At 55.8% G+C, this 115,343-nt stretch carries 100 protein-coding genes, 2 tRNA genes and 1 pseudogene (1 of these 103 cut by a window edge); 49 read left to right on the top strand and 54 right to left on the bottom strand.

Going from position 1 to position 115,343, the window contains the following annotated elements:
- A protein-coding gene (putA, locus tag GRI39_RS06240) for a trifunctional transcriptional regulator/proline dehydrogenase/L-glutamate gamma-semialdehyde dehydrogenase (RefSeq protein WP_160738850.1) crosses the window boundary here: on the top strand, positions 1–920 show its end. The gene continues 2,770 nt to the left of window position 1, outside the view; 920 of the gene's 3,690 nt are visible here — the last part of the coding sequence; the start codon falls outside the window, past its left edge; it ends in the stop codon at positions 918–920.
- 448 nt (positions 921–1,368) lie between these two features.
- Complete coding sequence (locus GRI39_RS06235; protein ID WP_160738849.1) at positions 1,369–1,563, top strand: hypothetical protein; 195 nt, start codon at positions 1,369–1,371, stop codon at positions 1,561–1,563.
- Positions 1,564–1,623: 60 nt separating this feature from the next.
- Here the strand turns inward: GRI39_RS06235 and GRI39_RS06230 are convergent, their stop codons facing one another.
- Positions 1,624–1,797, bottom strand: coding sequence for a DUF1328 domain-containing protein (locus GRI39_RS06230; protein ID WP_160738848.1), 174 nt, complete (start codon positions 1,795–1,797; stop codon positions 1,624–1,626).
- 560 nt (positions 1,798–2,357) lie between these two features.
- On the opposite strand from GRI39_RS06230, the gene GRI39_RS06225 reads away from it, so the two are divergent.
- Positions 2,358–2,651 carry a hypothetical protein gene (locus GRI39_RS06225; RefSeq protein ID WP_160738847.1) on the top strand — a complete coding sequence of 98 codons (294 nt, stop codon included), beginning with the start codon at positions 2,358–2,360 and terminating at the stop codon, positions 2,649–2,651.
- Between the two features lies 1 nt (position 2,652).
- On the opposite strand, the gene GRI39_RS06220 is transcribed toward GRI39_RS06225, so the two are convergent.
- From GRI39_RS06220 to GRI39_RS06205, 4 genes are all read right to left on the bottom strand, one after another.
- On the bottom strand, positions 2,653–3,504 hold the full coding sequence (locus GRI39_RS06220; RefSeq protein ID WP_160738846.1) for an HNH endonuclease signature motif containing protein: 852 nt from the start codon (positions 3,502–3,504) through the stop codon (positions 2,653–2,655).
- Positions 3,505–3,507: 3 nt separating this feature from the next.
- Positions 3,508–5,082: an AAA family ATPase gene (locus GRI39_RS06215; RefSeq protein WP_160738845.1), complete on the bottom strand. Its 1,575-nt coding sequence runs from the start codon at positions 5,080–5,082 to the stop codon at positions 3,508–3,510.
- Positions 5,083–5,501: 419 nt separating this feature from the next.
- On the bottom strand, positions 5,502–5,696 hold the full coding sequence (locus GRI39_RS06210; RefSeq protein WP_160738844.1) for a hypothetical protein: 195 nt from the start codon (positions 5,694–5,696) through the stop codon (positions 5,502–5,504).
- Between the two features lie 262 nt (positions 5,697–5,958).
- Positions 5,959–6,876, bottom strand: a complete 918-nt coding sequence (locus tag GRI39_RS06205) for an ArdC family protein (RefSeq protein WP_160738843.1) — start codon at positions 6,874–6,876, stop codon at positions 5,959–5,961.
- A gap of 284 nt (positions 6,877–7,160) precedes the next feature.
- Between GRI39_RS06205 and GRI39_RS06200 the strand changes: the two genes are divergently transcribed.
- From GRI39_RS06200 to GRI39_RS06190, 3 genes are all read left to right on the top strand, one after another.
- A complete protein-coding gene (locus GRI39_RS06200; RefSeq protein WP_160738842.1) occupies positions 7,161–7,346 on the top strand; it encodes a YlcI/YnfO family protein in 186 nt (61 codons plus the stop codon).
- Positions 7,347–7,348: 2 nt separating this feature from the next.
- Positions 7,349–8,347, top strand: coding sequence for an AAA family ATPase (locus GRI39_RS06195; RefSeq protein WP_160738841.1), 999 nt, complete (start codon positions 7,349–7,351; stop codon positions 8,345–8,347).
- A 243-nt stretch (positions 8,348–8,590) separates the two neighbouring features.
- Positions 8,591–10,963 carry a S8 family serine peptidase gene (locus GRI39_RS06190; RefSeq protein ID WP_160738840.1) on the top strand — a complete coding sequence of 791 codons (2,373 nt, stop codon included), beginning with the start codon at positions 8,591–8,593 and terminating at the stop codon, positions 10,961–10,963.
- 72 nt (positions 10,964–11,035) lie between these two features.
- Here GRI39_RS06190 and GRI39_RS06185 read toward each other — a convergent pair whose 3' ends face one another.
- The 8 genes from GRI39_RS06185 to typA all read right to left on the bottom strand — a co-directional run bounded on the left by GRI39_RS06185 (position 11,036) and on the right by typA (position 20,663).
- Positions 11,036–12,592 (bottom strand): PIN domain-containing protein, encoded by a 1,557-nt coding sequence (locus tag GRI39_RS06185; RefSeq protein WP_160738839.1) that lies wholly within the window; start codon positions 12,590–12,592, stop codon positions 11,036–11,038.
- Between the two features lie 284 nt (positions 12,593–12,876).
- Positions 12,877–13,092 carry a hypothetical protein gene (locus GRI39_RS06180; protein ID WP_160738838.1) on the bottom strand — a complete coding sequence of 72 codons (216 nt, stop codon included), beginning with the start codon at positions 13,090–13,092 and terminating at the stop codon, positions 12,877–12,879.
- A 256-nt stretch (positions 13,093–13,348) separates the two neighbouring features.
- Positions 13,349–13,424, bottom strand: a tRNA-Thr gene (locus GRI39_RS06175).
- Positions 13,425–13,493: 69 nt separating this feature from the next.
- Complete coding sequence (locus tag GRI39_RS06170) at positions 13,494–14,381, bottom strand: hypothetical protein (RefSeq protein ID WP_160739228.1); 888 nt, start codon at positions 14,379–14,381, stop codon at positions 13,494–13,496.
- Positions 14,368–15,687: a replication-associated recombination protein A gene (locus tag GRI39_RS06165; RefSeq protein ID WP_160738837.1), complete on the bottom strand. Its 1,320-nt coding sequence runs from the start codon at positions 15,685–15,687 to the stop codon at positions 14,368–14,370. The genes GRI39_RS06170 and GRI39_RS06165 overlap by 14 nt, the downstream gene beginning before the upstream one ends.
- Positions 15,688–15,746: 59 nt before the next feature.
- The gene (locus GRI39_RS06160) at positions 15,747–16,901 is read right to left on the bottom strand and encodes a glycosyltransferase family 4 protein (protein ID WP_160738836.1); all 1,155 of its coding nucleotides are present in this window, start codon (positions 16,899–16,901) and stop codon (positions 15,747–15,749) included.
- 173 nt (positions 16,902–17,074) lie between these two features.
- Positions 17,075–18,550, bottom strand: a complete 1,476-nt coding sequence (gene putP / locus GRI39_RS06155) for a sodium/proline symporter PutP (RefSeq protein ID WP_160738835.1) — start codon at positions 18,548–18,550, stop codon at positions 17,075–17,077.
- Positions 18,551–18,842: 292 nt separating this feature from the next.
- Positions 18,843–20,663 (bottom strand): translational GTPase TypA, encoded by a 1,821-nt coding sequence (gene typA / locus GRI39_RS06150; protein ID WP_160738834.1) that lies wholly within the window; start codon positions 20,661–20,663, stop codon positions 18,843–18,845.
- 301 nt (positions 20,664–20,964) lie between these two features.
- On the opposite strand from typA, the gene GRI39_RS06145 reads away from it, so the two are divergent.
- Entirely contained in the window at positions 20,965–23,655 is a 2,691-nt protein-coding gene (locus GRI39_RS06145) for a TonB-dependent receptor (RefSeq protein ID WP_160738833.1), read from the top strand.
- An 81-nt stretch (positions 23,656–23,736) separates the two neighbouring features.
- Complete coding sequence (locus tag GRI39_RS06140; protein WP_160738832.1) at positions 23,737–24,189, top strand: DUF805 domain-containing protein; 453 nt, start codon at positions 23,737–23,739, stop codon at positions 24,187–24,189.
- Between the two features lie 65 nt (positions 24,190–24,254).
- Here the strand turns inward: GRI39_RS06140 and GRI39_RS06135 are convergent, their stop codons facing one another.
- On the bottom strand, positions 24,255–26,786 hold the full coding sequence (locus tag GRI39_RS06135; RefSeq protein WP_160738831.1) for an ABC transporter permease: 2,532 nt from the start codon (positions 26,784–26,786) through the stop codon (positions 24,255–24,257).
- Positions 26,783–27,451, bottom strand: coding sequence for an ABC transporter ATP-binding protein (locus tag GRI39_RS06130; protein WP_246204977.1), 669 nt, complete (start codon positions 27,449–27,451; stop codon positions 26,783–26,785). The genes GRI39_RS06135 and GRI39_RS06130 overlap by 4 nt, the downstream gene beginning before the upstream one ends.
- A 79-nt stretch (positions 27,452–27,530) precedes the next feature.
- On the opposite strand from GRI39_RS06130, the gene GRI39_RS06125 reads away from it, so the two are divergent.
- On the top strand, positions 27,531–28,241 hold the full coding sequence (locus GRI39_RS06125) for an arylesterase (RefSeq protein WP_246204932.1): 711 nt from the start codon (positions 27,531–27,533) through the stop codon (positions 28,239–28,241).
- Between the two features lie 19 nt (positions 28,242–28,260).
- Here the strand turns inward: GRI39_RS06125 and recF are convergent, their stop codons facing one another.
- Entirely contained in the window at positions 28,261–29,349 is a 1,089-nt protein-coding gene (recF, locus tag GRI39_RS06120) for a DNA replication/repair protein RecF (protein WP_160739226.1), read from the bottom strand.
- Positions 29,350–29,570: 221 nt separating this feature from the next.
- On the opposite strand from recF, the gene GRI39_RS14705 reads away from it, so the two are divergent.
- Both GRI39_RS14705 and GRI39_RS06115 read left to right on the top strand, forming a co-directional pair.
- Positions 29,571–29,702 carry a hypothetical protein gene (locus GRI39_RS14705; RefSeq protein WP_281351827.1) on the top strand — a complete coding sequence of 44 codons (132 nt, stop codon included), beginning with the start codon at positions 29,571–29,573 and terminating at the stop codon, positions 29,700–29,702.
- Positions 29,702–29,890 carry a PspC domain-containing protein gene (locus GRI39_RS06115; RefSeq protein WP_160738829.1) on the top strand — a complete coding sequence of 63 codons (189 nt, stop codon included), beginning with the start codon at positions 29,702–29,704 and terminating at the stop codon, positions 29,888–29,890. The genes GRI39_RS14705 and GRI39_RS06115 overlap by 1 nt, the downstream gene beginning before the upstream one ends.
- 12 nt (positions 29,891–29,902) lie before the next feature.
- Here GRI39_RS06115 and GRI39_RS06110 read toward each other — a convergent pair whose 3' ends face one another.
- Positions 29,903–30,640 (bottom strand): queuosine precursor transporter, encoded by a 738-nt coding sequence (locus tag GRI39_RS06110; RefSeq protein ID WP_160738828.1) that lies wholly within the window; start codon positions 30,638–30,640, stop codon positions 29,903–29,905.
- Between the two features lie 57 nt (positions 30,641–30,697).
- Here GRI39_RS06110 and GRI39_RS06105 point away from each other — a divergent pair.
- From GRI39_RS06105 to GRI39_RS06080, 6 genes are all read left to right on the top strand, one after another.
- Positions 30,698–30,774 (top strand) — tRNA-Arg (locus GRI39_RS06105).
- Positions 30,775–31,045: 271 nt separating this feature from the next.
- Positions 31,046–33,235: a TonB-dependent receptor gene (locus GRI39_RS06100; RefSeq protein WP_211371474.1), complete on the top strand. Its 2,190-nt coding sequence runs from the start codon at positions 31,046–31,048 to the stop codon at positions 33,233–33,235.
- Positions 33,236–33,355: 120 nt separating this feature from the next.
- Entirely contained in the window at positions 33,356–33,955 is a 600-nt protein-coding gene (locus GRI39_RS06095) for a TetR/AcrR family transcriptional regulator (RefSeq protein WP_160738826.1), read from the top strand.
- Between the two features lie 306 nt (positions 33,956–34,261).
- On the top strand, positions 34,262–35,524 hold the full coding sequence (locus GRI39_RS06090; protein WP_160738825.1) for an efflux RND transporter periplasmic adaptor subunit: 1,263 nt from the start codon (positions 34,262–34,264) through the stop codon (positions 35,522–35,524).
- A 26-nt stretch (positions 35,525–35,550) separates the two neighbouring features.
- A complete protein-coding gene (locus tag GRI39_RS06085; protein WP_160738824.1) occupies positions 35,551–38,733 on the top strand; it encodes an efflux RND transporter permease subunit in 3,183 nt (1,060 codons plus the stop codon).
- 13 nt (positions 38,734–38,746) lie between these two features.
- Positions 38,747–40,162, top strand: coding sequence for an efflux transporter outer membrane subunit (locus tag GRI39_RS06080; RefSeq protein WP_160738823.1), 1,416 nt, complete (start codon positions 38,747–38,749; stop codon positions 40,160–40,162).
- A gap of 55 nt (positions 40,163–40,217) precedes the next feature.
- Here the strand turns inward: GRI39_RS06080 and ggt are convergent, their stop codons facing one another.
- From ggt to GRI39_RS06060, 4 genes are all read right to left on the bottom strand, one after another.
- Positions 40,218–42,017, bottom strand: coding sequence for a gamma-glutamyltransferase (gene ggt / locus GRI39_RS06075; RefSeq protein ID WP_343033301.1), 1,800 nt, complete (start codon positions 42,015–42,017; stop codon positions 40,218–40,220).
- A gap of 307 nt (positions 42,018–42,324) precedes the next feature.
- Entirely contained in the window at positions 42,325–44,109 is a 1,785-nt protein-coding gene (locus GRI39_RS06070) for a DEAD/DEAH box helicase (RefSeq protein WP_160738822.1), read from the bottom strand.
- A 164-nt stretch (positions 44,110–44,273) separates the two neighbouring features.
- Positions 44,274–45,890, bottom strand: a complete 1,617-nt coding sequence (locus tag GRI39_RS06065; RefSeq protein WP_211371473.1) for an inorganic phosphate transporter — start codon at positions 45,888–45,890, stop codon at positions 44,274–44,276.
- Positions 45,891–46,084: 194 nt separating this feature from the next.
- Positions 46,085–46,774, bottom strand: coding sequence for a TetR/AcrR family transcriptional regulator (locus GRI39_RS06060; RefSeq protein ID WP_160738821.1), 690 nt, complete (start codon positions 46,772–46,774; stop codon positions 46,085–46,087).
- Positions 46,775–46,908: 134 nt separating this feature from the next.
- Here GRI39_RS06060 and GRI39_RS06055 point away from each other — a divergent pair, with 134 nt between their 5' ends.
- The 5 genes from GRI39_RS06055 to GRI39_RS06035 all read left to right on the top strand — a co-directional run bounded on the left by GRI39_RS06055 (position 46,909) and on the right by GRI39_RS06035 (position 53,257).
- Positions 46,909–47,898: an MBL fold metallo-hydrolase gene (locus GRI39_RS06055; protein ID WP_343033300.1), complete on the top strand. Its 990-nt coding sequence runs from the start codon at positions 46,909–46,911 to the stop codon at positions 47,896–47,898.
- A 47-nt stretch (positions 47,899–47,945) separates the two neighbouring features.
- Positions 47,946–49,553: an alginate export family protein gene (locus tag GRI39_RS06050; protein WP_160738820.1), complete on the top strand. Its 1,608-nt coding sequence runs from the start codon at positions 47,946–47,948 to the stop codon at positions 49,551–49,553.
- 57 nt (positions 49,554–49,610) lie between these two features.
- Positions 49,611–50,921: an MFS transporter gene (locus GRI39_RS06045; protein ID WP_160738819.1), complete on the top strand. Its 1,311-nt coding sequence runs from the start codon at positions 49,611–49,613 to the stop codon at positions 50,919–50,921.
- Positions 50,922–50,954: 33 nt separating this feature from the next.
- Entirely contained in the window at positions 50,955–52,271 is a 1,317-nt protein-coding gene (locus GRI39_RS06040) for an MFS transporter (protein ID WP_160738818.1), read from the top strand.
- A gap of 233 nt (positions 52,272–52,504) precedes the next feature.
- Positions 52,505–53,257 carry an SDR family oxidoreductase gene (locus GRI39_RS06035; protein ID WP_160738817.1) on the top strand — a complete coding sequence of 251 codons (753 nt, stop codon included), beginning with the start codon at positions 52,505–52,507 and terminating at the stop codon, positions 53,255–53,257.
- A gap of 312 nt (positions 53,258–53,569) precedes the next feature.
- On the opposite strand, the gene sigJ is transcribed toward GRI39_RS06035, so the two are convergent.
- The 7 genes from sigJ to GRI39_RS05995 all read right to left on the bottom strand — a co-directional run bounded on the left by sigJ (position 53,570) and on the right by GRI39_RS05995 (position 60,568).
- Positions 53,570–55,261: an RNA polymerase sigma factor SigJ gene (sigJ, locus tag GRI39_RS14455; RefSeq protein ID WP_211371472.1), complete on the bottom strand. Its 1,692-nt coding sequence runs from the start codon at positions 55,259–55,261 to the stop codon at positions 53,570–53,572.
- Complete coding sequence (locus tag GRI39_RS06020; protein WP_160738816.1) at positions 55,251–55,712, bottom strand: carboxymuconolactone decarboxylase family protein; 462 nt, start codon at positions 55,710–55,712, stop codon at positions 55,251–55,253. The genes sigJ and GRI39_RS06020 overlap by 11 nt, the downstream gene beginning before the upstream one ends.
- A 215-nt stretch (positions 55,713–55,927) precedes the next feature.
- Positions 55,928–56,314 carry a DUF779 domain-containing protein gene (locus tag GRI39_RS06015; protein WP_160738815.1) on the bottom strand — a complete coding sequence of 129 codons (387 nt, stop codon included), beginning with the start codon at positions 56,312–56,314 and terminating at the stop codon, positions 55,928–55,930.
- A gap of 42 nt (positions 56,315–56,356) precedes the next feature.
- Positions 56,357–57,388 carry an alcohol dehydrogenase AdhP gene (gene adhP, locus GRI39_RS06010; protein WP_160738814.1) on the bottom strand — a complete coding sequence of 344 codons (1,032 nt, stop codon included), beginning with the start codon at positions 57,386–57,388 and terminating at the stop codon, positions 56,357–56,359.
- A gap of 78 nt (positions 57,389–57,466) precedes the next feature.
- A complete protein-coding gene (gene adh / locus GRI39_RS06005) occupies positions 57,467–58,990 on the bottom strand; it encodes an aldehyde dehydrogenase (RefSeq protein WP_160738813.1) in 1,524 nt (507 codons plus the stop codon).
- A 137-nt stretch (positions 58,991–59,127) separates the two neighbouring features.
- On the bottom strand, positions 59,128–60,087 hold the full coding sequence (locus GRI39_RS06000) for a GAF domain-containing protein (protein WP_160738812.1): 960 nt from the start codon (positions 60,085–60,087) through the stop codon (positions 59,128–59,130).
- Positions 60,088–60,232: 145 nt separating this feature from the next.
- Positions 60,233–60,568, bottom strand: coding sequence for a hypothetical protein (locus GRI39_RS05995; RefSeq protein ID WP_160738811.1), 336 nt, complete (start codon positions 60,566–60,568; stop codon positions 60,233–60,235).
- A gap of 70 nt (positions 60,569–60,638) precedes the next feature.
- Between GRI39_RS05995 and GRI39_RS05990 the strand changes: the two genes are divergently transcribed.
- Genes GRI39_RS05990 through GRI39_RS05970 form a run of 5 tightly spaced genes read left to right on the top strand, consistent with a single transcriptional unit; the run spans position 60,639 to position 68,125 of the window.
- Positions 60,639–62,798 (top strand): TonB-dependent siderophore receptor, encoded by a 2,160-nt coding sequence (locus tag GRI39_RS05990; protein ID WP_160738810.1) that lies wholly within the window; start codon positions 60,639–60,641, stop codon positions 62,796–62,798.
- A gap of 17 nt (positions 62,799–62,815) precedes the next feature.
- Positions 62,816–63,553: an ABC transporter ATP-binding protein gene (locus GRI39_RS05985; protein ID WP_160738809.1), complete on the top strand. Its 738-nt coding sequence runs from the start codon at positions 62,816–62,818 to the stop codon at positions 63,551–63,553.
- A complete protein-coding gene (locus GRI39_RS05980; protein WP_160738808.1) occupies positions 63,550–64,968 on the top strand; it encodes an ABC transporter permease in 1,419 nt (472 codons plus the stop codon). The genes GRI39_RS05985 and GRI39_RS05980 overlap by 4 nt, the downstream gene beginning before the upstream one ends.
- Positions 64,965–66,344: a DUF3526 domain-containing protein gene (locus GRI39_RS05975; protein ID WP_160738807.1), complete on the top strand. Its 1,380-nt coding sequence runs from the start codon at positions 64,965–64,967 to the stop codon at positions 66,342–66,344. Before GRI39_RS05980 ends, GRI39_RS05975 begins: the two co-directional genes overlap by 4 nt.
- Positions 66,344–68,125 carry a M14 family metallopeptidase gene (locus tag GRI39_RS05970; RefSeq protein WP_160738806.1) on the top strand — a complete coding sequence of 594 codons (1,782 nt, stop codon included), beginning with the start codon at positions 66,344–66,346 and terminating at the stop codon, positions 68,123–68,125. Before GRI39_RS05975 ends, GRI39_RS05970 begins: the two co-directional genes overlap by 1 nt.
- Before the next feature lie 421 nt (positions 68,126–68,546).
- Here GRI39_RS05970 and GRI39_RS05965 read toward each other — a convergent pair whose 3' ends face one another.
- From GRI39_RS05965 to GRI39_RS05955, 3 genes are all read right to left on the bottom strand, one after another.
- Complete coding sequence (locus GRI39_RS05965; RefSeq protein WP_160738805.1) at positions 68,547–69,248, bottom strand: ZIP family metal transporter; 702 nt, start codon at positions 69,246–69,248, stop codon at positions 68,547–68,549.
- A 293-nt stretch (positions 69,249–69,541) separates the two neighbouring features.
- Positions 69,542–71,566 (bottom strand): TonB-dependent receptor, encoded by a 2,025-nt coding sequence (locus GRI39_RS05960; protein ID WP_160738804.1) that lies wholly within the window; start codon positions 71,564–71,566, stop codon positions 69,542–69,544.
- Between the two features lie 785 nt (positions 71,567–72,351).
- Entirely contained in the window at positions 72,352–73,599 is a 1,248-nt protein-coding gene (locus GRI39_RS05955) for a GTP-binding protein (RefSeq protein ID WP_160738803.1), read from the bottom strand.
- 515 nt (positions 73,600–74,114) lie between these two features.
- Between GRI39_RS05955 and GRI39_RS05950 the strand changes: the two genes are divergently transcribed.
- The gene (locus tag GRI39_RS05950; protein ID WP_160738802.1) at positions 74,115–74,909 is read left to right on the top strand and encodes a class I SAM-dependent methyltransferase; all 795 of its coding nucleotides are present in this window, start codon (positions 74,115–74,117) and stop codon (positions 74,907–74,909) included.
- A 260-nt stretch (positions 74,910–75,169) separates the two neighbouring features.
- Here GRI39_RS05950 and GRI39_RS05945 read toward each other — a convergent pair whose 3' ends face one another.
- From GRI39_RS05945 to GRI39_RS05930, 4 genes are all read right to left on the bottom strand, one after another.
- Positions 75,170–76,219, bottom strand: coding sequence for a glycerophosphodiester phosphodiesterase family protein (locus GRI39_RS05945; RefSeq protein ID WP_160738801.1), 1,050 nt, complete (start codon positions 76,217–76,219; stop codon positions 75,170–75,172).
- A gap of 95 nt (positions 76,220–76,314) precedes the next feature.
- Positions 76,315–77,727 carry an efflux transporter outer membrane subunit gene (locus tag GRI39_RS05940; protein ID WP_160739221.1) on the bottom strand — a complete coding sequence of 471 codons (1,413 nt, stop codon included), beginning with the start codon at positions 77,725–77,727 and terminating at the stop codon, positions 76,315–76,317.
- Positions 77,727–80,861, bottom strand: a complete 3,135-nt coding sequence (locus GRI39_RS05935) for an efflux RND transporter permease subunit (RefSeq protein ID WP_160738800.1) — start codon at positions 80,859–80,861, stop codon at positions 77,727–77,729. Before GRI39_RS05935 ends, GRI39_RS05940 begins: the two co-directional genes overlap by 1 nt.
- Positions 80,862–80,865: 4 nt before the next feature.
- Positions 80,866–81,987: an efflux RND transporter periplasmic adaptor subunit gene (locus GRI39_RS05930; RefSeq protein ID WP_160738799.1), complete on the bottom strand. Its 1,122-nt coding sequence runs from the start codon at positions 81,985–81,987 to the stop codon at positions 80,866–80,868.
- A 155-nt stretch (positions 81,988–82,142) separates the two neighbouring features.
- Here GRI39_RS05930 and GRI39_RS05925 point away from each other — a divergent pair, with 155 nt between their 5' ends.
- The 7 genes from GRI39_RS05925 to mdoH all read left to right on the top strand — a co-directional run bounded on the left by GRI39_RS05925 (position 82,143) and on the right by mdoH (position 91,550).
- Positions 82,143–82,868 carry a response regulator transcription factor gene (locus tag GRI39_RS05925; protein WP_160738798.1) on the top strand — a complete coding sequence of 242 codons (726 nt, stop codon included), beginning with the start codon at positions 82,143–82,145 and terminating at the stop codon, positions 82,866–82,868.
- Positions 82,865–84,238 (top strand): ATP-binding protein, encoded by a 1,374-nt coding sequence (locus GRI39_RS05920; RefSeq protein WP_160738797.1) that lies wholly within the window; start codon positions 82,865–82,867, stop codon positions 84,236–84,238. The genes GRI39_RS05925 and GRI39_RS05920 overlap by 4 nt, the downstream gene beginning before the upstream one ends.
- 155 nt (positions 84,239–84,393) lie before the next feature.
- Positions 84,394–85,620, top strand: coding sequence for an SAM-dependent methyltransferase (locus tag GRI39_RS05915; RefSeq protein ID WP_160738796.1), 1,227 nt, complete (start codon positions 84,394–84,396; stop codon positions 85,618–85,620).
- Between the two features lie 188 nt (positions 85,621–85,808).
- Positions 85,809–87,002, top strand: a complete 1,194-nt coding sequence (locus tag GRI39_RS05910) for a TolC family protein (RefSeq protein WP_160738795.1) — start codon at positions 85,809–85,811, stop codon at positions 87,000–87,002.
- A complete protein-coding gene (locus GRI39_RS05905; RefSeq protein WP_160738794.1) occupies positions 86,995–88,224 on the top strand; it encodes an efflux RND transporter periplasmic adaptor subunit in 1,230 nt (409 codons plus the stop codon). Before GRI39_RS05910 ends, GRI39_RS05905 begins: the two co-directional genes overlap by 8 nt.
- A 135-nt stretch (positions 88,225–88,359) precedes the next feature.
- On the top strand, positions 88,360–89,775 hold the full coding sequence (locus GRI39_RS05900; RefSeq protein WP_160738793.1) for an OpgD/OpgG family glucan biosynthesis protein: 1,416 nt from the start codon (positions 88,360–88,362) through the stop codon (positions 89,773–89,775).
- Positions 89,772–91,550: a glucans biosynthesis glucosyltransferase MdoH gene (mdoH, locus tag GRI39_RS05895; protein ID WP_160738792.1), complete on the top strand. Its 1,779-nt coding sequence runs from the start codon at positions 89,772–89,774 to the stop codon at positions 91,548–91,550. Before GRI39_RS05900 ends, mdoH begins: the two co-directional genes overlap by 4 nt.
- Positions 91,551–91,611: 61 nt before the next feature.
- Here the strand turns inward: mdoH and GRI39_RS05890 are convergent, their stop codons facing one another.
- The 9 genes from GRI39_RS05890 to GRI39_RS05850 form a co-directional block, all read right to left on the bottom strand.
- A complete protein-coding gene (locus GRI39_RS05890) occupies positions 91,612–92,460 on the bottom strand; it encodes a beta-etherase (RefSeq protein ID WP_160738791.1) in 849 nt (282 codons plus the stop codon).
- A 410-nt stretch (positions 92,461–92,870) separates the two neighbouring features.
- Positions 92,871–93,200: a Grx4 family monothiol glutaredoxin gene (grxD, locus tag GRI39_RS05885; protein ID WP_160738790.1), complete on the bottom strand. Its 330-nt coding sequence runs from the start codon at positions 93,198–93,200 to the stop codon at positions 92,871–92,873.
- Between the two features lie 33 nt (positions 93,201–93,233).
- The gene (locus tag GRI39_RS05880; protein WP_160738789.1) at positions 93,234–93,467 is read right to left on the bottom strand and encodes a BolA/IbaG family iron-sulfur metabolism protein; all 234 of its coding nucleotides are present in this window, start codon (positions 93,465–93,467) and stop codon (positions 93,234–93,236) included.
- Positions 93,468–93,519: 52 nt separating this feature from the next.
- Complete coding sequence (locus tag GRI39_RS05875; protein WP_160738788.1) at positions 93,520–93,843, bottom strand: DUF1476 domain-containing protein; 324 nt, start codon at positions 93,841–93,843, stop codon at positions 93,520–93,522.
- A 9-nt stretch (positions 93,844–93,852) separates the two neighbouring features.
- Positions 93,853–94,455, bottom strand: coding sequence for a 3-isopropylmalate dehydratase small subunit (gene leuD / locus GRI39_RS05870; protein ID WP_160738787.1), 603 nt, complete (start codon positions 94,453–94,455; stop codon positions 93,853–93,855).
- Positions 94,455–94,616: an isopropylmalate isomerase gene (locus GRI39_RS05865; RefSeq protein ID WP_160738786.1), complete on the bottom strand. Its 162-nt coding sequence runs from the start codon at positions 94,614–94,616 to the stop codon at positions 94,455–94,457. Before GRI39_RS05865 ends, leuD begins: the two co-directional genes overlap by 1 nt.
- A gap of 7 nt (positions 94,617–94,623) precedes the next feature.
- Positions 94,624–95,196 (bottom strand): DNA-deoxyinosine glycosylase, encoded by a 573-nt coding sequence (locus GRI39_RS05860; protein WP_246204930.1) that lies wholly within the window; start codon positions 95,194–95,196, stop codon positions 94,624–94,626.
- Positions 95,197–95,249: 53 nt separating this feature from the next.
- On the bottom strand, positions 95,250–96,683 hold the full coding sequence (gene leuC / locus GRI39_RS05855) for a 3-isopropylmalate dehydratase large subunit (RefSeq protein WP_160738785.1): 1,434 nt from the start codon (positions 96,681–96,683) through the stop codon (positions 95,250–95,252).
- Between the two features lie 63 nt (positions 96,684–96,746).
- Positions 96,747–97,106: a hypothetical protein gene (locus GRI39_RS05850; protein ID WP_160738784.1), complete on the bottom strand. Its 360-nt coding sequence runs from the start codon at positions 97,104–97,106 to the stop codon at positions 96,747–96,749.
- 158 nt (positions 97,107–97,264) lie between these two features.
- Between GRI39_RS05850 and GRI39_RS05845 the strand changes: the two genes are divergently transcribed.
- Entirely contained in the window at positions 97,265–97,783 is a 519-nt protein-coding gene (locus GRI39_RS05845) for a sterol desaturase family protein (protein WP_160738783.1), read from the top strand.
- Between the two features lie 21 nt (positions 97,784–97,804).
- Here GRI39_RS05845 and GRI39_RS05840 read toward each other — a convergent pair whose 3' ends face one another.
- From GRI39_RS05840 to GRI39_RS14370, 10 genes are all read right to left on the bottom strand, one after another.
- Complete coding sequence (locus tag GRI39_RS05840) at positions 97,805–98,155, bottom strand: YbaN family protein (RefSeq protein WP_211371471.1); 351 nt, start codon at positions 98,153–98,155, stop codon at positions 97,805–97,807.
- A 1-nt stretch (position 98,156) separates the two neighbouring features.
- A complete protein-coding gene (locus GRI39_RS05835) occupies positions 98,157–98,564 on the bottom strand; it encodes a SufE family protein (RefSeq protein ID WP_160738782.1) in 408 nt (135 codons plus the stop codon).
- Between the two features lie 24 nt (positions 98,565–98,588).
- Complete coding sequence (locus GRI39_RS05830; RefSeq protein WP_160738781.1) at positions 98,589–98,834, bottom strand: hypothetical protein; 246 nt, start codon at positions 98,832–98,834, stop codon at positions 98,589–98,591.
- Positions 98,835–98,880: 46 nt separating this feature from the next.
- Positions 98,881–99,138 (bottom strand): hypothetical protein, encoded by a 258-nt coding sequence (locus GRI39_RS05825; protein ID WP_160738780.1) that lies wholly within the window; start codon positions 99,136–99,138, stop codon positions 98,881–98,883.
- A 20-nt stretch (positions 99,139–99,158) separates the two neighbouring features.
- Complete coding sequence (locus tag GRI39_RS05820; RefSeq protein WP_160738779.1) at positions 99,159–99,464, bottom strand: hypothetical protein; 306 nt, start codon at positions 99,462–99,464, stop codon at positions 99,159–99,161.
- 26 nt (positions 99,465–99,490) lie between these two features.
- Positions 99,491–99,769: a hypothetical protein gene (locus tag GRI39_RS05815; protein ID WP_246204928.1), complete on the bottom strand. Its 279-nt coding sequence runs from the start codon at positions 99,767–99,769 to the stop codon at positions 99,491–99,493.
- A gap of 33 nt (positions 99,770–99,802) precedes the next feature.
- A complete protein-coding gene (gene pspC / locus GRI39_RS05810; RefSeq protein WP_160738777.1) occupies positions 99,803–100,177 on the bottom strand; it encodes an envelope stress response membrane protein PspC in 375 nt (124 codons plus the stop codon).
- Positions 100,174–100,467, bottom strand: a complete 294-nt coding sequence (gene pspB / locus GRI39_RS05805) for an envelope stress response membrane protein PspB (RefSeq protein WP_160738776.1) — start codon at positions 100,465–100,467, stop codon at positions 100,174–100,176. Before pspB ends, pspC begins: the two co-directional genes overlap by 4 nt.
- Positions 100,468–100,470: 3 nt before the next feature.
- Positions 100,471–101,163: a phage shock protein PspA gene (gene pspA, locus GRI39_RS05800; protein ID WP_246204972.1), complete on the bottom strand. Its 693-nt coding sequence runs from the start codon at positions 101,161–101,163 to the stop codon at positions 100,471–100,473.
- Between the two features lie 140 nt (positions 101,164–101,303).
- Positions 101,304–101,471: a hypothetical protein gene (locus GRI39_RS14370; RefSeq protein ID WP_170324277.1), complete on the bottom strand. Its 168-nt coding sequence runs from the start codon at positions 101,469–101,471 to the stop codon at positions 101,304–101,306.
- Positions 101,472–101,624: 153 nt separating this feature from the next.
- On the opposite strand from GRI39_RS14370, the gene pspF reads away from it, so the two are divergent.
- The 13 genes and pseudogenes from pspF (at position 101,625) to pnp (ending at position 115,222) form a co-directional block, all read left to right on the top strand.
- A complete protein-coding gene (pspF, locus tag GRI39_RS05795; protein ID WP_160738774.1) occupies positions 101,625–102,662 on the top strand; it encodes a phage shock protein operon transcriptional activator in 1,038 nt (345 codons plus the stop codon).
- A 155-nt stretch (positions 102,663–102,817) separates the two neighbouring features.
- On the top strand, positions 102,818–103,378 hold the full coding sequence (gene rimP / locus GRI39_RS05790; protein WP_160738773.1) for a ribosome maturation protein RimP: 561 nt from the start codon (positions 102,818–102,820) through the stop codon (positions 103,376–103,378).
- Complete coding sequence (gene nusA, locus GRI39_RS05785; protein ID WP_160738772.1) at positions 103,378–105,042, top strand: transcription termination factor NusA; 1,665 nt, start codon at positions 103,378–103,380, stop codon at positions 105,040–105,042. Before rimP ends, nusA begins: the two co-directional genes overlap by 1 nt.
- A gap of 67 nt (positions 105,043–105,109) precedes the next feature.
- Positions 105,110–105,733 (top strand): DUF448 domain-containing protein, encoded by a 624-nt coding sequence (locus GRI39_RS05780; RefSeq protein WP_343033299.1) that lies wholly within the window; start codon positions 105,110–105,112, stop codon positions 105,731–105,733.
- Between the two features lie 55 nt (positions 105,734–105,788).
- Positions 105,789–108,563: a translation initiation factor IF-2 gene (gene infB, locus GRI39_RS05775; RefSeq protein WP_160738770.1), complete on the top strand. Its 2,775-nt coding sequence runs from the start codon at positions 105,789–105,791 to the stop codon at positions 108,561–108,563.
- A 75-nt stretch (positions 108,564–108,638) separates the two neighbouring features.
- The gene (locus GRI39_RS05770; protein WP_160738769.1) at positions 108,639–109,175 is read left to right on the top strand and encodes a DUF1697 domain-containing protein; all 537 of its coding nucleotides are present in this window, start codon (positions 108,639–108,641) and stop codon (positions 109,173–109,175) included.
- Between the two features lie 123 nt (positions 109,176–109,298).
- Positions 109,299–109,697, top strand: a complete 399-nt coding sequence (gene rbfA / locus GRI39_RS05765; RefSeq protein WP_160738768.1) for a 30S ribosome-binding factor RbfA — start codon at positions 109,299–109,301, stop codon at positions 109,695–109,697.
- An 8-nt stretch (positions 109,698–109,705) separates the two neighbouring features.
- A pseudogene (locus GRI39_RS05760) lies at positions 109,706–110,283 on the top strand (thymidine kinase).
- Positions 110,276–110,815: a GNAT family N-acetyltransferase gene (locus GRI39_RS05755; RefSeq protein WP_160738766.1), complete on the top strand. Its 540-nt coding sequence runs from the start codon at positions 110,276–110,278 to the stop codon at positions 110,813–110,815. Before GRI39_RS05760 ends, GRI39_RS05755 begins: the two are co-directional and overlap by 8 nt.
- 32 nt (positions 110,816–110,847) lie before the next feature.
- Positions 110,848–111,534 carry a site-2 protease family protein gene (locus GRI39_RS05750; protein ID WP_160738765.1) on the top strand — a complete coding sequence of 229 codons (687 nt, stop codon included), beginning with the start codon at positions 110,848–110,850 and terminating at the stop codon, positions 111,532–111,534.
- A 1-nt stretch (position 111,535) separates the two neighbouring features.
- Entirely contained in the window at positions 111,536–112,465 is a 930-nt protein-coding gene (gene truB, locus GRI39_RS05745) for a tRNA pseudouridine(55) synthase TruB (RefSeq protein ID WP_160738764.1), read from the top strand.
- A gap of 1 nt (position 112,466) precedes the next feature.
- Positions 112,467–112,736: a 30S ribosomal protein S15 gene (gene rpsO, locus GRI39_RS05740; protein WP_160738763.1), complete on the top strand. Its 270-nt coding sequence runs from the start codon at positions 112,467–112,469 to the stop codon at positions 112,734–112,736.
- A gap of 209 nt (positions 112,737–112,945) precedes the next feature.
- Positions 112,946–115,222: a polyribonucleotide nucleotidyltransferase gene (pnp, locus tag GRI39_RS05735; protein ID WP_160738762.1), complete on the top strand. Its 2,277-nt coding sequence runs from the start codon at positions 112,946–112,948 to the stop codon at positions 115,220–115,222.
- Positions 115,223–115,343: the final 121 nt, after the last annotated feature.

The raw sequence follows: 115,343 nt of genomic DNA, 5'->3' as shown, positions 1-115,343 counted from the left end.
GCAGCAAGGGTACTTTTGTTGCCCCGGCCATTATCGAACTCGACAATCTTGATGCGCTCGATCGCGAAGTGTTTGGGCCGGTGCTCCATGTCATCCGCTACCGCCGCAAGGATACGCAGCAACTGATCGATCGTATAAATGGTAAGGGTTATGGCCTGACTTTTGGCCTTCATACGCGGCTGGATGAGACGATTGCGGAAGTGAGTGCGCGTGTCAAAGCAGGCAATCTCTATGTAAATCGTAATATGGTGGGCGCTGTGGTGGGTGTGCAGCCTTTTGGCGGGCAGGGCCTTTCAGGAACCGGCCCCAAGGCTGGCGGGCCGATCTATCTGCGCCGTTTGATGCGCGGTGCCGCGCCTTTGATTGAGGCCAATCACCCCGTTCGCCCATCCTCATCCGAGTGGATCGATTGGCTGGAACAGCACGGCGAAGCGCAAGCGGTGGAAACCGCCCGCCTTTACGCCCGGCGAAGTGCACTTGGGCTTCAGATCGAGCTGGCCGGGCCCGTAGGGGAACGTAATATCTATTCGCTCGAACCACGCGGGTTGATCCTTGTCTGGGCGGACAGTGTGGCCGGCATGTATAATGCTATTTCTGCTGTATTGGCGACCGGCGGCACGGCGGCGATCCGGGGGCAATCTCTGCCTGAGAATTTACCGGAAGGGCTGGCCCTGCGGATTATCCCTGCTGGTGATGCGCCATTTGCCTCTGCTTTGGTGGAAGGGGATGAACAGAGCCTCCCCGTAAAACTGAGAGAGATTGCCGCCTTTGATGGTGCAATTGTGCCCGTCCATGCGCCCTCGGTCACTGCCGGATCAAGGCACGGGTTGTATAATCTCGATTTGCTGCTGGATGAGGTGTCATTATCGATCAACACCACGGCTGCGGGTGGCAACGCAAGCCTGATGGCGCTCGACTGATTGTTTTGCATCCCTTTGGCCTGCTGATGGGCCGGAGGGATGCGTGTTATCCCTCATATCTCCCGTTCTTTGGTGTGCGTATGTGTCTGCGCAGCTGCGCAAGATTACGCCAAATTGACTGGAATTTGAGGGCGAATGGAAAGTTTTTTTGGAAACCAAGAAGCACTTTGTTCGTTGGGAGAGGTGGAAGGGCAAAGCCTATCCATCATCTATACGAGCGGAGAACCTGAAATGGCTAGCCAGCCAGAGCCGCAAAGCTTGCGGGCACCAAAACCGAGCCAAGATGATCCTGTGAAGCTGCTCGAGTGGTATTGGGAGCGTGGCTTGGCGCACCTTTCGGTGTTGAGTGGGCGCCGCTTGGCCTGAATTCACTTTTCGACAAATTACGCTCTTTCGCGCGCTTGCGATTGTCACCTGTGCGGATATAGATATTTGCGGAGGTGGCTTCATGAGTGACGAGAAGAAAGAGCGCGAGCTGCGCCACGAGCTGGCTAATGCCGAGCAGGAGAAAAATGCTCTTCAGGGCATGTTGAAGCGCGCGGCCGACGAATTGGATAAATTGGCTGAAGCGGATTGCGATGATGAGGCAATCGAGAAAGCTGAAACTGCCGCCAAGCGCTTCCGCCGCGCATCATCGGTTTAGTTCAGGCTCTTTGGCACAGCCTCACAAAAACGCGGCTGTGCCAAATAGAGTGTTTCAGCGTTAAAGAACTTTCTTCCCGGCAACGATACCCAGCACAACAAACAGTGCGACAAGTGCAAGACCGACGAAGAACAGAAATTTTGCCACGCCAGCAGCAGCGCCAGCGATACCGCCAAAGCCAAGTATTGCTGCAATACCTGCAATAATCAGAAAAATAATGGCCCATTTAAACATAGTGGATTCCTTAGAATTCGTGTGATGCGGCTTGTTGCGAATAAAGCGATTAATGCTGCATCGCTGCTATCCATATGTTCTAACAGCAAATAGAAGGGCCAATTGTTCCCGGTGTAAACGAGCGGGCTGATGCTAATATGCGAAAGCCAATCCGCTGCCAGCTGTCACTGCCAGAGTGATATGTCTGACAAAGCCGTTCACAGGGATGGAAAGCGATCATCCACAAGCTGGGCAAACCAATGGAATGTAAGGGAGGATGGTGCACTCTGAGGGAGTGTTTACAAACCAAATCCTAGAGGAATTGGCGGGCTGGGAGAAGATTCTCCAGCACACCAGCCTCAGCCAGACATTTGATCCCGATGAACTTGAAGGTGAGGACGAGGACGCACTGCGCGACCGTCGTCTGGCGACCGTGCGGAGGCGTCGTCGTAGGTCTTGAGATCGGAGGGCGGGATGGCACGAAACGCGAGCGTTGGCAGCGCGAGACGAAAGAGAGGGCAAGTCGTCTGCGAACGGGCGTGCGGGGCTTGTGGGATCGCCTGACGGGGGATCACGCCAAAATGGTCAAGAAGAACGAGTTTGAGGCCTATCACGCGCTGCGTCGCGACCGCGATCAACGTCAGGCCATGCTCAACGCTCAACATGCCGAACGTCGCAAATTGCAAGAACAGATCAAGCAAACCCGCGAGCGTCATGCGCGGCAGATTTTGAGCCTACACAATCAGGCAGCCAATTATCGCCTCATGCGGGATGGCGGTCAGCAAACGATCCGTAGCGAATTCTCGCGGAGCACAGGGCAAGCGAGGGAACAATCCCGAAGCGCGCCGAGGCGTGGACTTGAACTCGGACGGTAGTCTATGCGTCGAATCCGCCACCGCAATACCAGCCGTCGTTTGCCGCTGCTTCAAAAAGGGCACCTTCCCACGAATTAATTGCAACGACGTTGCAACTGTCACTTCGCTCAAGCAAATCCGCCTGAACCGCCGCTGCGCCACCTGCCGCATAATTTTTTGACAACGAGCTGCGGATATTTTGTAGTTGTCGGCTCGACTGCGATGAATAGAGCTTAGCCAAATTCAGTTCGCGAAAATGACGGGCTACCCTCTGTGTGGTGACCGCTCCCCAATGTGCAGGGGGGATAACTGAGAAAATCGCTCCAGGCGGCGAACCATGTATAATTTGAGCATAGAGCCAGCGATCTTCCGTCAAATCATCGTAATAGGCATTAAGGAATTGGGTTTCTGGTGTTAGCGCGGCTGCCGTTCCCTTGTAATCATTGCAATCTTTGCAGCAGGGAATGAGATTAACTGGGGTGACTGCCAGTACGGGATATTCGGCCTTACCATGGAAATGATCGAGTGTAGATACCGGCAAATGTCCGCAAAATGGGCACTGCCCATAGGCTGCGGCTGCCATTATTTTATCATAGATCGTCCGTCCACGACTTTTCTGTCGTGACATATGACGCTTGTAAAGATTCACCATTTCGTCGGCAGTCACAGCGCCCCCTACACCGATCACGTCAGCAGATTGAGCAATCATGTAGAGCTGGCCTGCTAACCCCTTAATATCAAAATCGGCGTCTGCGTCCTCAATCTGCTGGCGAATTCCTTCCAACCTAGCTTTCAAAGCTGGGTTCCGTATTCCTTCGATACAGATATCGAAGGTTTCGAGCGCGGCAATATCAGGCTTGGTAATGGTCCACATGCTTTAAGCCCCTTGATCACGTGCCGCGATAAGTGAACGAACGATCGCCCTAGCTTCGTCTCCAAGCTGACCATTGAAGCGCTCCACTACGCCATCATAGGTGAGGTTCTCGTTGACAGCGTTACTCAGCATCCTGTGGAAGCCCGATGTCGTGACTTCGAGCTGAAAGATCGCTTGGGTCAAAGTACCGACATTCTCACCGAATGTTTCCTTAGCCGGGCGCTCAATCCGTTTTTCCCTTCCTGTTCGTCGCAAGCACCATACGCAAGTGCGGGGCACCTCTTGAAGAATAACTGGGGAATGGGTGGCAATTATCGCCACACCATTTCGGTTAATAAGGAGGTCAGAAAGCGAGCGGGTGAAAGCTGATAAGAGTGGAGGGTGGAGATGTGCCTCTGGTTCATCAACGATGACAAGCGAACGTTCCTCTAGGGTTTCCACAAGTCGAGTTATTGTAAGAACTACGATCTTGTGTCCTGAGCTGAGCTTCGAATACAATTGACGAGCGCTCTTTCTTAGCTCGTTCAGCGCATCACGACGTTCAAAAAGTTGCTGAAGTTCCTGATATTTCTCAATTAGAGACCATATTTCTGCCTGTTTGAAAATTGGATCAGATTCAAGCAAGGCGAGAGCTCTCCGCCAACGGTCTGCTTTAGCCGATTGTGTTACAATGAACTGCACCGACTTTCCAAAATCGGCCGCCAGATCGTCTGGTGACTTCGGAGGTTTTGGCTTTCCGTCGTCGTTTTTACCTACATGCTTCAGTCCGATGTACTGATACCGTACAGATGACAGCTTATCCTGACGATTTGGTAGAGGTTCGAATGGATCGAACGCGCTGAAGGTAACCGAAATTATATTGGAGAAGCTCTCCGTTTCAGCCAGGCCGAATGGGTTTTCTTCCCATTCAAATTGTCCAAAGTCTCCCTCATCAGGTCGCACGATGGCATTTGTCATTTGCTCGACAGTGTAAGTTTTTCCAACGTTATTCCTACCGATTAGAACGTGGACATTTGTTGGAGGGAAAGATTCAGGAAGAACCTTAAATTTAAACGTTGGAGGCTGGTTGTTCCGCCCCCAAGGCGGCGGGGTGTAAGAAAAAGAATAGCGTGTAAGTCGAGCGCCTCCTTGTGTCATCCAACGGAACTGCCCTCTAACTGAAGTGTCAGAGACAGATCGCAACAGAGACACACCCATTACATCTTCGTTTAGCGCTCGCTCGAAGAGTTCAGCGTCTTGCGCTACATCGCGCATTGCCTTGAGATAGGCGTCCCTGAATTCGTCCCCGAGTTCATTCAGCATCTCATAGTATGTGTCGTCTTGACCTACCGAGAAAAAAATCTCGCCAAGATTTGTAAATCGATCTGGGATGTTTGGGCGTCGCTGCTCCGGTAACATACCAAACTGTCCAATTTTTACTTCGCCGATGCGGTGCTCCTCACCCTCAGCATCAACGAAGAGGGCGATGTACATTGTATTGTATTTGAACCAGTCGTCCCAACCATCAGTGAGAAGAAAGACCTTGTTTCTTGCGTCACTTGACCAACGAGTACGATGTGGAACGACTTCAAAATCCATGATTTAGGATGCAACAAACCAGCACATATTCCAAGACGCAATTGTTCGGCATGCAAGGTGCCACCACGCGCTCAATTTGATCAGCAGTGCTGGGGGGCATGCTCTCACCTCTCCCAAGCCGTTCGGCCTGAACGGCCTTCTCCCTAGCGGATTTCTCTTTTCCCAACCACGGTTGCCGCGTTGTTACCTAAGTCGGAGCTTCTAATCCGATTCCCGTGACGGTGGGGATGCAAGGCGTAAAGCCTTCTCCAGGCGTCCTTCCGATTGCGGGCAATGCATCTGTCAGAGCCTCGAATTCCATCACTCCTCCCGTAACGCGGCCCGTGGTGGGCGGCGAAAACGCCAAGGGAGGAAGCCATGTCCCGACTGACGAAAGACGGCTTGAAAGCCAAAAGCGAGACGCAGCTATGTGACCTGTTTCAGCGAGCCGCTCGCGAGATTGCACCACACAAGCGTCTGAGCGCTGTATTCGGCAGTGTGTCTGCTGAAATGCTTTCCACCTCCAGATGCGCCATTCCTCGACCATCCTCATAGGCGAGATAGTCGCGGCTCCAGCGGATTTCGATTTCGATGCCGTTCCAGTTTTTGTGAATGATTACGTAGTCGGTGTTCATGTCTGCCTCCTTGAAGTTCGGGTTCGTCCGTTCGACGGGGAGACCAGGACGGCAGGGTTCAAAGGGGCAGCGTCACCCATGCTTGCATGGGGAAACGGCCAACACGGGAGCGTCAGCGAATGGATCGGGCAAGCCGTTGACGTTGGTCCTGCCCTGCCAACTTTCCCGTCAATGTGATCGGACGCAGCCGAACCGGGCAGACACGAGAAAGGGCCGACAAGCGGCCCTTCCATGAAACGGTATCGAGATTGAAAGGCGGCCCTCAGGCCGCCTCCCTGATGTCATTCGAGGTCAGGCTCAGAAGGTACTCGGCAGCCTTGTTCGCAGCACTTGCCGCCGTGAAGATCGCCTTGCGGTCGCCCTTCAAGATGCGCAGCCAGTGACCGATATAGTCGGCATGATCGGGACGCGGCTCGATCGTGATCCCGAGATCACCACACAGGAAGGCAGCACCCAATTCGGCAACCATCTCTTCCATCGCATAGGCATCATCGCCAAAGCGTTCGCCGAAGGTGCGCGCCAGACGGTGATCTGCACCTGACCAGTGGGTCAGCTCATGCAGCACCGTGGAATACCAGCCTTCGGATGCATCGCTCGTCTTCGTGCCCGTGAAACGGAAACGGTCGGGCATCGTGATCGCATCTTCCTTGATGCTGTAATAGGCGCTCGATCCGCCCTCGCGGATGACAGCACCCGAGGCAGCAATTACTTGCTCGGCACGCTCGCAAGGCGAGACGGGATCGATGCTCGTGTCTGGCTCGTCGATGACATAACCATCGACCTGCGCGACATTGAAGACACGCGATGCGCGGGCAATAAAGCGACGCTGGAAGCCATCTTCCGACGATCCTTCAGCCTGATCGTCAGGCTCGATATCCTTGTAGAAGATGATGAGCGAGGATTTCTCGCCCTTGCGGACCTGTGCGCCACGATCCTGCCACTGGCGGTAGGTGCCCCAGAGGCCGTGCGTGTATTCGGCGCAGTAGGCGGAAGCCCAGAGGGCGACAGTGTTGACGCCGCGATAGGCCTTGCCGCTCGATACGTTTATCGGGCGTTCGACGAGGCCGCTTTGCGAATGCCAGGGCATTTGCGGATTGTCGGCACCAGCTTCGATGGCGGCGATGATCTGGTCGGTGATGGCAGTGTAAACGTCGGTGCGTTGTGATGATGAAGTTGTCATGTCCCGATCTCCTTTCGCTGTTCCTGAGGACGCGAAGGGACCAGGCTGGGGGTATGAGACGGCTCGTCAGCCGTCAGGCAGAACGGACAACACGGGAGCCGGAATGCAATGCAGGCGAATGGATCGGGTAGGCCGTTGACGGGCCGTCGGCCTCAGCCACGTTCGCGGCTGAACCTCAGGGATTGCGACAAGGGTAAACGAGGCAATATCAGGGGAATAATTTCCACGAGGACTAGACCGTCTCTCATTGATTGCATTATGATGTCATCGTGATGGCATGTAGGATGATTGATGTGACTGAGAACATAGGCAACCGAAAGCGAGTGCCGATCACCGTTAGGATTCCTGAAGATATCCTGGATCGCGTGGACGGAGATTTGCTTGATGGTGAATTGCCAACTTCACGAAATCATTGGATTGTTGAGGCTATTTTGGAAAAGCTCAACGGTAATAGAAATGGAAATGTTTAATAATGGCCCGGAGCGATCTTCTTATCTCTCTAGTCAAAGCGAGTGTTGGTGGCGATAGAACGGCAGTTCGTTCTGCTGTTGAGACCATTATTGCCGAGGAGAAAGGCAAACAGCACAACGTGCTCGCCGAACGGCTTACTCGTGCCCTCCAAACGAACGGCAACGGAAGCCGAACACTCCCCCCGTCCGGCTATGAAAACCAAAACCGAGTTCGAGAAGCGCTTGCAGAACTCACACCAAAGCATCGTCTCGATGACATCGTTTTGAACGAACAGACTCGGCAAAACGTCGATCAGCTTATCGAAGAACAACAGCGCGCGAGCCTACTTCGAGCGCATGGACTAGACCCCCGCCATCGAGTCATGCTGGTCGGCCCCCCGGGCAACGGAAAGACCTCATTAGCAGAGGCTATCGCAGAATCTCTCGCAGTACCCTTCTTTATTATTCGCTACGAAGCCCTCATTGGGAGCTATCTTGGCGAAACAGCGCAGCGCCTAAAAAGGGTATTCGATTTCATCCGCACAACACCCTGTGTCGTATTTTTTGATGAGTTTGATGCTGTAGGCAAAGAACGCGGCGACCAACATGAAACTGGTGAGATTAAGCGCGTAGTATCCTCCCTTTTAATGCACGTCGATGAATTGCCAAGCTATGCAGTAATCATCGCGGCTTCGAACCATGCAGAGCTTCTCGACCGCGCAGTATGGCGCAGATTTCAGCTTCGGCTGAACCTGCCCGCCCCAACTGCAAACGAGCTTCAAACCTATCTGGAAAAGCACTTCCGACAGTTTGACGGTTCGCCAGGAATTTCACCTGCAAACGTCGTCAAACGGCTGGGTTCAGTGAGCTATGCAGAGGCCGAAGAATTCATCTTGGATATCCGACGTAGAGAGGTTCTTTCGATGCGTGAAAAGCCGCTCAAGTCGATCCTGAGTGAAGAGCTTCAAGCATGGGAGGACCGCGCGCAACCAAGAAACCAAACTTCAAAAGCGGCGGAATAATGAATGGCAGAGCGTCCTCTTCTCAGTTTACCGAAACCCACCAGGCAATCTCCCAAAGGCAGGGCTGCCGTTATAGTCGAAAAGGTACGTCCAGCCGGAGCGGAACGCCAAGGTCAGAGACTTGGACCAAAATTCGAAAGGCTGTCTGAGGTTCTCCCTGACCCTCAGCAGCTAGCGGAGCTCAGAAACGATCCTGCGGCAATTGTGCCCGAACGAGCCCTAGTCTTCGAAATTGCAAGTGAAGTGGTCGATTTTGACCGTGCGCGGCGCAACGTGCCGGGCTTGGAATTTTTGGGCGAAGATCAAGACGAGGTCGCTCCAGATGAGGATTTCGTTGTCGAGGACAAACCTGACAAGGCAATTCGTCGCCGCATCTACTTTACCATGCCAGACGCAACCGCTTTGCGCGAGCTTGTAAGCTTGTGGAAGCGATACCAAGCAGGTGAGGAGCTCGGATACGGACGGACGGAGTGGAAGAAGGTGTTCGACCACTTGGCAGATATCCGGCCATGGGGGCCTCAAGATCGAATTACCGAAGAAGCCAAAGCCGACTGGATTAGGCATCTGGAGGAAGCCCCGGATGAACCGATCCCGCTTGAAGTAGAATTTTGGTATCGGACAAGTTCGCCACTTCGAGAAACCGCGCACCAGAAATTCCAAGAAATGCTTGCTGAGGCTGGGGGTGAGATTCTCGATCAGGCGACCATCACAGAAATTCGGTATGATGCAGCACTTTTGCAAGTTCGACCTGAATACGTCCGACAAATCCTAGACAATCCAGACCTCGGACTAGCAGCATTCGACGAAGTGATGGTGTTGCGGCCGCAATCGCTTGTGACCGATCCGCAAGAACTGGATTTTGCTGAAGCCGAAGATGCCGATGCAGAGGATGCGCCCGACCCAGCTCAGGCAGCCCGAGCAGCTTTGCTCGATGGGCTTCCAATGGCGCAGCATACAAAATTGGCAGATCGCCTTTCGCTTGATGACCCCGATGATTTTGCTGCCGAATACGGACAGGCAAGTGAGCAAATTCACGGCACAAGCATGGCCTCGCTGATCGTGCATGGAGACCTGAATGCACCGACGCCGAGTACGCCCATTCGCAGCCAACTATACGTTCGCCCAGTTATGTTTCCACAGCAAGTGGGATTAGATGGCCAACGGCGCGAGCTTATGCCGCCAGACAAGCTGGCGATTGATCTTGTTTGGCGGAGCTTCCTCAGGATGTTTGCCGGCGAAGGTGATGCTGAGCCAACCGCACCCAACGTCAAAGTGGTCAATCTATCGCTCGGTGATCTGAACCGGCGCTTTTCGGGTATCTTGAGCCCTTGGGCACGACTGATTGACTACCTCTCATGGAAGTACGGCGTTTTGGTTCTCGTCAGCGCTGGCAATATCCCAGATCCCATACCATTGGATGACGTCGCCGCGTGGGGCGACTTTGAAGCTGCCACAGCCGAAGAGCGCGAAATAATCTTGCTGCGAGCAATCCTTCGGCAACGCGCAACCCGCCGTCTGTTATCACCTTCCGAGGGCATGAACGCACTAACCGTTGGCGCGTGCCACGCAGACACTATCGATCCAAACGGGTCAGGGCCGATGGCTCTCGATCCCTATGAGACAGAGTGCCTGCCTAACCCAAGCTCCGCGCTCGGACTCGGCTATTTACGAGGCGTAAAACCGGAAATCTTGCTCCCCGGCGGTCGAGAGCACGTCCGAACGACAAGTAATCTGGCGCCGATGTCAGTGTATCCGGTCGCGCAACCAGGGCGCTTTTTTGGTATCGGCGCTGCTGCGCCCGGTCCGGGTGGCGAATTGACAAGAAAGCTCAACTTTAGCGGTACAAGTGTAGCGACCGCATTGGCGACACACAGCGCACTAAAGGTTCTTGAAGCACTGGATGAAATTCCGACAGAACCGCCTCATCCAAGCGTGAATGACGCTTTCCATGCCGTACTCGCCAAAACATTGCTAGTTCATGCGGCAAAATGGGATGATGGCTTGGCGACAAAAGTCGCGGAAATTTCGAAAGAAATCGGGAACACTTACTGGGAACACCAGAGGGAGGACGCCACTAGATTCTTGGGATTCGGGATGGTCGATATCGGGAAGGTAATCGACTGCACTGAGCGTCGCGCAACCATGATTGGATGGAACACCATTCACGCGAAGGAAACCGATGAATTCCGCATTCCGCTGCCTCCCCAACTCGAAAATATGGCTGGGTTCAGAGCCGTTATCGCCACGGTCGGGTGGTTTACCCCGTTGAATACCGACCATCGAATGTACCGAATGGCGAAGTTCGAGGTCGAGCCGGGAAGTGACAAAGGGCTTTCGTTGGGCGTCAGCAATTCGAAGCAACAGCCTTCGCACAACGCCTTCGGAAGAGGCACCGTTTATCATCGGAGGTGGGAAGGTGACGAGGCTAAGGCATTTGTCGATGATGGCGAACTAGTACTAAATGTAGCCTGCAAGGCCGCAGCAGGCGAACTTGACGACTCTATTCCCTACGGGCTGGCGGTCACAGTGGAGGTCGGGGAAGATGTCGCGGTACCAGTTTACGAGGAAATCCGCGAGCGTCTGCGCCAATTGATAGGAGTGCAAATTAGGAGTTAGTTAGCCTATGTTGGGTGACGCGACAATTCCTCCACGACTGAATATCACGTGCCGGATTGTAGCTGCCAATAATCATTGGTTTACCGAAAGGCGCGCAATCAAGCTCTTGGCATAAGCAAGTGTCGATTTTGAGGTGAGCTCGATCCTTACAGGCAAGATGAGAAGGGCGGGATCGGAAAGATTCTCCGCATGAATCTCGCACTGGATCGCGCCTGAGACGTTCCCCGAATTTGACGGGGTAACAAGAAATTGAAAATGCTCGTCGCCGATGCTGTGCCGCCAATTCTCACAGGTAAGTTCGACCACGTTTTTCGCAAACGAAGGCCTCCCGCCCTTCCAGTAAAAGCCGTCGGGATCACGCGGTTTGGGCGGTCGTAAATAATCCAAATCCACAGCAGAATGGCGCATTGTAGCCGCGATTGGGTCTGCAAAGCGTTCTCCCAACATCTCCGCAATGCGGCTTGCAGAATGGCTGGTTTTCCGAGTCCACGCGCCGCGCGGGGGTGAAGGTGGATTTGTGAGCGAGACGGATACAACTCCTCGATTTGACGTAGCGTCCTCGTCATCGTCCGACGCTTCGGGAGGAAATATCTCGATATTCCCTTGAGCAGTAAATTTGACCAATGATCGAGTAGCAGGCCTCGTTCCGGTGTTGGCGATCACGAAATCGATCTCTGGCCATCCAGCGCGCGCATTCAAATAACGGTCCAAACCCTCAAGCTTTTCTCGGCACGAGGAAAGCCATTGAGGGTATGTTTCTTGCTGGTATTTGCGGATATCACTTTCGGAAGCAGGCGTGAATTCGGTTACGGTAATGGCACGTAACCCTCGCAGACGTGAAGGCAGATGCTGACCGGTTGGCTGAGGTGTAGTGTCCGCCGTCCCGTATTCAGTTTCCATAGGGAAGCGTTGCTGAATGTCCTCCATCAACGTGCGAACATCGTCGAACGTTAGTGGCTCATAACTGGCGACTTCGGCATTGAGGCGAGAAATCTCTTTGCCATCCTCGTCGAGTACTTTGATGTCGAGTTGCGGTTCCTGTGCCCTTAAGCGCTGCAATTCCCCCTTGAGTTTGTTGGCTTCTCTAGTCGCGGCATCGTCCTGCTCGCGCATCAACCATGAATCGGGAATGGGGATGAATGAGATTCCCAAACTGACCGCCGTCGCCATAGGACCCGTATCGTGCGTTATCAGGCGAACATCGGTTGCATCATTATCGTGTTGGTACTGTAACATTCGAAGAATGATCGCATCGTCGTTGACCAAGGGGTCGAGGGCCTCGTTCAGCTCCGGTTGAATCCGTGATGCGGGCATGATCGTGAGTGTAACGCGCGGATGCGCTTCGCGAATGACAAGTGCAGGCTGCCCACTCGTGACGAGGTCGCGAAGCAGTTTGGTCGCGGCAAGCGCCTTCTTGAAGGTTCGTCCGCGCTCGTTCTTCTTGTGTGCGTCGAGTTCCTGCTGGACTGGTCGCGAAACTATCAGCTTGACGGTGGCGCAGCCGAGTTCATGCCATGGGAGATCGTTGAGCGCCCTGCATTCAAGGAAAAGATTCGTATCGACAACGAGCGCAACCTCGCCAGCTAGGTTTTCAGACATCTCATCATAATACCACACGGTGAGCGACATCCAAGCTCATCCAGAACCGTCAGTGTCCAAGAGGGGCGGCGTTGGTCCCTTATTCGCATCCACGGGCGGCCTCGTGGCGGTATCCAATCGGCGGACGGTTGGTCTCCATGAAATGGTCGAAGGGGTCGAGGGGAGCTATGAAATGCTTCTTCGCCGCGCTGGAGGCGGCTGGGAACGCCCTCTACCCCTACTATATGTGCCGCCAGCGTGGCTGTTCTGGCGAGAAGAAGTCCATTCCTCGCGCACGGATCGAAGATGCGCTGCACGATATGGTGAAGGCTCTTTCACCTGCACCGTCCCTTTTTCGACTGGCTAATGAGATATTCCAGGACTTCTGGAAGAAGCGTGCCAATGCTGGTCGCGAGCGTATCACTCTGATGCGTGTCGAGATCGGGCAAATCGAGCGCAAGCTCGCTCAGGTCGTGGATCGGCTCGTCGAAGCCGATAGCGGAGCGATTGTGCGAGCCTATGAGCAAAAGGTCGATGAACTCGAACGTCAAAAGCTGATTCTGGCCGAAAAGATCGCAAAATGCGGCACGCCAGCTCGCGACTATCAGTCAACTTTTCAAACCGCTCTCAAATTTCTAGCAAACCCTTGGAATCTTTGGGAAAGCGGTCGGTTGGAGGACCGCCGCGCTATGCTCAAACTGGTGTTTGGTGGGAAGATCGTATTCGACCGTTTTGAGGGCTTTCAAACCCCTGAAATTTCCTTGCCTTTCAAGGCTTTAAGGGAAATTTCTGGCCCCGAAAAGGAAATGGTGCCGGCTAAAGGATTCGAACCCTTGGCCCCCTGATTACAAATCAGGTGCTCTACCAACTGAGCTAAGCCGGCACTTGGCGGCTCTTTGCTTTATCTTCGGCCAAAGGTCTAGCCCCTGTGTGATGATTTTTGCGGATTTTTTCACTTTATCCCAAAAGTCCAGCCTTCCTGTGCGGCGAGGGTGGGGGTTAGAGTTTGGGGTTGCCATAATTCCGGGGTGTGAGCGACGTTTCTGAGCCATGCGGCGGTGACCAGTGCGTCTGCTTGGTGGTCATCGATTCTTGTGCGTGCCTCCCATTGCTCGCTGCCTAAGGCGGTGAGGGCGGCGTTCAACTCCTCCACATTACGCATTTTGGAGCGGCTGGCGGTTCGTCCTGCGGCCATGGCGGCGATGGTAGTGTATATCTCAACGATGAGCGAGCCGCTCTCCGGCTTAGGGTCCATGGGCCAGACAGGAATATGCCCGTGCAGATGATGCAGTAATCGCATTCCGGTAAGGCTGGATTTGCCGACCTGCGCCGCGCCGACAAGGTTGAAATTGCTATAGGGTTTACAGCCCTGTTTGCGCTGCTCCATCTCGGTTTCTCTGAAGCGGCCCTGTCCGTTTGTTGCTTGTCCGGCGCGAAAATGCTCGCCCTCCCGGCCTCCATGGCGGCGGAAATAGCGGCTGGCCTGTGGATGATCGACGAAGCTCGCGGCACCAAGATGCGGATCATGCACGCAGATTTGATCGATCATGGCCCATAAAGCGTGGGCACTGGCGGGGCTTTTATCCCACCCGGGGAAGAAAGCGCCACAGTCTGTGAAGGGGAGGGAAATGCCCAGATCCAGCCCGACCAGCGTATCGGCAGGCATATCATCGCGCAGCCAGTCGAGCACTTCCGGGCGGGACCAGCGGTGGCCGGGTTTCACCAATTCGGGGGCAGTTTTACCTTTGCTGCACAGCGCCACGGCAATGCCCTTGTGGCGTTCCCCCGCCGCGCCGGACCAGTCTATCGCGGCGAAATGGTGAAACCTACCCACGTTCAGCGCGAAGGCGGTTCCAATAGGCGATGCGTTCTTTCACCTGCCGTTCAAAGCCGCGTTCCACCGGTTCGTAATAGGTTTGCGGCTCCATTTCCTCTGGCCAGTAATTATCGCCCGAAAAGCCATCCTGGGTATCATGGTCATAGGTGTAGCCTGAGCCATAGCCGATCTCTTTCATCAGCTTGGTCGGCGCGTTGAGGATGTTTTGCGGCGGCATCAGCGAGCCTGTGTCCCGAGCGCTTTTCCATGCGGCCTTATGCGCTTTGTAAGCGGCATTCGATTTGGGTGCGGTGGCAACATAGAGACAGGCCTGTGAAATCGCCAATTCACCTTCCGGAGAGCCGAGAAACTGATAGGTTTCCTTGGCAGCCAAGCATTGGTGCAGAGCTTCCGGGTCAGCAAGGCCAATGTCTTCAACCGCCATGCGCACAAGGCGGCGCAGAACGAAAAGCGGCTCCTCCCCTGCCACCAGCATCCGGGCGAGATAATAGAGCGCAGCTTGCGGATCAGACCCGCGCACGGCTTTATGCAGCGCGGAAATCAGATTGTAATGCCCTTCACGATCCTTGTCGTACACGGCCATACGCCGCTGAAGGAAATCGCTCAGCCTGGCAGGTTCAAGCGGTTCCTTGATATTGGCGGCGTAGAGCGTCTCAGCCTGATTGAGCAGGAACCGGCCATCGCCATCCGCCGAAGCGATCAGCGCATCGCGTGCTTCTGGCGTGAGGGGGAGGGGCTTTGCTTCGATTTCCTCTGCCCTGGTCAGCAATTGGCCAAGCGCTTTGGCATCAAGGCGGTGGAGGATCAGCACTTGCGCGCGGCTTAAAAGCGCGGCGTTAAGTTCAAAGCTGGGGTTTTCGGTCGTTGCGCCGACGAGGGTGACCGTGCCTTTTTCAACGAATGGCAGAAAGCCATCCTGCTGGGCGCGATTGAAGCGATGAATCTCATCCACAAACAGCAGCGTGCGTTGCCCGGCAGATTTGAACTTTTCAGCCTCGGCAAAGGCTTTCTTGAGGTCCGCCACGCCGGAGAAGACAGCGCTGATAGCGGTGAAGCGCATTCCCACTGCCGCTGCCAGCAGGCGAGCAGTGCTGGTTTTGCCGGTGCCCGGCGGCCCCCACAGGATCATGGAGGACAAGCGGCCCGCGGCAACCATTCGGCCAATCGCGCCTTCCGGTCCGGTCAGATGATCCTGCCCGATAATGTCTGACAGCACGCGGGGGCGTAGCCGGTCAGCCAGAGGAGCGTCTTCGGGCGGCATCTCGGGCGCCGCTTCAGGAGCCGCTTCATCTGCAAACAAATCATTCATGATCGTTCACAGATAGGGGCTGGGGAGGGGCTTTGCCAAGGGGGCTGCTGGAATGCGGCTTAGCCTTGCGGTGCATTCGCTTCGATAAGGCGCAGATACGTGTCTGCGACGGTTTTATTGATGCGATCCCATGAAAATTCAAGGCTGCGCGCTTCACCAGCGGCACCATGTTCTTTTCTCAATTGGGGGTCTTGGATATAGCGCGCGATGGCTTCGGCAAAGCCTTCTGCATCGCCGGGTGTGATGAGGCGGCCGGTGATGTGATCCTGCACCAGACTATCGCTCCCCGTGGCACGGGCGGCGACAATCGGTTGGCCGCAAGCCATGGCCTCCAGCGTTACATTGCCGAAGGTTTCGGTGATGGACGGATTGAACAGCGTATCCATCCCAGCCACTGCACGACCCAGATCAGCGCCTTGCTGGTGTCCGAGGAATGTGCCGTCCGCAATATGGCTTTCAAACCATTCGCGGGCCGGGCCTTCACCGATTACGAGGACCTTGTGGGCAAGGCCACGTTCGCGCAGCACACGCATGGTATCGGCAAAGACATCAAGGCCTTTTTCCATCACCAGACGGCCAAGGAAACCGATAGCAAATTCATGGTCAGCAATGCCATGTGACCGGCGCCATGCCATATCCCGGCGGTTGGAATTGAAAATTTCGCGGTCCACGCCGCGTGACCAGATGCCGATATCGTCGCTCATTCCCTGTTCGCGCAGCACATCGGCCATGCTGGGCGATGGCGCGACGAGGGCGTTGCAGCGGTTGTAAAAGCGATGCAGGCCCTTTTCGATGATCGGTTCCAGCCAGGCCATATTGTAATAGCGCGGATAGGTTTCGAAGCGGGTGTGGACCGAAGCAAGGATCGGCAGCTTGCGTTTGCGGGCCCATGTCACCGCGCGATGGCTGGCCAGATCGGGTGAGGCCACATGCACAATATTGGGTGCGAATTTCTTCAAATCCGCGCGGACACGTGGTGAAAGCGCTAGCGTTGCGCGATATTCGGCACGGCCGGGAATCGGGATATTGGGCAGGCCCACCAGATCACCAGTGGGTTCAAATGCGGGATTTTCGACCTTGGGAGAATAGACGCGCACAGCTGCGCCCTGGCGAAGGAGGTATTCAACCAGACGGTTCAGTGCCTGATTGGCGCCGTCGCGGACATAATTGTAATTGCCGCTGAAAAGAGCGATGCGGAGGTCGGCGGTATTCATCGCCAACCCCTTAGGTCAGCTCTTGCCAAATGGCTATGGGTGTGTGCTGCCAAGAGCAAGAAAGCTGGTCGAAGCGTGACAAGTGTAACTCGGCTGTAACATATACAAAAAAGGGCGCGTTCCGATGGAGCGCGCCCTTTGTGATTCACAATGTGAATGTGGAATACAGAACCTTAATGGACGAGGCTTTCATGATCCATTTCCGGTGGTGTGCCCATATAGCTGACACCCACGGTGACGAGGAATGAGGCGATGAAGCCCGGAATGATCTCGTAAATACCAGTGGCATCGTTGAGGCCTGTGGCAATCCACAGGATCACGACCACAGCGCCTGTGATAAGGCCCGCAAGCGCCCCGGACCCGGTCATCTTACGCCATGTCAGCGACAGCAGGATCAGCGGGCCAAAAGCCGCACCAAAGCCAGCCCATGCGTTGGAAACAAGGCTCAGCACTTCTGAATCCGGATCACGTGCCATGAAGATCGCGGCGAGCGATACCAGCAGCACACAGACCCGGCCAACATTCACCATTTCTGTTTCGCTGGCATTCTTGCGCAGGAACAGGCGGTAGAAATCTTCGGTTAGGGAACTGGAAGATACCAGCAATTGCGAACTGATCGTGCTCATAATGGCAGCCAGAAGGGCTGCGAGCAGAAAGCCTGTGATGATCGGGTGGAACAGATAATGTGCCAGCTGGATGAAGATCGTTTCCGGGTCGTCAATCGGCAGATTGTTCATCTGCATGTAAGCGCGGCCCGCGATGCCGACACCCAGAGCACCAATCAGCGACACGAACATCCAGCTCATGCCAATGTTACGCGCGGTTTTGACCGCTTTCACATCGCGCACAGCCATGAAGCGAACGATGATATGGGGTTGGCCGAAATAGCCAAGCCCCCAGGCCATGGCGGAAATAAAGCCGATAAATCCAAGCCCATGGAACAGGCTGAGGAAGTTGGGATCAATCCCGTGAAGTACATCCACCACCTTGGCGGGGCTGCCTTCATCGAACAGCACCACGGTTGGCATCAGCACCAGCGCGACGACCATGATGCAGCCTTGCACAAAGTCGGTAAGGCTCACGGCAAGAAAGCCACCGACCATGGTATAGGCGAGCACCACACCGGCGGTGAGCCAGATGCCGGTCATATAATCGCTCATGCCGGTATCGCCGAACAATCCGGCAAAACTGGTAACAAACAATTTGCCGCCACCCACAAGGCCTGCTGCTGTGTAGACGGTGAAGAACACCACTACGATCACCGCTGATACCACACGCAAGGCAATGGCCTTGTCCGGAAAGCGGTTGGCCATGAATTCCGGAATGGTCAGCGCATTGCCTAAAGTCTCCGTCTGATGGCGGAGGCGCGGAGCCACGATGATCCAATTGGCAAGCGCGCCGAGAAAAAGGCCTATTCCGATCCATGCTTCAACCAGGCCGGAGGCATAGAGCGCGCCGGGAAGACCGAGCAACAACCAGCCCGACATGTCGGAAGCGCCGGCGGAAAGGGCTGCTACTGCGGGGTGAAGATCCCGGCCACCCAGCAAATAGCCTTCGCTGGAATCGGTCGATTTTTTCCACGCATAAAGCCCGATGCCGATCATCAGGATAAAATAGAGAGCGAGTGAGATTAATGTGCCTGTCTGCATGGCGCGAAGCATAGGGAGAAAGCGAAGCTTGTCACCCTCGGTTCGGGCTGTTAAGCACTATTTGGTCGGCAGTTTCCTGAGTTTCTGGCGTGCTACTCGTTGCGTACGGACTTGCCTCTGCCTTTTTCCTGACATTTTCGCTTTCCCTGTGCTTTGCGCGCTATCCTAGCGTTCAGGCGGGACACAGGGCTTTCAGTGCCGAAAGAAACGGGGCGTCCCGTTCCCGGAACGCCCCGTCGGGCTTGTCATACTTTGTTACATTGGAGCCCGCATTGCTGCGGGCCAGCCAAAATTAATTGCCGCCTTTACGCTTCGCTTTCTTGCGTTCGTTCGGGTCGAGAATCGCCTTACGCAGACGGATGCTCTGCGGTGTCACTTCCACCATTTCATCATCATCGATGTAAGCAATGGCCTGTTCCAGCGTCATCACCTTAGGTGGTGTGAGACGGACGGCATCGTCCTTGCCGGTAGAACGGAAGTTGGTGAGCTGCTTGCTCTTCATCGGGTTCACTTCAAGATCGTCCGGCTTGGCATTTTCGCCAATGATCATGCCTTCGTAGATCTTTTCCTGTGGCTTCACGAAGAGAATGCCGCGATCTTCCAGTGAGTTGAGGGCATAACCCACCGCTTCACCAGTGCAGTTGGAGATCAGAACGCCATTCTGACGGCCTTCGATTGCACCTTTATGCACGTCATACTTTTCGAACAGGCGGTTCATGATGCCAGTACCGCGCGTGTCGGACAGGAATTCACCGTGGTAGCCGATGAGGCCACGGCTAGGCGCAGAGAAGGTGATGCGGGTCTTGCCGATGCCTGAAGGGCGCATTTCGGTAAGCTCTGCCTTGCGGCGCTGCATCTTTTCCACAACCGTGCCGGAGAATTCATCATCTACATCGATGACGACGGTTTCATAAGGCTCGGTCTTCTGGCCGTTTTCTTCCTTGAAGAGAACGCGTGGGCGGCTGATGCCCAGTTCAAACCCTTCGCGGCGCATGGTTTCGATCACCACGCCGAGCTGCAATTCACCGCGTCCAGCCACTTCGAAGCTGTCCTTGTCGGCGCTTTCGGTGATGCGAATGGCGACGTTGCTTTCCGCTTCACGTTCCAGACGGTCACGGATCAGGCGGCTTGTCACCTTATCGCCTTCGCGGCCAGCCAGCGGGCTGTCGTTCACGGAAAAGCGCATGGCGAGTGTTGGTGGATCGATCGGCTGGGAGTGGATCGGTTCCTTCACCGAAGGATCGCAGATCGTGTTCGACACGGTGGCCTTTTCAAGACCTGCCAGAGCGATGATGTCACCAGCCTTGGCGCTTTCCACCGGTACACGGTCGAGCCCGCGGAAGGCGAGGAGCTTGGTCGCACGGCCCACTTCAACCACCTTGCCGGTATTGTCGAGCGCGTGGATCGGGTCGTTCATGTTGATCGTGCCGGACTGGACACGGCCGGTCAGAACACGGCCCATGAAATTGTCACGATCAAGCAGGGTTGCAAGGAAGCTGAACGGGCCAGTTTCATCAAGACCAGGAGCCGGAACATGGCTGACGATCTTTTCGAACATCGGCGTCAGTGTGCCTTCGCGTGCTTCCTGATCTTCGCTGGCGTAGCCATTACGACCCGAAGCATAGAGAACCGGGAATTCAAGCTGTTCGTCATTCGCATCGAGGCTGACGAAGAGATCGAACACTTCGTCGAGCACTTCCTGCGGACGGCCATCGGGACGGTCAATCTTGTTGACGACCACGATAGGCTTGAGGCCAAGGCCGAGTGCCTTGCCGGTCACGAATTTCGTCTGCGGCATCGCGCCTTCGGCGCTGTCCACCAGAAGAATGACGCCATCGACCATCGACAGGATGCGTTCCACTTCGGCGCCGAAATCGGCGTGGCCCGGCGTATCAACGATGTTGATGTGGTAATCACCCCAGTCAATGGAGGTTGGTTTGGCCAGAATCGTGATCCCGCGTTCTTTTTCAAGATCGTTGGAATCCATGGCCCGTTCTTCAACGCGCTGATTGTCGCGGAAGGTGCCGGACTGGCGGAAAAGCTGGTCAACCAAGGTCGTTTTGCCGTGGTCAACGTGGGCGATAATCGCAATATTGCGCTGGTTCGCGGACATGAATGTTAGGCTTTCAATTTTTGGGCAATTTTTTGGGAGGCGGGCGATCCCTAAAATTATTCACGCCCACGAAACGGCGCGCCCTTACCGCATACAGATCGGTTGGGCAACACTGTGCATAACCCCTTAGCGCTAATAATCGTTAACCAATGCCCGGTAATGAACATTGGCAAGCGTTATGGAGACGCATAAGAGAGGTCCTCATTTTCAGGATCATGATAGTGTTTCAGGCCGCTGTCTAGGAAATTTTCCAACGTGGCAAAGCGGCAAAAAGGGCGAGTATATGCAGGGGTCGTTTTCAATGCGTCAGCGGTTCATCTCTTCGATTTTGCGATCAACGGTTGCAGTTTCGACCCTCTGCGTGCCTGCAATGGCCTTTGCACAGGATACGCAGGATTCAAGTGATCTTGGCTTCGAAATGGCTGAGCCTGCTCCACCCAGCACGGCGACGGAAGGCGATGCTTTTGGCAATTCCATCGTCGTCACCGCGCAGAAACGCGCGCAGACGCTGCAGGACGTGCCAGTCGCTGTCAGTGTGATTACTGCGAATACGCTGGAAGAAGCTCAGGTTCGCGATTTGCGCGATTTGCAGACATTGGTGCCTTCGCTTCAGGTGAGCCAGCTCAGCAGTTCTGCCAATACCAACTTTTTCATTCGCGGGTTTGGTAATGGTGCCAATAATCCGGGGATTGAGCCGTCCGTCGGCGTATTTGTTGATAATGTTTACCGCTCGCGCACAGCCTCGCAGATTTCTGATCTGCCGGATGTGGAGCGGGTGGAAGTGTTGCGCGGTCCGCAATCGACCCTGTTCGGCAAGAATGCATCTGCCGGGGTGATTTCGATCACCACAAAGAAGCCGGAATTCACTTTTGGCGGATCGGCTGAGCTAACTTACGGCAATTTCGACCAGCGGATCGCCAAGGGCTATGTCACCGGCCCGCTGTCGGATTCAGTGGCGGTGAGCCTTGCTGGCGGGATCGACAAGCGCGACGGCTTCTATCGTGATCTTGGCACCGATACCCGCACCAATAACCGCAATCGCTGGTTTGCACGCGGGCAGATGTTGATTGATGGCGGCAGCGGCCTCACCCTTCGCCTGATTGCCGATTATGACAAGATTGATGAAGAATGCTGCGCGGTCTTCAATCTGAGAAATGGGCCTACCGCAGCGATTGTTCAGGCGCTTGGTGGCAAAACCAACGATCCCACTGATCCTTTTGCCAAAGATGTGATCTACAACAATTTCACGTCCACCAACAAAATTGAAAATTACGGTTTTTCCGGTGAAGCAGACTATCAGCTCGGCCCGCTGGCGCTAAAATCCATCACCGCCTATCGCCATACCGGGACATCGACATCGCAGGATTCCGATTTCACCAGTGCTGATCTGATCTACCCCAATGCGGGAGGTCTGGACCTGGACAGTTTCACTCAGGAATTTCGCGCAACAGCCAGTTTCGCTGATGTGTTCAGCCTCTTGCTGGGCGGATTTTACATCCATGAGAATGTCGATCAGCGCAACCGCCTGAACTATGCTTCCCAATTCCGCGATTTCTCCAACCTCATCATTCAGAACGCATCGGGTGGATCATTGAATGTGCCCACTCTGGAAGCGGCATTGGGGCAGGCTGACGGGAAAAATTACAGCGGTCAGTTCTTCTCCGCCGGTTCCGGCCTTGATGAGCGATATAGGCTGAACAGCGATGCCTTTTCGATCTTCGGGCAGGTGGACGCGCAGGTCGCCAGTGGCCTTACGCTGACGCTTGGCGGCAATTACACGAATGACCGGAAGACCTATTCGACCAATAATGTGTCGAGCGATGTGTTTGCCGGCATTGATCTCAACGCGACGCAATATTCTGCTTTTCGTCAGCGTTTGCTGCTGGGCGGTGCTTTGCAGCAGGCCGGGGTGGACCCCAATGATGAAGCCGCTGTTGCCGCTTATGCGAGCGACCCTGCCACCGCAGCAGCATTTCAGGCGGCTCAGGCCTTTGCGGCGGCCAATGCAGATAATCCTGCAGCCAATCCGCTGAAATCGCTGGCTGCGCTGCAATTGATGCCGCCTTTCCTCAATGTTCCCAATGCGGTGGAAAATGGCAAAACGGCGGATGATAAATTCACCTACACCGTGCGGCTGGCTTATGATGTGAACCCTCAGCTCAATGTCTATCTAAGCTATGCAACCGGCTTCAAGGCCAGTTCCATCAACCTGTCACGCGATAGCCGCCCGGCGCCGGGTTCCGCTGCTGCCCTGGCTGATGCCGGCCTGCTGCTGAACAACCTCACTTATGGTTCGCGCTATGCTAAGCCCGAAAATTCGCGGGTGATTGAGGCCGGGTTTAAAAGCAATCTGGGCTGGATGTCAGCCAATCTCGCGGTGTTCCAGCAGCAGATTAAAGATTTCCAGACCAATGTCTTCACTGGCAAGGGGTTTGCTCTGCTGAATGCCGGCAAGGAAAGCACTTTTGGTGTGGAGCTTGAAGGGCAGTTGACCCCTACCGACCGGCTGTTGCTGAACTGGGGAGTAACCTATCTCGATCCCAAATATGACAGCTTCAAAAATTCCGCTGTCGGTGATTTGAGCGGCGAGCGTCCGGCGGCTATTCCCAAATGGTCCATCCTTGTTGGCGCGCAATATAGCCAGCCGGTTGGCAATGGTAAGATCATCCCGCGTGTATCTTACCTCCACCGTTCAACCACACAATATCAGGACGGAATGCCCGGTTTTCTGGTGCGTGATGCCAGTGGGAATATCATCGATAATACGCTCGCTCTGGCCATGGCCGCCCAGTATAAAAATCAGGTGAATGATGTGACGGCATCACTGGCCTATGAAATGGATTTAGGCCTGACGCTGTCTGTATGGGCAAGAAATCTGCTGGATGACCGTAATTACGGGACCACATTTGATACACCAGCCCAATCAGGCGGTGTTTCTGGTTATCCGACAGACCCAAGAACTTACGGCGCATCGCTCCGTTTCAATTGGTGATTAGATTCCATTCCGGGTTTACTTTTTCTCGCAACATGCTTGATCTTACAAGATCATGTTTGGAAGTAAGGATTTGAAACTATGGAATGGATGTTGTTGCCGCTGAAGCGATATGCTGATTTTTCCGGGCGTTCACGGCGCAAGGAATTTTGGATGTTCACGCTGGGTTATGTGATCATCCTGGCTGTCCTGGCAATTGGCTTGTTCTCGGGGGCGTCTCTTTCCACTCTGGAAGACCCCGCAGCGCTTGAAAACATGGCAGGAGGCGGCACCTTCATTGTCTTTGCCATTCTGATGGGTATCGTGGTTCTGGCGCTTCTGATCCCGAGTATCGCCGTCAATGTCCGTCGCCTGCACGATCGTGATATGTCCGGCTGGTGGTATCTGGGCTTTGCCGTGCTTTCCAACGTTCCATATGTCGGGATTTTGGTTTCGATCGGCTATCTGGTGCTGATGGCCTTGCCTGGCACAGAAGGCCCTAACCGTTTCGGCCCTGACCCCAAGAACCCACATAGTGCCGAGGTTTTTGAATAAGTTTCCATAGCTAAACAACAGGCAAAGGGGGCAGGACGTTCACGTCGCTGCCCCTTTTCTATGTGCTATAATGTTCGCAGGGATTGCGCTGGCTTTGCCTTTAGCAAGGGAAGTGAAGTTCCCAGCGCAAAGGCCAGCACCAGCGCCACACCAGCGCCCAGCACTGCCAGCACGCGCGGCCAGTCCGGCAGCCAGTCAAAGGCGAACAATTGCGTGATGACGAGCCATCCCATGGTGCCGCCCAGCAATAGCGCCACACAGCCCAGAATCAGGGCCAGCAAACCAAATTCGGCAAGCTGCATCAGCACCAATTGGCGGCGGCTGGCACCCAGCACGCGCAGGATCACCGTGTCATAACGCCGCGCAGCACGCGCAGCGGCCAACGCGCCCAGCAGCACGGCTATGCCGGCCAGCACGGCCACTGAAGCGGCGGCGAGGATCGCGGTTCCTACCTGATCGAGGATCGTTCGCGCTTCTTTCAGGATTGGCCCCACTTCAATCACCGAACTGGCTGGAAAAGCGGCGACCAATTGGCGCAGCAGCGGGCCGGTTGCCGCATCGGATACCGCTCCATCGGGGAAGTCCAATGTCGCGGCCAGATTATGCGGGGCGTCTTCCAGAGCATTGGGGGAGAAGACAAAGACATTGTTGAAGCCAAGGCTTTCCCAGTCAATCTGGCGGAAATTGGCAATCCGCGCCTGCCGCTCTGTGCCTAACAGGCTGATGCGGAGAATATCGCCGATTTTGAGGCCCAGAATATCAGCGAGATCCTGATCGACCGAGACCAAAGGTTCGCCGGTGTAATTTTCCGGCCACCATGTGCCCTGGGTAATGGAATTGCCTTCCGGCAGACTGTCCGCATAGGTCAGCCCGCGCTCGCCGCGCAGCGCCCATGCGCCTTCGGGGAGTTTGTCCAGATCAGCCACAACGGTGGGGCGATCTTCCGGCCCATAGGCCAGCACAGCGCCGCGCAATGTGGGTTCCGTGCGGATTTTGGTGCCGGGAACGGCCTGCTCCACCAAAGTGTTCAGCACATCCACCCGATCAGGCGGCACATCGAGCATGAAATAATCGGGCGCTCTTTCAGGAACAGAGCGGGCGATATTGGCATCGAGGCTGGTCTGTACTGCTGCCAGCAAAACAAAGGCGGAAAGGCCAAAGCCAAGCGCCGTCACCAACGCAGGCGTAGAGGCACCGGGGCGGTAAATATTGGCCAACGCTGCCCGCAAGATAGGGCTTTTGGGGCGGGGCGCACGGGCGGCAAGGGCGCGGATGCCCCGGCCGAGCAGGGCCAGCAGACCCAGCAGCAAAGCGGCTCCCAACAGAAAGCCGCCACTTAAAAGCTTTTGCGGGCTGCCGATCAACACCAGCGCGATAATCCCGCCAAGGCCGAGGATGACGGGTAGGGCGGCTGGCCGCCATGCCTGCACCAATGGCGCAACCCGCTCTCGCATCAATGCCATGGCCGGATAATTGCGCGCCCGCAGAATCGGTGGTGCGGCAAAGACCAGCGCCACCAACAGCCCGAAAGCAGCTGCGCGCAACAACGCCAGCGGGTCAAACAAGATGCCGCCGCGCACCGGCAGCAGCGCGCTCAAAGCATGGGTCAGCAGCGGCGTGACGCAGACGCCCGCAATCAGCCCTATTCCTGCGCCTGCCAGCGCTGCCGTGCCGACTTGCAGGGCATAGATCCGGGCAATGTCGCGGCTTGTCGCGCCGAGGATTTTCAAAGTGGCGATACTGGCGCGGCGCGCATCGAGATAAGACGCGACACCCCCGCCAATGCCGATCCCGGCAATCACCAGTGCAGCAAGGCCAACAAGAGTCAGAAATTCGCCCATCTGGCTGACGAAGCGTTCTGCCCCCGGCGAGGCCTTGTCCGATGTTTTGAATTCAAGCCCGGCATTGGCGAAGCGTTTTTCCGCTTCTTGCTTCAGATCAAGCGCGGAGGTGCCATCTTCGATTCTGAGGCGGGTCTTGGTTTCGTAAAACGCTCCCGGTGCGGTCAGACCTGCTTGCGCCGGCGTTTCAAAATCGACGATCATGGTCGGGCCGAGGTTGAAACCTTCACCCAATCGGTCTGGTTCAGTGCCGACAATCCCGCAGACTTTTAACTGCGCGCTGCCAACCTGTATTGTGTTCCCCTTGGTAACGTTAAGTCGCTCTGAGGTATCTTTAGACAGCCATGTGCACCCTTTAGGGGGCGCAGCAGCTTTGGTGCCATCGGCCAGTGTGAACTGCCCATAAAGCGGCCAATTGGCGTCCACCGCTTTCATCTCGACAGAGGCCGCAAGGTCGCCGGCTGTCACCATGGCGGGAATGCGTAAACCGCGCGAAACCGTGCCATGCGGCGTCAAAAACGCCAGTTCAGCCGCATTCAAAGGCCGTTGCCACACCTCAACCTGCAAGTCGCCGCCGAGGATTTCCTGCCCCTGAGACGCCAGTTCGTTCCGGATTGCACCGGTCAGCGAACCAATTGCCGCCAAAGCGCCAACGCCCAGCATCAGGCACACCAAAAGCAGCCGTAAGCCTCTGAAACGCTGGTGCAAATCGCGCCGCGCAATGTGCCATGCCGCGCTCCAGCTCAGGTCATTCATCGGCTCAGAACATCGCTGGCGATGGCCCCATCCGCGATGGTGACAATCCGATCACAAAGCTCCGCAAGTGCCTGATCATGCGTGATAATTATCAATGTGGCACCGCTGGCTTCGCGCCGGGCGAAGAGCAATTCGATGATGTCCTTGCCGGTGGTTGCATCAAGGTTTCCGGTCGGTTCATCGGCGAAAATCAGCGAAGGATGCGGCGCAATCGCGCGGGCAATTGCCACCCGTTGCTGTTCCCCACCGGAAAGCTGCGCGGGATAATGCCCTAAGCGATGGCCAAGCCCCACCGCTTCCAATTCTGCCCCTGCGCGATCCCAAGCATTGCTTTGTCCCGCCAGTTCCAACGGCGTCGCGACGTTTTCACGCGCTGACATGGTAGGCAGCAGGTGGAAGGCTTGCAGGACAATGCCGATCCGCCCACGCCGGGCCCGTGCCAGTTCATCCTCACTCAAAGTTGCAAAGTCTTGGCCCGCCACATTCAGCGAGCCGCTGCTGGCGCGTTCCAGCCCGGAAAGCACGGACATTAAAGAACTTTTCCCTGAGCCCGATGGCCCCAGCAAAGCCAGCACCTGCCCGTCAGGAACGGTGAGATCGATACCACGCAGGATTTCGACAGCCGAAGGGCCGTCCCCCAGTGTCAGGCGAAGGTTGCGCGCCATAATGGCGTTTTGCGCGTCATGGGGCTTTGTCACAGGCCAGCGATGGCATAGGGAAGGGGGCAGAGCAAGGGAGCATTCCATGCGTTTTCGCACAAGTTCAACTCTTTTAACCTGTCTTCTCGTAGTGGCGCTGAGTGCCTGCGGAAGCGGCAATGATGCGGCGCCCACGCCGAAGCCGACAAATGTTGCGGATGAATCAACTGATCCGCATCCCGTAATGGGCGAATCGCGCGTGATTCTCGCCTTCGGAGACAGCCTGTTTGCAGGCTATGGCCTTGATAAGGGGGAGAGCTATCCGGCAAAGCTGGAAACTGCGCTGCGCAGCCATGGCATCAATGCCAGAATCATTAATGCCGGCGTTTCGGGTGACACCACTGCGGCAGGGCTGCAGCGAATCAAATTCGTGCTGGATAGCCAGCCGGACAAGCCGGAATTGGCCATAGTGGAACTGGGCGGGAATGACCTTTTACGCGGCCTCTCACCAGCCGAAGCGCGGCAGAACCTCAGCGGAATCCTCGAAGAATTGCAGAGGCGGAAAATTCCAATCCTGTTGATGGGAATGCGAGCGCCGCCCAATCTAGGGGCAAAATATCAGCGCGAATTTGATGGGATTTATCCCTATCTGGCCGAAAAATATGACGCCAAGCTGGTACCTTTCTTCCTTGAGGCCGTGGCAGATAGACCTGACCTCATTCAGAAGGATCACGTTCACCCCACTGCGCGCGGTGTGGAGGAACTCGTGTCTGCAACATCGAATGCAGTTGCCAAGGCGCTGCCTGCGAAGAAGTGAGGGTTAAGAGATGGAGCGCTTAGCTGAGGCGCTCCAATTCACCCGCCGACACACGCCATATGGCCGCTTCCCCGTCAATTTCGGAAAAGGGCGCAAGCTCTGTCCCGGTCAGCCAGATTTGCCCGCTGCCCTGCCTAAGTCTTTCAAACAGCGCGGCACGGCGCACCGGGTCGAGATGGGCGGCTACTTCATCAAGCAGCAACAGGCTAGGGCGCCCATCTGAGGACAATTCGGCATGGGCGAGGGTGATGGCGAGCAACATGGCCTTCTGTTCGCCGGTGGAGGAATGGGCGGCAGGGACGCCCTTTCCAGCCATTGTCACCTCCAGCTCATCGCGATGCGGTCCGATGAGCGTGCGTTGTGCAGCGCGGTCACGGCGGCGGTTGCGGGCAAGTTCCGTTGCCAGCATTTGTTGGTCCGAAGGGCCTCCGGGCACATAATGCAATGTAGGTCGGGCGAATGGCTGGTCTGGCAAGCGATCCAGAACAGCGGAAATCAGCGCTATCAACCGTTCCCGACCCTGGGCGAGGGCGGCACCAGCTTCTGAAAGCTGCATCTCCACAGCATCAAGCCATGGCGCCTCAGGCTCGCGATCATCGGACAGCAGGCGATTGCGTTCGCGCAAGGCTGCTTCATAGCGGTTGGCGAAGCGAGCGTGCCCCGGATCAATACCTAGCGCCATCCGGTCCATATAGCGCCTGCGTGCGCCGGCGCTGTCGGTGAACAAGCCATCCATAGCCGGCGTCAGCCAACCGATAGAGAGCCATTCCCCCAGACTGATCGCACTGGTGTCTGCACCATTGACCTGAACAATGCGGCGGCTGGGGCGGACCGGTTCGGTTCCAGTGCCAAGGATGACAGCTTCCCCGCCATCGCCGGGATTGAGCGCGGCGCTGATGGAAAAACCGCCATTGCCATTCATTCCCGCCATGTCTGGCAGGCGTGCTCGGCGCAATCCGCGTCCCGGTGCGAAAAGTGACAGGGCTTCGAGCAGATTGGTTTTGCCCGCGCCATTCGCGCCGATCAGCAAGTTGAAATGCGCGCTTCCATCGAGACGGCTCTCCCGATGATTTCGGAATGTTGAAAGGGTGATCCGGTCCAGCGCCATGCCGTTTCGGCCTAGAGAAGGAAATTTGTCCAAGCCATGAAAATCTTCAATACCGAAAATTGGTGAAAATTCCCATTGTTCAGCATTGAGCAATTTTTGCAGAGCGGCATGATTTCAAAAAATGGCGGATTTCTAGGAAAAATCAAAACTGGCACGGCTTGTGCAAAGGTGTTTGCATCGCGGCACTGTCGCCGCAACGAACCAAAATAGGGGAATATCACATGAACGCTTTCAACCTTTTCGCCCATCGTGCTCTTGCTGCTCTCGGCGCTGCTGCCATCACTGGTATGCTGCTGGTCGCAAGCTTCTCAACTGCGCCTCAGGGTCAGCTTCTTGCCGGGATTATTGCATAATGAGCCAGGAACCCGTCAAACTTCATCTGAACAAAGCTTCCGGCAAGTTTTTGGGCGTATGCGCCGGGCTTGCCGATTATTTCAAAATCGATCCGATGATCGTCCGGCTGATCTTTGTTGCCGGCACCTTGGTCGGTTTTGGCAGCTTTATCCTGATCTACCTGCTGATTGCCTTCCTTGTCGATTGAGCAGACCCGGCGTCAGTCACTGCGAGCGAAGGGGGAGAAATTCGTATTGTTATCGAAAGTCTCCACCCCTTCTCGCCGCTTCAGAAAACCAATCACTATATAGGTCACCGGTGTCAGCAGGATTTCCCAACTCGTTTTTATAACCCATTGGGAAATAACCACTTCCATCAATTGTTCCGGTGGCCAGCCTGCAAGGCCATAGAATGCCAATGGATAGAAGATGATGCTGTCCAGCGCCTGTCCGACGATGGTTGATCCAATGGTGCGGCTCCACAAGGCCTTGCCTTTGGTCAGCACTTTCATTCGGGCCAGAACATAGGAATTGGCGAATTCGCCTGCCCAGAATGCGGCGATCGATGCCATCACGATTCGCCAACTGTTGCCGAATACAAATTCGTAGGATTCCTGTCCCGGCCAGCCATCGGCAGGAGGCAGTTTGACGACGACATAGGCCATGAAGGCCATAAAAATCAGTGCCGCAAAACCGGTCCAGATCACCCGCCTTGCGCGAGCATAGCCATAGACTTCGGTCAGCACGTCACCAATGATATAACCGATGGGAAAGAACAAGACGCCCGCACCGAAGGACCATTGCGACCCATCGGGCAGGGGGATGTAAGATGGTTTGGATGCGCCGATGATGTTGGAGAGCAACAAAATCGTGACAAAAGCCGCCATCACGTAATCGAAATAGCGAAAGCGCGGTTCTGTAGTGTGACGATGCGGTTGCAAATTGCGATCCCTGCCCATGTGAGATGATTAACCCGATTTGCGTCTTGCGCAAAGCACGCTATGGAGCCTCCCGATGCGCCCGTAGCTCAGCTGGATAGAGCACGAGACTTCTAATCTTGAGGCCACAGGTTCGAATCCTGTCGGGCGCGCCATTTCCTAACATCTTTGTAAGTGTGGGCGGCAAGGCGATAATGGTTGGCCGGGGCTTCGGTGTTACGGAGTGCAATCGGGCTTACTCCGTATTTGCAGACTGGCCGCACTCTATAACTGGTTGATACAGATAAGAAACATTCCCTTACTATCCCTCAACTGATGCAGTTTTACATCACTTGGGGGTTTTCTGGTTAAACAATTGACAACGGTGTCACGCGCTTTATAGCGCAAAAAATCAAGGTCGCATTTAAGTGATTACAGGGGATGAGGATGACTAAGGCAAGGCTTCTTGCATGTACGTTTATTGTATCTACGGCAGTTTCCACGCCAGCTTGGGCGCAGGACACCGAAAATAGCGGTGCAATAAATTCCAATGAAATCGTGGTTACCGCACAGCGCCGTGAGCAGACTGTTCAGGACGTGCCGCTGGCTGTGACCGCAGTTGGTGGTGAGCAGCTCGAACAGCAGGGCGTGCGCAACATTGATAATCTTGGCCAGACAGCGCCAAGCCTTTCGATCACAACAGGTGGCGGCGGGACGCAGGTTTTCATGCGCGGTATCGGCAGCACCAATACCAATGCAGAAGGCGATGGCGCAGTGGCTGTTCACCTCGATGGCATTTACCTTGCCCGTGCAAATGCATTGGACGCACAGTTCTATGACATTTCGCGCGTCGAAGTGGTGCGTGGCCCACAGGGCACATTGTATGGCCGTAATGCAACAGCAGGTGCGATCAATATCATCACCAATGCACCTAAGTTCCAATATGAAGGCGCCGCCTCGATTGAGTATGGCAATTACGATACGCTGATCACCAGCGGCATGGTCAATGCGCCGATCACTGATACGCTGGCTATTCGTGGCGCGTTTCAGTCGGCCCGTCATGATGGCTATCTCAAAGTGGTTGATGGCGTTGACAGCCGCCCAGGCAATGATCGTGATGATCAGGATAATATGTCTGGCCGTTTGCAGCTTTTGTTCAAGCCGAGCGACAAGTTCAAAGCAACTTTGCGCGGTGATATCACGCATCAGGGCGGAGCTGGTCCATCGACCGTTCCTTATCCGCTCCTGTCCAAGAATCCTTACGACATTTACGCGAATCTGAATATTTCGCGTGACAACACCATTTTCGGCGGCAGTCTGGAAATGGAATATGATTTCGGCTTCGCTACGCTGACCTATCTTGGCGGTTATCGCGAATTGCAGCTGAAGAGCTATACTGAAAATCTTCAGCCTGACAATCATCGCCGGGGTTCGGTGGACAATAACCAGAAGAGCTGGTCGAATGAATTGCGCCTCAGCGGCGGCAGCGACAAGCTGGAATGGGTTGCCGGGGCGTTTTTGTTTAATGAAAAGAGCACAACCGATTTCCGCCTTCGGCTGGCGACCGGATTGGATCTGACCTTCATTCAAAATCCGATCAAGGCGGACAGTATGGCGTTCTTCGGCCAGGCGACATATTCGCTCACCGATACGTTCCGTCTCACCGGCGGCCTGCGCTATACAGAAGACAATAAATCCCGCAATGGCGGCACGTATCTGACGACGCCTGAGGGGGATATTGTCACCCAGGTTGCGGTCAACCTTGCCGATGCAAGCTGGCATTCAACCGACTGGAAGGCTGGTGTCGAATTTGATGCGGGGCCCGATTCCATGCTCTATGCGCAGGTTGCAACGGCGTATAAAGCGGGCGGATATTTTGATGGCCTGCCGCCAAATACCTATGATCCAGAAGAGATCATTTCCTATGAAGTGGGCACCAAGAACCAGTTCCTTGATCGCCGGCTTCAGCTGAATCTTTCGGCTTTCTACAGCGATTATTCCAATTTGCAGGTGTCTGCGGTTGAAACGATTGCCGGGGAGGCGGCGCTTGTCACCCGCAATGCCGGTAAGGCATCGATCTATGGTGTAGAACTGGAAACAGCATTCGATATCACACCGTCAGACCGGGTGGACTTCAACGGTTCATGGCTGCACGCACGCTATGACAAATTCGTGCTCCCAATGGGCGATCCCTTCGTCAATAATGATGCCAACGCTGATCTGGTGCGTTGCTATGAAGCTGATTACAGTCAGGCAGCACCGCGTGCTGGTGACTTCTCGGGCTGCCGTCTTGCCCGGACGCCGGAATGGTCGTTCACCGCAGGTTATTCGCATAATTTTGAACTGGCGAATGGCGGCTCTATCGTTGCGCGGGCGCAGACACATTTCGAAAGCGCGAAAGAACTGGAGTTTCATGGCTTTGAAACCAACCATCAAGGCTCTTTCACCAAGACCGACCTGTCTGTGATCTATGTCAGCCCGGATGACTGGACGCTCCAGGCCTATGTCAGAAATCTGGAAAACAAGGCAGTGCGGACCAATGCGAATTCCAACGCACAGACGGGCAATGCGCTGATCGGAGATTCCAGTTACGCTCCGCCACGTTTGTATGGCGTTCGTTTCTCAGCCAACTTCTGATGATCGGGAAGGTGCGCGAGGTTGCCCCTCGTGCACCTTCCTTACCTTGCGACCCTTGGACTCGGGGACTGATTCAGGAATACTGGACTTCAACGTTTCACGGCTTATATACTGACCGATATGGAAAAGCTCGTAACCAGAGGCCGTCCGCGCGAGTTTGATTGCCATGACGCTTTAAGCGCTGCGCTGAGCGTGTTCTGGCGCAAGGGTTATGAAGGCGCTTCGCTGACGGATTTGACCGCTGCAATGGGCATTACCCGGCCAAGCCTTTATGCAGCGTTTGGCAATAAGGAATCGCTCTTCAAACAGGCGCTTGATCTTTATGAGAAAGAGAAGCTTGCCTATGTCGATTGTGCGCTTCAGGCCAAAACGGGACGGAGTGTAGCAGAAAAGCTGCTGACCGGCAGTCTGGAGATCTCATCGCAAGCTGATGCCCCGCGTGGCTGTATGCGCGTGATGAGCGCGGTTTCTTGTTCAGGGCACTCCTCCATCAAGGATCACATCGCTGAGCGAGGGCTGGTTCCGAAGGGGAAGCTTGTCGCTCGATTCCAGAAAGCGATTGATGATGGAGACTTCACCCAGCCGGTTCAGGCAGAGGGGGTAACCAACTATCTGCTGGCAGTTTTGCAGGGGATGTCTGTTCAGGCGAGTGGCGGTGCATCCATCGAGGAACTGCAAAAAATTGTCGATTACACATTGCAAATGTGGCCCGGACGATAGGCTAGCTATGCTGCACTGCGATTAAAATATCGACTGGTATAGAATTAAAGCTTGACCTGAACCTCAAATTACATACTTATCGGTACAGAACGGCTTTGGGTAGCTGGAAGCTCGTCACGAGTTCTGGTTGTCTAAGGTGAACGTAGAATCTTGAACCCTTTCTTCTGACCAGCTCGATCCGCAGGATCGGGCGCGCTGAACAATGTCTGCTGATTATTTTTGTCCGGTTGCCTCGCATCCCGGAGCGGAAAAACGCACGCCATTGAACAGCGGTCAGAGGATGGGGCAGCAGCTTAGGACTGTCCGATGAATGAGATGACAACCATTGACGCCGCTCAGGAAGATTGGGCGGACAATGACCGGGCAAAGCGGCGCTTGCCCAGAAAGCGAGTGCTGTGGCTGCTCCTGATTATTGCAGTTTTGGCACTGGCATGGTGGATTTTGCGGGGCAGTAGTGCCCCGGCGGCCCCACCACCGATGCCTGTTGTAACAGTGGCCACGCCCTTGCAGCGCGAAGTGACTGAATGGGACGATTATATTGGCCGGTTTGAACCCAGCAAAAGCGTGGAATTGCGCCCGCGTGTTTCGGGCGAAATCACGGCCGTTCTTTTTCAGGATGGCGCTTTCGTGCGCAAAGGACAGCCGCTTTTTCGCATTGATCCACGGCCTTACACGGCAGCTCTTGCCGAAGCACAGGCAGGGGTTGCGACGGCCAAGAGTGATCTTGCATTGGCACGTAGTGACCTTGCTCGGGCGAACCGGCTGGTCGACTCTGACGCGGTTGCGCAGAATGAGGTGGATTCGCTAAAGGCGCGCGTTCGTGCGGCGGAAGCGGCGTTGACAGCGGCTAATGCGCGGGTCCGTTCGCGCAGGCTCGACGTGGAATTTACCACCATTCGCGCGCCGATGAGTGGCCGTGTTTCTGACCGCCGGGTTGATCCAGGAAATCAGGTTGCAGCAGGCAATGGCTCTGCCGCGACTTTGCTTACCACGATCAATGCGTTTGATCCGATTTACTTCAGTTTCGATGGTTCAGAAGGCGTGTTTCTTAAAGCCAAGCGCTCCGGTGCTGATCGCGGGACGCAGGTCGATATCAAGCTGCAGGATGAAAATTCCTATCGCTGGCATGGGAAGCTGGACTTTACGGACAACGGCCTTGATGCACGTTCCGGCACGATCCGCGCCCGAGCATTGGTTCGCAACCCTGATAATTTCCTGACGCCGGGCATGTTCGGCAATATGCGCCTCGCCAGCGGAGGCAAGGTCAATGCGATGCTGGTGCCTGATACGGCGGTGCAGACCGACCAGACCCGCAAATTGCTGTTGGTGGTCGATAAGGAAGGCACGGTGTCAGCCAAGCCTGTCACACTCGGCCCGGTCGTCAACGGCCTGCGGATTATTCGCAGCGGTTTGAAGGCTGATGACCGCGTGGTGATCGAAGGCACGCAAATGGCCATGCCCGGTTCCAAGGTCAAAGCGCGGCGTGACAGGATCACTATGCCTCAGCCAGCCAAAACCCCCGCATCTGTCTCCGACATTCCCGCCGGCGAAGCGACCATTACCCGCTAATTCTCGCCGCATACGGAGTATCCAATATGCGTTTATCGCGCTTTTTCATTGATCGTCCGATCTTCGCGGCGGTGATTGCTGTGGTCATCACCCTCGTGGGGGCGATCTCCTATTTCTTCCTCCCCGTGTCCCAATATCCCGAAATCGTGCCCCCTACGGTTACGGTAACGGCAAACTACCCCGGCGCTTCGGCGGAAACCGTGGCCGATACGGTCGCCAATCCGATCGAACAGCAAATCAATGGTGTGGAGGGGATGCTTTATGTCTCCTCGGAATCCACTGGCGATGGACGCGTCACTATCACCGTAACCTTCAAGCAAGGGACGGATCTCGATAAGGCGCAGGTGCTGGTTCAAAACCGCGTGGCGATTGCTACGCCGCGTCTACCCGAAGAAGTGCAGCGGCTTGGCATTGTGACGCAGAAAAGTTCCCCCACTTTCCTGCTGATCGTCAATCTGATCTCACCAGATCATTCGTTGGATCGGGAATATATCTCCAATTATGCGCAGACGCGGATCAAGGATCAGCTTGCGCGGCTTGATGGTGTGGCTGATGTGCAGATGTTCGGTTCACGCGATCTCGCCATGCGTGTGTGGATTGATCCCGGCCGGGCAGCATCGCTTGACCTGACAGCAGGGGACATTGTGTCGGCTCTGCGGGCACAGAATGTGCAGGTTGCTGCCGGGACTCTGGGCCAGCCGCCGTCCGAACAAGGTGCTTTCCAGCTTAATGTCGAAACACAGGGCCGTTTCACCGATCCTGAGCAATTTGCCAATGTAGTGATCCGCACGGATGCCGATGGGCGCCAGGTTCGGGTGCGTGATGTCGCGCGGGTGGAAATTGGCGCTGACGATTATGGTACATCCGCCTATCTGGGTTCTGAAAATTCGGTGATCATGCCGATCTTCCAGCGCCCCGGCACCAATGCCCTTTCTTCGGCTGACAATGTGAAAGCCGCGATGGAGCAGATGTCCAAGGACTTCCCCAAGGGCCTGGAATATCGGATTGTTTATAATCCCACAGAATTCATTGAGAAATCTGTCGATGCTGTGATTCACACTCTGTTTGAAGCGGTTGTTCTGGTGGTGCTGGTCATCATCATCTTCCTGCAAAAATGGCGTGCTGCATTGATCCCGGTTCTGGCCATTCCTGTTTCTCTGGTGGGCAGTTTCGCCGTGTTGGCCATGCTGGGATATTCGCTCAACAACCTGTCTCTTTTCGGACTGGTGTTAGCCATCGGCATTGTGGTCGATGACGCGATTGTTGTGGTCGAAAATGTCGAACGCAATCTGGAAGCCGGGCTGAGTCCGTTGGAGGCTGCGCGCACATCCATGGATGAAGTGGGCACAGCGCTGATTGCGATTGTTCTTGTGTTGTGTGCGGTGTTCGTGCCGACGCTGTTCATGGGCGGATTGTCCGGCGCATTTTATCAGCAATTCGCGATCACGATTTCAGCGGCAACAGTGATTTCGCTGATCCTGTCTCTCACTCTGTCCCCGGCCTTCGCCGCATTGTTGCTGCGTCCGCACAAACATGCCCCGGAAGGCGCTTATTGGCACCAGAAAGTGGAACAGGCGGGCGATTGGTTCAATCGCGGGTTTGAACGGTTCAGTGCGTCTTATGCGAAACTCACGGCAAAGCTCTTGGCCATGCCGCGCAAAGTCATGGCTGCCTATACTGGCCTTATCGCGCTGACCATTGCAGCTTTGTGGTTCACGCCAACGGGCTTCATTCCGGCGCAGGATCAGGGGTATTTCCTGACTGTGATCCAGCTTCCACCCGGCTCATCCACCGCGCGTACCGATGCGGTGATGAAGAAGGTGGCAGACCGGGTTCTTCCCATTGCCGGGGTTAGCAATGCCGTGATGCTATCCGGTTTTGACGGGCCATCGGAAACCCGTTCAGCCAGTTCGGCGGCGGCTTATTGGGTGCTTGATGATTTTGAAGATCGGGCTGCCAAGGGCCAGACGCTCGACAAGCTCATGGCCGAAGCTCAGGCGGCAACAGCGGATATCACGGGCGCACGCCTGATGGTGGTCAAGCCGCCGGTTATTCGTGGGATTGGTTCAGCAGGCGGTTTCCGCATGATGCTCGAAGACCACAATGGTCAGGGTTATGCCGAAATGCAGAAGGTGGCTTATGATGTCATCGCCAAGGCCAATCAGGCTGAAGGGTTGGCCGGTGTCTACACGTTCTTTGACACCAGCACGCCGCGCGTCTTTGCTGATATCGACCGGGAAAAGGCAGAAATGCTCGGTGTTCCGGCATCCCGCGTGTTCGAAGCCTTGCAAGTCTATTTGGGTTCGGCCTTCATCAACGATTTCAACCTGCTGGGGCGGACCTATCGGGTGACGGCGCAAGCCGATGCACCATACCGCAACAATCCGGCTGACATCGCCAATCTGCAAACCCGGTCTGACAATGGTGCCATGGTGCCATTGGGCTCGGTGGCAACTTTGGAAAACAGGACCGGCCCATATCGCGTGACCCGCTACAATCTGGCTCCGGCCGTGGCGATCGACGGTGATACAGCGCCGGGCTATTCGACCGGGCAGTCACTCAAGACGATGGAACAGGTAGCGGCAGAAACATTGCCTGCTGGCTATTCCAGTGAATGGACCGGCATTGCCTATCAACAGAAGTTTGCCGGGAACACGGCGGGTCTGGTGTTCGGCCTTGCGGTGCTACTGGTCTTCCTCGTGCTGGCCGCGCAATATGAAAGTCTGGTGATGCCAATGGCCATCATTCTGATTGTGCCGATGTGTCTGCTGGCAGCGATGATCGGGGTGAATCTGATGGGGATGGACAATAATGTCCTGACGCAGATTGGTCTGATCGTGCTGATCGCTCTGGCGGCAAAGAATGCGATCTTGATTGTGGAATTTGCCCGCCAGGGAGAAGAACAGCACGGCCTTTCACCGGTCGAAGCGGCGATTGAAGCGGCACAAACGCGGCTGCGGCCCATCCTGATGACCAGCTTTGCCTTCATCCTTGGGTCTGTCCCGCTGGTGATTGCAACGGGTGCCGGGTCTGAATTGCGTCAGGCGCTGGGGACAGCCGTGTGCTTCGGTATGCTCGGTGTGACCGGTTTCGGCCTCATCTTCACGCCCACTTTCTATGTCGTCTGCCGTGCATTGGCAGACCGGGTTGCCGGCTGGCGCTCTCGCGGTGGCGAGAACAGCTCTGCCGCAGTGCAGCCCGCAGAATAAGGCTTTTTCAGAGATGAAAAGACAAATCCTCCTCTCAACCCTTTCCGCGCTCGCTCTTTCGGGGTGCGCGGTGGGGCCGGAATTTGCTCCCCCAGTTCCCCCTGTGGCGAGTTCTGGCCCCTTCATTTCAGGTCAGGATCAGGCGTTCGCGCCTGATCCGCTGCCTGCTAACTGGTGGCGGCTCTACAATGATCCGGTGCTGGATTCGCTGGTGCGCGATGCGCTGGCAGCCAATACGGATGTTCGTGTTGCTACAGCGCGGATTGAACGCGCTCGCGCATCCTTGCGTGGTGCCAAAGGTGATCGCCTGCCTCAGACATCCATTGATGCAGGCGGCAATTATCGCCGCTTGCCGGAAAACCAGGCGCTGCCCGGAATGGATCGGGAAGGCTGGAATGTGAATGCCGGGTTGAACGTTTCTTATGAGGCGGATCTGTTCGGTCGGGTGTCGCGCAATGTTGAAGCGGGGCGGGCTGATCTCGCGGCGGCTCAAGCCGATGCCGATGCGGTAAAGGTGATGGTGGTTGCGGAAACGACGCGCGCCTATGCCGATGCTGCATCGAGTGCGGCCCGGTTGAAAGTGGCGGATCAGATCGTGTCCTTGCTTGATCACTCCCTGAGCCTGACCCGGCAGCGCCATGATGCGGGAATGGAAAGCGGCCTTGCTGTGGCACGGATTGCCACTTTGCGTCAGCAACGTGCGGCAGAAATTCCGCAAATTGCAGCGCAAAGGCAGGCTGCCTTATTCCGCCTTGCCACTTTGACGGGGAGGGCGCCTGCTGACCTGCCGCCGATTGCGGGTGAACGCAGTGTGAGCCTCGAAATTACGCAGGCGATTCCGGTGGGTGATGGCGCAGCATTGCTCGCCCGCCGCCCGGATATTCGCGCGGCAGAGCAGCGCCTGGCCGCAGACACGGCACGTATTGGTGTGGCCACAGCCGACCTTTATCCCAAGATAAGCTTTGGCGGGTCGGTAGGCTCTACGGGGCCAGATATTGGGGACATCTTTTCAGGCGGACCGTTCAACTGGTTGATAGGCCCTCTGCTCAGCTGGACCTTCCCCAATACGGAAGCGATCCGGGCACGAATTGATGCTGCGAATGCCGATGCTCATGCTTCGCTCGCCAATTTTGATGGTACGGTACTGGTGGCATTGCAGGAAACGGAAACGGCGCTCAACGCCTATAGCCAATCCTTGCGTCGTCGTGCTGCACTACAGGAGGCGCAGAAGGAAGCGCAAAGGGCCACGCGCATCACTCGTGCCCAGCAGAAGGAAGGCACGATCAATTCGCTCGACCTTCTGGAATCGGAACGGACTCTGGCGGAGACGACCGCGCAGCTTGCCGATCAGGATGCGCAGGTTTCCGATGCACAGATCGATCTGTTCCGCGCGCTTGGTGGCGGCTGGGAAGAGTCTTCCAGCGAGTGACTGGCAAAATGTAGGGGGCCGCTTTCATTGCGAAGAGCGGCCCCCGGAGACCTTGTTAATAGCCTTCCGCCAGCCCGGCAGGACGGCGGACATCATTGGCACCTTGAATCATGCTGGTGCCGCTTTCGAATAAAATCGCTTCATCCGCGCCCCATGCTGGTGCTTCGCGGAAAGAGTGGCCCATGGCTTCAAGTTGGGCCTTCACTTCTGGCGTCAGATAGCCGGGCTGAACCATGGTCTGATCCGGCATCCATTGGTTATGGATGCGAGGTGCATCAACAGCCTGTTTCATGTTCATGCCATAATCGATGACATTCATGATGCTGGCGACAGTGGTGGAAATGATCGTCGATCCGCCGGGGCTGCCGGTCACCATGAACAATTTACCATCCTTCAGCACGATGGTCGGTGACATCGAACTCAAAGGCCGCTTGCCCGGCGCTATCGCATTGGCTGCGCCCTGAATAAGGCCAAAGCCATTGGGAACACCGGGCTTGGAGGTGAAATCATCCATCTCATTATTGAGGAAGAAGCCAGTGTCTCCGGCAATCTTGCCCGAGCCGAACAGATAGTTGATCGTATAAGTAGTGCTGACCGCATTGCCCTTGGCGTCAGCGATGGAATAATGCGTGGTATTGGTGCCTTCCTGTGCGGAGACACCGCCTTTCACTTCGCTGGAAGGTGTGGCGCGGTCAGGGCGGATTTTGGCCCGGATAGCCTGCGCGTGCTTGTCTGAGATCAGAGTGGAGACCGGGTTATCGATAAAGGCCGGATCGCCAAGATCGCTGTTGCGATCAGCAAAAGCGAAGCGTTCGGCCTCGATAAAGTGATGCGTGGCATTCACTGATCCAAAACCCCATTGGCTCATCGGATAGGCTTCCACCACTTTCAGAATTTCGCAAATGGTGGTGCCGCCAGAGCTGGGGGGTGGGGCGGAGATGATGGTATAGCCGCGATAGGTACAGCGCACGGGCTTATCCCATTGCGCGGTATATTCGGCAAAATCCTGCATCGTGAACAGGCCGCCATTCGCCTCGCTCGCGGCGACGATCTTCCTCGCGATAGAGCCTTTATAAAAAGCGTCAGACCCGTTCTTGGCGATCAGCTTCAATGTTGTGGCCAGTTCTGGCTGCACGAGTCTGTCGCCGGCAACATAGGGTTTGCCATGGTTGAGAAATGTCGCCGCGACATTGGGTTCCGAGGCAAAATCCTTGGCTCTGCGGTCAAGAATATTCACATCGCCCTGCTGAAGTACGAAACCTTCTTCCGCCAGCTTGATGGCCGGAGCGATGACCTGCTTGAGCGACATGGTGCCATATTTAGCCAGCGCTTCATTGAGACCCATCACCGTGCCCGGCGTGCCGGAACCAAGATAAGTTCCGGTGCTGAGGCCGCGCACCACATTGCCATTTTCGTCCTGAAACATGGTGGCTGTAGCTTTGAGCGGCGCACGTTCGCGGAAGTCGAGAAACACGTCCTGTCCATCGGCGAGGTGAATGGTCATGAAACCACCGCCGCCAATATTGCCGCAGCATGGGTGGACCACTGCCAGAGCATAGCCCACCGCAACCGCTGCATCGACCGCATTGCCGCCATCCTTCAGAATCGACACGCCGACATTGGTGGCCAGATGTTGCGCGGAAACCACCATCGCATGGCGCGCGCGCACTGGTTGTGCATCTTTCCATGCCCCTGCTTCCATTCCGCCATCACTCGTATCAAGTGCACTGGAGGAAATGGTTGAGTCTTGCTGTTGTTGCGGTTCAACTCCAGAAGCGGGCGGTGTTTGAGAAACGGACGTGCAGGCCGCAAGAGCAAGGCTGAGCGTCAACAATCCGATGGTGTAATGGCCCACAGGCCTCTCTTTGAAACCAATCATGAAGGTATGGATGACGGTTTCATTGCCTCGGCGCAAGCGTCGAAGCGTATCCTATTGGCAACAGGGTGAAGGCGGTATCGCTATCAAATAGCACCCGAACGAAAGAGGATTGGCATTTTCACCTATCCGGTTTATCGTGCCGCTGGCTTTAATCGCCAAGACATGCATGTGTTGGCCAGTTTATTGGTTTACACGCACGGGCTGTTTGAAGTTTTTGGGAGAGAGAGGCGGCGTACCACTGGTCCGCCGCCCATTCTTTTTAGGCAATCAGAAAATCGCAGAATTACGGACGCTTGCGGGCCTGAGGACGCCTGTCTGAACGTTTGAAATCGTTCTTTTTATAAGGCTTCTTATGGCCGGAATTGCGATCACCATAACCGCCGCTTGGCTTGCCGCCGGCATTGGAATGACGGCGGCCACCCGGGCCACCGGAGCGGCGATTTTCGCGTGCTTCAGCGCGTGGGCCTTCGGTTGATGGTTCGAAGATCACATCACCACCATCTTCGCTGCCGCCAGCGGTGGCGATAATCGCACTGGCTACCTTGTCGGCAATCTTGCGGGGAACCTGAAAGAAGGTTTCCTGCTGGCCAATGCGGATCGCGCCCACTTCAGAGCGGGTAATATCGGAGCGGCGGCAGATCAGCGGCAGAACCCAACGCGGATCTGCATTCTGGCGGCGGCCAATGTTCATGCGGAACCACACGGTGTCTTCGAAACCGGGGCGATGCATTTCCTTGGAAGCTGCCCGTGCTTCGTTGAGATTGGTCGAAACTTCTGCCGGGCGCGGCATCTTGGCACGATGCGCGCTGACCAGAGCCATGGCAATGTCTTCCGGGCTGCGTTCTTCAAGCAGACGCTTGGCCAGAGCGCGGTCATTTTCATCCGCTTCGACTGGCTTCAGCAATGTTTCGAGTAGGCGGTTGTGATCCTGCTTAGCGATGGCATCAGGGGTGGGGGCGGAAATCCAGTCGGTGTCAATCTTGGCACCGCGCAGCATGGATTCGACCCGGCGACGGCGTGAAAATGGCACGACCAGAACCGCCGTGCCCTTGCGGCCTGCGCGTCCTGTACGGCCCGAACGGTGCTGCAAAGTTTCGGCATCGCGGGGAATTTCCACATGCACCACGAGAGTGAGGGTGGGCAGATCGATACCGCGAGCGGCCACGTCAGTCGCTACACAAACACGAGCGCGGCCATCGCGCAAAGCCTGAAGGGCCTGGTTGCGCTCTGATTGCGAATGTTCGCCCGAAAGGGCCACAACATCAAAGCCACGTTCCTGCAAAGTGCCGTGAAGACGGCGCACATTGTCGCGTGTGGCACAGAACAAAATAGCGGTTTCCGCTTCGTGGAAACGCAGCAGATTCACCACGGCATTTTCGACTTCATTCGGCGCCACGGTCACAGCCTGATAGGCAATGTCGCTATGCGCGCTTCTTTCGCTGATCGTCTGGATGCGCAGGGCATCCTTCTGATAGCGGCGTGCAAGGCCTACAATCGGCTTTGGCATAGTGGCCGAGAACAGCAGCGTGCGGCGTTCTGGCGGGGCAGCCTTCAGAATTTCTTCAAGGTCATCACGGAAGCCCATGTCGAGCATTTCATCGGCTTCATCGAGAACGATGGCGCGAAGTTCCGACAGGTCGAGCGCGCCGCGTTCGAGATGGTCACGCAGGCGGCCTGGTGTGCCGACGACGATCTGCGCACCACGGCGCAGATTGCGGCGTTCGCGTGATGCGTCCATGCCGCCAACGCAAGTGGCGATGTCAGCGCCGGCATTGCCATAGAGCCATTCCAGCTCGCGGCTGACCTGAAGGGCCAGTTCGCGGGTTGGTGCAATGGCCAGAGCCAATGGCTTGTTTGCCCGTTCAATCTTGCCATTTTCCTGCAGCAGCTCGCTTGCAATGGCGAGGCCGAAGGCGACGGTCTTGCCCGAACCGGTCTGGGCAGAAACGATAAGGTCGCGTCCGGCGGCCTCTGGTTGCAGCACAGCTGCTTGCACTTCTGTAGGTTCTGAATAACCGCGTGCATGGAGTGCATCGCCGAGAATCGGCGGTATGTTTGGAAATGTCATGGTGTCTCGCTGTCCGCTTGGTCGCGCCGCAAAGGGCCGCGCAGGACCTCAGTCGGAGTTACAAAGACGCGCCCCTAGGGCAATTACGGAAAAAAAGATAGTGCTTTTTCGGCCCAGCCGTGCCTCAGTTGCGTTTTGTGCACCAAAGGGATGAGCCGAAAAGCTCAGAAGGCTGCGTTCAGAACCACAAAAGACAGCGCTGCAAGCAGGCCTGCGGCGGGTAGGGTGATCACCCATGCCATGGCAATAGGCTTCATCAAGCCCCAATTGGTTTGCCGGTTCACAAGGCCAATCCCCAGCACTGCGCCAATCAGGATGTGTGTGCTGGAAACCGGCAGGCCAAAGGTCGATGCCATCATCACCACGGCGGCAGCAGACAGTTCTGCCGCAAAGCCTGATGCGGGGTGCATGGTGGTGAGGTTGTGGCCCACGGTTTGAATCACCTCTTTGCCGATGAACCACAGGCCAGCGATCAGCGCGACGCCAAAAGTGACCATGGCAGCGGTTGGCACGGCGGATTCCGAACCAATCTGGCCACTGCGCAAAACTTCAAGGATGGCGGCGAAAGGGCCGATGGCATTGGCGATATCATTCGCGCCATGGCTGAAGGCAAAGCCTGATGCGGTGAAAACCTGCATCCAGCTAAACATCAGAAAGGTGGAACGATCGAGCGAATTGCCCTTCAGCGTCTTGGCAAAGATAAAAGTCGCCATCCACACGATAGCGGCAACCATCCCCATGATGAGATAATTGTCGAGTGTGGTCAGGCCCAGATGCATATGCTTCAGGCCCTTGAACAGCAGCATGGAGGATATGATCCCGGCACCTGCTGCGGCTATCAAGGGGACCCAGTTTTGCAGCGCATAATGAGCAGAAATCGTTTCGCGCTTTTGCTGAATCTCGTGGAGTTTGCGGTAATATTCCGATTCCAGCTCTTCGGGCGAGAAGTCTTCTTCCCCTAAGACCATCTGCGCATCGCGGACCATCATATTGGTGTAGGAAATCTTCTGAATTTCGCTCAACCGTTCGAAGGAGCTTTTGTGCTCTTCATTAAGACGCTTGCGCTCCCCACGCAGGGATTGCAGCTTTTCTTTCGCGCGTTCGTTATAATGCAGGATGTGGCGCTTGATCAGATAATAAAGCCCATAGGACACAATCCCGCCCAGCACTGGAGACAGAACCCAGGATATCACAATTGTGCCGATCTTGTTCCATTGCACCAGAGCAAGGGCAGAATTGCCGCTGCTCAGCATATAGCCCAGCGTGAGCGAGGCACCGACGATGCCACCGATGATGGAATGGGTGGTCGACACCGGCCAGCCACGCCGGCTGGCAAAGAGCAGCCACAAGGCCGCAGCGAGGAGCGCTGACATCATGATATAGACGAACTGCATCGGTTCGACATTCACGATGCTGAGATTGACTATGCCACTGCGGATTGTGTCGGTGACTTCACCACCTGCGATCACCGCGCCGCTGACTTCAAAGATCGCCGCAATACCCAGTGCCTGCTTGATGGAGAGCGTTCCGGCACCAACGCTGGTGCCAAAGGAATTGGCCACATCATTGCCACCGATGTTGAAGGCCATGAACACGCCAAACAGCGTTGCCAGAACGAATATCAGGATTTGATTATGGTTGGTGTAATCAAGGCCCCAGAACAGGAACCAGCTCGTCATACCAATGAGCAGGGCGGCAAAGCCGATGTTGGTCCATGAAGTGTGCCATGGAGCATTGCCAATAGCTTGCGCTTCAACACTGATACTATCGCCGTTCGCCACAGATTTTTCCCTTGGTATGGTCGAGTCCTGGCCGTGTCCTTATTCGTCAAGTGCAACAGATTGATGTCAATCCTGTCGTAAATGCCAATCTTGCCTCAAGATGACGCAAAAGAGCGCATTTCTGCCGGTTTCTCTGCCCTCTTGTTGCAATCGTGACGAGTGTGTGACGGAGAAATGGCAGCGCCATGGCTGTTTTATGGTCTGTGTGTCTCTGCTGCTGCGGCTTGTGGAACTGGAAGGCAGCCGATCATGGCGACCATCGCCTGTTCGAGCAATTTGGGAAATTCAGGGCTGGAGAAATCGAACGGGCCGGGGCGGTTCATTACGGTGTTGTTCAGCACGCCATACATGATCTGAAAGGCAAAGCGGACGTTGTTCTCATTGATAGCCGCAGGGTCAATGCGCGGTTCCTGACGCAACCGTTCAAGATAGCGGCTGGCCAGCGCATTGCTATTGCGGCGGAATGGGTCCCAGGCATCACTGCATTCCAGACTGACGCGAAAGGCGGCGCGGAAGAACGGTTCATGCATCTGAAAGCGGTCGATCTGCAGCTTGATCATCCGCGGCAGAATCTCGTCAAATGGTGTCTCGTTTACCAATCTTTCCAGCAGCGGCCCTGATTGGGAGGCAGAGGCGGCCATAACTGCGCGGAACAGCGTGTTCTTATCCGGAAAGCGGGCATAGAATGCGCCGGTTGAACAGCCCGTGGCCTGACACAAATCCAGCACGCTGATCTGTTCAAACGGAATTCGTCGGGCAATTTCCAGCGATGTGCCGATCAGCCTGTCGCGCATCGCGCGGCTGCGCTCCTGCAGAGTAGGGCTGACGCCGGCTGCTGCCAGATCATCTTCCCAATGTTCCGATTGTCCCCAAACTTCATCCATCGGCGATCTGTGCGGCAGGGGATAAAGGCAATCAACCGGAAAAACAAAAAAGAATGAGAGTATCATTCTTCTTGACCTCTGTTGTCTGAGTGATTTATCCAACTGCAAAACAACAATGAGAGGAGAGATGCTTCGTGAGTCAGCACGCATTTTCAGGTGGTTCATTGCACCGTCGGCAATTGATGAAACTGGGTTTGGCTGCCGGTGCAGCAGGCCTTATTCCTACAGCTTTGAAGGCAAGCAGCCCGGGCGCTTCTGCATCGCATAAGGGTGCAAAGCTGGTTCTTCTGGGGACCAAGGGCGGGCCGCGCGTTGGCGGTTCACGTTCTAACCCGGCCAATGCGCTGGTGGTGGATGATGCAGTCTATGTCATCGACATGGGGATGGGCGTTACCGCGCAATTCGTGAAAGCAGGCTTGGATTACAAGCAGATCCGTGGGTTGTTTATCTCTCACCTCCATTCCGATCATGAGCTGGAGTTTGGCAATCTGGTCTATAATGACTGGGTAACGAATTCGCTCACCAAGCCCCTCAATGCTTATGGCCCGGTCGGCATTGAAGAGATGATCAAGAATTACTGGGCGCTCAACAAGGACGACATTAACACCCGCATCGCCGATGAAGGTCGGGTGGACCCGCGTGATTTGCTGATCGGTCATGACATGCCGTTCACAAAGCATGTAGTGATGCAAGACGATCATGTCCGGGTGAGCGCATTGCCAACGCCGCATAAGCCTTTGCAAAACTTCGCTTATCGGTTCGACACGCCCTATGGCAGTGTCGTTTATTCAGGCGATACCAGCTTCTACCCGCCGCTGGCTGAATTTGCCAAAGGTGCCGATGTTCTGGTGCATGAAGTGCTGTATGTCCCCGGTGTCGATGCGCTGACCAAGCGTGTCAATGGCGGCGAGGATTTCCGCAACCACATCATCAATGCGCACACCACTACCGAACAGGTCGGCCAGATTGCCGCCATGGCGGGCGTCAAGAAGCTGGTGCTGAGCCATTTCGTGCCCGGCGATATGAGCTGGATCACGGACGACATGTGGCGTGAAGGTGTCGCGAAACACTATAAGGGTGAGATCGTTGTGGGTCGTGATTTGCAGGAAATACCGCTGTCCTGACAGCGCCTTTCTTGCCGCCCACTTCATTTCTCTACCAGGATTTAGCTATGACACGAACTCTCCGCAGATGGGGGGGCGCAGGGTGCTGCATCCTTGCCGCCTCCATCGCCCTTCCAGCCATGGCGCAGGATGCGCCCATTGCTGCACAAAGTGCACAAACGGATTCACAAGCGCCGCAAACCGCGGATGAGAGTTCGAATAGTATCCAGGCCCGTGGTGTCAAAGCTGAAGCCACCGCGCCTGCACCAAAGCCAGCGCCACGCAATGCAGGCTTGCCGCCGGGGCCTTATCCTGTTGCGGCGCAAGGGTGGGGGCCAAAAACCGGGCCGAATTTTTACATGATCCGCCCCACTGAGGATTGGAGCTATCTGGCCAATCCTGCGGCCAAGGATGTTCCGCTGCGGGGTTTGAAATATATCCCTTTAGGGCTGGGCGATGACAGCTATGTCACGTTGAATGGCTATGAACGGGCGCGATTCAACTTCTCTTCCCGCCCGAATATGAGCGATCCTGAAAATCGCTATGAGTTCCAGTCCCGCACCATGCTTGGGGCAGACTTTCATTTTAACAAGAACCTGCGCGTTTACAGTGAACTGACCAGCGCGCATATTTTTGGCAAGAATGAAACCCCGCATGTCCCGGTGCAGGAAAACGACCTGTATCTCCAGCAGCTTTTTGCAGAACTGCGTTTCCCGGTGGGTGAAGGCAAGGCCGGGCTGATGATCGGGCGGCAGACCTTCTTTGATGGCCCGCGCCTTATCATTTCCCCACGAGACAACCCCAATGTGGAACGCAGTCTCAACGGTGTGCGCTTGTGGACCCAGTGGGACAAATTCCGCGTCACGGCGTTCGCCTTGAAAGACACGAATGAAAGCAAGGGTTTCCTTGGCGATGCCGTGAATGAAGGTGAAACGATTGCCGGTTTCAATTCCAGCTTTGTACTGACCCAGGGCGAGATTGCCGGCCAGAAGAGCCAGATCTTCCTCGATCCCTTCTTTATTCATTACACCGACGATAGCCGCAAGCAGGGCGGTGTGAGCGGTGAAGATCGGCGCGAGAATTACGGCGCAAGGCTGTGGGGCAATATCGGCCGGATGAATTTCGACTGGACAGTTATCAAGCAGGATGGCGAATTTAATGGCCGCAAGGTTGATGCCTATGCCGTCAGCGGTGCGCAGAGCATTGCGCTTGGGGCAGGGCGCAAAGCCCCGCGCATTGGCTTTCATGCCGAACTGGCATCGGGTGGCGGCTCCTATAGTGATACTGGCACTATCGAAGCCTTCAATCCGATCTATATAGCCAATATCATTTATACCGACACCAATACCATCACAGGCGTAAACCTGATGGGTATTGCACCAACTATTTCCTTTCCGATCACGGATAAGCTAGCCTTCAATGGTGAAGCAGCAGTTTATTGGCGGATGGATGAGGATGATGCGATTTATCGTACCAATCTTGCCCCTTATGCGGGCACGCAATTGGTTGACGGGAAACACGTTCTCAACATCTATCGCGGTCGCCTGCGCTGGACACTCAACCCGAACGTCTCGCTGGTGCAGGAAATCAATTATAACACTGCGGGCAAAGTGCTCGAACGGGCAGGCTATGGAGATGAAATCTATACGTCCACTGCTCTCCATCTGCGGTTTTAACGCGGCCCAATGGCAGGGGGGATATTTCCGCATAGTCCATTCGCTGGATCGCCAGCCATGGCAGGCTATATTCTCCCGCCGATGAACGGCGCTCCACTCACATCATGGATTGGGCAGCTCAAATCGCTTCCTCTGCCATGGGCGGTGATGGCGGTATGTACCATGGCGCAATTTTCCTGCGGTCTGATCCTGCAATCAGCAAGTTTTGCTGGCCCATATATCGCGCAGGAATGGGCAGTAGATGATACGATGATGGGGATCGTATTTTCTTCCGTTCTGGCTGGCCTGATGGCCGGATATATTCTGCTGGCCCCCAAAGCTGACCGGATTGGCCACCGCCGGATGATTGCATGGAGCCTTTCCGCCGCATCGCTGGCAACGCTTGCCGCCAGCCTGATGCCCGATGCCTTGAGCTTTACATTGCTGCGTTTCTTGTCCGGCCTTGCGTTGGGAGCATGTATTCCCAGCACCATCGCGCTGGCAGCGCAGCGCAGTGGGGCTGACATCAGAGGCTATGTGGTGCTGGCGATTTATTGCGGTTTTTCGCTGGGTTTTGCTGCGGTAGGCTTTGCCGCGGGCGGTCTGGTGGAAGAGCAAGGTTGGCGGTTTTTGCTCCAATGCGCCGGGCTTTGCGCTTTGCTGACGGTTTTGCTGGTGACGCTGGTCAGGCCCGATCAGCGGCACGCCTTCTCTTCGGCCCATCACCCCGTTCACATTGGCTCTCGTGTGGCGGCCCTTCTGCAGCCTGGAATCAGCAATGGGACGTTGCTTCTATGGACAGCCTTCACCCTGAATCTAGCGCTCTTCTATGGCCTGCAAAGCTGGATGCCGACGGTGCTGCTCGACAAGGGCTGGACTATCGAAGTGATTGCTCAGGCTGCCGGGTTGTTTGCCCTTGGCACTACTCTGGCGGCGCTTGTTGCTGGGGTGGCGATGGCATGGTTCGGCAGGTTTCGGGGGCTGGCGATCCTGTGCTCAGGCGCGGTGCTTCCGGTTGCGGCCATTGGCATGATTGCACCACGCGAAAACCTCTTGCTTTACATCGCCAGTGTCGTGGCCGGGATTGGCGTTGGTGGAGGGCAGAAAGGCATGACCGCCGCTGCGGCAACCTTTTATGGCCACACCAATCGGGCAAGTGGGCTGGGCTGGGCAATGGGGGTGGGGCGCATCGGTGCCATCGCCGGGCCGCTGCTCATCGGAGTGTTGCATGAGAATGGCAGCTCGCCATCACTGATTTTTGTGGCACTGGCACTGCTTTTGCCGCTGACAGCCGTGACGATGCTGTCATTATCGCATCAATTTGGAGACCATTCCGGAAGTGTGGATAAGCCACTGCCGGAGAAAATTCGGGACGTAACGGGCCGCTGAAGCCTCGTGAATAAGTTGGAGAGAGAAAAGAGAATGTACAACGATCCCAGAGAGATACTCAATCACGAGCCAATGCGATGGCTTCAGATTGTCGCGGTTACGCTTTGCGTTTTGCTGAATGCGCTGGATGGGTTTGACGTCCTGGCGATCAGCTTCGCATCGCCCGGCATCGCCGCCGAGTGGGGCATTGACCGCGCGGCACTTGGCCTTGTTCTGTCGATGGAACTGATCGGCATGGCCTTTGGCTCCATTCTGCTCGGCACTGTGGCAGACCGGATCGGCCGCCGCCCGACCATCCTGGCCTGTCTTGTTGTGATGGCTGGCGGAATGGCATTGGTGCCGCTCTCCAACTCGGTCACCACACTCTCGATCATTCGCCTTGGTACCGGCCTTGGGATCGGCGGGATGCTCGCTTGCACCAACGCCATGGTGGCAGAACTTTCCAACCGTAAAAATCAGGCGCTGGCCGTCATTCTCATGGCCGCCGGTTACCCGCTGGGGGCCATCGTGGGTGGTTCGATCGCTTCGGGCCTCCTTGAAACAGGCGGCTGGCGCGATGTGTTTGTCTTCGGTGCGATTGTCACTGCGGTCTTCATTCCACTGGTGCTGATTTTCCTGCCGGAATCGATCAGCTTTGAACTTAACCGTCAGGCGCCCAATTCGCTGGAACGGATCAACCGCACATTGAAGCGCATGGGCCACTCGGTTGTGGACGCTCTGCCGGTTCTGGAAAAAGACAAAACCTCCGGAATCTCGCTTGCCAAGCTGTTTGCTCCGGGCCTTCGTGCGACCACATTGCTGCTGACGGTGGCCTATTTCTGCCATATCATGACCTTCTACTTCATTCTGAAATGGGTGCCGAAGATTGTCGTGGATATGGGGTATGAACCCTCCACCGCTGGCGGTGTGCTGGTGTGGGCCAATGTTGGCGGCCTTGGTGGTTCGCTGGTGCTGAGCCTCCTCACCCGCAAGATCAGCGTGCGCTGGTTGGTGATCGGTGCGCTGCTTCTGTCCACCGCCATGGTTACGCTGTTCGGTCAGGGGCAGTCTGACATTCAGGGCCTTTCAACCATCGCCGCGATTGCCGGTTTCTGCACCAATGCCGGTGTGGTCGGTCTTTATGCACTGGTGGCACAGGCCTTCCCAACCGCCCTGCGTGGTGGCGGAACAGGCTTCGTCATCGGCATCGGTCGTGGTGGCGCAGCCCTTGGGCCAATCGTTGCCGGCGTCATGTTCGCCACCGGTGCTTCGCTGGGTCTGGTGGCTTTCCTGATGGGCCTCGGCTCCATCATCGCAGCCTTTGCATTGCTCTGGCTCAAGCCCCCGCGCGAAACGCAGGCAGCCGCCTGATAGAAAGCACCTTCGGGTAAAAGAACCCCGGTTCCGAACTGTCGGAGCCGGGGTTTTCTTTGGGTTAGGCTGAGCGCAGGGAGGGGCACTCGACGCGGCTGAATACTCATCACTGTTTCCTTTACGGGAAAGCTCATCCGGCACAGGACTACTCAATCAATTTGAAAACAAGGAACGGGAAGCGCGCAGGGGAAAGGCTCGCTAGCTGATTGCCTCCATCAAGGAGAAAACGAATGAAATTACTGGACGGCAAGGTTGCGATTATCACGGGGGCCAGTTCTGGCATCGGGAATGCGGCTGCGAAACTGTTTGCCGCGCACGGGGCGTCCGTAGTGCTCGTCGCCCGGCGGGAAGTTGCGCTGAAGTCAGTGGTCGGCGAAATCGAAGACCAAGGTGGTCGCGCGCTCGCCATTGTCGGAGATGTCACTGAAGCGGGCACGCACGATGAGGCGGTTGCTGCCGCAAAAGCGACATTTGGGGGCTTGCACATTGCTTTCAATAATGCGGGCACGGTTGGAGCCATGGGGCCGCTCGCCGAGATTGAGCCTCGCCAATGGGCGCAAGTGCTGGCGGTGAATTTGACTGCGGCCTTTCTCAGCACCCGCGCGCAGGTTCCTGCCATGATTGAGCAAGGAGGGGGATCGCTTGTTTTCACGAGCAGCTTCGTTGGCAACAGCGTGGGACTGCCTGGCATGGGCCCGTATGGCACAGCCAAGGCAGGCCTCATAGGCCTGGTTCGAGGCATCACAGCCGATTACGCCGCAGCCGGTATCCGCGCCAACGCCCTCCTGCCCGGCGGCACCGCTACCGACATGGCCGGAGATGACGCCCAGCGTGAATGGGCAGCCGGTCTCCACGCGATGAAGCGGATCGCCCAACCTGAGGAGATTGCCCAAGCAGCGATGTTCCTCGCTAGCGATATGTCGAGTTTCGTCACAGGATCGGCACTCTGGGCAGATGGCGGCAATGCTGCCGTGAAACTCTAGCCAGTTCTCATGATCGGCGGCTTGCGGGTGTAAAAGCTTAAAAGCCGCCGTTCCGGACACGACCCCAAATCAGTCGTTGCGAGGTCACGGGCCGCTACCCGAAAGCCGTCGTTCTGCGAGTGCCTGAATATCGGCAAGATAGGCGGCGATCGCGGACAGTCCCGGTGATGGGAGCACGTCGTTGCTCGTGCCGTCCAGTAAGCAGCCGAATGACGATTCTCTGTCTGAATTCTATTTCTGGGTTTGCTTCAGTGGAAAATGGCAAACAGGCGATGGAGAGAATTAAGCTTGGTCACCACTTTATAAAGACGGTCAAGTTTCCCGCCCCAAGAACTCCTCGACGGTCGCCGCGAAAGCATCCGGAGCGTCGATATGCACCGAATGTCCGCCTGCGATTTCTATGTAGCTCGTCTCCGGACGCTCCAGAGCCATGGCCTTCAGGTCTTTCCGATCAGAGAGTAGACTATCCGCGCCTTTAATGACCAAAGCGGGACAATGGCTGCTGACCCAGGTCTGGTTATGATTGCCATTCAGTACTTCCACGGATAGCAGATATTCCTCAATTTCGAAATTTAGGCGCCAGCCATCCTCAACACGATGTATCGAGTTCTGCAAATAGGGAGACAGGCGGGTGCCAATGCGTTCTTCCAGCTTCTCTCTTAGTGGGAATACTCCAGCCCATGCGCGCGTAAACTCGCCGTCTTCGTCCAAAGATGTCCCTATATCGACGATGACCATGCGCGAGACGCGTTCCGGCATCCGGGCAGCCATATGATAGGCCACGACCCCGCCGAAGGAATGCCCGATCACAGGCACAGCGGAGGTGATTCCGATATGATCCAGCATCGCAGCCACGTCAGAGACATAGGCGTCAATCTGGTGATCCCGTGAAGCATCGGTTTCGCCAAAACTGCGCTGGTCCAGAGCGATGACGCGCCATTTAGGCGCTAGCGCCGCCGCCAGGCCTTCAAAATCGAGTGCGTTCATCCAGTGGCCATGCAGTGCCACGACCGGCAGCCCGGGCCCTTCCTCATCAAGATAGGAAAAGATCAATCCGTCATGCTTGAAACTGTGACGATGCATTGGTTTATCCTCAGGGGTTTGTCCTTGGGTGAGCGACGGTGCCGCGGCGGCGATGTGGGCGAGCTTATCCGGGTTTCTAACGATCCAGACCGCCGCGATCCGTTGCGCCCTTGTCGCGATGGCGGTCGTCTGCAAAACACCCCCTGCCTCAACGCTGATAAAGCCCGGAGTTCCGTTGATGCGCACAAGAGCGGGGCACGGCTTCGCAAGGTGATCGCTCTTGCGCGCAAGGCCGACAAAGAGCGAAGCTGCCCGGCGCGCTCCATGCAGTATATTGATAGCGGCAGGGACCTTGCCTCCGCCGTCAGTATGGATCTCGATGTCTTCCGCAAACAGCGCAAGCAATGCCTCCATATCTCCTGTTCGACTGGCTTCCCAGAAAGCGCGGACAAGTCTCTCGTCTTCCGCGAAATTGGGCGATGCAACCGGCTCGGCGCCTGCCATTAGCTTGCGCGCACGCGAAACCAGCTGCCTTGCCGCCGCGTCGGTCCCTCCTGTGACATCAGCTATCTCTGCGTAGGTGAAATCGAAAGCCTCGCGCAGAAGAAAAGCCGCGCGCATCGGAGGTGCAAGCGTCTGCAAAGTCAGAAGAAGAGCAATTCGAACATCTTGCGCTTCCGACAGCATCCCCTCCGCATCCGGTGCCCGCTGGGTAATGAGCGGGTCGGGCAACCACGCACCGACATAGCGCTCTCGCCGCACCCGCGCTGAGTGCAGATAATCCAGACATTGGCGTGCTGTAATCGTGGTAAGCCAGCGTCCAGCATCGCTGACTGCGGCGTGATCACTGCGGCTCCATCGCACCCATGCTTCCTGAACGATGTCTTCTGAATCGGCGAGCGATCCCGTCATACGATAGGCAAGCGATTTAAGTCGGGGGCGATGAGTCTCGAATATCTGTAGAGTTTGTTCAGGCGGCATCCTGAGCCTCGACAGGATGCTGGCTGCGAAAGCCGACCGCGATCCGGTTCCATGCGTTGATCGTGGTGATAATCAGGGTAATCTCGACCTGTTCCTGCGCGCTGAATGCTGCTGCCAATGTTTCAAAGCTATGGTCATCTGCGCCCGTCATTTCGACGCGGGTAAGGGCCTCGCACCAGGTGAGCGCGGCGCGTTCGCGTGCGCCGAACGCCGGGCTTTCCCGCCATCCCGCCAGAACGTCGAGCTTGCTCTGCGGTACGCCCGCCTTGCGCGCGGCAGGCAGATGCATATTCAGGCAATAGGCACAGCCATTGATCTGGGACGCGCGAATCTTCAACAGCTCACGCATCGCCGCATCGATAGAGAGGCTTGAGAGGCTTTCTTCCAGCGCGAACATCGGCTTCATTGCGTCCGGTGCCGCTTCAACATAGTTCAATCTCGATTTTGTCATGCGTGCATCCTTTGAGGGGTTATATGCTCATGACGAAACAGCACCTCATTCTGTGACAGAGCTTCCGCATTGAGCCGAATTCAAACCGTAGTGCGGCTGGCCAATGCCCACAGTTCGGTCGTTGGCATTCAAAGGGTTTTCGCTTTGAGCGCGTCTGCTTTCTCGGTTTTCATTCTCAAGACCAGACTTTCCGCTAGCCACCCCATTCCTGCCACCTATCTCTCAGGCAGAACGTTCAATGCCTCTAACTCAGCGTCCGAAAACACCCGCGCGCGGGAGAGGAAACGCTTTTCTCTGCCATTGTCGAGGCTGAACATTCCGCCGCGCCCTGGTACGACATCGAGGATCAATTGGGTATGTGCCCAGGCTTCCCCCTGGGCTTTGCCGATATAGACTTTCGCTCCGCCGACTTCGCCCAGCAGAATGTCCGATGCGCCAATGTGGAAATCTCCAACAGCATAACACATCGGTGACGATCCATCACAGCAGCCGCCGGATTGATGAAACATCAATGGCCCATATTCGGCCTGAAGTTCGGCAATGAATGCGAGAGCCGAAGGTGTGGCAGTCACACGGTCTACTTTGGTCACACCTTCGGTCATCTCGGTTCCTTTAGGGGCCTTTCAGTGCCTTTAAGGCACCCTTCAAGCGGTCATATCGAGCACGATACGCCCTTCGATTTTACCTTTGTGCATACGATCGAAGATCTCGTTGATATCATCAATCTTGCCCATTTCGACCGTCGCTTTGACCTTGCCATCAGCAGCAAAATCAAGAGATTCCTGAAGGTCCAGCCGCGTGCCGACAATCGATCCGCGTACTGTAATGCCGTTCAGCACCATGCCAAAGATATTGAGCGGAAAATCACCCGGCGGCAAACCGTTCAGCGCGATCGTTCCACCTCTGGCAGTCACTCCGATAGCCTGTTCGAATGCCTTGGGGCTTACCGCAGTGACCAGAACGCCATTCGCCCCACCGCCAGTTTCTCGTTTGATGACAGTGGCTGGATCGTCTTTCAGTGCGTTGACGGTGATGGTTGCACCCAGCCGTCTGGCCAGCTCTAGCTTTTCATCATCAATATCGATCGCAGCAACATTCAAGCCCATTGCCTTGGCATATTGCACCGCCATATGGCCAAGCCCGCCAATGCCGGAAATGGCAACCGTATCGCCCGGTTTGGTGTCGGTCATTTTGAGACCCTTATATACCGTTACACCGGCGCAAAGGACTGGGGCAATTTCAGAAAAGCTCACATTATCAGGCAGGTGACCAACGTAATTGGGGTCGGCAATCACATATTCGCCAAAGCTGCCATTGACCGAATAGCCAGTGTTTTCCTGCGCCTCGCACAAGGTCTCCCAGCCGCCCAGACAATGCACGCAATGCCCGCAAGCGGAATAAAGCCAAGGCACACCTACGCGGTCACCTTCCTTGATATGCGTCACGCCAGCACCCACTGCGGAGACAAAACCGACCCCTTCATGGCCGGGAATAAATGGTGGGTTGGGTTTTACAGGCCAATCGCCTTCCGCCGCATGAAGATCAGTGTGACACACGCCTGATGCCTGAATGGCCACCTGAATCTGGCCAGGGCCAACCTGAGGGATGGGCACATCTTCGATAATCAGCGGTTGGCCAAATTCACGAACAACAGCGGCTTTCATAGTCTTTGCCATGGGAGTTCTTCCTACAAATGGGATTGCTGCAGGATGGCTGGGAGTGCGCCATCCTGCCTTGTTTCAAGTCAAACGATCTCAGAAAAATCCAAGTTTTTTAGGGCTGTAGCTCACCAGCATGTTCTTGGTCTGCTGGTAGTGATCGAGCATCATCTTGTGATTTTCACGACCAATACCTGACTGCTTATACCCGCCAAATGCCGCATGGGCGGGGTAGGCGTGATAGCAATTGGTCCAGACCCGGCCGGCCTTGATCCCACGGCCAAAACGATAGCAAGTGTTGGCTTCACGGCTCCAGACACCAGCGCCAAGGCCGTAAAGCGTGTCATTCGCGATCGAGAGGGCTTCCTCTGAATCCTTGAAGGTGGTGACGGACAGGACAGGGCCGAAGATTTCCTCTTGGAAAATCCGCATCTTATTGTGGCCTTTGAACACAGTCGGCTTGACGTAATAGCCGCCTGACAATTCACCGCCCAGATCGGCCGCCTGTCCGCCGATCAGCAGTTCTGCACCTTCCTGCTTGCCGATATCGATATAAGACAGGATCTTGTCACGCTGTTCGGATGATGCCTGCGCGCCGATCATTGTGGCGCTGTCCAGCGGGTTGCCCTGAACGATCGCTTCTACACGTTTCAGCGCCCGTTCCATGAAGCGATCATAGATATTCTCATGGATTAGGGCACGGCTTGGGCAAGTGCAGACTTCACCCTGATTAAGGGCAAACATGACAAAGCCTTCGATGGCCTTGTCGAAGAAATCATCATCTTCGCGGGTGATATCTTCAAAGAAGATATTGGGTGATTTTCCGCCCAGTTCCAGCGTTACTGGAATCAGATTTTCGCTGGCATATTGCATGATGAGACGGCCTGTTGTCGTCTCTCCGGTGAAGGCAATTTTAGCGATGCGGCTGGATGAGGCGAGTGGCTTGCCTGTTTCCAGACCGAAGCCGTTCACGATATTAAGTACGCCAGCGGGCAGAAGGTCTGCGATCAATTCTGCCAGCACCAGAATGGATGCAGGGGTTTGTTCAGCAGGCTTCAAAACCACGCAATTGCCGGCTGCCAGCGCAGGGGCCAGTTTCCAGCAAGCCATCAAAATGGGAAAGTTCCAAGGGATGATCTGGCCCACCACACCGAGCGGTTCATGGAAATGATAGGCCACGGTATCGTGGTCAATCTCGCTAAGAGAGCCTTCCTGAGCGCGAATAGCTCCGGCAAAATAGCGGAAATGATCGATCGCTAGCGGCATATCCGCAGCCATGGTTTCGCGGATGGGCTTGCCATTATCCCATGTTTCAGCGGTGGCGAGCAGTTCGAGGTTTTCCTCCATCCGGTCGGCGATCCGGTTGAGGATCAGCGCCCGCTCTGTCGCGGACATATTGCCCCATTTGTCCTTTGCAGCATGGGCTGCATCCAGCGCATCTTCGACATCAGATGCGTCGGACCGGGCGATTTCACCGACTGGTTTGCCATTGATGGGGGAGATATTTTCGAAGTAGCGGCCTGCGTTCGGTGCCTTCCACTGGCCCCCGATAAAGTTTTCATAACGGGGTTTGAACGGGGCTTTGAGTGCGGTGGAATGCTCTTGAGTAGCATTGCTCATGCTGATTTCCTCTTCCAAATTGATGCGCCGATATATCGGTGTCAGAAGAGAATTTAGGTATGATGGGGGCGGGATGGGAAGTGCCGCAAGGTCAGGGAGATAGCCATTTGTCTCAATAGCGAGACAGTTTCCCGCTGCTATTCAGCAGAATGCCGCAAGCCTGCCCGTGCCATCCGGCGATAGAGGGTAGCCCGGCCAATTCCGAGTATTTTTGCCGCCTTGCTAGCATTGCCGTTCGCCTGTGCCAGGGCGCGGCGCAAAACAGACCTGTCTCCGTCTTCAAACGAAGGAGCCTGGCCTGTGCCGAGCAATTGTTGCAGCGGATGCGGTTCACGAAGCATTGCATCATCGAGCCCCAGACGTAGCCGTGCTGCGCGGCTCGCTCCGATCACCAGATCATCCCGGTCTGTTGCCAGAAGAGCGGCGCCATGGGTTTCATCTTCAGCCAGCAAAACTATTTTTGAATCGGCGAAGTGGCGGCAGAAATAGTCCCGTTCAATCCGCTGGGCAGCGCCGCGCACTAGGGCCGCGATCATCTCTACCATGGCAGGGCCGTGGTCATCCCGGCAGCTTGATATATCCAGTGCGGCAATCAATCGCCCATGTGGATCATGCACAGGGGCATCCATGCAACTGATGCCGATATTGCGGCTAGCAAAATGCTGATCCCGGTGGATGATGACCGGCTTGCCTTCAAACAGGCAGGTGCCAATCCCATTTGTGCCTTCTGCCGCTTCCCCCCAGCAGGCCCCTTCAGAGAGGCCAACATGGGTGAAATCCCCTTCATCGCCAGCACTGGTCCGCCGTTCCATAATGATGCCACTGGCATCGCTGAGGACAACGCCGCAGCCCGACCGCCCGACTGAACGGAACGTCTGATCGAGCACGGGGTTCGCGGCGGCGAGAAGCAGCTCATGGCTTTGGCGCAAGACAGCAAGAGTTTTACCATCTACTCTTTCAGGTAAACGCTGCTGATCCGGGTCCAGCCCGTGATGCAGGGCAGACCGGCACCATGATGCCGCCACATGCGAAACCGCCGCGCTGCTCGGTGAGCGAACGGTTTGAAACACGGTATCTGAATGATGCTGTATTGTCATCGCATCCTCTTTCCCGTGGGCCAGATTGAGCCACATGGCGCAGCGAGTCAAATATGCTTTTGATGTTTGGTGTCTTGTGTCGGATCTTGTGCGCTGATGAAAATCTCGGGAGTTTAGCAAGCGTCACGCGGATGGCGGTGGGATATCATGTCTTTTGGCATAGATGATGAAGCGCTGCTTTGCTGTGACAGGTGGCCCAGTCCTGCTGAGCTTGCGGAGTACCGGAGAGATATTGTGCGAACGCGGGATTGGTATTTGTCATGAGGCGGTATGATTGCGGTGGAACCGCTTCGGCCCATTGTTTGTGGCCGACATCGGTGCCAGCGGGTAAGACGAATACTGTTTCACAGTTTGTTCTCTTACCCGCTTTTGGGTCAGAAAAGGTTGCAGGAATCGCCAAGCCACGGGTTTGAGCTAATTCATGACTCAAGAAAAAGATATAAGATAACATATCATTGACTCGAGCGATTGAGATAGCCATGGGCCGTTGCTGCAATGTGATGTTGTTACATCAAATCTCAGTCATCATGTAAAAAGGCGTCCAATCGCTCATGACCGCTCGTTTGTTCCTGACTACCGCTATCCCTACAATGACCCTCGCATTTGCTGGTTCTCCAGCAGCGGCACAGGTTTCCTCGACCTCCGATGGCGCCGAAAGCACGACCGATGATGATACGATCACGGTCAGCGGAGTTCGTCAGGCCTATCGTGGCAATTTTGCTCTGACCGAGATTCCGCAATCGATCGATGTGATTGATGCCGCGACGCTTGATTCCAACGGGATTGACCGGTTGAACGATGCACTGGATCTTGATGCTTCGGTTGCGCGACAAAATACGCTGGGAGGGATGTGGGATTCCTTTGCGATTCGTGGTTTTGCCGGGGATGAGAACATACCGACTGGCTATCTGGTCAATGGCTTCAACGGCGGTCGGGGTTTCGGCGGCGAGCGCGATACGGCCGGGATCGAGCGGATCGAAGTGCTGAAAGGACCGGCAGCTGCCTTGCTGGGTCGAGGCGAGCCGGGTGGTACGATCAATATCGTCACCAAGCAGGCTAAGATCGGGCGCACATTCGGAAACTTCAGCGGTGAATATGGTAGTTACGACCGGGTTCGCGGCGAGGGGGACGTCAACATCGCTCTGGGAAGCAGCGTTACCGCGCGTCTCATCGGCTATTATGAACATGGCAACAGCTTCCGCGATACGGTTGACGAAACACGCTGGGGCTTCCTCCCCTCCATCGGCATCGCACTGGGTAGCAATACGCGCCTTACCTATGATCTGGAAAAGACCCGCGTGGAACGTCCTTTCGATCGCGGAATTGTGGTCCTGAATGGTGATTTTGAAACCGTGCCGCGCAGCCGTTATCTTGGTGAGCCGGGCGACGGAGATCACATTGCTCGGGCTGAAGGGCACCAACTTCGCCTGCAGCACGATTTCAGTGATCGCTGGAGCCTTTTGCTGGGCGCGAGCCACCGCGATACTTTGCTCACTGGCACTTCCTCAGACCCCGAACTCGCCGGGTCGCGCCAGCCCGTCTTCACTGATGGCCGCTCCTTGTCGCGCCAGCGCCGTTCGCGCCTGTACGATTCCCGGCAGAAAGTGGTGCGGGGTGAGCTTTCTGGCGAATTTAAGACAGGTGGCCTGACCCATCGCGTGCTGATTGGTGCGGATCATGATGAATTCGACAATTATCAGGACTTCCGGCGCGTTCGCCCGCCTTCGATCGCGAGCAATCCGACGGAAGAAGAAGCCTATATCATCGACATTCTCGACCCTGTGTATGGCCGTTTCCCCTTACCAACGCCTCTGCCGAACAATGATCGGCTCGATAAGCAGTCCTCCACCGGCATTTTCGTGCAGGACCAGATCAAACTGACGGACAAGCTGCAACTGCGCATTGGTGCCCGATATGACGATTTCACATTGAGAACAGAGAACTATCTGACGGATATCACGACCCAGCGTGATGATAATCGGATCAGCCCACAGGCTGGCATCGTCTATGAACTGTTCCCTGAGGTGACGCTTTACGCGGCCTATAGTGAAGGGTTCCGAGCCAATCTGGGCACGGACGTTAAGGGCGTCATCTTCGACCCGGAGACGAGCCGCAGCTTTGAGGCTGGCGCAAAACTTACACTGCTGGGTGGAGCGCTCAATGGAACCTTCACGCTTTATCAGCTTGAGAAGGACAATGTCCTTGCCAGTGATACCAACAATCCCGGCTTTAACGTCACCATCGGTAAGGCGCGCAGCCGCGGTGTGGAACTGGATCTGAATGGTCGTCTGCCGGGTAATGTCAATGTGCTGCTGAGCTATGCTTATGTCGATGCGGAAAGCCGTTCCAGTGTGCTCGACCCCAATTTCTCGTTTAATATCGAGCCGGGCGATCCGTTGATCAACATCCCCAAAAACACCCTCAATCTGCAGGCGTCTAAGGGTTTTTCCGTGGTTGGGCATGATGCGAAGCTGGGTGGGGGCTTGCATTATGTCAGCAAGCGACTTGGGGCAACGGGGACCGATTTCTTCCTGCCTGACTACACGCTGTTCCGCGTGTTCGGTGAAGTCGATCTGCTGGATAACCTCACGCTCTATGGCAGCGTGAAGAACCTCTTCAACGCGCATTGGTATGCCAACAGCTACAATGAACTTTGGGTGCAACCCGGCGCACCGCGCACGGCCAGCATCGGGCTCCGCACAAAGTTTTGATCATGGAGAGGACCTACATGACCCAAGGCGCCGCTGATCGTGCGATAGAGCTTGTTGGCGTTCAGCATAGTTATGGCGCAGCGCCTGTGCTGCGCGGACTGGACCTGATGGTTCGGCGCGGCGAAATTTACGCGCTGCTAGGCGGCAATGGGGCGGGCAAATCAACGACTCTGTCGGCCCTGCTCGGATTTATCGCACCCTCTGAAGGAAGCGTGCGTGTCTGTGGAATAGATCCGGTTGCCGATCCTGGCGGCGCACGCGCGCAGATGGCCTATGTGCCGGAGAATGTCTCGCTTTATGACCATCTTACTGCGCGAGAGAATATCGCTTATTTTCTTGCTCTTGCCGGGAATGACGCTGATGCATCGGTGATCGAACCCGCCCTTACTGCGGTTGGTCTGGCCAGTCAGGCATGGGACCGGCGTATGTCGGGTTTTTCCAAAGGTATGCGACAGAAAGTGGTCATCGCCCTGGCTCTGGCACGCGATGTGCCCGTACTTCTGCTTGATGAACCGACATCGGGTCTCGACCCGCGTGCGGTGTTGGAGTTCAACAGCCTGCTCGATACTGCGCGGGAGCGGCAGGTGGCGGTGCTGATGGTGACGCATGACCTTGTCAGTGCGGTTGATATTGCGGACCGGATCGGCTTCCTCACCGCCGGCCGGATTGAAGAGGAGCAGCAGGCCGGCGAGGGGGTACGATTCGATCTTAACTCTCTGCATGACCGTTACGCCGGGGCGGGCCAAGTCGCATGAGCCCGGTCTGCCTGATTGCGCGCGATGAATGGCGCGCTTTACTCAGAAACAGAGCAGGCTTATTGGCGAGCGGCCTGCTGGTGCTGCTGGTGCTGGTGGCGAGCTTCACCAGCCTTGAACGACGTGCCGCGATCGAAGCCGACCGCGAACGCTATCAGGCGAGTGTGGATGAACAATTCGATCAGCAGCCTGACCGCCATCCGCACCGCATGGTGCATTACGGTCAATTCGTCTTTCGCCCCATCGCGCCGTTGGCTTTCTTCGATACAGGTGTCGACAGCTATACAGGTAACACGATCTTTCTCGAAGGCCATCGCCAGAACAGCGCCAATTTCGCCGAGGCACGCCAATCATCGCTGCTGATGCGCTTCGGCCAATTGACTCCCGCGTTCGTATTGCAGACGCTTGCCCCCTTGCTGCTGATCTTTCTCGGCTTTGCCAGTATTTCGCGTGAACGCGAGCGCGGAACGCTGCGTCTCATGGCCGCGCAGGGTGTGGCCGCGCGGCAGGTGATGTTGGGAAAGCTGCTGGCGCATGGCGTGATTGCGCTTATCATTGGTTTACCTGCCTTTCTGGTTCTCAGCGGCTTCGCGGCAACAGGTGCCGCGGGCTGGGCCACCGTGCTGCCCATGATTGCCGGCTATGCTGCCTGGCTGCTGCTCTGGGCTGTGCTGAGTGTGGTTGTTTCCGGCTTGTTCCATCGCTCACGTGATGCGCTGGCCATACTCATCGGGGTGTGGATGGTCGGTGTTATTCTGTTGCCGCGGGTCCTGCCGGTCATGGCGGAGCAGCGCACGCAGCTCGACACCAATATTGAGACTGAGATCGCGCTGCACCGCAAGCTGGCTGATATCGGTGACAGCCACGATCCCGAAGATCCTTATTTCAACGATTTTCGCGAACAAGTTCTGGATGAATACGGCGTTGAATCAATAGAGGATTTACCTGTTCAATATGCCGGTCTCGTCAGTATTGAAGGCGAACGCCTGACAACCGGGATCTATGCCGATTCCGCAGCTCGCAGCAGCGCACGTGAGAATGCGCAGAATGCGCTGGTGCATGATTTTTCAATTATCAGCCCGCTTATCGCTATTCGTCAGCTTTCCATGACACTGGCGGGCAGCGATTTGGCCTCACATTATGATTTTCTGCAGCAGACAGAGGCTTTCCGTTACAATTTTGTGCAGCGACTCAACCGTATGCAGGCGGAACTGATCCCCGGTATTGGTGGAGAGGACCCGCGCATTTCCGCCGAATATTGGCAGGAGATACCGCGTTTTCACTATCAGGCACCAAGTCCGTTTAGTCGCCCGTCAGACCTTATCTGGCCCGCTGCCGTCCTGCTGGGCTGGCTGGTAGCCTTATCTGCTCTGGCTGCCTGGGCCAGTAATCGTCTTGAAAGGAATCTGCGATGAGCCCGCTTCGCGCAGAGACACGGTTGTTCTTGCGATCTGGCCGTAACCTCTTTGCCGTCATCCTGCTGCTTGTGCTTGCTAGCGCAGCAGTGTGGTCGGGGCTGGCTCAGGTGGATGCGCAGCGCACGACCATAGAACGTGTCGAGCGTGAGCAGGCACGCGATCTGGCATCGGTAGAAGCGGCTCAGGCCGGGCCGGAAGGCGATGCGGGATATAATGCCTATTATGCCTTTATGCTGACGCAGGACCCGCCGCCCGCTCTTGCCTTTGCCGCGATCGGTCAGCGTGATCTGCAACCCTTTGTGCTGCGGGTTCGTGCGCTTGGGCTGGAGGCGCAGCGTTATGATTCAGAAAACTACAATGCCGAGCTTGCTCTGCCGGGTGTGTTCGACTGGGCCTTCGTGCTTGTCTATTTGGCACCGCTCGTGATTATCGCACTCGCGCATGACATGGTTACGGGGGAGCGTGAGGCGGGGCGGCTGCGGTTGCTACTTTCTCTGCCAGGAAGCGGCCTCTGGCGACGGCGCATCGGCCTTCGCTATGTGCTGGTGCTGGCAGCGCTGGCGGCGCCGCTCATGACCGGGTCCGTGATCGCAGGCGCTCCGGCCACGGGCACGGCGGGAATCATACTCGCTGGGGCACTTTATTGCGCATTCTGGTTTGGTCTAGCGCTGCTGATTGGTGCGGCTTTGCGCGCTTCGGCAACGGCTGCGGCTGCGATGATAGGGTGCTGGATCGTCCTGACGCTGGTTATTCCTACGCTTGGCAATACGGTCATTGCCGGGGCGATCCCGGCGGGCAAGGGCATCGACCTGACCCTAGCGCAGCGCGAAGCCGTCCATAAAGGCTGGGATATTCCGAAAGAGGAGACGTTCGAACCATTCTTCGTCAACCATCCTGAATGGCGCGGGAAGGAAAAGTTTGAAGGGCGTTTCCACTGGAAGTGGTACTACGCCATGCATCAGGTCGGCGATGAAACTGTGGAGCAGGAAGTTGCGGATTATCGCGGAGCACTGGCCGCACGCGACAAGTGGACATCACGGCTCGGACTGATCCTGCCCGGTGTGGGCACGATGAATGTGGTGCATCGTCTGGCGGATACGGACAGCACTGCGGGGTTCGCTTATCAGGATTCGATCGCCGCCTATCACGAGCGTCTGCGCAAGTTTTATTACCCCTACATGTTCAACGACAAAGCGTTCACGCGCGCCGATTTTGCGCAGATTCCGCGCTATACCTCGCGCGTGCCGGGTGGGTCGATACCCGCCGGATCGCTGGTAGCCCTTTTGCTCGCCGCAGCTCTTTTCCTATGGCTGGGGGCACGAAAGGTCACGCGGGTGAGTAGTGCCCAGGACTCCAGACCGAAAGACGATTGATGCGTATTCCCCTGATTGCCGCCATTCCTACATTGCTGTGCGGGATGCCCCTCCACGCGCAGGTCGAACCTGTCCTGCCGCCCGTCCCGGAATGGTCAGGGGCGAGCGAAAGCTGGATCGTCCGGCCCGGTGATCCTTGGATCACACCCGCCGAGGAAACCGGCTTTGCCCGCACACCGAGCTATGACGAAACGCGCGCGTGGTTGGAGAAGCTGGTGGGCGAGAGCCCGCTACTCACCAAGGTAACCTTCGGCACCTCTGCCGAAGGGCGTGAGCTTTATTATGTTCGCGCGAGCACTGCCGCCAAAGAAGGAAGGCCGGTGGTGCTGGTGCAGGCGGGCATTCACAGCCATGAGATCTCTGGCAAGGATGCGGGGCTGATGTTACTGCGCGATATTGCGCTGGGCGGAAAAGAGGATCTGCTGGGCAAGGTCGATCTGGTCTTTGTCCCAATCTACAATGTCGATGGCCATGAACAGGTCAGCCGCTTCAACGCCCCGCATCTGCGCGGCCCGGCAAATTCGGGCAGCCGCAACACGGCGCAGAGGATCAATCTCAATCGCGACTATGCGAAGGCCGCCGCGCCGGAAACGCGTGCACTGTTGCCGCTGCTGCGTCAGCTCGACCCGGTGCTCTATCTCGATATGCATGCTTCGGACGGGTTCGATCACGGTTATGACGTGACCTACACCTATGCTGGATGGGGACGGCATGTGCAGTCACCGGCCATTGCCGAATGGCTGCAGGGCAGCTTTGAGGACGGTGTAAACGCCTTTGTCCGACAGCAGGGGCACAACCCGCATTTCTATCCCAGCGCGCTCGATGATTACCGGATCGACAAGGGGCTGCGCATGTCCGCAGAGGGGCCGCGTTACTCCACCGGCTATGGCGATTTCGCCCGTATTCCCGTCGTGCTGGTCGAAATGCACAATCTCAAACCCTATCGCCAGCGCGTTTTGGGGGTATATGCGATGATGGAAGGCGCGCTACGCACAGCGGCAGCCAGTTTGCCGCAATTGCAATCGGCCATCGCCATTGATCGTAGCGCACGCCCCAAAACACTGACCGTCAAATGGGCGCGTGACGAGCAGCCATTCACTACGATTTCCTTCACCGGCATGGCGTTTGAACGGGTGCAATCCCTGGCCTCGGGAGCCGAAGAAATTCGCTATCTCGGACAAGAGCAGCAATGGGAACTGCCGGTCACTGGCGAACATCCCGTGTCCCATGTCACCTTGCCGGAGGCGTGGTGGGTGCCGGCTGCAGAAAGGGATGTGATCGCGCTGCTGGATCTGCACGGTATTTCCTATGAACGCATCGACACCGCACGTGATCTGACACTCGAAATGGCTACCGCATCCAATATGCAGCTTGGTCCGATCTATGATGCGGAGGCACGCATGTCGGCGGACTTCCGGCGCGACAAGAGGAATGTCCGCATGGCCGCAGGATCGATCAGGGTGCCCTATGATCAGCCACGTGGGTTGCTGGCCGCGGCTCTGCTGGAGCCAGAAGCCGTGGATTCCGTGTTCTCCTGGGGCTTCTTTCCGGAATTGATGGAAAACAGTGGGAGCCGCGAGCGCTTCCTCCTTGCGCCGGTGGCGGAGCGGATGCTGGAAAGTGACCCTGAGCTGCGCGATGCATTCGAGCAACGTCTGGCCTCTGACGCTACCTTCGCGGCTGATCCGCAAGCGCGCCTGAAATGGTTTGCCGAAAAGTCGCCTTATTTTGCGGCGCCTTTGCCAATCTATCCCATCGGACGCGAGCTGAAAGACCAGTGACGGATATTAAAGGTGCGAGGGTGACTTGTATGGCTGGCCCGGTGAAGGAAATATAACCGCTAAACGATACAGGGTATCATTGACGCCCTCCCATTGATGCGTTCACTCATTATATAATGTTGCAACATATCTAATTCGATTATTTAGTACCGTCTTCTCCCTCGCGGGGGCTGTCGGCCGGTGCCGGGCTTGAAAGTCTGGCTTTTCACGAACCGATCAGCGGATTTCATGTCGATGCCGCGATGTGGGAGGCACCCGATCGATGGTTTCAGCTCAGCCCCGTCTGGTCTCTGCTGACGGAGGGCAACCGAAACGAACTGGTTAGTCATCTGAAGCGTTCGGTCGCACAGAACGGCGCGATTGCGGTAGCATCGCCCGTAATTGTTGCCTTAGGCATGAAATCTGCCCGCTGACGGCTGCGTCAGTGCCCTACGGTTAGGGCGAAGGCGCTTACGACCACGATTGCGACGGCCACGGCCACATGCTGCTTCAAACCAGCGCTTTTGGTTCGGGGAAGCAGACAGTTTGAGGAGATGAAGAGAAGCACACCCGCCAGCACAGCCATGATCGCGGCAAGTACCGTCTCATCCACTCTGACGACCAATGCCAGCAACGCGCCGAGCATTGGTGCGGCGGCATTGATGACAAGCCAGCGGGTTGATGCGCGGCGTGACAATCCCGGCGCTTTTGCAAGGGCGACCGTGTTGATCCCATGAGCAATTCCGTGCGCGATGGCTGCACTTGCCATGATAAGCCCGGCATGGGTCGACTGGCCAAATCCTATGGCGGCGATGAAGCCGCCAAGCCCCGCATGCAGGGCAAAGCTGAAGGGGCCGCCATGGCTTGCTATGTCGCTCTCGCTTGCCTCCAGCACTCGGTTGATGATGGGATAGGCTGCATAGCCTAGCGCGGCGATGGCCAGCAAACCTGACACCTGCCAGCCGCTGTGGCCCAGATGAACGGCCTCAGGCAGAACCGCCACAAGCGCGATGGCAAAGATTGCGCCGGCAGAAAGAGAAAGCAATGTCGACTGGCGATGCACGATAGCGAGCGCCAATTGTCCCCCGGACAAAATCGCAAGACCGGACAGAGCGGCAGAGCCCAGCGGAGTAATAATGTCCATCAATTTGCATACTCCCCCGGGTCTAGGCCGGGATAAGTGGAACCGTGTTGCTCGGTCTCGGGCTGATGGTTTGCATAACCATATCGCTCCTTTGCCCAGACTCTCGCCGCGATCATCTGGAAAATCCTGGCTCGAATAATCGGCAAGAAGGTTTAGCGCGTCCACCACGGTGACCATCGTATCGCGCCGGGGACATCATCCAGACATTCTGAACCGGCAGGATCAGTGCTGCGACCTAGGCATCGGCCCTATGCCTGTCCGGCACGGATTGCACCGGACAGGCAAATTGTGCCTTACATTGCCACGCGCACCACGAAGCGCACATTGCGTCCGGGCATGATGACCTCTGTCCGGTTAAGTGCAGCCGCATCGCGTTGAACGTCGTTGGTAAGATTCTGACCGACGAGGGCGAGTTCTACGCCTCGGTGTTGTTCGAAAGGCCGCCAGGCGATCCTGGCGTTCAGATTGTAATAGGAGTTTGTCGGCGTGTCATAAGCACCGAACTTGTCCTGTTTACCGAAGTAAGTGAGGTCCATACCGGCATCGAGGCTGTCCCCCTTCCAGTTCAAACCACCGCCGATGCGATAGGGGGGAATGCGAGGGACATTGCCGTTGTCATTGTTGAAGGTGGCGCGGACATAGTCCCCTAGTGCATGGAGCTGGAGTGTCCCCGCATCAGACCTCACGACATCGAAAAAGGCCTCGCCCTCAAGCCCACGGAAATGCGCGTTTTGCTGACGGTAGAAAAGTTCCTTGAGCTCATTGGCGTTGCCTACGACGCATTCACCGGTCGCGTCGTCACAGGTTCGTCCGGTAAGATTCCCATAGATATAGTTATTGAACCAGGTGCTGTAGAGGCTGCCGTCGAAGTGGAACCGGTCTTGGTTGAACCGCAGGCTCGCTTCGAGCGAATTAGCGCGCTCGATCTTGAGCGTGGGGTCGCCAAATTCGAAAGTCTGCGGTCCGTCATGTCCACCGCGTGCGAACAGTTCGGTCTGTGCGGGTGCACGGCCGGTGCTGGAGAAAGTGAGGCCAAGTTTAAGTGCAGGTGTCGCCGTCCACAAAGCGCCGATCGCGCCGCTGATGGGCGTGAAGTTGGTTTTGGTGAAAACATCGCTCACCGGTGTGCCCTCGACGCTCACATGCTCAATGCGGCCGCTGGCCTGCAACTTGAGCGCATCGTTCAATGGCAGATCGGTGAAGATGTAACCAGCCTCGCTTTCGGTCAGAGTCGGGAAGAGGTAGCTCGCATCCTCGCCCACGGCTGAAAACTTGCGATGGATATATTCACTACCGATGGCCACATTGGTGAGCGGGCCAATGGCGCCGAGCAGCAACTCAGGGTGGACATCCCACTCCTTGTTGCGGAATGTGGTTGCGATTTCGCCGTCTGCTTCGATTTCGCTATGCTTGTAATTGGCGTAGCTGCCATCCAGCGTTAGCTTGCGATCACCGCCAAGATCGAATGATGAGCGAGTCATGACCTTGGTTTGCTTCATATCGATGTGCGAATCCTCGGCCGGGATTCCGTAGGTCGCGTCATATTGCGTGACGCCCACACCCATGTGGCTACCACCGAAGAAATATGATCCGCCCAGCGAGCCACCGTGCGCATGAGCGAATGAGTTGTCGAGCTTGCCGTCGGGTGTGCTTTCCGTCACTGGTGTATCGTAGTCATCAGCGTGGCGATAGAAGCCGTCAGCGTGCAGTGCGAAGTTGCTTACCGCAGCGTCAACCAGCGCCGATGCTTCGGGGGCGTTGGAAACGGTGTCGTAATTACCGTTGAGCTCAAAGCTGATTGGCTTGTCTGGCAAGCTCATCGGTACACGGTCATTGAGCACGTTCACAACGCCGCCGATTGCCTGGCTGCCATAACGCAGAGTGCCAGCGCCGCGCACGACTTCAATACTGCGAGCGGAGAGCGGATCAATCGGCACCCCGTGATCTGGACCGATGTCGGATACGTCGGAAGCGCTGGTTCCGTTCTCAAGAAGCCGGACCCGGTTGGCATCCATGCCGCGGATGATCGGCCGACTGGCACCTGCTGCGAACCCGGTCGCCGCTACGCCGGGCACATTGGACAGAGCATTGGCGATGCTGGCACCGCCATTTTCGACAATTTGATTGCGGTCGACCTTGGCGACGATCGCAGCCGTAGAGTCCTGTGATACGGCATAAGGGGATGCTGTAACGATGATTTCGCCGTGTGTGCTGTTTTCGTGTGCCGGTTGTGGTGCGGGTGCTGAAACGCCCTGTCCATAGACAACGGTAGGGGTGAGGGCAGCGAGGGCTGCGCCTGCGAAAAGTATATTACGCATTTGGATAGTCTCCATAAACCTTGGTGGGCAATCACGCAGAGGTGCTGCGTGCGCCGGAACTGCGCCCTGGGCGCAGGATCTCGTATTCAAGGCTTGAAGACGGGCGGCCCCCGAGGGTGGTGCGATACTCGGTTCTTGCGTAGCGCGAATACTGTCAGGGGTGACAGGCCGTGTATCTGGAATGAGGCAGGATTATCGTGAGGATACCATGGCGGCGGCGGGGTCGTGTAGTCGCCCGCGTTGTGTTTCTCCTCACAAATCAGGCATTTCGCGCCATGATGGTCGTTATCCGGGCTCCACGATGCAGTCGTTTCGTCAGCCGTCGCAACGAATGATACGTTGTTTCCCCACTCAATGTTATGCAGATGAGTATTGACGAGCAGCGATTGAACAAGAAGAAACAGCGCAACCAGCACGATCAGTGCTGTACGCAGGGAAGTCGGCGTAGGCTGGGCAAGTGATTTGTTCAAAAGGGAGTTAGGCCACTGTTGGAAAGAAATGTAATAATATTACGTATCATCCAAAACGTCAATCCAGTTTGTCTGTCCTGATCTTCCAGTCCTCATAGCTTTATAGGAAAGGGAGATCGGTTATACGACGCAGCTCTCCGGGGAAGTTCTATCCCGAGAGGGAGGAGGGATTGAGAAGGTAAGGACGCGTGCGTTGCCGGAGTGCCAGTTGCCCGTCCGCATGATCGATGGGCACCAAAACTGTTGCTGTGCCGCCTAAAACGGCGCCGCCGGAAACTGGGGGCAATACGGCCGATCGTCCCAAAATCGCGGCGCTCATTCCGCCATCTCCAGTGCTTGCTCACCCCATGCGGGGAAGGGATCGCGCAGACCAAACCACATCTCCGGCGTGAAGGCATTGACGGTGAGCAGGCAGGCATCGAGCCGGGTACGGATATGTGCTTCATCCATGCCAATGCCGATGAACACCAACTCTTGCCGGCGGTCGCCCCAGATCGGATCCCAATGCCTCGCCACGAACTGCTCGAAACGATCGTCGTCGGGCCACTGGTTCTTTGGGATGCTCGCCCACCAGCGGCCCATGCGTGCCGAGGTGGTCTGTGCGCCGGCAATGGCCAGTTCCCCCACCCAATCTGTCCGCGTCGCCAGCCAGAAATGCCCCTTGGCCCGCACGACATGATCCAGCCCACCATCCGTAAGAAAAGTGTGGAATTTCGCCGGATCGAATGGCCGCCGCGCCCGGTATACGAAGCTCTCAATGCTATATTCCTCTGTTTCGGGAACATGGCTGGCATAGCCGTAAAGCTCTTTCGCCCAGAGCGGGTGCTGCGCTGACTTCTCCTCATCATAGAGGCCCGTATCGAGGATTTGCCGCAGTGCCACTTTGCCGTGATCGCAGGTGACAATTCGGGCATCGGCGTTGAGGCTGGCCACCAGCTTCTTCACGATCGCCAGATGTTCAGCTGGGACCGAGGACGCCTTGTTGATGATCACCACATCAGCAAACTCGATCTGCTCCACGAGCAAGCCGACCAGGCTGCGATCATCACCTTCACCCAGTGATTCCCCGCGATCGGCCAGAAAATCCTGACTTGAGTAGTCGTTGAGCAGATTAAGCGCGTCGACCACAGTCACCATAGTATCAAGCCGTGCTACATCGCCGAGCGACACGCCAGCTTCGTCGCGGAAAGTGAAGGTAGAGGCGACAGGCAGCGGTTCCGAAATACCTGTACTCTCGATCACCAGATAATCGAACTGCCCGGCTTCGGCCAGGACACGGACTTCTTGCAGTAAGTCGTCGCGCAATGTGCAGCAGATGCAGCCATTGGTCATTTCGACCAATGTTTCTTCGCTGCGAGAAAGAGCCGCGTCTCCCCCGCGCACAAGGTCTGCATCAATGTTCACTTCCGACATATCGTTGACGATTACCGCCACCCGCATCCCCTCGCGATTAGCCAGAATATGATTGAGGAGAGTGGTTTTCCCAGCACCGAGAAAGCCGGAAAGAACGGTGACGGGAAGACGAGAGTTCAGAGTAGTGTGAGCAGCGCCGGCTATAATCATCAGTTAATCCTAGCGAATCATGATATGTTGTATCATTACTAGACTGTGGCAAAAGAAGAAAGTCCAACAAAGGGGCGGCGTACTGCCTCATCAATGAAGGGTGGCTATCTGGACGGTTCTGTCATCTCTGCCTCCATGGTCTGCGTGACGCACTGCCTGGGCTGAGAGTCTGTCAATCTTTAGTGATTGGCTGATTCAAAGGAAGCTCTGAGGAGGAGCTGCCATGAGTGATCTGATCTGGTTGCCTCAGGCGCAGACGCGTAGAATAGAGCCGCATGGGAATATTCGGTCGGATATTCGCGAGCCGGACGGCCAAGGGCGGAAAGACAGATCAATGGATGATCCACACCCTCCCTAGGGCCAGGCTGTAGACTTGCTTAACCAGAAGTTTTTATATATCAATATTGATTATCATTAGCGTATAGGGTGTGATCATTCGTATTTCAGAGCAGATAAAGGACTGGCGCGGAAAGGCGGGCGCCGACTGGATCGCGCATCAAGGCAGGCTTGACCAGATGATGCAACCGTTCGGTGATGCTGCGATCAAAGCGGCTGCCCCCATCGGCGGTGAGACGGTTCTCGACATCGGTTGCGGAACCGGGGCGACTACGGCGCAACTGTTCGATCGTGTCGGGGTCACGGGGCAGGTGACGGGTGTCGATATTTCCGAGGCCATGATCGCTCGCGCTCGCGAGACTTATGGTCTCACGAGCCGAGCCAGCTTCCTTGTGGCTGACGCGCAAACGGCAGATCTGCCGACGCATCAGGCCGACCTCGTCTTTTCTCGCTTTGGAATCATGTTCTTCAACGATCCAGTGCAGGCCTTCACGCACCTGCGCCAGGCGCTCGCTCCATCCGGGCGGCTCGCCTTCGTTTGCTGGCGCGAGGCGGCAGTCAATGACTGGGGGCGTTTACCTATGGGGGCGATCAGTGGAATACTCCCCGAAATGCCTCCGCCACCACCGATGGATGCTCCAGGCCCGTTCGCTTTCGGAGATCGTAGCCGTGTCGAGGCCATCCTGCAGCAGTCCGGCTTTGACGATGTCGCTTTCCAGCCTTTCGATCATGAGATCGTGTTCGGCCAGGGCAGGACGCCAGAGGCTGCGATCGAAGATGCCGTGCAGATGGCTTTCGATGTCGGCCCTCTGTCCCGCGTGCTGGCGGGCGAAAGCGACGAGATACGCCGACAGGCAAGAATTGCCGTTCGCACAGCTTTTGCGAGGAAAGTGCGGGGTGCGTCGGTTGTCATAGATGGCGCGGCATGGATCGTTACGGCACGCGCTGGTAACTCCACCGGCGCTAACCCCTGACGACGCTTGGCCCAGGCAACAGGCACGTGTGTCTGTCCGCCGGCCAATTCACCGTGCAGGCAGCCTGCGCGTGGATAACTTGCAGTGATGCTCTCATGCTTCGCGCTGCTTACGAGCTAGATCTGTGATTACGCGACGGTCAAGGTTTCCTGCGCGCTGTAGAAACTCTTGCCTTCGACTTACCGTCGCCCACGAAGCGCATGATTTCCAGCGCCAGTGGGCGCCCATTGCGATCTATCCAGTCGCAATGGGCGAATAGATTATTCCGACGTCTGAGGCTTTTTGCCGAACTCCTTGAACATGCGATCAGGCTGGTTGGTGGTGATCGCATCTACTCCAAGGTTGAACAACAAGCGCGCTGTGCCCGGATCATCGACTGTCCAGGCACCAGTTTTGAGGCCTTGTTGTTCCGCTTCTAAGAGATCTTCCAGAGTGAAATCCGGATAATTGTGATCCCACCAGCTTGCGCCCTCATTCTCCAGAACTTCGACCATCGAATGTCCGCCAAAATCATCCAGCCCGGTCAGGCTGCGGGAAATTTTGGCGGGGTCAACTTTGGCCAGAGGGCTGTCTCCGGCATGGGCGATTGCGCGGGTGGCATTGGAACTGAGAAACGCAAGGGGGATGGAGGAATCGAGCTTCTTCACTTCACGCAGCACATTCCAGTCAAATGACAGGACCACCACACGGTTCGTGAATTTCTGCGCATGTAATTCGTCAACCACTGCCCTGGCCAATTGCGCTGGGTCGCTGCTGACTTGTGGCATGAAGGGCATGGATTTGATCTCAAGCCACAGCATTGTGCGATCATCGTGTGCCTGCATAAGATCGATCAGTGCGCTCAAGGTGGGCACTTTTTCACCCGGAGTGGGGATCAAATCTGGGTGTTCTGCAGCATAGGCACTGCCGGGTTTGGGCGTGCCGATATCGTAGGATTGAATTTCGGCCAGCGTCATCGCCTTGATGGGCGTTTTAGGGGCGGAGTAATCGCCTCCCTTTTGTGCGAGATTGGCGTTCAATGTGAAGTCATGGTTGAGTACAAGCTGGCCATCTGCCGTCAGTTGCGTGTCGGTTTCCACACCATCGACGCCCAGCTCCAGCGCTTTGCGGAAGGCACTGAGAGAATTTTCGACATTGAGGCTGGATGCACCGCGATGGGCAATAATAATGGGACGGCCTTGTCGGGCGCGGTTGCCGAAATCATCAGAAGCCTGCTCCGCATGAGCGACCTGAGCATGCGCTGGACCGATAACACTGGCAACCAGGCTGGCTGCCAGCAAGGAGTATCGAAAAAGAGAGAAAGATTTCACAAAAATTCCATTTCACATGACCAAGAGTGCTGCACTCCCATGTCATGTGAAATGGCAATTTATGTGACAGTCATCACAGTACTATCGTGAAAGCCCTATATGCTGTCATCCGAACCGATTGCGGAATAAAGCGTAAAGCGGTTGGTGATATCGGTCAGTTCTGCTGCAATCTGGCTTTGGCGTGCAGAATAAAGCGTGCGTTGGGCTGTGAGGGTTTCAATGAAACCGGCAATTCCTGCACGATAGCGCTGTTCAGACAGGGCCAGACTGCGCTGGGCTGCGGCAACCAGCCTTGCCTGAGCATTCCTTTGATCTGTGATCGTGCCGCGCCTTGCCAGAGCATTGGCAACATCGCGGAATGCTTGCTGGATGGTTTGTTCATAGATTGCCACGGCATAATCGCGCCGGGCCTTGGCGTAATCCACATTCGCCCCTTGCGCGCCACCGATGATGGGGATGCTGGCGCTGGGAGAGGCGGTCAGGAAGCGAGAGCCGCTGTCAAACAAGGATGAAAGAGCCGAACTGGCAAAACCCAACGTTGCCGTGAGGCTGATGGTAGGGAAGAAAGCCGCCCGTGCCGCACCGATGCTGGCGTTGGCGCTTTTCAAACTATGTTCTGCTTCCACAACGTCAGGGCGCTGCAGCAACACTTGTGATGACAGGCCCGCCGGAACAATGCCGATGGAACTATCCAGATCGGCCAGTGAATCTGGCAGCAGATCTTCTTCAACCGTGCTGCCGACCAGCAGGTTGAGTGCATTACGATCCTGCGCAACCTGGGTGGTGTAATTGGCGATATCAGACTGGGCCTGCGCCAGAATAGTCCGCGCACTTTCCACATTGGCACCGGCCCCAAGCCCTGAATCCAGAAGCTCTTTATTCAGCCTGACACTGCGTGCGGCGCTTTGTTCAGTGTCCTGCGCGATACGGAGCAAATCCTTATCTGCCGCCAGTGTCGCGTAAGCGGTGGCGGTTTCTGTGATGAGCGACAGGCGCGTTGCCCGCATTCCGCTTTGGGTTGCCAGATAGGATTCAAACTGTGCTTCGGTCTGGTTCCTCAACCGGCCAAATAGATCGATCTCAAAGGCCGAGACACCAAGATTGGCATCATAGCGATTGTTGCCGCTGCCTGAAGCGCTGCCATTGCTGCCAGAAACGCTGCTATTGCGATCGGTGAAGGACGCTGACCCATCGGCGGTAAGGGATGGAAACAGGTTGGAACGTTGGGCGCGATATTGGGCACGAGCGGATTGCACATTGGCGAGTGATGCCCGCAGGTCGCGATTATTTTCCAACATACGCTCGATAATCGTGCGTAGTTTCTGGTTGGCAATCATACTGCGCCAGGGGAGGCCTGCTTCTTCGGCTGTCGCTGGATCATAGGCCGCCCCCTGCGGCCATTTTGGGGCCACAGGGGCTGGAGGTTGCACATATTTTGGAGCCATGTTGCAGCCAGAAAGCAGCAAGGCAGAGGCGGTAACGGAAAGGATGAAGCGAGACTGTTTCATCATGCGGCCTCCTCTTGCGGTTTGGCTTCGGCCCGGTGGAAGATGCTGGACACGGCAATGAAGAACAAAGGCACGTAAAAGATCGCAATCGCAGTCGCGGTGAGCATTCCGCCCACCACGGCAGTACCAATAGCGATGCGGCTTTCAGCACCGACACCGCTTGCCAGCGCCAGCGGCATCACGCCGGCGATGAAAGCAATGGATGTCATCAGAATGGGGCGAAGCCGCAATCTGGCCCCTTCTAGTGCGGAAGGCAGTAGAGCCTTGCCTTCACGCCTTGCCGTTTCCGCAAATTCGATGATCAGAATAGCGTTCTTGGCGGCAAGGCCAATGGTGGTGAGCAGGCCGACCTGAAAATAAATATCATTGTCCAGCCCGCGAAGGGACACCGCGATAACTGCGCCGATAATCCCGAGTGGCAGAACCAGAAGAACAGCCAGCGGAACCGACCAGCTTTCATAAAGTGCGGCCAGACACAGGAACACCACCAGCACCGAAAGCCCGTAGAGCAAGGGCGCCTGCCCGGTAGACTGGTTTTCCTGAAACGAGAGCCCGCTCCACGCATAGCTGGTCCCGGGCGCGACTTCTTTCTGGATGCGGACAATTTCCTTCATGGCATCGCCCGAACTGACGCCATCTGCACCTTGCCCCTGAATGGTGTAGGAAGAGAGACCGTCAAACCGCGAAACCGTGCTTGGCCCTTTTTCCCAATGCGTTGTCGCAAAGGCAGAGAAGGGCACCATATTGCCATTCTTGGATGACCGGACAAACCAATTATCGATGTCAGAAGGGACCATGCGCGAACTCGCTACACCTTGAATGTAAACGCGTTTCACGCGGCCACGATCAACGAAGTCGTTCACATAACTGCCACCCCATGCAGATGAGAGCGTGTCGGTCACGTCTTTTTCAGACAGCCCCAGCACTGCGAGCTTTTCTTCATCAATATCGATGCGCAACTGGGGCGCATCGTCAAGCGCACCCTTGCGAACCTGAATGAGCTTGGGACTGGCATTGGCAGCGGCAATCAGCCTGTCGCGCAATTCTTCAAATTTCGCGCGTGGCATACCGCTGTTGTTCTGGAGTTCGAAAGAGAAACCGTTGGACTGGCCAAGCCCGCGAATGGCTGGCGGCACCATGGCGATAACCTGCGCGTCGCGGATTTTTCTGAATGCCCCCATCGCACGGGCGTTGATTGCGCTGATGGAATTATCATTGCCTTTGCGTTCATTGAACGGTTTGAGGCCGATAAAGCCTATGCCGGTATTCTGGCCCTGTCCGTTGAAGCTGAATCCCGTCAGCACCATGCCAACCGCGACATTGTCTTTCTCGTCCTGAAAGTAATGTTTTTCGATTTGCTTACGGACAGCATTGGTGCGCTCGATGGTTGCCCCGGCCGGAAGGGTGTACATCACCATAGCTTCACCCTGATCTTCGGAGGGAAGGAAGCTCGTTGGCAGGCGTATGAACAGCAAAACCATGGCGATCAAAATCACACCATAAACAGCAAAGTGCACCAGTCTCTTTGCGGTAACGCTTTCGACACCTTTGAGATAGCGGTCGGTTTTGCGGTCAAACCAGCGGTTGAACTTTCCGAAGAAGCCTTTGCGTTCATTGGGGGCATGGGCGCCGGGCTTCAGCAAAGTAGCGCAAAGGGCTGGCGAAAGAATAAGGGCTACCAGAACCGAAAGAAGCATGGCCGAAACAACAGTGATCGAGAATTGCCGATAGATGACCCCGGTTGATCCGCCAAAAAATGCCATCGGCAGCATCACTGCCGAAAGCACCAGGGCAATGCCGATCAAGGCGGAACTGATCTCATCCATCGATTTGACCGTCGCCTCGCGCGGGGCGAGGCCTTCCTCAGTCATCAGCCGCTCAACATTTTCGACGACGACGATGGCATCGTCTACCAGCAGGCCAATAGCGAGCACCATGCCGAATAGCGTCAAAGTGTTGATTGAATAGCCAAATGCCGCAAGGACACCAAACGTCCCCATCAGCACAACGGGAACTGCGATAGCCGGGATGAGTGTTGCTCGCCAGCTTTGCAGGAAAACGAACATCACTAACACGACCAGAATGATCGCAATGACAAGCGTTTCAATCACTTCATAGACGGATTGTTTTACAAAGCTGCTGGTGTCACGCGGGAAGGCGACCGCATAGCCTTCGGGCAGATTGGAAGATAATTCGGCAACCTTTTCCTTTACCGCAGCAGCAGTAGACAGAGCATCAGCACCGGGCGCTAGCTGAAGGGCCATGCCGGACGCGGGATAGCCATTCAATTGCGCAGAATAGACGTAACTTTCCGAGCCGATCTCCACTTTGGCCACGTCGCCAAGGTGAACGACCGATCCATCCTGCTGGGTTTTCAAGACGATATTGCGGAACTGTTCAGGTGTGTTGAAACGCGATTTTGCTTTCACCACTGCGTTTAGCATATGATCCTGAGTTGCCGGTAAATCGCCGATCTGGCCTGCCGACACTTCAGTATTTTGCGCCAGAATTGCTGCTTTGACATCGGACGGCATCAGCTTGACTGCGGCCAGTTTGATTGGATCAAGCCAGATGCGCATGGCGTATTGCGAACCGAACACCCGAGTCTGCCCTACGCCATTGACGCGCCCAACCGGGTCTTGGAAATTGCTGACAAGATAATCGCCAATGTCTGCTGAACTGCTTTTGCCGGATTTGTCATAGACTGTGACCAGCATCAGGAAGTCCGAGGCAGATTTCGTAACGCTCACGCCTTGCTGTTGTACGGCGGATGGCAGGCGCGATGTTGCCTGCTGGACCTTATTTTGCACCTGCACCTGGGCAACGTCTGGATCAGTCCCCTTGTCAAAGGTCACTGAGATGGAAACGCTGCCTGCACTGCTCGATGTTGACGAGAAGTAGAGCATGTTATCAATGCCGGTGAGCTGCTGTTCAATGATCTGGGTCACGCTGGATTCCAGCGTCTCAGCAGAAGCACCCGGATAGTTGGCGCGAATATTGACGGTCGGCGGGGCAATATCGGGATATTGGGCAATCGAAAGCGACATGATGGAGCCGATGCCGGTCAACACGACCGCAATGGCTATCACCCAGGCAAAAATCGGCCTGTCAACGAAGAAACGGCTGATATTCATGTGCTTATCCGCCGATCTTTACTTTGACCGCTTTGACAGTGTCACCCGGTTTGACCTTGTCAGTGCCTTCAATGATCAGGCGATCCCCAGCCTTCAGGCCAGCCGTGGCAACCCATTTATTTCCGACCGCTTCTGCTGTGGTGACGGTGCGCAAAACCACCTTGTTGTTCTTATCTACGACCAACGCCGTCCCATTGCCTTTGGCATCGCGGGATATTCCCTGCTGCGGAACCATGACAGCATTGGGAATAACCGCTTGAGGCGTTTCAACACGAACGAACATGCCCGGAAGCAATATGCCTTGAGGATTAGGAAAACGTGCCCGCAACGTGACAGTGCCGGAGTCTTCATCGACATCCACTTCACTGAATTCCAGCTTGCCGGGAAGCGGGTACTTCGTGCCATCTTCGAGGATCAAAGTAACGGAGGTGCTGGCCGGGATCACGTCTCCATCCGCAAGTTCTCGCCGCAAACGGAGCAATTGTGCACTTGATTGGGTGATGTCGACGAAAACAGGGTCGAGTTGCTGAATAGTCGCCAGAGCGGCGGTCTGATTGGCCGTCACTAATGCTCCGGGTGTGAAGTTGGATCGCCCGATCCGGCCGGAAATGGGGGCCAGCACCCGTGTGAATTCAATGTTGAGATTGGCCGCTCGCAGATTGGCCTGATATTGGTTGAGTGAAGCCTTTGCCTGCTTGGCTGTGGCTATCGCATCGTCAATATCTTGCTGGCTGACCGCTTCACTCCCCACCAGAGTGCGATAACGATCTGCTTTGGCATTGGCCGCTTGCAGTGTTGCCTTGGCGCTCTCAATCTGCGCGGCGATTTGATCGCGAGAGGCTGAATAGCTGCGAGGGTCAATCTGATATAATTGCTGCCCGGCGCGGACGTAGCTACCTTCCGTGAACAGGCGCTTGCGGATGACACCGTCCACCTGCGGCCTCACTTCTGCCTTGATCGTCGCTGTGATACGCCCGGTTAGCTCAGAGGAAAGCGTGGCATCACCGCTGGTCAAGGTGACATACCCCACTTCAACAGGACCTTTGGGCGACCCTGCCTGTTGGCTGGAACATGCGGTGGCCATTGCTAATGCTGCGGCCATGCCCGCAATACGGAGATAATTCATAACAGAATCCTATTGCGGGGCAGCATGACAAACTCCACCCGCTTGAGGTAATCAAACGTAGAAGATACACCGTTAGCCGTAAGCGTGCGTAGGCGCATGTATCACTATGTATCAGTGATGGGACTTTGCAATTGGCCGCCGCTAATCAGTGGAGAATGAACTCTCCCTCGATCTCAACAGGCAATATCCTAGTCGTAGATGATGACGCTGATATTCGCGAGCTGATTATGGAACAGCTTCAGCGCGAAGCCTATTCTGTGCGAACGGCATCAAGCGTGCAGGAAACGCGTGAGCAGCTCTCTATCATGCCGGCGCATGTGGTAGTGCTTGATCTCAACCTTCCTGATGGCGATGGTCTTATGCTGTGCAGGGAATTGCGATCGGAAGGGTTTGCTGATGCCATCATCATGGTCACCGCGCGCGACAGTGCGATTGACAGGGTGCTTGGGCTGGAGCTTGGAGCGGATGATTATCTTACCAAACCATTTGAACCGCGTGAGCTAACTGCCCGTATCAGAAACCTTTTTCGGCGAATGAGTGTGGTGGATAACAACCGCCCCCGGAATGTGCGTTACGCTATATTCGGACCTTGGCGACTTGATCTTTTGCAGCGCCGTCTGGTCACGATAGATGACCGTCTGGTCATGCTTTCTTCTTCAGAGTTTCGTTTGCTTAACCGCTTTATAGAAGCGCCCAAGCAGGTTCTCTCACGTGAGATGCTGTTGCCCGAACGCGCTGCTACAGTCGCGTTTGACCGATCCATCGATTTACAGGTCAGCCGTTTGCGGCAGAAGCTGGCGAGTGAACCGGAAGGGGATGAACTGATTGTGACGGTGCGCAGTGAAGGCTATCTCTTTGCTGCGGATGTGGCTTTCGAATGATGCGCCTTTGGGCTCGCCTGAGGAGTTATTACGCATCCCTTTCCGGACGGATGACTTTGCTGATGGCAATCGGCATTGCGGGAGCCTCCATAACTTCGCTGCTCGTTGCTGAACATGTACGGCTGAAGGCAGTGGAGGAACTGCAGTATGAGCAGGTCGTTGCCAGCAGTCAGGACATGGCCAATCGTTTTGCGAAAGCCCCCGCAGAAACGGAAAGGTTGCTGCGTGATCACTCTTTATATGGGGTGCGGCTCGCTCTGCCCAATTCAGTAAAAGTGAATGCAAATCATAAACTTGTTAAAATATTCGAAGATTCATTCGAACCGTCGGCCCATCCTCTGATCAGAAAGGTTGCCAGCGATTGCTTTGGCGGGATGTTTAATCCAGTCAATCGGGTGGCAGGCCTGGGTGCCGCACCTGAAGTAGAATGTTGGGATGTTCGATTTGTCGATCAAAATGGTGTGCCGCGAAACATCATGATCGACAAGCCTGTTTTGAGATTCCCCCGAAGTGCTACGCTTGAGCCGATCTATCTCATCATTTTGATCATCGCGAGCGCGCTGCTGTCTTTCTTTCTGGCGCGTCTTACCACCGTTCCCCTGCGGCGCCTGACCTCTGCTGCGCGCAGTTTTTCACTATCGCATGATCCGGAACCGATTGACGAGACCGGCCCGGCAGAAGTTCGAACAGCGTTGGAAACATTCAACGTCATGCAACAGCGTGTGCGCGATGGCTTTCGGGAAAGGACCCAGATGCTGGCTGCCATCGCCCATGATCTGCAAACACCGATGACACGGCTGCGGTTGCGGATAGAGCGAGTACAGGACACTGAACTGCGTGAGCGCCTGATTGCGGACCTTGCTGCGATGCAAGTGTTGGTGCGTGACGGGCTTGAACTGGCGCGTAGTTCTGAAACGCGTGAACCCTGGTCAACGGTTGATCTCAATTCTTTGATCACCAGTCTTGTCGAAGATGCTTATGAAATGGGGTCGCCTGTAACTCTCGTGAAATCCTGTGAGGTGATCGCCCGGATCAAGCCTGATGCACTGTCGAGATGTTTGAATAATCTTATTGAAAATGCAGTGAAATATGGTTCTGCAGCAGAGGTTAGTTGTCGCATTTCAGGCAAGCTCGTTGAAATAGCCATTCGTGACCATGGGCCCGGTTTTCCCGAAGGCCGCATCGATGAAATGATGGAGCCTTTCGTCCGGGGAGAGACCAGTCGCTCACGTGAAACAGGGGGCACCGGTATCGGTCTTGCGATTGTCAAATCGCAAGCTTCCACTTTTGGCGCGATCCTCCAATTGTCGAACCACCCGGAAGGTGGAGGGCTGGCGACATTGCAATTCCCCTTTTTACGTTCCGAATGAAGGTGTTGAGGTCTGGCCAGCTTTACGCAGCGTAGATTTTTGATGTGGATTTTGGTTTGGTTAATATGGGAAAGAGTTTGAAAGCAATTCGATAAACATCACTGGCACTTGATGCCGAGAAACGGCACACGGGTTGGATGAATCTTGGAGGTGAAATGCACGCAAAGCTGATCGATCGAATTCTGGCTCGTATCGTCAAGAAGGGCCGGCTGGTTCTGCGCCACAGCGATGGGCGAGTGATAGATTTTGGACGTGAAGTGGCGGGTTATCCGGACATTGTCATTCGTTTCACGGACGATCAGGTCGCACGCGACATCATTCATGATCCGCGCCTTGGTGCGGGTGAATGCTATATGGATGGGCGGATTGTTATCGAAGTGGGTGACGTCATGCAGTTCGTCCAGCTGATTCAGTCCAACGCGCCATGGGGCAAGCGGGGCAGGCTGCATAAACCAACAGTTTTACGCCGCCTGCGCAACAATGCAGTGTCTCTGGCGCATTCGTTCAACAATGCGACTAAATCACGCAAGAATGTCGCCCATCACTATGATGTCGGCAATGATCTTTACGAGATGATGCTCGATAGCGGTTACATGCAATATAGCTGCGGCTATTGGCCAAGCGACGATATTTCTCTGGAAGAAGCTCAAGTGGCAAAACTGGCGCATATTGCTGCCAAGCTGGCCCTTGAACCGGGCCAGCGGGTGCTTGATATCGGCTGCGGCTGGGGAGGCATGGCGATTTATCTCGCCCAGCATCACAATGTTGAAGTGCATGGCATTACACTCAGCCAGGAACAGCTCGCACTGGCCCAGAAGCGAGCGGAGAAAGCTGGTGTAGCCGACCGTGTGCGTTTCGAGCTGGTGGACTATCGCGATCTGGCTCAGCGTGGCCTGACATTCGACCGGATTGTGTCGGTCGGCATGTTTGAGCATGTCGGTGTGCCACAATTTGACGGATATTTTCGCGCCTGTGCTTCCCTGCTCAAAGATGACGGGGTGATGTTGCTGCACACCATCGGGCGGATGGGCTCTCCCGGCCGGACGGATGCGTTTACGGATAAGTATATTTTCCCCGGCGGTTATATCCCATCACTCAGTGAAACCGTCGCTTCCAGCGAAAAATCCCGCCTGATCGCCACTGATATTGAGACATTGCGGGTCCATTACGCCAAGACTTTGCGTCAGTGGTATCAGCGTTGCATTGAGAATCGCGATGCTATCGTGGCGATGTATGATGAACGTTTCTTCCGCATGTGGACATTCTATCTGGCTGGCGCGACGGCGGCTTTCGAAAGCGGCGGGATGTGCAATTACCAAATCCAATACGCACGCAATCGCTATGCTCTGCCGCTCACACGCAATTATATGCTTGATAAATAAGGTTTGCAGCGCCGGGAGCTACTTTCTCGGCACTGACTGCCCCCAGTGTTATAATCGCAGTGAAATGGGCTTAATTTAAGCGCGCACTGTGCATCTGCAGCATAGACTATTGGCTAAATGGCTCAGCCTGCTATTCCTTGATTGTGTTGACAAAAAATAGATTTTCGCCCGCTGGGCTCGCTCTTGGCTTGGCATTCACGCTGGTTTGCGGCGGTTGCACCACGCAAACCCAGGGTAGTCGGGACTTTTCGGTGAGCCTTGTCCCCGATATTGCTGGCCCTTCTGCTCCGGCAGGAGCTGATCAGCAGGCGCTCGCTCAGTGGTGGCGCAGCTTCAACGACCCCATGCTTGATGGATTGATTGAACAAGGACTGGCCAGCAATCCGGCGGTTGCTGATGCTCAGGCGCAATATGCTCGGGCTGCGAAGAATGCTGGCAGTGCAGGCGGTCTGACCGGCATTTTCAAGAATAAGGAACGTGGGGTAGAGTCGGCAAGCGCCAGCCTTGCGGCAGTTCATTATCGTGAAGCAGAGGTGCGTGCGCGGCTCGCTCAGGATATCGCCCTTGGCTATATTGCGGTTCGGGAACAGCAGCAGATTCTTGCGAGTGTGAAAGGCCGGCTGAATAGTCAGGATGACAATCGCGAAGTGGCCGCTTATCGCCGGAAGGCAGGGCTCGCCCCGGCCTATGATGCTGAGATGGCGCAAGTTCAGCGTGCCCAGACATGGGCCACACTCGGCCAGATGGAAGCAGAGTTGCAGGATCGTCTGGTCAAACTCGCGCAGCTTGTCGGTATGACGCCCGATGATCTGTTGGAGCGGATCGGCTTAGAAGGCTCCATCCCCATTGCTGAGGTTTTGTCCGGTGTGGAAGGGGCAGATGACTTGCCGCTGCGCCGTCCGGATTTGCGTGAGATGGAACGGCAATTGGCCGCTGAATTGATTGCTGCTGGCATATCCAGCGATCAGGTGGACATGGCTCTGGCCGCGCAAAAGAGCGGCTCTGGTGAAACCTTCCCGGCAGAGTTGACCAGCGCCATCACCCGCTACCAGCGCGCGGTTCAAGATGCCGCGCGCGAAGTGGCGCGTTCTGCGCAAACGCTCCAATCCGCCAAGGTGCAGGCTGAAACGCTGGGCGATGCGTTCCAGTCGGCTCAGGCTGCGCTTAAAGATGCCAAGCTCGCCTATAATACCGGATATGGTGATTTTACGCAGATTTATGCTGCAGAAGGGGCGCTGGCATCGATCGAACAGTCACTGGCGCTTTCACAGGCCGATCGTGCCAGTGCATTGGTCGATTATTACACAGCGCTCGGCGGCGGATGGGACGGTTCGGTGCCAGCGACAGGCGCTGTAGCACGGGGCGAGGCGCGCAATGATTGATACAGGCACGCCTGAGAATATCGACCAACTGCTCGATGCCAGGCCGGGAACAAGCCGCCAGCGCGTGATCGTGCGCACCATTGTGGTGATTGCCATTATCGCGCTGGGCTTTTTGATGCTGCGCTTTCTGACAGGGCATGACACGCCCTATATTTTGCACAAGCTGGAACAAGGCGATTTGCAACCGCAATTGACGGCCAAGGGGATCGTGCATTCTTCGGGTGAATTGCAAATTCGGGCGCCCTTTGCCGGATTGGTGACACCTGTGCTTCCAGAGGGGGCCAAGCGTATCACCAAGGGGCAAATTCTTGCCCGGATGGACACCAGCAATTTGCAGGCGCATATTGCCGAAATTCAGGCGCGGGAAGGCACTGCCAAGGCTGAAATACAGGTGGCAGAAGCCAGCCTTGCCGAAGCAAAGGCGCAACTCTCACGGATCGAAAAAGTCTACAAGGAATCGGGTGGCCGGGTACCTTCACGCGGAGAGTTAGAGGTTGCGCGCGCCGATGTGGCCCAAAAGCAATCTGAGGTGGAGCTTGCCCGCCGCCGGGTTGCAGAATGGCAAACCGACATGGCTCAAAGCCGCCAACGTCTGGCAGCCGCAACTATCCGCTCACCGGTTGATGGTTTTCTGATCGAACAGCGTGCTGATGCGGGATATGTCGCCAAAGCCCCAGGCGATGTGCTTTTCGTGATCGCGACCAATATGGGGCAGTTAGAAATTCCGGTAAATGCAGAAGATACCGTGGCCAACGGCCTTGCACAGGGTGCCAGCGCCGACATTGTGATCGACAATATTCCCGGCAAGAGCTTTTCTGGCAGTGTGAAGCGGATTTCTCCCGAACCGGACGCTGGTGATCTTTCCACGCAGCAAGTGGTGGTTGCGGTCAATAATGCAGATCTTGCGATAACACCTGGAATGCGCGCCACGGTTAATATTGCACTGCCAGAGCGCAAGAACGTGTTTCTCGTGCCCAATGCTGCGTTTCATATCGATCCCAAAACGGACCGTGAAATTGCCGATGCCGAGGTTAGCCATGCGACAATTTTCCTCCTTGATGGGGATGATTCTGCCCGCCCGATTGATGTGGTGGTCGGCGCAAGTGACGGGCAACTGACCGAAGTTCGCTCGCCTGATCTCAAATCGGGTGATCTGGTGATAGCAGGCTGGCGCTCGGCACCGGACGATGCGCCTGAAAATTCAGCCGGGAACGCGAATTGACATTTGAGCGTCTCCCTTTCGAGGCTTTCAACAGCTCTAAGGAGACGCAAGCTGACTGGAAATGTCCCTGTAACCCGGCGAAGCGCTTGTAGCTTATTTGCCGGCCTTGTCGCCCTTGCTTCCATTTCACCGGCGATGGCCGCTTCAGGCCGACTTGGCCCTCCACAGAATTTTTCGTGGGATGATCTGAAGAAACGCGCCCGGAAAATGGCGGGGCAGGCTTATAAAGCGCCACCAAAAGCGCGCGATATGGCCAAGGACTTCGACGAATATGTCAAGCTGACTTATGGCGATGGTGAAGCGATTGAAGGCATGGTGCGCTTGTTTCCGGCCGCCAAAACGGTCGCTGAACAACCGGTCATCATGCATGTGGTTGAAGATGGCAAGGCCCGCTTGATCAAAGACACTACCGGCCTGTTTCAGGGCAATGCCCATGCCGATCCGGCTGGTTTCCGGATCATGGATTCAAGCGGCAAGAGCGACTGGATCGCCTTTCTGGGCGCTTCCTATTTTCGTGCGGCGGGGTCACGCGGGCAATATGGCCTGTCCGCCCGTGGCATTGCCGTGAACATCGGTTTGCCGGAAGCAGAAGAGTTTCCTGATTTTACCGAATTCTGGATTGAGCGGGTGGGGACGGATCGCTTTTTTATCTATGCCTTGCTGGATGGGCCGAGTGTAACCGGGGCCTATCGCTTTGATAGCTCCATGACAGATGAAGGCGTCGTGCAAGACATTCAGGCTGCCGTGTTCTTCCGGCAGGATATACGCCGTTTGGGTTTGGCGGTCGAAACCAGCATGTTCTGGTACGATCAGACCAATCATGATGTGCATAAGGATTGGCGGCCGGAAATTCATGATTCCGACGGTTTGGCAATCTGGAGCGGCACCGGGGAGCGCATCTGGCGGCCACTTGCCAATTCCAATACTGCCCGCATCAACACATTCCAAACGCCCAGCCCCAAAGGTTTTGGCCTGCTCCAGCGTGATCAGAAATTCGATCATTATCAGGATGACAGCGTGTTTTATGATCGCCGCCCCGGCCTGTGGGTAGAGCCCAAGGGAGACTGGGGGGAAGGGGCTGTCGTGCTGTATGAAATGCCGACGGACAAGGAAACGGCGGATAATATCGGGGCGTTCTGGACCCCTGCCGAAGCCGCTGTTGCCGGGGGCAGCATGGAGCTGGCCTATAAGTTAACCTGGACATCGCAGGATTTGAGCAAGGGCACGGCGGCGCGCAATGTCGATTTCTTCAAAGGCCCGGCTGGCGCTCCTGGCACACCGCCGATTGAAGGGGCGACCAAATATGTGTTCGATTTTGAAGGCGGCAGTCTCGCCGGGCTGGACCGGCAGAGCGGTGTTGAAATTGTTACGAATTTGCCCGCTTCGGCTGTCTTGTCTTCCAGTGCCTATCCGGTGGTGGGGCGCACCAATTACTGGCGGGCGATGATCGACATTCGTAATGATCTGACAGACCCGCTTGATTGCCGTTTGTTTCTGCGGCGAAACAACGATGCGCTGACGGAAACTGTCATCATGTCGCTTCAACCATGAACACTGCACTGCCTAACCTCCCGTCAGAAGCGCCATTGAAGATGACTTTGCAGAAGCTGGAGGGGAACCCTCCCGGCTCGATTGAAGTCACCACCACGCCGCATGGGTTACTCGCCAAAAGGTTGCTGCTGATTGCGGCAACCGGCGTGCTCGGCATGGCAGCGAGCACGGAAGTGCGCTTTGCTCTGTCGCGTGATGGGTTGGATTTCTTTGAAATTCTGTTGCTGCTATTGTTCGTGCCACTGTTCTGCTGGATCGCTTTTGGTTTTGTCAGTTCAACCATGGGCTTTTTGAAACTGATGACCGGGGATCACCCCGGTTTTACAGCCATCACGGGAAAGGTGGAAAACACCCACCACCGCACCGCCGTGCTTATGCCGGTCTATAATGAAGGTGTCGAAGCGGTGATGGGGCGGGTGGAAGCGATGACTGCTTCGATCGCTGCTGCGGGGGTAGGACCTCAGGTGGATTTCTTCATCCTGTCCGATTCCAATCCTGAACACGGCAAGGAAGAATGGGCTGCATGGGAAGCGATGGCCCCTCATGCGCCGATCAATGTCTATTATCGTCGTCGTGAGAAGAATATTGCCCGTAAGCCTGGCAATATTTCCGAATGGCTGGAGCGGTTTGGCAGCGCTTATGAATATATGGTCATTCTGGACGCTGACAGTCTGATGAGCGGCGACGCGATTTCCGGCATGATTTCAATCATGGAAAAGCGCCCCTCCATTGGCCTGTTGCAGACAGTGCCGATGACGATCAATGCGCGCACTGTGTTCCAGCGCTGGATGCAGTTTGCCGGCTATGCCTATGGCCCGATTGCCTCTGCCGGACTGCTTTGGTGGTCAGGCTCGGAAGCCAATTTCTGGGGCCATAATGCTATTGTTCGGGTCAAGGCTTTTGCTGAAAGCTGTGGCCTGCCCCAATTGGGTGGCAAGCCTCCCTTTGGTGGGCATATCCTCAGCCATGACATGGTGGAATCGGCTCTGCTGCGGCGCCGGGGCTGGGCGGTGCATATGCTGATGATTGACGGCAGTTATGAAGAGTTTCCGCCTACCATCGTTGATAATGCCATTCGGGACCGCCGCTGGATGCAGGGGAACCTTCAGCATTTGCGTTTGCTTGATGCACCGGGCCTTCATTGGGCAAGCCGGATGCATTTGCTGATCGGAGCGTCGGCATATCTTACATCTCCAGCCTGGCTGGTGTTGATTTTGACAGCTATCGCTCAAGTGGCTTTCGAAGGGCAAAACCCGATCACCGAAAGCACGCCGCCAAGTGTGTTATGGCTGACTATTGTGCTGCTGTTTGGCCCCAAGCTGATGGGGCTGACATGGTTGCTTTCCAATAAGGATCGCCGCCAGCGATACGGTGGCGCGGCCTCGATTATCAAATCGGTGCTGCTGGAAATTCCGCTGGCCGTGCTGCTGGCCCCCGTTTCGATGGTCAATCAGCTCCTCGCATTGGGCGAAGTGCTGCTGGGCCGTTCATCCGGCTGGAATGCGCAATCGCGTGAAGCCAAGGGGCTGACAGTGGGGGATGTATTGCCCAATCTGAAGCCGCATATTCTGCTGGGGCTGGCTTTTGCGGCGACTGTTTTCATTGACCCGATCACTGCGGCCTGGCTTTCCCCGCTGACGATTGGCCTGCTGACGTCTCCATGGCTGGTCAGCATGACATCTAACACGGGTCTGGGCGCTGCCCTGGGGCGGAAGGGGTACTTTCAGGTCCCGCCCCCGATCAATGTGGGCCATGTGCCGAGCGAATTGACCTGAGGGTATAATAGGAAAGGCCCCCATCCACACGGGCGGGGGCCTTTTAACTTCGCTCGACGATTTAAGCGGTTGTTTTCTCACCCTTGAGGTGGGCTGTCTCTTCGCTTGTGCTCTTCGGGCCAGTGTTCCGGCTGACGAGCCCACCGCCCATCTTGGCTGCATCTTTGACGAAAGGTTCAGGATCGCCTTCGCGCAGCTTCAGGCCGAACAGGGGAGACATGCCTTCATGCCGGCCAAGTCCGCCGTAAAGGTCAAAGCCGCGATCAATCCAGTCACGCAAAGGATCATCCTCGGTCAGAACCGGTGTGTCAGCGACAGAAGCGCAGAACAGGAACACGGCCAGCAGGCGGTAATCAGCATAATTGGGTGTATCACCGCCGAACCATTTCTGCTGGCGCAGGGCAGTGCGCAGAAGTTCAAGCTGGGGCGGCACCAGAGGCAAGCGATCTTCACGGCCGATGATGATGTTTTCCATCGTATTGCCAAACATCCGCTCGCGGCTTTCCGTCACATATTGATGATCCTGCGGCAGTGAACGATCACGATAGCTTTTGATGAAGCAGGTCATCCATGGCCCGATCGCGGTTTTCCAAAGCCAGTTTTCCAATGTCTGGGTGAGGATTTTTTCGCCTTCGCTGCCAATCAGGCGTGGCCGGTCGGGATAGGTTTCATCCAGATATTCCGCGATCAGCCAGCTATCGAGCACCCATTTGCCGTCATCCTGAATGGCGGGGAGGCGTTCGGTCTTCCCACCAGTCCGCTCCATGATTCCGGTGAATCCACCGGGGACAATGTCAAGGTCAAAGCCCTTGTGTTTGAGCGCATATTTCGTCGCCCACACAAAGGGGCTGATCGTGCAACCACTGGCTAGTTGAAGATCATAGAACGTAATTGTGTTATTTTCAGCCACGGCAATCCTCTTTTTTATCTGTCACCTTACGCAAAACTGCATAAAGAGGCAGAACGGAATGTGCCAGTGTAATTTCAGAATATTCTGGTCAAAATCAAATTAAGCTCCAGTTGACTATGTTCTGGAAGCTGACAGAGTGGTGCTGGAAATTTTTACAGTAGGAATCTGTGGCATCACTGCTCTATCTCGCAAACCGCCCTTAGAGGCAGATTTTTGGAAATGGTGTTATATTAGAAAATGTCGATTCTTCGATGAGGCAGGGCTCATTCCTTTGCGGAACATGGGTCTCCACGCCCTGCCTCCCCGAAAACTTTCTGGACATCTCCCAAGCTCCATAAATAAAAAGGCCCCGGATCGCCCCGAGGCCTTTTGATGTCTGTTTGTTGGGAAGGCTTTGTAGCCTTCAAAGGTCAGCTTGCTTTGGCGACTTTCTTGTCTTCCATCAGCTGAGCCAATTCACCAGCTTCAAACATTTCCATCATGATATCGCTGCCACCGACAAATTCACCCTTCACATAGAGCTGGGGGATCGTGGGCCAATCGGAATAGGCCTTGATGCCCTGCCGGATTTCCATGTCCTGCAACACATCAACGCTGTCATAAGCGACGCCGCAATGTTCGAGGATCGCAACAGCGCGGCTGGAAAAGCCACATTGCGGAAAGAGCGGTGTGCCCTTCATAAACAGGACGACATCATTGTCGCCCACGACCTTGGAAATACGTTCATTGATATCGGACATGGTAAACCCTGACTTGTCTCGTGTGTACCGCTGTCAATTGGGAACGACAGTGGTGAGTTGCAAGGCGTGAAGTTCACCGCCCATACGGCCACCAAGGGCTTCGAAAACCATCTTGTGCTGCTGCACACGGTTTTTCCCGGCAAAAGAGGGGGAACTGACGCGGGCAGCATAATGATCCCCGTCGCCAGCAAGATCAGTGATCTCGATTGTGGCGTCGGGCAGGGCTGCCTGAATGAGGGCTTCGATTTCAGTGGCGGGCATGGCCATGGGTCAATGCTCCTGCAAAGATAGATGAATAGTCGGTGTTTGAGCGTTTAGCTCAAAGCTTATCGAGCAATTGGCGACGTGCTTCGACGGCCTTCTCGCTCAAAGCCTGACGGACCTGCGCTTCGTCAATCTCAACACCGGCAGCGGTGAGATCGCCAATCAGCTTGCGGATGACATCTTCATCGCCAGCTTCTTCGAAATCAGCCTGCACCACGGCTTTGGCGTAGCTTTCCGTTTCTTCAGGTGTCAGCTGCATTTTCTGTGCAGCCCATTGGCCGAGCAAGCGGTTGCGGCGGGCAATGATGCGGAACGCATTTTCATTGTCGAAAGTGAATTTCGCTTCTTCAGCGCGCTCCCGGTCCTTGAAATCTGTCATATTATCCTCTCAGGCCGCTACTGCGGTGCCCTTGGCATACCACGGCATCGCATCGCGCTGCCGGGCTTCATATTGGTTGATAGCTGTATCACGCGCCAGTGTCAGGCCGACTTCGTCCAAGCCTTCAAGCAGGCAGTGCTTACGAAATTCGTCGATTTCGAACGTAAAACGATCTTGGAATGGCGTGGTCACGCTCTGGCTTTCCAGATCGATCGATATCGGATCGGTTTCAGCCACTTCAAGCAGACGGTCCACCTGTTCCTGCGGCAGGACTACGGTGAGGATGCCGTTCTTGAACGCATTGCCAGAAAAGATATCCGAAAAGCTTGGTGCGATCACAGCTTTAACGCCCATATCGAGGAGCGCCCATGCAGCATGTTCGCGGCTCGAACCGCAGCCGAAATTGTCCCCGGCAATCAGGATAGGAGCGTCCTGAAATTCTGGCTTGTCAAAGACATTGCCATCTTCTTCCCGGACCGTTTCAAATGCACCTTCCCCAAGTCCTTCACGGCTGATGGTCTTGAGCCATTTGGCTGGAATAATGAGGTCAGTATCAACATTCTTGCGGCCAAAGGGAATGGCACGGCCATCAATTTCGCGAACAGCTTCCATCAATCAGTCTCCGGGCTTTCGCCTTTGGGGCCGGTCAGTTTTGGGGCCTGTTTTTCCTTGCGCTTGGTGGCGTAAAGAATGGCGGCGGCGATGGCGGCAGAACCAACCGCGCCAGCAATAGCGGCAGTGCCCGTAAGGCCTGAGGGAATCTTCTTGCTCATAGGCTTGTCAATGCTCCCGACGAAGGTTGGAGGCAAGAGTCAACTCGCGTAATTCGGCTAGCTTTTGCCAAAGCTGTTCTTTCTGAGCCAGCGGCATGGCGGCATAGGCAGGGCTGGAAGAGGGCAGGGCCAGACAATGATAGGCGCTCCCTTTGAGCAGACCCATACCGATTTTAGCCGCTTTTGCGCCGTTAAAGGCAAAGGCGCGAAGATCTGGCAGACTCTGGGCAAGGGTGAGCAGCGGGCTATGCGTGGCATTGCGTATGGCGGTGTCCAGGCTCCCCTGGCGGGTGGCGGTGGCCACCACATCCCATAGTCCGATTTTGGCGGCGAGCAGAGCTTCGAGACGTTGCTCATACTTCAGTGAGGGTAAGTCAGTGCCGATGGCCTGCCCCACCAGATGCCAGAACAGATTGCGCGGGTGGGCGTAATATTGCTGTGCTTGGAGTGAAGCTTCACCCGGCAGACTGCCAAGGATCAGCAGCCGGGTGTCAGGTGCAACGACTGGGGCAAAGGAAGATTTGCGCGATTGCCCTGTGTCATTCATCGCAATGTCGGCCGATGGTTTGTGCAAAACCATGCCCCTGATCTTATCCCCGGATGGGGCCAGAGGCATGGAAAAGAGGTGAAAGCTTAGTCAACCAGATCGCGCACATCTGTCAGCCTGCCGGTCACGGCCGCGGCTGCGGCCATGGCAGGTGAAACCAGATGGGTGCGCGCACCCGGACCTTGCCGGCCGACAAAATTGCGGTTGCTGGTGGAAGCACAACGTTCACCAGCAGGCACCTTGTCCGGGTTCATGCCGAGACAGGCCGAACAACCCGGTTCGCGCCATTCAAGGCCTGCATCCTTGATGATCTGGTCGAGCCCTTCTGCTTCGGCCTGTTCTTTCACAAGACCGGAGCCGGGGACCACAATAGCCCATTTCACATGGGCTGCCTTGGTGCGGCCTTTCAATATAGCCGCCGCTTCGCGCAGATCTTCAATGCGGCTGTTGGTGCAGCTGCCGATGAAGACATTCTGCACTTCCACTTCATCCATGCGCTGGCCGGGCGTGAGGCCCATATATTCAAGGCTCTTGCGCGCCGCATTCTGCTTGGATGGATCAGCAAAACTTTCAGGCGCGGGGACGGTGCCACCAATCGGCACCACATCTTCCGGGCTGGTGCCCCAGGTAACGGTGGGCTGTACATCGGCGGCATTGATGGTCACAGACTTATCAAAGCGTGCACCGTCATCGCTTTTGAGCGTCTGCCAATAAGCGACGGCGCGGTCCCAATCTTCACCCTTGGGGGCGAACTGGCGACCTTTCAGATAAGCGATGGTCTTTTCATCTGGCGCAATAAGGCCAGCACGCGCACCGCCTTCGATCGACATGTTGCAGACGGTCAAGCGACCTTCCACACTCATTTCTTCGAACACTTTGCCGCGATATTCGATCACATGGCCAGTGCCGCCAGCCGTGCCAATGACGCCGATGATGTGGAGGATCAGATCCTTGGAGGAAATGCCGGGGCCAAGGTCGCCCTCAACCAGAATTTCCATCGTCTTGGATTGCTTGAGCAACAGCGTTTGCGTCGCCATAACGTGTTCGACTTCGCTTGTGCCAATGCCAAAGGCAAGAGCGCCAATGCCGCCATGCGCCGCCGTATGGCTGTCACCGCACACGATGGTCGCGCCGGGAAGGGAGAAACCCTGTTCCGGGCCAACCACATGGACAATACCCTGTTCGCGCGCAGTTGCACCGAAATAGCGGACGCCAAATTCTTTGACATTGGCTTCCAGCGTTTCAAGCTGCATGGCGCTTTGCTTGTCGGCAATTGGCAAGCGATTGCCAGCGGCATCAAGCCGCGCGGTTGTTGGCAGATTGTGATCGGGCACCGCTAGCATCAGTTCCGGGCGGCGCAGCTTGCGGCCAGAGAGGCGAAGGGCCTCGAAAGCCTGAGGGCTGGTCACTTCATGAATGAGGTGGCGATCGATAAAGATCAGGCAGGTGCCATCATCGCGGCGTTCGACCACGTGGGCATCCCAGATTTTTTCGTATAATGTGCGGGCTCGATCAGACATGGCGTTCGCCTAATCCTACCGAACCCGCATGGCAAGGGAGTAAAAATTGTCTCCCCTCAAGCTTTAGCGACGATAGCTGGTGCGCTTTTCATGCTGGCGCATGGCATAGCGTTGATCTTTGATGAGTTTTCCCTTGATACGCTGAAGCTTGTTATCAAGTAATTTTGCTTCGTTGCCTGACAGCCCATTGCGGGAAAGTTGCCGATTCAATTTCTGAACCTGATTCAGCTCGCGGTGGTAAGACTGTGCTTCGCGGTTCGAGATGATCCGGCGCTGCTCGGCACGATTGATCTGCCAATCAAGCTGAGTGATCTGGCTTGTGATGCCTGAGTCATTATACCGTGCTGGCGCAGCCATCGCCGGAGTTGTCAGAGCCAAAGCTGCAGCCAGAGCGAGCGGAGCGGCGAACAGAGATTTGCGCATCGTAATGGTCCCTTGTCATGGTGGCACGCCTTGTGTGCCTGCCCATTCTTTCTGCCACGCCAATATGCATTTGAGCGTCGCATATTGTACCTTTATGTCGCTTTCAGTCGCGTTTGACCCCTGTTCTATCCCCTATCGCTGCGCTATATCCGGGGCTTATGGACATTCTTATCCCCGCTCTCATCGTTCTGGCTGCCATGGTTGCAATGGAGTGGGTGGCTTGGGCGAGCCACAAATATATCATGCATGGCTGGGGCTGGGGCTGGCATCGCGATCACCATGAGCCTCATGATAAATTACTGGAAAAGAACGATCTTTATGCAATCGTAGGCGCGGTGATGAGCATTTCCATGTTCGCTATCGGTTCGCCATTGGTGTTGGGGGGGGCGGCTTGGTGGCCGGCGACATGGATCGGCCTTGGTATTCTTGGCTATGGCATCATCTATACGCTGGTTCACGATGGTCTGGTTCATCAGCGCTATTTTCGCTGGGTACCCAAGAGCGGTTATGCGCGCCGCTTGGTTCAGGCGCATAAACTTCATCATGCGACTATTGGCAGGGAAGGTGGTGTCAGCTTCGGTTTCGTCTTTGCGCGTGATCCGGCTGCCTTGAAGGCTGAATTAAAGCGCCAGCGAGAAGCAGGAATCGCTAAATTGCGCGACAGTGCAGGGGCTTGACTGGTTGTCAGCAGGCGGCTGCTACTCAGGCCTGGTCCAGATCCAGCTACCGCAAATCGCCAGCACTGCAATAGAGATCAGAACCCAGGGGAAGCCCAGCGTAAAGCCTGTAAACAGCACACCGGCACCCATCGCAAGAATGGCAGAAACCTTGGCTTTGCGTCCGATGGCGCGATGATCCCGCCAATGCCTGAGAGACGGGCCCCAGCGTGGATGATGTAGCAGGCGGCGCTCCCATTCAGGATTGCCGCGCGCGAAGCAAAAGGCTGCCAGCAGAAGGAATGGCACCGTCGGCATAATCGGCAGAGCTGCGCCAATTGCACCTAGTCCAACGCAAACAAGCCCAGCCGCCATGTAAAGCGACCGGCGCATATCAGTCAGCCGCGATCCGGTTGGCGGTTTCCTTGATCAGAGCGATCATATTGGGAATGCCCTGCGTGCGGTTGGAGCTTAGCTGATTTTTAAGGTCAAACGGCTCCAAAGCAGCGGTAATATCCATATCCGCCACTGTTTGGGCGGGCTGATCCTGAACGGCAGCAAGGACCAGCGAGACAATGCCTTTGGTAATCGCCGCGTTGCTATCGGCGAGGAAATGAAGCCTGTCATCCTCCTGTGTCGGGTAAATCCACACACTGGCAGAGCAGCCGCGCACCAATGTCGCATCGGTCTTGAGCGGGGCGGGCATAGGGTCCAGCTCACGACCAAGTTCGATCAGAAGGCGATAACGTTCATCACCTTCAAGGAATTCATATTCTTCACGGATATCATCAAGAGAGCGCATAAATCCCGCTCTAGCATTTAGGGATCAGAGGTCCACCCCACTTGCGATGGCTTCCAGCTTGCGAATGCGTTCTTTGAGATGGGCAAGTTCGATCCGGGCTGCCCCTGTGGTCGTTCCGCCTTCAATCTCGCGTGCAGGTGCAGAAAGGTGATATTCTAATTCCTGCGATTTCAAGGCCAGCCATGCCTGCCAGCCTTTGAGCATCGCACCAAGAGTGATCACCAAGGCGATCAGGCCGGTGCTGGCGAGAAGTATCGTCTGGCTCAACATGGTAGATTTCCTTGCTTGAAATGATTGAGCGGCTGGATCGTGAAATTCAGTGCCGCAGTTTTTCGATTTCTGAAGAAATGCGGCTGGCTTCACGGCCATCGGTCACAATTCGTTCAAGGATCTGGACGCGCTCACGCAATTCTTCCACTTCGCGCTGCAATTCGGCATTGGCCCGGTGATCGTCTAAGGACTGGTTGCCCAGAAAATCCTCTGTGATGCCATTGCTTGTGAGATGCTTTGAGCGCCAGGCGCTGTAAATCATCCCGGCGATGGCGATCAGCAAAATGGTGGTCCACAAGTTCATGATCTGGCTCCTCGTACCGTTCAACGGTTCAGCGAATGGTGATTGTCAGCGAAACTGTCGATTTTCTCGGCCATCTGCGTCCCACCATCGCTTACGACTGTTTCCAGCACATGAATGCGGTCCTGCAAGCTGGCGACGGCAACCGAAAGCTGCCGGTTCTCTTCAGTAAGGCGCGCAATAGTATCCCTGCTTTGGCAGCAAGGAAGCTCAGCAATTGTGGCCTTTGACCTGGAGGAGCTGTGCGACTTCACGATAGTGACGGCTGACCAACCGATTGCTGCAATACCTGCCAATATGACCATAAATTCTGGTCCGCCCAAGGCCATCTTTCATACTCCCCCAAGAAAAGTGATTAGCCGAGATTGCTGTCGTGGCTGCGCAGATCCATCCGTTCTTCTACCTGCCGGTGATCACGGAGTGCCTCGATCTGGCTTGCAACATCATAGCCTTTGTCGGTTACGATCCGTTCCAGCACTCTGATCCGATCTTCCAGTTCTTTATTGCTGGTGGCTGACAGAGCGGCGCGCTCCGCAGTGTTCTGCATTTCCATTTCGACAAGCTTGCGCTGATGTTTGGTCCACACGATGAAGCAGACCATGATAAAAGGGGCGAGCGGGATCAAAAACGGCATGATATGTTGCATCGGATCAGTCCAGTTAGAGGATTAGCGCAGATTTTCGATTTCGGCCGAAAGGCGTGGATTGCTGCTGACATAATGCTGTTCAACATCAGCCAAACGACGATCAATGTCGCGGAAGCGTGAGCGTACTTCACGTGCTGTACGCTTGGGAGACTGGCGAACCCGTTGCCAATATTTCTGCTCATCACGATCTGTATAAAGATGCGCTGGCTTCTTGTCGGCCAGAAGACCAAGAACGAAATAGATTGGCAAGCCAAACCCGGTGGAGAGCGTCAGCACAATAAAACCAAGTCGCCACCAGATCGCTTCGATCCCGGTGTAATCGGAGAGGCCTGAGCAAACGCCCATTAATTTGGAATTTTGCTTGTCACGATAGAATTTGGTGCGTTGGCTGCTCATTTACGGTCTCCCCGTTCATTCAAAAGGCGATCAAGATCACGCAATTTCTGATTGTCCATTTCATGCTCATCACGCAGGCGGTGAGGCTTGAAGTTGGGGTTGTCGTTGGCGACGAGGCGCTCAACCGTGTCCATGCGTTCATCCAGACGGCGAGCAAGTTGATAGAGATCTTCCAGCAGTGTTTCGTCATCATTGGTGAGCGTGGCGGCGGTTTTCCATTTGGTGATGTAGTGCAAGACCACCCAGGGAACGCCGATCACGATCACGGCAACAGTCAAGAAATCTTCCACGGTTTATTCCCCCTTTTGCGCGGCATTTCCCTTGCCGAGCGCACGTTTCATTTCTTCCAGTTCGGCATCGACCTTGTCGGAGTCTTCGAGGGCAGCGATTTCATCAGACAAGGACGTCTTGCCTCTGCCGCCAGCGATGCTGAGTGAATCTGCACGGCCTTCGGCGTAATCGACCCGGCGTTCGAGTTGATCGAAACGAGCCAGCGCGTCATCTACCCGTTCGTTGGTCATCAGGCTGCGCAGCTTGACCCGATTTTCTGCGCTTTCGAGGCGTGCCGCGATCTGCGTCTGGCGGCTGCGCGCTTCCCGCAGGCGGGTCTGCAGTTTGGCGATGTCTTCTTCATAAGCGCGCAGAGCATCGTCCAGAACGGTGATTTCTGACCGGAGCTGCCCACTCATGTCACCAGCTTTCTTTTTTTCCATCAAGGCTGCACGAGCCAGATCTTCGCGATCCTTGCTGAGCGCCAACTGCGCCTTTTCAGCCCAATCTGCCTGCAACTGGTCCAGTTTGACCATGTGGCGATGCATTTCCTTCTGATCGGCAATGGTCCGTGCCGCGCTTGCGCGAACCTCGACCAGTGTTTCCTCCATTTCGAGGATGATCATGCGGATCATTTTGACGGGGTCGTCAGCCTGATCGAGCAATTCGGTGAAATTGGCTGCAATGATGTCACGAGTGCGAGAAAAAATGCCCATCCAGGGTACTCCGGGGTCTGTTCGTTTCTGAGTAGGGGTAGGGCTGCTGCGCAACCTTTCCGCTTCACGCTCTAACCGTGAATAGGAGCCCTTTTCGCTCTGTTTGCCGTTTCCGGCAAATGGATATTTCCCGGGTTCGTTCATGCCAGTTCAACCATTGAGGCGCTGCCAACCAGCATATTCGACATGATATCGGGCGTAGCTCCGAGCTGATTGCTCAAAGATACAATGTTGAAAGCGATCATGGCAGCCATGCTCGCGATAGCGGCAAGGCCAAGCTTGCTGGCGAAGAATTTGCGGTCATACATGGCGATGTTCCTTTGTGAACGGCGTTTGCATGAAGCTTCGCAAGAGGCGTGCCAATTTCGAATATGCTGAGAAAATGGCGACTTTTTTGAAAATATCTTAAAACCCGTTGGTGTATATTGCCAACTTTCAGGAAAATGCACTATTACTAGGTCATGGAGCGCGAAAATCAGTTTGTCGGCCAGTCGGGAGCTTTTCTCGATACTGTTGAACGGGCAAGTCGTGCTGCTGGCTTGAGCCGGCCAGTGCTCGTCATTGGGGAGCGGGGGACGGGCAAGGAGCTTATCGCAGAGCGTTTGCATCGCCTCTCTACTCGGTGGGATGAGCCACTTGTAACGCTGAACTGTGCTGCTCTTCCTGAGACATTGATCGAGGCAGAGCTTTTTGGTCATGAGGCTGGCGCCTTTACGGGCGCGACGCGGGCGCGGGCCGGGCGGTTTGAAGAGGCTGATCGCGGCACTCTGTTTCTCGATGAACTGGCGACCCTTTCCATGGCGGCGCAAGAGCGTTTGCTACGGGCGATCGAATATGGCGAAGTCACTCGGATTGGGGCATCGCGCCCAATTCGTGTGGATGTGCGTATCGTTGCAGCGACCAATGAAAACTTGCCTGATCTTGCCGATAAAGGTCGGTTTCGAGCCGATTTGCTCGACCGGTTGAGTTTCGAGGTGATTACGCTTCCTCCGCTTCGGGAGCGTGAAGGCGACGTTGATGTTCTGGTCGATTATTTCGGCCGGCGCATGGCGGCTGAGCTCGCATGGAATAGTTGGCCCGGTTTTGCTGATCATGTGCGGCAGCAATTTGAAGAATATGCCTGGCCCGGCAATGTTCGCGAATTGCGCAATGTGGTGGAGCGGGCGGTCTATCGCTGGGATAATTGGGAAGAGCCCATCGCTCATGCGGTATTTGACCCGTTTGATTCTCCTTGGGCACCCAAAGGCTCAGTCGGGAATATGGTCGGCGCCAAACCTGCTTCTTCCAGCGAGCCCAGTGCTCAACGTGAAACGGCTTCGCTCAGTTACGAGGCGATTTCTGACCTTAAGGCAGCGGTGGATGCGCATGAAAAGGCCATTCTGGAGCATTCCTTGGGTAAGCATCGGTGGAATCAGCGCAAGGCGGCCAAGTCGCTTGGGCTTACATATGATCAATTACGGCACTGCCTGAAGAAGCACGATATTACGAAAACAAGCTGATAAATGAGCGGCTTTTCATGCCTCTCTTGCAATCCCTTAGGGAATCACCTAGTTAAAGCCGCATACCGACATTGTCGCGACAAAGTCTGGTGCTGGCGCCGCAAGGGGCCGGCGCGAAACTGCATTGTCGCATACAGGATATATCTGGAGACCGAATGGCCGATATCGCGCGACTGACAGAAGTGATTAAACCCGAAGCAGAAGCTCTGGGCTTCGAACTTGTGCGCGTGAAATTGACCGGCTCTGATGAGGAGCGGGTTTTGCAGATTATGGCGGAAGACCCCGCCACCGGGCAGTTGGTGGTAGATCAGTGTATGGCGCTTTCTCGCCGCATTTCCGCCGAAATCGACGCTTTGGAAGAACAGGGTGAAGAGTTGATTGCCGGGGCTTATAACCTTGAGGTTAGCTCTCCTGGCATTGATCGTCCGCTGACCAGGCTGAAAGATTTTAGCCAATGGACGGGTTTTGAAGCGCGCATTTCATTGGCTGACAAGATTGATGGAAAGCGTAACCTTCACGGCATCCTAAAGGGTGTTGAAGGTGACACAATCACTATTGAAGACCGCAAGGCAGGTACAGTAGAGGTCGGGTTCGATCTTATCCATGCCGCCAAGCTGATGCTTACGAATGACCTCATTGCAGCTACCAAGCCGCTCGATATGACCGGTGCTGATGAGGTTGAAGAAATTCCCGCAGAAGAAAAGGCAGACGACTGATGGCCAGTCCGATTTCCGCCAACAAGGCTGAGTTGCTCGCAATCGCGACTTCGGTTGCTTCGGAAAAGATGATCGACAAGTCGATCGTTATTGAAGCGATGGAAGAAGCGATCCAGAAATCCGCGCGCAGCCGTTACGGCGCGGAAAACGATATTCGTGCCAAGCTTGATCCGCTGACTGGCGACCTTCGTTTGTGGCGTGTCGTTGAAGTGGTTGAAGAAGTAGAAGATTACTTCAAGCAGGTGAATGTCGAGCAGGCTGAAAAGCTGCAGCCCGGTGCCAGCGTTGGCGATTTCATCGTTGATCCGCTGCCTCCGGTCGATCTGGGCCGGATTGACGCACAAAGCGCCAAGCAGGTGATCTTCCAGAAGGTCCGCGATGCTGAGCGTGAACGTCAGTTCGAAGAATTCAAGGATCGCGCTGGCGAAGTCATCACCGGCGTTATCAAGTCGGTCGAATTTGGCCATGTGATCGTCAATCTCGGCCGCGCGGAAGGCGTGATCCGCCGTGACCAGCAAATTCCACGTGAAGCGGCGCGTGTTGGTGAACGTATTCGTGCGCTGATCATGAAGGTGGAGCGTAACAATCGCGGTCCACAAATCTTCCTCAGCCGCGCTCATCCTGATTTCATGCGTAAATTGTTCGCGCAGGAAGTTCCGGAAATTTACGACGGCATCATCGAAATCAAGGCCGCTGCCCGCGATGCAGGCAGCCGGGCCAAGATCGGCGTGATCAGCCATGATAGTTCGATTGACCCTGTCGGCGCTTGTGTCGGCATGAAGGGGAGCCGCGTTCAGGCCGTTGTGCAGGAACTGCAGGGCGAAAAGATCGACATCATCCCGTGGAGCGAAGATACGGCGACCTTTATCGTCAACGCATTGCAGCCGGCAACGGTGAGCCGTGTGGTGATCGATGAAGATGAAAGCCGCATCGAAGTGGTGGTGCCGGACGATCAGCTGAGCCTGGCCATCGGCCGCCGCGGCCAGAATGTCCGTCTTGCCAGCCAGCTGACGGCCAGCCAGATTGATATCATGACCGAAGAAGAAGCTTCGGTGAAGCGTCAGAAGGAATTTTCCGAACGCTCCAAGATCTTCGAAGAAGAGCTGGACGTGGACGAAACTCTCTCGCAGCTTCTTGTTGCGGAAGGCTTCGCTGAACTCGATGAAGTGGCTTATGTCGATATGGCTGAGCTGGCTGCGATCGAAGGCTTTGACGAAGACCTCGCACAGGAACTGCAGTCTCGCGCACAAGAAGCGCTGGATCGTCAGGAAGAAGCCTATCGCACGCAGCGTCGTGAACTGGGCGTTGAAGATGCGCTTGCTGAAATCCCGCACCTCACTGAAGAGATGCTGGTGGTTTTGGGCAAGGCTGGCATCAAGACACTCGATGATCTTGCTGATCTGGCAACCGATGAACTGATCGCTAAAAAGCGTGAAGCACCGCGTCGCCGTGGCGATGGTCCGCAGGCGAACAATAATCGCCGTGGTAGCCAGCGTTCAGAAGACAAGGGCGGCGTTCTGGGTACGTATGGCCTGAGCGACGAACAGGGCAATGAGATCATCATGGCCGCTCGTGCGCATTGGTTTGATGACGATGGTGAAGTGGCTTCAACAGCCGCTGAGCCTGAAGCAGAGGAGGCCGCCAATGCGGAATCCTCACAATGAGACGCTAAGGTCTAAGCAGACACAAGTAGCTCGGGCGCAGGAAGATGCGCCCGAGAGGCGGTGCATTGTGTCGGGCCGGGCTGTGAGCCGCGATGAATCCATCCGACTCGCACTTTCGCCCGATCATTGCGTGTTGCCGGATGCATTGGCTCGTGCCCCAGGGCGCGGTGCCTGGATTCATGTCAGCAAGGCAGAGCTTGCCGAATCGCTTGAGAGCGGAAAGCTTCGTGCAGCCTTTTCGCGTGCCTTCAAAACGGGCGGCATACAGATTCCGGATGATTTGCCAGACTTGCTGGAAAAAGCGCTGGATAATGCATTTCTTCAGCGATTAGGGCTCGAAATGCGCGCCGGGCGCCTTATCTTGGGGTCTGACCGTATTGCTGAACAGGCGAGAACAGGGCGCGTTGCTGCGCTGTTTCATGCCAGTGACGCAAGTGAAGATGGAACACGAAAACTGGATCAGGCCTGGCGCGTTGGTCAGGATGTGGAAGGTTCCAAATTGCGTGGCACGCGTCTTCCACTAGACCGAGCGGCACTGTCTGTGGCATTGGGCCGCGATAATGTCGTCCATCTGGCGTTGAATGACCGTTCTTCGGCCAAGCGGATAGCGATTCCGTTAAGGCGTTTGCAAATTTACAAAGCTGCCGTTCCGGCCGCTTCCGATGCTGACGGAGATCGTGTGCTGGATTAGTCCGCACCGCAATCCGCGACGACGAATTGAGAATACGAAGGGTAATACGAGGCGTATGAGCGACAATGAAACCACACCGACACGCGACCGCAAGCCTCTTGGGCTGAAGCGCTCGGTCGATGCAGGAGAGGTCAAGCAGACCTTTAGCCACGGCCGGACCAACAAGGTGGCGGTCGAGGTGAAGCGTCGTCGTAAGCTGACGAAACCCGGCGCTACTCCCACTCAGGAAGAAGCGCCTGCGCCAACGCCGACAGCTTCTCCTGCTAACGAAACTCCCGCCCCGGCTCCGGCTGCCAAGGCACCTGAAGAACCCGTTGCCAAGCCTGCTCCGGCACCTACGCCTGCGCCGACAGCAGAGCCAGCGCCAGCTGCCAAGCCTGCTCCTGCACCCACACCAGCAGCGAAGCCTGCTCCGGCTCGTAAGCCTGCTCCGCGTCAGGCACAGGCTGCACGGCCTAAGCGTCCTATTTCGGCTGAAAGCCGTAAGGAAATGCAGGAACGCCTTCTGCGTGAAGCAGAAGAAGCGCGTTTGGCCGCGATGGAAGCGGCAGGCCGCCGTGACGAAGAAGAGCGTCAGCGTCGCCTTGAGGAAGAAAAGCGTCGCGCAGAGGAAAACCGGAAAGCTGAACGTGAAGCCGCTAAAAAGGCTGCCGAAGAAGCTGAAGCTGCCAAGAAGGCTGCTGCTGAAGAAGCGGCTAAGCCTGCTGCCAAAAAGCCCGCTGCGTCTGCCAAGAAGACTGCTGAAGCTGCCAAAGCTGCGCCTGCTGAAGCAGCTGGGGAAGGCAATTCCGATGCCGGTTCGTCAGCACCTGCGCCACGCCGCTTTACGCCGGTTCAGCGTCCCGAACCTAAGAAGCCTGAAAAGGCCGACAAGAAGAAAGACGCTGCTGGCAAGCCTGCTGCGCCTGCCCGTGCCGAACGCAATGATCGCCGTCGCGGCGGTAAGTTGACCGTTAATCGTGCGCTGAATGACGATGAAGGTGCACGCGCACGTTCACTCGCAGCGCTGAAGCGTGCGCGTGAAAAAGAACGCCGGGCGCAAGGCGGTAGTAATAACCGTTCACGCCAGCGTGAAAAACAGGCGCGCGATGTGATCGTGCCAGAAGCCATCACGGTTCAGGAACTCGCCAACCGTATGGCTGAGAAGGGCGCTGACCTTGTGAAGGCGCTGTTCAACCTTGGCATGATGGTCACTGTCAACCAGACGATCGATCAGGACACGGCAGAATTGCTGGTTGAAGAATTCGGCCACAATATTCAGCGCGTTTCTGAAAGCGACGTCGATATCGATACCAGCGATGATGTCGATCCGGAAGAAACGTTGAAGCCACGTCCGCCTGTGGTCACTATCATGGGCCATGTCGACCATGGTAAAACCTCGCTGCTCGATGCTCTTCGCGGCACCGATGTGGTGCGCGGTGAAAGCGGCGGGATTACGCAGCATATCGGTGCGTATCAGATCACGACGAAGGATAAGCAAAAGCTCACCTTCCTTGATACTCCGGGCCATGAAGCCTTCACCCAGATGCGCGCCCGTGGTGCCAATGTGACCGATATTGTCATTCTGGTGGTGGCTGCTGATGATGGCATCATGCCGCAGACGATTGAGGCGATTAATCACACGAAGGCCGCTGGTGTTCCGATGATCGTGGCGATCAACAAATGCGATAAGCCGGAAGCTAATCCGCAGAAGGTTCGCGAACGTTTGCTGGAACATGAAGTTGTCGTGGAAGAGATGTCCGGTGATGTGCAGGACGTTGAAGTCTCCGCCAAGACGGGCGCTGGTCTGGAAGATCTGATCGAAAAGATCATGCTTCAGGCAGAGCTTCTTGAGCTGAAGGCGCGTCCGGATCGTGCTGCTGAAGGAACCGTGATCGAAGCGCAGCTCGATAAGGGCCGTGGTCCGGTGGCGACTGTTCTGATTACGCGTGGCACACTGAAGCGTGGCGACGTTCTGGTTGTTGGCACTCAAAGTGGCCGTGTTCGTGCGATGATTGACGACAAGGGCAAGCAGGTTAAGGAAGCTGGGCCTTCCTTGCCGGTGGAAGTCCTTGGCCTGAGTGGCGTTCCTAATGCAGGCGATCAGCTGAGCGTTGTTGAAAACGAGCAGCGTGCCCGTGAAGTGTCCGAGTATCGTAGCGAAAAGGCTCATGCCCAGCGTACGGCCGCAACACCTGCCAATTTTGATGCGATGTTCTCCAACCTGAAGAGCAGCACCATCGAATTCCCGGTTCTGGTGAAGGGTGATGTGCAGGGCTCGGTCGAAGCGATTGTGGCCTCGTTGAACAACCTGTCCAACGATCTCATCAAGGTTCGCGTGCTGCATTCCGGTGTTGGCGCGATCACGGAAAGCGATGTGACACTGGCAGCTTCCAGCAACGCACCGATCATCGGCTTCCATGTCCGTCCAAACTCGAAGGCGCGTCAGCAGCTTGAGAAGGAAAAGGTGCGGATGATGTATTATGACGTCATCTATCACCTGACCGAAGAGATTGCGAAGGAAATGGCTGGTGAACTCGGTCCCGAGCGGATCGAACATGTGGTTGGCCGTGCAGAGGTCAAGCAGGTGTTCCCGGCGGGCAAGAAGGACAAGGCAGCTGGTCTGCTGGTCGTCGAAGGCTCTATCCGCAAAGGCCTGTTCGCACGTCTTACCCGCGAGGATGTCATCGTTTCGGCAACCACCATCGCGTCGCTGCGCCGCTTCAAGGATGATGTTCCTGAAGTTCGCGCAGGTCTCGAATGCGGTGTGGTTCTGGAAGATACGAACGACATCAAGGCTGGTGATGTACTCGAAGTCTTCGAAGTTGAAGAACGCGAACGGACGCTTTGATGCGTCTGGCAAATTGAACACGAACGGGCCGGGAATTTTCCGGCCCGTTTGCATGTGGGCAAGGAGCATAACAGCATGCAATATATCGCCTTTCTCGGCAGTATTAATGTCGGTGGAAATCGTCTGAAGATGGTCGATCTACGCGAGGCGATGGAGCGTGAAGATTGCGAAAATGTCGAAACGGTGGTTGCCAGCGGCAATGTGCTGTTCACGCATGAAGAGCGCCCCGTTGAAGGGTTGAACGACAAGCTCGCTTACGTGATGCAGGAATATTTCGATCTCGATGTGCTGGCGCTGGTCCTTACGCGCGAGCAATTGGTTGCGGCGATTGAAGAAAACCCGTTCGCGGCCGATGGCGATGAGAAGAAAGTGCATACGCATCTGTTGGAAATGCAGCCTTCGCAGGACCAGTTCGATGCGATGGTCGAAACCTATCAGGGGCGCGGACCGGAACGGCTGGCACTGGGCAAGAAGGCGCTATTTGTCGATTATGTCGAAGGAGTGGGCCGTAGCCGGCTTACCGGGCCATTTATCGAACGGCGGCTTGATACGCGCAACACGGCCCGCAACATTCGTTCTTTGAGGCGCGTCCTGGAAAAGATGCCTGCCTGAAGGGTCAATTGTACAATATTGCATGAAGTCTCGCACTTTTTGTGCGGTGAAATTATGCTAGTGAAATGCGTTCAGCTGGCCCGTAATCTTGGGCTGGCTTGGTTGATACAGATGGATTGAATGATGGCTCGCTCGCATAGTAACGAAGAACAGAATGTTCGCCTGCTTAAAGTGGGGGAGCGTGTGCGCCATGTGCTGTCTGAAATTCTCATGCGCGGGCAAGTTCATGATGAAACCATCAGCGCGCATAATGTTTCGGTGACAGAAGTACGGATGTCATCGGACATGCGAATTGCAAAGGTCTTTGTGAAGCCATTGCTGGGCGAGGATGAGGACGCTGTTTTGACCGCTCTTCAGCAGAACACCGCTTATTTTCAGCGCGAAGTCGCCAATGCACTCAAGCTTAAATATGCGGCGAAGCTGCGCTTTCTGGTAGATGACAGTTTCGATGAAGCCAATCGGATCGAACAATTGCTGAATGATCCACTGGTGGCGCGCGACCTGAAGAGCGAGGAAGAATAGCCTGGCGGATGGCCAAGCTCTATTTTACTATGCCAGCATTAATGCCGGCAAATCAACCATGCTTCTGCAGGCGGACTTCAACTATCGTGAACGCGGCATGGCCACTATGCTGTGGACCGCCGCATTGGATGCTAGATCCCAAGGAAAGCCAATCGCAAGCCGGATCGGGCTGGAAGCTGATGCACATCGCTTTGATGGTCAAACGCATATGTGGGAGGTCGTAATGGCCGCTCACCACGTGCAGCCCCTGTCTTGTGTGTTGATTGATAAAGCGCAGTTTCTATCGAAAGAACAGGTCTGGCAATGCGCACGGCTTGTTGACGAAGGTGGCATTCCGGTGCTGTGCTACGGGCTCAGAACAGACTTTCAGGGCGAGCTTTTCTCCGGCTCCGCGATATTGCTCGGCATTGCTGATGCACTGATTGAGCTGAAAGCTGTCTGTCATTGCGGGCGCAAGGCGATCATGAATCTCAGGGTCGATGATGATGGCGGTGCTGTGAAAGCCGGTGTGCAAACTGAAATCGGAGGCAATGGCCGCTATGTCGCACTATGCCGCCGCCATTTCACGGAGGCTCTCAATGGATGATTTAAACTGCCTGCTGGAAGCAGCGCCTGTCCAACTTAAACCTATGGTGGATGCGCATATTGAACATATCCGCACTGTATGTGCCCAGGATGAAGAGATCTGGCAGATCTATCCGACTAATATGATGGGCTCTGATTTTGACCGGAACATTGCCGCTATTCGGCAGGCACAGGATTGGGTGAATTTTGCTGTGCTGGATAGTGGAACGGGGGATGTGGTCGGCATGACCAACTTCATTCGCCCCGACCGGGCCAACCGAAGCCTTGAAATTGGCGGAACATTCATTGCCCCAAAAGTGCGCGCCACTGGCTTTAATGCCGTGATGAAGCGGCTGATGATAAACCATGCTTTCGCTTGCGGCTTTAACCGGATCGAATTTCGCGTGGATACACGAAACGTCCGCAGCATGGCGGCGGTGCAAAAGGCAGGGGCACAGGCGGAAGGCGTATTGCGCCAGAACCGCATCACCTGGACCGGCTATCTGCGCGACACGGCAATCTTTGCTATATTAAAGGAAGAGTGGCAGGGCTGACATTCTTTTACCGAGCCACCATCTAAGGCATCATGTCTGACACTCTCCTTCAAGCGCTGGCGCTTATTCCAGCACTGGTTTTCGCTATCGTTTTCCACGAAGTCTCCCATGGCTGGACTGCGCTTGTATTGGGTGACCCCACAGCGAAAGAGCAACGCCGCCTGACACTTAACCCGCTGCGCCATGTTGACCCTATGGGAACCCTGCTGGTGCCAGGTTTACTGGCTCTCTCGGGCGCGCCAGTGTTTGGCTGGGCCAAGCCTGTGCCTGTGCGGCAGAGCCGTTTGAGCAATCCGCGTTTTGGTATGATTGCCGTGGCGGCGGCAGGGCCGTTGTCTAATCTGTTTCTGGCGGCAGTGGGTGCTGTGCTTCTTGGACTCTTCTTCCATACGCTGAGCCAGCCACCTGTCGGCGCGAGCCTCTACATCGTAATGGTGTTACAGTATTTCCTGCTCATCAACATCTTCCTGGCACTGTTCAATTTACTGCCTATCCCGCCGTTTGATGGATCGCACATCGTGGAAGGTTTGTTGCCTCGCAAAGCCGCGCAGGTCTATGCAAAATTACGGCCCTTCGGCTTCCCGCTTGTGTTCATCCTGTTGCTGGTGGTCCCCTATTTCTTCCCCAATGCGAGGATTGTGGAGAACGTCGTGATGCCGCCTGTCGCATGGCTGCAGGAGCATTATATGGGCCTCGCTCTATGGGTAGCAGGAGCCTGACATGAAGCAGCCGCATGGATGGATCATTCTCGACAAGCCTGTAGGGCTGGGGTCAACGCAGGCCGTTAGCGCCGTGAAGCGTAACTTGCGTGAAGCGGGGTATGGCAAGAAGAACAAGGTCGGCCATGGTGGAACGCTTGATCCGCTGGCTGAAGGCGTGCTGCCGATTGCGGTGGGTGAAGCGACCAAGCTTTGTGGACGGATGCTCGATGCGAGCAAAATTTACGCGTTTACGGTGGAGTTCGGCACCCAAACCAGTACTCTCGATGCTGAGGGTGAAGTGGTTGAACGCAGCGATGTGCGGCCAATGCTGGCTGCATTGGAAGCGGTTCTGCCGCGCTTTACCGGCGCGATTGAACAGGTCCCGCCCGCATTCTCGGCTTTGAAAGTGGACGGCAAGCGCGCTTATGATCTGGCCCGGGCCGGAGAAGAAGTCGTGCTGAAGAAACGTGCGGTGATAATCCATGCGCTGGAGATTCGCGGGCACGAGCCAAGCGAAGGGACAAGCCTTCAAAGTGTGACCTTGGTGGCAAATGTTTCCAAGGGCACCTATATACGTTCTCTGGCACGGGATATAGCGCATGCGCTGGAAAGCGTAGGCCATGTGACCATGCTGCGCCGCTTGAAAGCAGGCCCTTTTAGTGAAGTTCAAGCGATTTCGCTGGACAAATTGAACGAAATAGGTAAGGGCGCGCGTCTCGAAGACATAATTCTGCCGCTTGAGGTGGGGCTGGACGACATCCCGGCTCTCGATCTCGATCCGGAAGCGACAGTAGCGGTCCAGCAGGGCCGTGTCTTATCCGGATGCCCTGAACCTGATGGGCTTTATTGGGCGCGACATGGCACTGTGCCAATCGCGCTGATGGAGCTGGACGCGGGGACTGCAAAAGTGGTCAGGGGCTTTAATCTACAGGATGTCGCGGAGTCATGAAATGTCGGTAACACCCGAAAAGAAACAGGAAGTCATTCAGGACCACGCTCGTGCCGAAGGCGACACAGGCTCTCCTGAAGTTCAGGTAGCGATCCTCACAGAGCGTATTCGCAACCTCACCGAGCACTTCAAGGAAAACCACAAGGACAACCATTCGCGTCGCGGCCTTCTCATGATGGTCAACAAGCGTCGTAATCTGCTCGCATATCTCAAGAAGAAAGATGTTGAGCGGTACAATGCGCTGATCCAGAAACTGGGTCTTCGTAAGTAAGACAGCTTACGGCTCCCCCTTGGGGAGCCGTTTTGCTATATGGGTCTGGGTTGCTTGTCGTGATCCAGACACAATAAAGAGGTAAGGGCGTCACATTCGGTGATGCTGCCTCGGGGTGTATCAAAACCCCACACCGGCCCGGGACGGCTTACCCGGATAATGTAGGCCCCGCATTGCAATAGGGCAGCGCGGGTTCACGAAGGAAATATATGTTCGACACGAAAACCGTATCGATGGAGTGGGGCGGCAAAACCCTCACTTTGGAAACTGGCCGTATTGCTCGTCAGGCTGACGGCGCGGTCCTCGCCACATATGGCGAAACTGTGGTGCTGTGCGCAGTCACTGCTGCCAAGAGTGTGAAGGAAGGGCAGGATTTCTTCCCCCTGACTGTCCACTATCAGGAAAAATTCTCTGCCGCTGGCCGTATCCCCGGTGGCTTCTTCAAGCGCGAACGCGGTGCGACTGAAAAAGAAACACTGACCAGCCGCCTGATTGATCGTCCGGTCCGCCCGCTGTTCCCTGAAGGTTTCTACAACGAAATCAACGTAATCTGCCAAGTCCTGTCTTATGACGGTGAAACCGAAGCTGATGTTGTTGCGATGATCGCTGCTTCTGCTGCGTTGACCATTTCGGGTGTGCCTTTCATGGGCCCGATCGCTGGTTGCCGCGTTGGCATGAAGGATGGCGAATATCAGCTTAACCCGTCAATGGCGGAAGTTGCTGAAGGTCGCCTCGACCTCGTCGTTGCCGCAACGCATGACGCTGTGATGATGGTTGAATCCGAAGCCAAGGAGCTTTCGGAAGAAGACATGCTCGGCGCTGTCATGTTCGCGCATGAAGAAAACCGCAAGGTTATTGATGCGATCATCAAGCTGGCTGAGCAGTCCGCCAAGGAACCTTGGGAAATCGACCTGTCTGATGACAAGGCAGCGATGAAGGAAGAAATTCGTGGTCTGGTCGGCAATGATATTGCTGCTGCCTACAAGCTAACTGACAAGTCGGCTCGTTCTTCCGCGCTCAATGAAGTGCGTGCTAAGATCAAGACGCACTACGCTGATGCAGACGGTCAGACCCAGATGACGGCTGGCAAGCTCGGCAAGAAGCTGGAAGCTGAAATCGTCCGCACGGCGATCCTCAAGGACGGCGCACGGATCGATGGCCGTAAGGTCAATGAAGTGCGTCCGATTGAAGCGATGGTCGGCTTCCTGCCACGCACGCATGGTTCGGCGCTGTTCACGCGCGGTGAAACGCAGGCAATCTGCACCACCACGCTCGGCACCAAGGAAGCAGAGCAGATGATCGACGGCCTCGATGGCCTGACATATTCAAACTTCATGCTGCACTATAACTTCCCACCCTATTCGGTTGGTGAAGTGGGCCGCTTTGGCGCTCCTGGCCGTCGTGAAATCGGCCACGGTAAGCTTGCATGGCGTGCGCTGCACCCTGTGCTGCCTTCACGCGAAGATTTTCCTTACACGATCCGTATTCTGTCTGACATCACCGAATCCAACGGTTCGTCTTCGATGGCAACGGTTTGCGGTGGCTGCCTGTCCATGATGGATGCTGGCGTGCCAATCGAACGCCCGGTTTCGGGTATTGCGATGGGCCTGATCCTCGAAGGCGACGAATTTGCTGTTCTCAGCGACATTCTCGGCGACGAAGATCACCTTGGCGACATGGATTTCAAAGTTGCTGGTACCGAAGCTGGCATCACCACGATGCAGATGGACATCAAGGTTGCCGGCATCACGCAGGAAATCATGGGCAAGGCCCTCGCTCAGGCGAAGGAAGGCCGTGCGCATATCCTGGGTGAAATGACCAAGGCTCTGGGGTCTGCCCGTAACGAGCTTTCGGCGCATGCACCGCGCATCGAGACCATCCAGATCGACAAGTCGAAGATCCGTGATGTTATCGGCACCGGCGGCAAGGTTATCCGCGAAATCGTCGCAGAAACCGGCGCTAAGGTTGATATCGATGATGAAGGTGTCATCAAGATCAGCTCTTCCGACGTGGCTCAGATTGAAGCCGCCAAGAAGTGGATCGAAGGCATTGTGGAAGAAGCCGAAGTTGGCAAGATCTACAACGGCAAGGTCGTCAACATCGTTGATTTCGGTGCATTTGTGAACTTCATGGGCGGTAAGGACGGTCTCGTCCATGTGTCTGAAATGAAGAACGAACGCGTTGAAAAGCCAACCGATGTCGTGTCTGAAGGTCAGGAAGTGAAGGTCAAGGTTCTCGAAATCGACAACCGTGGCAAGGTCCGTCTGTCCATGCGCGTTGTTGACCAGGAAACGGGTGAAGAACTCGAAGACACGCGTCCTGCGCGTGAACCACGCGGCGATCGCGGCGGTGACCGTCGTGGCCCACGTCGTGGTGGCGGTGGCGGTCGTGACCGTAATCGTGGCCCGCGGAGCGACGATAATGGCCCGGCAAAGGAAGGGGGCAACCCTGACCACATGCCTGCTTTCCTGAAAGATGACGATTAAGCTACTCTTTCCAGTAACGGAATAATGGAAAGGCTGCAGGGGCTCCGTGCTTCTGCAGCCTTTCTCTATGGGGGCCGTAAAAGAGCCATCAATGGCACTTGTATTTCGCGCAATCCCTGCG

It is taken from the genome of Altericroceibacterium indicum (genome assembly GCF_009828105.1).
In the GTDB taxonomy this organism is placed as follows: Bacteria; Pseudomonadota; Alphaproteobacteria; order Sphingomonadales; family Sphingomonadaceae; genus Altericroceibacterium; species Altericroceibacterium indicum.
This window is presented reverse-complemented; position numbering and strand designations above follow the sequence as displayed.

Coding starts and splice junctions, on each gene's coding strand:
- GRI39_RS06235 (WP_160738849.1), top strand. CDS start 1,369: ATGAGTGACGAGAAGAAAGAGCGCGAGCTGCGCCACGAGCTGGCTAAT.
- GRI39_RS06230 (WP_160738848.1), bottom strand. CDS start 1,797: ATGTTTAAATGGGCCATTATTTTTCTGATTATTGCAGGTATTGCAGCA.
- GRI39_RS06225 (WP_160738847.1), top strand. CDS start 2,358: ATGGTCAAGAAGAACGAGTTTGAGGCCTATCACGCGCTGCGTCGCGAC.
- GRI39_RS06220 (WP_160738846.1), bottom strand. CDS start 3,504: ATGTGGACCATTACCAAGCCTGATATTGCCGCGCTCGAAACCTTCGAT.
- GRI39_RS06215 (WP_160738845.1), bottom strand. CDS start 5,082: ATGGATTTTGAAGTCGTTCCACATCGTACTCGTTGGTCAAGTGACGCA.
- GRI39_RS06210 (WP_160738844.1), bottom strand. CDS start 5,696: ATGAACACCGACTACGTAATCATTCACAAAAACTGGAACGGCATCGAA.
- GRI39_RS06205 (WP_160738843.1), bottom strand. CDS start 6,876: ATGACAACTTCATCATCACAACGCACCGACGTTTACACTGCCATCACC.
- GRI39_RS06200 (WP_160738842.1), top strand. CDS start 7,161: ATGATTGATGTGACTGAGAACATAGGCAACCGAAAGCGAGTGCCGATC.
- GRI39_RS06195 (WP_160738841.1), top strand. CDS start 7,349: ATGGCCCGGAGCGATCTTCTTATCTCTCTAGTCAAAGCGAGTGTTGGT.
- GRI39_RS06185 (WP_160738839.1), bottom strand. CDS start 12,592: ATGTCGCTCACCGTGTGGTATTATGATGAGATGTCTGAAAACCTAGCT.
- GRI39_RS06165 (WP_160738837.1), bottom strand. CDS start 15,687: ATGAATGATTTGTTTGCAGATGAAGCGGCTCCTGAAGCGGCGCCCGAG.
- GRI39_RS06160 (WP_160738836.1), bottom strand. CDS start 16,901: ATGAATACCGCCGACCTCCGCATCGCTCTTTTCAGCGGCAATTACAAT.
- putP (WP_160738835.1), bottom strand. CDS start 18,550: ATGCAGACAGGCACATTAATCTCACTCGCTCTCTATTTTATCCTGATG.
- typA (WP_160738834.1), bottom strand. CDS start 20,663: ATGTCCGCGAACCAGCGCAATATTGCGATTATCGCCCACGTTGACCAC.
- GRI39_RS06145 (WP_160738833.1), top strand. CDS start 20,965: ATGCGTCAGCGGTTCATCTCTTCGATTTTGCGATCAACGGTTGCAGTT.
- GRI39_RS06140 (WP_160738832.1), top strand. CDS start 23,737: ATGGAATGGATGTTGTTGCCGCTGAAGCGATATGCTGATTTTTCCGGG.
- GRI39_RS06135 (WP_160738831.1), bottom strand. CDS start 26,786: ATGAATGACCTGAGCTGGAGCGCGGCATGGCACATTGCGCGGCGCGAT.
- GRI39_RS06130 (WP_246204977.1), bottom strand. CDS start 27,451: ATGGCGCGCAACCTTCGCCTGACACTGGGGGACGGCCCTTCGGCTGTC.
- GRI39_RS06125 (WP_246204932.1), top strand. CDS start 27,531: ATGCGTTTTCGCACAAGTTCAACTCTTTTAACCTGTCTTCTCGTAGTG.
- recF (WP_160739226.1), bottom strand. CDS start 29,349: ATGGCGCTGGACCGGATCACCCTTTCAACATTCCGAAATCATCGGGAG.
- GRI39_RS14705 (WP_281351827.1), top strand. CDS start 29,571: ATGAACGCTTTCAACCTTTTCGCCCATCGTGCTCTTGCTGCTCTCGGC.
- GRI39_RS06115 (WP_160738829.1), top strand. CDS start 29,702: ATGAGCCAGGAACCCGTCAAACTTCATCTGAACAAAGCTTCCGGCAAG.
- GRI39_RS06110 (WP_160738828.1), bottom strand. CDS start 30,640: ATGGGCAGGGATCGCAATTTGCAACCGCATCGTCACACTACAGAACCG.
- GRI39_RS06100 (WP_211371474.1), top strand. CDS start 31,046: ATGACTAAGGCAAGGCTTCTTGCATGTACGTTTATTGTATCTACGGCA.
- GRI39_RS06095 (WP_160738826.1), top strand. CDS start 33,356: ATGGAAAAGCTCGTAACCAGAGGCCGTCCGCGCGAGTTTGATTGCCAT.
- GRI39_RS06090 (WP_160738825.1), top strand. CDS start 34,262: ATGAATGAGATGACAACCATTGACGCCGCTCAGGAAGATTGGGCGGAC.
- GRI39_RS06085 (WP_160738824.1), top strand. CDS start 35,551: ATGCGTTTATCGCGCTTTTTCATTGATCGTCCGATCTTCGCGGCGGTG.
- GRI39_RS06080 (WP_160738823.1), top strand. CDS start 38,747: ATGAAAAGACAAATCCTCCTCTCAACCCTTTCCGCGCTCGCTCTTTCG.
- GRI39_RS06070 (WP_160738822.1), bottom strand. CDS start 44,109: ATGACATTTCCAAACATACCGCCGATTCTCGGCGATGCACTCCATGCA.
- GRI39_RS06060 (WP_160738821.1), bottom strand. CDS start 46,774: ATGGATGAAGTTTGGGGACAATCGGAACATTGGGAAGATGATCTGGCA.
- GRI39_RS06050 (WP_160738820.1), top strand. CDS start 47,946: ATGACACGAACTCTCCGCAGATGGGGGGGCGCAGGGTGCTGCATCCTT.
- GRI39_RS06045 (WP_160738819.1), top strand. CDS start 49,611: ATGGCAGGCTATATTCTCCCGCCGATGAACGGCGCTCCACTCACATCA.
- GRI39_RS06040 (WP_160738818.1), top strand. CDS start 50,955: ATGTACAACGATCCCAGAGAGATACTCAATCACGAGCCAATGCGATGG.
- GRI39_RS06035 (WP_160738817.1), top strand. CDS start 52,505: ATGAAATTACTGGACGGCAAGGTTGCGATTATCACGGGGGCCAGTTCT.
- sigJ (WP_211371472.1), bottom strand. CDS start 55,261: ATGCCGCCTGAACAAACTCTACAGATATTCGAGACTCATCGCCCCCGA.
- GRI39_RS06020 (WP_160738816.1), bottom strand. CDS start 55,712: ATGACAAAATCGAGATTGAACTATGTTGAAGCGGCACCGGACGCAATG.
- GRI39_RS06015 (WP_160738815.1), bottom strand. CDS start 56,314: ATGACCGAAGGTGTGACCAAAGTAGACCGTGTGACTGCCACACCTTCG.
- adhP (WP_160738814.1), bottom strand. CDS start 57,388: ATGGCAAAGACTATGAAAGCCGCTGTTGTTCGTGAATTTGGCCAACCG.
- adh (WP_160738813.1), bottom strand. CDS start 58,990: ATGAGCAATGCTACTCAAGAGCATTCCACCGCACTCAAAGCCCCGTTC.
- GRI39_RS06000 (WP_160738812.1), bottom strand. CDS start 60,087: ATGACAATACAGCATCATTCAGATACCGTGTTTCAAACCGTTCGCTCA.
- GRI39_RS05995 (WP_160738811.1), bottom strand. CDS start 60,568: ATGGCTATCTCAATCGCTCGAGTCAATGATATGTTATCTTATATCTTT.
- GRI39_RS05990 (WP_160738810.1), top strand. CDS start 60,639: ATGACCGCTCGTTTGTTCCTGACTACCGCTATCCCTACAATGACCCTC.
- GRI39_RS05985 (WP_160738809.1), top strand. CDS start 62,816: ATGACCCAAGGCGCCGCTGATCGTGCGATAGAGCTTGTTGGCGTTCAG.
- GRI39_RS05980 (WP_160738808.1), top strand. CDS start 63,550: ATGAGCCCGGTCTGCCTGATTGCGCGCGATGAATGGCGCGCTTTACTC.
- GRI39_RS05975 (WP_160738807.1), top strand. CDS start 64,965: ATGAGCCCGCTTCGCGCAGAGACACGGTTGTTCTTGCGATCTGGCCGT.
- GRI39_RS05970 (WP_160738806.1), top strand. CDS start 66,344: ATGCGTATTCCCCTGATTGCCGCCATTCCTACATTGCTGTGCGGGATG.
- GRI39_RS05965 (WP_160738805.1), bottom strand. CDS start 69,248: ATGGACATTATTACTCCGCTGGGCTCTGCCGCTCTGTCCGGTCTTGCG.
- GRI39_RS05960 (WP_160738804.1), bottom strand. CDS start 71,566: ATGCGTAATATACTTTTCGCAGGCGCAGCCCTCGCTGCCCTCACCCCT.
- GRI39_RS05955 (WP_160738803.1), bottom strand. CDS start 73,599: ATGATTATAGCCGGCGCTGCTCACACTACTCTGAACTCTCGTCTTCCC.
- GRI39_RS05950 (WP_160738802.1), top strand. CDS start 74,115: ATGATGCAACCGTTCGGTGATGCTGCGATCAAAGCGGCTGCCCCCATC.
- GRI39_RS05940 (WP_160739221.1), bottom strand. CDS start 77,727: ATGAAACAGTCTCGCTTCATCCTTTCCGTTACCGCCTCTGCCTTGCTG.
- GRI39_RS05935 (WP_160738800.1), bottom strand. CDS start 80,861: ATGAATATCAGCCGTTTCTTCGTTGACAGGCCGATTTTTGCCTGGGTG.
- GRI39_RS05930 (WP_160738799.1), bottom strand. CDS start 81,987: ATGAATTATCTCCGTATTGCGGGCATGGCCGCAGCATTAGCAATGGCC.
- GRI39_RS05925 (WP_160738798.1), top strand. CDS start 82,143: ATGAACTCTCCCTCGATCTCAACAGGCAATATCCTAGTCGTAGATGAT.
- GRI39_RS05920 (WP_160738797.1), top strand. CDS start 82,865: ATGATGCGCCTTTGGGCTCGCCTGAGGAGTTATTACGCATCCCTTTCC.
- GRI39_RS05915 (WP_160738796.1), top strand. CDS start 84,394: ATGCACGCAAAGCTGATCGATCGAATTCTGGCTCGTATCGTCAAGAAG.
- GRI39_RS05905 (WP_160738794.1), top strand. CDS start 86,995: ATGATTGATACAGGCACGCCTGAGAATATCGACCAACTGCTCGATGCC.
- GRI39_RS05900 (WP_160738793.1), top strand. CDS start 88,360: ATGGCCGCTTCAGGCCGACTTGGCCCTCCACAGAATTTTTCGTGGGAT.
- mdoH (WP_160738792.1), top strand. CDS start 89,772: ATGAACACTGCACTGCCTAACCTCCCGTCAGAAGCGCCATTGAAGATG.
- grxD (WP_160738790.1), bottom strand. CDS start 93,200: ATGTCCGATATCAATGAACGTATTTCCAAGGTCGTGGGCGACAATGAT.
- GRI39_RS05880 (WP_160738789.1), bottom strand. CDS start 93,467: ATGGCCATGCCCGCCACTGAAATCGAAGCCCTCATTCAGGCAGCCCTG.
- GRI39_RS05875 (WP_160738788.1), bottom strand. CDS start 93,843: ATGACAGATTTCAAGGACCGGGAGCGCGCTGAAGAAGCGAAATTCACT.
- leuD (WP_160738787.1), bottom strand. CDS start 94,455: ATGGAAGCTGTTCGCGAAATTGATGGCCGTGCCATTCCCTTTGGCCGC.
- GRI39_RS05865 (WP_160738786.1), bottom strand. CDS start 94,616: ATGAGCAAGAAGATTCCCTCAGGCCTTACGGGCACTGCCGCTATTGCT.
- GRI39_RS05860 (WP_246204930.1), bottom strand. CDS start 95,196: ATGGTTTTGCACAAACCATCGGCCGACATTGCGATGAATGACACAGGG.
- leuC (WP_160738785.1), bottom strand. CDS start 96,683: ATGTCTGATCGAGCCCGCACATTATACGAAAAAATCTGGGATGCCCAC.
- GRI39_RS05850 (WP_160738784.1), bottom strand. CDS start 97,106: ATGCGCAAATCTCTGTTCGCCGCTCCGCTCGCTCTGGCTGCAGCTTTG.
- GRI39_RS05845 (WP_160738783.1), top strand. CDS start 97,265: ATGGACATTCTTATCCCCGCTCTCATCGTTCTGGCTGCCATGGTTGCA.
- GRI39_RS05840 (WP_211371471.1), bottom strand. CDS start 98,155: ATGCGCCGGTCGCTTTACATGGCGGCTGGGCTTGTTTGCGTTGGACTA.
- GRI39_RS05835 (WP_160738782.1), bottom strand. CDS start 98,564: ATGCGCTCTCTTGATGATATCCGTGAAGAATATGAATTCCTTGAAGGT.
- GRI39_RS05830 (WP_160738781.1), bottom strand. CDS start 98,834: ATGTTGAGCCAGACGATACTTCTCGCCAGCACCGGCCTGATCGCCTTG.
- GRI39_RS05825 (WP_160738780.1), bottom strand. CDS start 99,138: ATGAACTTGTGGACCACCATTTTGCTGATCGCCATCGCCGGGATGATT.
- GRI39_RS05820 (WP_160738779.1), bottom strand. CDS start 99,464: ATGGCCTTGGGCGGACCAGAATTTATGGTCATATTGGCAGGTATTGCA.
- GRI39_RS05815 (WP_246204928.1), bottom strand. CDS start 99,769: ATGCCGTTTTTGATCCCGCTCGCCCCTTTTATCATGGTCTGCTTCATC.
- pspC (WP_160738777.1), bottom strand. CDS start 100,177: ATGAGCAGCCAACGCACCAAATTCTATCGTGACAAGCAAAATTCCAAA.
- pspA (WP_246204972.1), bottom strand. CDS start 101,163: ATGGGCATTTTTTCTCGCACTCGTGACATCATTGCAGCCAATTTCACC.
- GRI39_RS14370 (WP_170324277.1), bottom strand. CDS start 101,471: ATGTATGACCGCAAATTCTTCGCCAGCAAGCTTGGCCTTGCCGCTATC.
- pspF (WP_160738774.1), top strand. CDS start 101,625: ATGGAGCGCGAAAATCAGTTTGTCGGCCAGTCGGGAGCTTTTCTCGAT.
- rimP (WP_160738773.1), top strand. CDS start 102,818: ATGGCCGATATCGCGCGACTGACAGAAGTGATTAAACCCGAAGCAGAA.
- nusA (WP_160738772.1), top strand. CDS start 103,378: ATGGCCAGTCCGATTTCCGCCAACAAGGCTGAGTTGCTCGCAATCGCG.
- infB (WP_160738770.1), top strand. CDS start 105,789: ATGAGCGACAATGAAACCACACCGACACGCGACCGCAAGCCTCTTGGG.
- GRI39_RS05770 (WP_160738769.1), top strand. CDS start 108,639: ATGCAATATATCGCCTTTCTCGGCAGTATTAATGTCGGTGGAAATCGT.
- rbfA (WP_160738768.1), top strand. CDS start 109,299: ATGGCTCGCTCGCATAGTAACGAAGAACAGAATGTTCGCCTGCTTAAA.
- GRI39_RS05755 (WP_160738766.1), top strand. CDS start 110,276: ATGGATGATTTAAACTGCCTGCTGGAAGCAGCGCCTGTCCAACTTAAA.
- GRI39_RS05750 (WP_160738765.1), top strand. CDS start 110,848: ATGTCTGACACTCTCCTTCAAGCGCTGGCGCTTATTCCAGCACTGGTT.
- truB (WP_160738764.1), top strand. CDS start 111,536: ATGAAGCAGCCGCATGGATGGATCATTCTCGACAAGCCTGTAGGGCTG.
- rpsO (WP_160738763.1), top strand. CDS start 112,467: ATGTCGGTAACACCCGAAAAGAAACAGGAAGTCATTCAGGACCACGCT.
- pnp (WP_160738762.1), top strand. CDS start 112,946: ATGTTCGACACGAAAACCGTATCGATGGAGTGGGGCGGCAAAACCCTC.